We start from the raw sequence: 110,753 nt of genomic DNA, 5'->3' as shown, positions 1-110,753 counted from the left end.
CGTGCCCGCCACGCTGGAGGTGCACGCCTCGGACGAGGGCACCGGCGCCCGGGTGGACCTGCCGACGCCGTAGCCGGCCCGGCCTGCCGGGGCGCATCGTCACGGGGACCCGTTCCCCGGGCGGGCGCTCAGGCACCGTTTCCCCAGGCGGGCGGCGGGGCACCGTTCCGGCATGCGGCGCCGCAGCACTGTTCCCGCAGCGTCGCGTGCACCACGGGTTACTGTGGCGCGGACGCTGGAGGGCGGCAGGCGGAGGGGACGTTCGGTGGGAGTCGGGATGGCGCACGTCCGGGGCCGCTCCGTCACGGCTCGCCCCGCCCGCGCCGGGTGGGTCCCCTGGCTCGTCTCCGCCGTCGCCGCCGCCGTCTACGTCGCCTTCGCCGTGACGCAGTGGCGCCTGCTCGAGGTGCCGTCCTGGGACCTCGGCATCTTCACCCAGCTCGCCCAGGCGTACGCCGGCCTCGAGCCGCCGGTCGTGACGATCAAGGGCGAGGGGTTCAACCTCCTCGGTGACCACTTCCACCCCCTGCTCGCGCTGCTCGGCCCGGTCTACCGGCTCTTTCCCTCCGGCCTCACGCTGCTGGTGGTCCAGGCGGTGCTCATCGCCCTGTCGGCGGTCCCGCTCACGGCCGTGGCCCGCGACCTGCTGGGCCGGCCGCGCGGCACGGCGGTCGGGGTGGCGTACGCGTTCAGCTGGGGACTGCAGGGCGCCGTCGCGGCGCAGTTCCACGAGATCGCCTTCGCGGTCCCGCTGCTCGCGCTGTCCCTCACCGCGTTCCTGCGCGGCCGGTGGTGGGCGTGCGCGCTCTGGGCGGCGCCGCTCGTGCTGGTCAAGGAGGACCTCGGCCTGACGGTCGCGGCGCTCGGACTGGTGCTCTGGTGGCGCGGCGCCTCCCGGCTCGGTGCCGGGCTCGCCGTGTGGGGCGCGGCGTGGTTCGTGCTCACGATCGGCGTCATCCTGCCGGCGCTGAACCCGGACGGGACGTACGACTACTACGACCGTGTGGGCACCGAGGAGCAGCCCGGGCTGCTGAGCGCGCTCCTGGGCGCCTTCGTCCCCGCCGAGAAGTACGTGACGCTCCTGCTCCTCGTCCTGGCCGCCGGCGTGGTCGGGGTCCGCTCGCCGCTGGTGTGGCTGTGGGTGCCGACCCTCGCGTGGCGCTTCGTCGGCAACGTCGAGCACTACTGGGGCTGGGACTGGCACTACTCGGCGGTGCTCATGCCCGTGGCGACCGCGGCGCTGCTGGACGCCGTGGCGGGCCCGGCCGCCCGCCGACGCGCGCCCGCCGGCCCGGCCGCCCGCCGGCGCGCGCCCGCCGGTCCGGCGGACGCCGTGGACCGCGAGGTCGACCCAGCCAGGCCGTCGCTGTCCCGTCCCCGCTGGGCGGACGCCGCCGTCGCCCTCGCCCTGGCGACGACGCTGGGCATGACGCCGCAGACGCCGATCGCCCGGCTTGCGGACCCCGCCACCTACCGTCCGTCACCCCGGGCCGAGGGCGCCCGAGCCGCCCTGGCGGCGGTCGAGCCGGGCAGCACGGTGGAGTCCGACATCTACCTCATGGCCTACCTCGTGCCCCGGGCGCAGGTGTACTGGGTCGGGAACCACGGCAACCCGGCCCCGGACCATGTGGTGCTCGACACCCAGGGCCGGACCTGGCCCGACCTGGTGACCGACGCGGCGGCCCTCGCCGAGAGCCGCCATCCCGGCACGTCGTACGAGGTGGTGGTCGACGTTGACGGCTTCCAGGTGGCCGACCGGACGGGGTGACGGGCCTGGCCGCCGGCGCGGAGCCTCCTTCTCGCGGTGGGGAGCACCGGTTTTCCGGCGGCGCACCACCGCGGCCTATGGTGGCCGGGTGTCAACCAGCGCCGCCCGCCGTGCCCTCCTGCTGCCCCTGCTCACGATCCTCCTGGCCGTGGCGGTGCTCGCCGCTCCCGCGCGCGCGCACGACGCCCTCACCGGGTCCCAGCCGGCGGACGGGGCTCAGCTGGAGGCCGCCCCGGACGAGCTCGTCCTGACGTTCAACAACGGGCTGCTGGACAGCGCCCAGGCCGTCGTCGTCACCGACGCCGCCGGCGCCACCGTGGCGGAGGGCTCGCCGGCGATCGACGGCACCACCGCCACCCTCGACCTCCCCGACCTCGCTGGCGGGCAGTACGCGGTGACGTGGTCCGTGGTCTCCTCCGACGGTCACCGGATCGGCGGCGAGCTCTCCTTCTCCGTGGCCCAGCCGGCGCCGGTGACGACGTCGGAGCCCCCCGCTGCGCCGTCCCAGCCTGCGGCCACCGCCTCCCCGGACCAGCTGACGACGCCCGACGACGCGACCGCACCCGACGCGACGGCGACCGCGGACGCGGACGAGGGCGTGGGCGGGATCCCCTCGGGCGTGCCGGCCTGGCTCGTGATCCTGATGGCCGTCGCGGTGGCCGGCGCTGTCGTCGCCCTGGCGGTCCGCCGCTGGCGCGACCAGGGCTGAAACCGTCCCAAACCTCGCGCGCCGTCGCTAGCCTGAGCCTCCTGACGGGGCCTGGGAGGCACGATGGGCGCGATCAGCCGCGCGCTTCGCTGGATGGACGTCAGCGCGGACGTCCTCGCCGCACCTGACGCGCGCACCGCGCACGGCCGGCTCGTGCGCGCGCTGTCGGAGGAGTTCGACGCGTTCTTCGTCGTCCGCACCGTGTCGGGCCCGACCGGCACCCCGGTCGCGCGGTACGGGCCCGACGCCGTCGCGCAGCCAGGTGTCGCAGGCACGCTGCGTTCCTGGCCCGAGGCGCTCGCCAGGGTCGAGGAGCACCCGCTCGTCGCGCACCTCGTCCACGACCGGCCGACCGTCCCGGTGACGCTCAGCGACGCCGTGGCCGCCGGCCGGCCGCTCTCGGGCGGCACGCGGGAGTTGATCGAGGCCCTGGGCCTGACCGTCCACCAGCTCGCCGTGCCGATGCCCGGCGGTCCGGGCGAGGTGTTCGCCCTCGTCGCGGACCACCCGGTCGGACCGGCGGAGCGGGAGGCGGCGGAGCTGCTCCAGCCGATGCTCGGGGGGCTGGACCGGCACATCGCCCTCCTGGCCCGGATCGAGGCGACGGCCCGCACGGTGGCCACGGCCCCCGCGCTGACCCCGCGGGAGCGGCTCGTCCTGCAGGGCATCGCCGGCGGCAGCACCGCTGAGGGTATTGCCGCCAGGCTGGCCATCTCGCCGCGCACCGTGCACAAGCACCAGGAGAACCTCTACCGCAAGCTCGGAGCCGTGGACCGCCTCTCGGCCGTGCTCGAGGCGCAGCGGGCGGGCCTGCTGCCCGTCGGCCCGACGGTGACCCTCGGCGGCTCCCACGGCGGCCCGGCGCGCGGGAGCGGGAAGACGGGGGTGCCGGCCGTCGCCGTCCGGCCCTCCCCCAGCACGGCCGGACGGTAGCCGCCCCCGCCGCGCGGGCGCGACCTCCGCCGCACGGGCGCGACCCCCGCCGCACGGGCGCGACCTCCGCCGCACGGACGCGACCCTCACCTTCAGGGCGCACGCCATGGACCCGTCCCGCGCCGTCGGAGGCCGCCGCTCCGCGCAGTTAGGCTGCCAGAGGCCCACCCCCGAGGAGAACCATGAAGATCCTGCTGCCCAGCTCCGTCCCGCTCGCACCGCCGCTGCCCGAGGAGGTCTCCGCCGTCGTCTACGACGCGGCCGCCCCGGTGCCCGAGGAGCACCTCGACGCCGAGGCGCTGGTGGTGTGGGGCAACCGCGCGGAGGACCTCGCAGCCGTCGCCGGCCGGATGCCGAACCTGCGCTGGGTGCAGACCCTGGCCGCCGGGCCGGACGCCGTGCTGTCGGCGGGATTCCCACCCGAGGTGGTCGTCACCTCAGGCGTCGGCCTCCACGACGCGACGGTGACCGAGCACGCCCTGGCGCTGACCCTCGCGCTCCTCCGTCGGCTGCCGCAGTCCGCCGCGGCGCAGGCCGAGCACCGGTGGGCCGACGAGATCGGCGGCATCCAGCCGCTGCGGCCCGACGGCGCGGTCACCTCGCTCATCGGCGCCCGGGTGCTCGTGTGGGGTTTCGGCAACATCGGGCGCAACCTGGCCCCGCTGCTCCGTGGCCTCGGGGCGCAGGTCCGCGGGGTGGCGCGCACGGCGGGCCGGCGGGACGGGTTCGACGTCGTCGCCGAGGAGGACCTGGACGCCGAGCTGGCAGGCACCGACGTGCTGATCATGATCCTTCCCGCCACGCCGCAGACGGAGCGAGCCCTGGACGCCGACCGGCTGGCCGCGCTCCCCTCCCACGCGTTCGTCGTCAACGTCGGCCGGGGCACCACGGTCGACGAGGACGCCCTTGCCAGCGCCCTGCGCTCCGGCGGCATCGCCGGCGCCGCCGTCGACGTGACCGCGGTCGAGCCGCTGCCCGCGGACTCCCCGCTGTGGGACCTGCCCAACCTGCTGATCACCCCGCACGCCGCGGGCGGGCGGCCGGTCGGGGCGGACGAGCTGGTCGCGGAGAACCTCGCCGCGCTGCGTGCGGGCGGGCAGTTGCGCAACGTCGTCGCCCCCTGACGCACGGGTCAAAGAGAGACGGGCGGCCCCCGCGCGCGGATCTGGCGCGCGGCGGCCGCCCGTCAGGGCTTCTCGGGACCCGCCTGGTGGGGGGTTGGGTTGGGCGGGGATCCCTCAGAGCCCGACCGGCCTGGGCCGGTGGTTCGAGCAGCTAGAAGCCGTCGCAGGTCTGCGCGAGGTCGGCGTCGATCGCCATGACGAGGACGCCGAAGTCGGCGTCGCTCAGGTAGGCGAAGCCCTTGGGGGCCTTGCCCTGATAGGCCGCGCCGGACCCGACCGTCGCCTTCGAGTGGATGAGCGGCTCGTCGGTCGTGCCGGTCTCCGCCATCCAGGCGGCGACGGCGGCGTCCGCCGACGCCGTGCAGTCCGGCCGGCCGTAGCCGCCCATCTCCACCGGGGCGGCGATAATCATCGCGCCGAGGTCGGAGAGGGGCATCCACGCGGTGCGGTTCTTGGCGAGCTGCTCGCGCGCGCTGTCGTTCCAGTCGATCTTGTAGCAGTGGTGCGCCGAGGCGGTGGTCGCGGTCGCGATGCCGAGCGCGGCGACGGTGGCGGCGACGGCGCCCGCCCTGCGGCCCCACACGTTGGTGCGGTGACGAGTCCCGGTCACGGGATCCTCCTAGGTGCTGTGCCGCCCCGGTGGCGGCCTCACAGGGAGTCTCGTGAGTCCGGGCGGCGCCGACCATACGCACAAGTACGTATGGCGCGGCCGGGACGGCGCCGTCACGCAGGCGTCACGACGGCGTCTCAGCCCTGCACGTCCACCGTGTCGGCGGCGGCGCCGTCGGCCTCCAGCTGCTCGACGGCGGGCCCGCCGAGTGCGTGCCCCTCCCACGTGAGCGTGGTCCAGCCCTCCGCGGGGCTGCCCTCGACGACGACGGCGCCCGTGTTGGTCACCGGGTGCGTCGCGGCGTGCTCGATGCTGACGTTGTCCGTGCGGGCAGCCACCCACGAGCGGATCGCCGCCCCGTGGCTCACGACCACCGCAGTGCTCGCGCCGGTGGCGGCGACCTCGGCGACCACCTCGTCGTAGCGGGCGAAGAACTCCGCCCCGCTCTCCGCGCCGGGCATGCGCGCGTCCAGGTTGCCGGCGCTCCACTCGAAGATCGTCCCGAGGTACGTCCGCACCGACGGCAGGTCGCCGCGCATCTCCAGGTCGCCCGCCCGGATCTCGCGCACGCCGGGGCGGACGAGGGTCTCCAGCCCGGTCGCGGTGGCGAGGGGGAACGCCGTCTGCTGGGTGCGCACGAGGGTGGAGGCGACGATCAGGTCGATGGGTTCGCCGTCCAGCGCCCCCGGCAGGGCTGCGGCCTGCTCGCGGCCGAGGTCGGTGAGGTCCGCTCCGGGCTCGTCGGTGTCGAGCAGTCCGCCGACGTTGGAGCTGGTCTGGCCGTGGCGCACGAGGATCAGTCGCATGCTGCCATCATCACCGATGGGCCGCCGCAGCGGGAACCGGCGGTCGTCGGAGGGACCGGGCCGGGCGCGCGGCGGCCCGGCTCAGCCGAAGGACCGGGGGCAGCGGCGGCGGCCCGGCTCAGCCGAAGGACCGGGGGCAGCAGGGCCCGGGTCCGCGCAGCGTCCGCCGTCAGCGGTCCTTGAGCTGCTCGAGGACCTCGCCGAGAACCTGCGTGGGGGTGCCGACGTTGAAGACCTTGAAGCCGTCCTCGTCGGGCTCGAGCTCCTCGAGCGTGTCGATCTGGGAGGTCAGCAGGCTGGGCGGCATGTAGTGGCCCTGCCGAGCCTCCATGCGCTCGAGCGTGAGGTCAACAGGCGGCGCCATGTGCACGAAGATGGTGCTGCCCTCGGCCCCGCGCAGGACGTCGCGGTACTTGCGCCTCAGGGCGGAGCAGGTGACCACGGTGGAGTGGCCCACGCGGGCCTCGGCGGTCATCCATTCCTGGATGGACTGCAGCCACGGCGCGCGGTCGTCGTCGTTCAGCGGGTTGCCGGAGCGCATCTTCTCGCGGTTGGCCTCGCTGTGGAACTCGTCGCCCTCGGCGAAGACGTACCCGAGCTTGCCGGCCAGCATCATCGCAATCGTCGACTTGCCGCCACCGGAGACCCCCATGACCACGAGGTGCCGGGGCCCGCGGGCCTTCTTCGGCCACGGAGACAGCTCGGTGGTGGTGGCCTCGGTCATGGTGACGCTCCCGTCGGGTGGCTGATGCTCCCCAGAACGTACCCGCGCCCCGCCCAGCAGGGCCACGCCTTGCCGCCAGTTGCAGCCGGGGGCGGGGTCAGCAGCCCCGAACCGCCGGCGCCAGCGCCCGGGCCCAGCGCGCGTACCCGGCGGGGCCCGGATGCACGCCGTCTCCCGAGAAGTCCTCCCGCGTCAGCGGCAGGTGGTCGACCTGGACGTACACCGCGCCGGTCCCCGCGGCCGCCCGCTCGGTCGCCCACCCGAACCGGCGGGCCTTGCGGGCAAGGACCCGGCGCAGCGGCTCCGGGATCGCGGGGATCGCGGTGACGTCGGGGAGCCCGCTGATGACGACGCGTGACCGGGGCCAGGTGGCGGTGATCTCGCGCAGGAGCGCCGTGACGTCGGTGGCCCACGCGCCGGGACGCCACGCCAGCTGAAGGTCGTTGATGCCGATGAGCACGACCACGTGGCTGGGGTCCCAGCCGGCCGCCGCCGGCACGAGGTCGCGGGTCACCGCCCGGGCGCGGGCGCCGTCGCGCCCGACCGCACGCCAGGTCACCTCCCGGCCGTCCGCGGCGAGCTCGCGGGCGAGGTGGCCGACGAACGAGGTCTCGTGCGTCGGGGCGCCGGTACCGGCCGCCGTCGACTCTCCGACGACGAGCAGTCGCAGTCCCGGTGAGGCTCCGGCGACGGTGCCCTCCGTGGGCCCGGCGACGGCGGGAACCGGTCGCCGCTCGCGCCGGTCCATCAGGTGCCGCCCTGGCTGGCGATGACGAGGGCCTCCGCGCGCGCCGCCTCGGGGTCGAGGTAGCGTCCGCCGCGCACGCGGGGCCGGAGCCTGTCACCGCCGTCGACGAGGTCGTAGCGCAGCGGGCGGGCATTGGGAAGGTTGAGCACGGAGAGCTCCTCCGGCGTCAGGTCGTCCAGCACGGCGCACAGTGCGCGCAGGGAGTTCCCGTGCGCCACGACGAGCACGTCGCGTCCGGCGCGCAGCTCCGCGTCCAGCTCCGGCAGCCACGCCCGGATGCGGGCGACGACGTCCGCCAGCGACTCGGTCGCGGCGAGCGCCTCGGCGGGCAGCCGGTCGAACGGGCTGAGCGACCGCCACACGGCGAGGGTGCGCTCGTCGAGCGCCGGCGGACGGCCCTCGTAGGAGCGGCGCCAGTGGAGGAAAAGCTCGGGCCCGTGCTCCTCGAGGATCTCTGCCTTCGAGTACCCCGACAGCGCCCCGTAGCTGCGCTCGTTCAGCCGCCAGGTCCGCAGGATCGGCGCGGGTGAGAGCAGCGCGGCCATGATCAGCTCGGCCGTGCGCCAGCCGCGCGTGAGCTCGGAGGTGACGACGACGTCCGGGGCCCAGCCGGACCCGGCCAGCCGGGCGCCGGCCACGCGGCAGGCCTCCTCGCCGGCGGGCGTGAGGTCGACGTCGAGCATGCCGGAGAACAGGCCGCGGGCGTTGCCGACCGACTCGCCGTGGCGGACGAGCACCAGGGAGCCGATCGCGTGCACGCCACCACTGTGGCACGGCGGGCGGAAGTCGGCGGTAACTGCCTACGATCCGGCCCATGACCTCGGAGGATGCGGCCCAGCTTCTCACCGTCGGGCACGCGGCCCTGGACCGCGACCGCCTCGCCGGGCTCCTGCAGGGCGCCGGGGTGACCGACCTCGTGGACGTGCGACGCTTCCCCGGCTCGCGGAGCAACCCGGACGTGAAGCGGGAGGCGCTGGAGCGGTGGCTGCCCGACGCCGGTGTCGCCTACCGGTGGGAGGAACGCCTCGGCGGCCGCCGCCACCTGCCGAAGGGCACCCCGTCCCCGGACACCTGGTGGCAGGTGGACGCCTTCCGCGCCTACGCCGGCTGGACGCGCGAGCCGGACTTCCGCGCCGCCATGGACGATCTGCTCGAGCAGGCCGCCCGGGGCCGGGTGGCGGTGATGTGCTCGGAGGCGGTGTGGTGGCGCTGCCACCGGAGGCTGATCTCCGACGTCGCGGCGCTGGCGCACGGCGTGAGGGTGCGCCACCTCATGCACGACGGCGGTCTCCGGGAGCACCCGGTGGCCGAGGGCGCCCGGCTCAGCGAGCCGGGCTCGCTGGTCTGGGACGGCCCCACCGGCTGAGACGCCTCACCGCCCGCCGCCGCTTCGTGCCGCGCGAAGTCAGCGTCCCGCGAGCCTCAGCGTCCCGCACGGTGGTCGGCGAGCACCGCGTCGACGACCCGGGCCGTGCGCAACGCGCTCCGCCCGGTGCTCGGCGCCGTCCCGCGACCGGTCAGCTCGTCGACGACCAGCTGGATGAGCGGCTGCTGCACCACCTCGGGGTAGGGCGCCTCGATGTGCTCCTCACCGTGGGGGGTGCGCAGCACCAGCGGTTCCTCCCCGAAGCTGGAGAAGGTCAGCGCGCCGGCGGTGCCGACGATCTCGACCTCGTCCCGCCGCACCGCGGCGTCGAAGGCCCACAGCCCCGTCCCGACGACACCGGAGGCGAAGCCGAACGTGGCCGCGACATGGTCCTCCGCGGGGTAGCGACCGGCCAGGTTCGCGGCGAGGCCGGTGACGGTCTCGACGGGTCCGAGCAGGTGGTCCAGCAGGTCGAGGGTGTGCGAGCCCAGGTCGACGAACAGGCCGCCACCCGAGATCTCCGGCCGCAGCCGCCACGGAAGGTTGTCGGGTTGCCACATCCCGGCCGGGGCGTGCAGGCGCACGGTGACCGCCCGGACCTCGCCCACGGCTCCGCCGTCGAGAAGCTCCTTGACGCGCACGAACCGCGGCATCGCGCGGCGGTAGTACGCAACGAAGAGCGGCACGCCGGCGCTCTCGCACGCGGCGATCATCTCCTCGCACTCGGCCGCGGTGCGGGCCATCGGCTTCTCCACGTACACCGGCTTGCCGGCGGCGGCCGCGCGCAGGGCGTAGTCGCGGTGACTGTCGGGCGGGGTGGCGACGTAGACGGCGTCGACCTCGGGGTCCGCGATGAGGGCGTCGGCGTCGTCGTACCAGCGGGGCACGCCGTGGCGGTGGGCGAAGTCGGCGGCCTTCGCGCCGTCGCGGCGCATGACCGCCACGAGCGAGGACCTCTCGGCGCGCTGCAGGCCGGGGCCGGACTTGCGCTCCGTCACCGCTCCGACGCCGATGATTCCCCAGCGAACGTCCTGGAGCGGTGCAGATGTCATGAGCGCACGGTAGCGGCCCACTCGGGGGACCGGGCTCGCCGACCGGGTCCACGGCGCGGAGGCGCGCCACCGCCGTCGGCGGAAGGATCGGGACGGCGGGCCCGACAGATCCGTTGAGGGAGTGGGCAGGTGTCCGACGAGGCGATCCCGCCGGACGCTCCGGCCTCCGACCGGGTGCGTGCGGCGATGGCGGCGGTCGACCGCCGTGACTACCTGCCGTGGCACCAGCTCCGCTTCGCGCACGCCGACATGCCGCTGCGCATCGGCCACGGAGCGACGTGCTCCCAGCCGAGCACGGTGGCGGCGATGCTCGAGGAGCTGGACCCGCGCCCGGGCGACAGGGCGCTCGACGTCGGCTCGGGCTCCGGCTGGACCACCGCGCTCCTCGCCCGCCTCGTCAGCCCCGCGGGGTCCGTGGTGGGGGTCGAGATCGAGCCCGAGCTCGTGGCCATGGGACGCCGGCACCTGCTGGACGCCGGCGTTCCGGGCGCCCGGATCGAGCAGGCCGAGCCCGGGCGCCTGGGCCGCCCGGCGGAGGCGCCGTTCGACCGGATCCTCGTCTCCGCGGAGGCGCGACGGCTCCCGCAGGCCCTGGTGGACCAGCTGGCCGACGGCGGTCGCGTGGTGGTGCCCGTGCGCGGCCGCCTCATGGTGGTCGACCGGCACGGCGACGACGTCCGCGCGAGAAAGGTGGGCTGGTTCAGCTTCGTGCCGCTGCGCGGAGCGGACTGACGACCCGCCTCACACCGCAGCCGCCAGCCGGTCACGGAAGGTGCGGACGGCGGCGGCCACGTCGTCGTCGCACAGCAGGGTCCACTCGTAGTCCGGCGGTATCCAGAGCAGCGCCATGAGCAGCTCCGGGACGGACGGGCCACCGATCGGCCAGTCGACCGTGCCCTGGGGTCCCTCGACGGCGTCCGCCGCCCAGACCCCGAAGTGTGCGCGGACCTGCTCCATCGTGGCGCGCATGCGGACCGTGGCCTCGTAGCGGCGTGCGGCGCCCGCGTGCGCGGCGAGCACGAACTCGGCCGCGTCCTCGGCCGGCAGCTCCCGCGGGGCCACCCGTGCGCCCGTGCCGAACAGGCCGGTGAGCCGGTCGATCCGGAAGGTGCGCCAGTCGGCCCGCGCCACGTCCCAGGCGACGAGGTACCACCTCCGTTCGCGCGGGACCAGGGAGTGCGGCTCGACGAGCCGGGACGTCTCCGTCCCGCTGCGGGCGGTGTAGCGGAAGCGCACCCGCTCGTGGTCTCGGCAGGCCAGCGCGAGCTGCGCGAGCACGTCGGCCGCCACCCGGGCGTCCGGCCGCACGGCCGGGATCGTGTGCTCCTGCAGCGCGGAGACGCGGCGGCGGAGGTTGCGCGGAAGCACCTGCTCGATCTTCGCCAGCGCCCGCAGCGAGGTCTGCTCGCCCTCCCCGACGCCCTGCACGGCCGCGGTCCGCAGCCCGACGGCGATGGCGACCGCCTCGTCGTCGTCCAAAAGGAGCGGGGGCACGGAGGCGCCGCTCTCGAGCTGGTACCCGCCGGCCGCGCCGGGCTGCGCGGCCACCCGGTAGCCGAGCTCGCGGAGCCGGTCGACGTCGCGGCGCAGCGTCCGCTCCGACACCCCCAGGCGGCCGGCCAGCTCGGGACCGGACCAGAAGCGGTGCGTCTGGAGCAGCGACAGCAGCCTCAGGGCACGGGCGGTGGGATCGGGCATGCCAGAAATCTACGCTCGCATGCGGTCAGGATCTGACCGCGATGGTTCGTAGCGTGCTGGTCATGACCACTGCACCGATCATCAGTTCCCGGGGGCTGCGCAAGGAGTTCCGCGGGCCCGGGGGACGCACCGTCGTCGCCGTGAGCGACCTGACCATGGACGTCGAGCCGGGTGCGATCACCGCCTTCCTCGGCCCCAACGGGGCCGGCAAGTCCACCTCCCTGCGCATGCTCACCACGCTGCTCGAGCCCACCAGCGGCACCGCCACCGTGTGCGGGCACGACGTCGCCCGGGAACCCGCCCAGGTCCGGGCCCGCATCGGCTACATCGGTCAGAAGAACGGCGCGGGACAGTACCAGCGGGTCCGCGACGAGCTGCTCAGTCAGGGCGCGTTCTACGGGCTGGGCCGTGCCGAGACCCGCCGCCGGGCGGACGAGCTCGTGGAGGCGCTCGGTCTCGGCGAGGTGGCGGACCGGCAGACCCTGAAGCTCTCCGGCGGGCAGCGGCGCCGGGTGGACATCGCGCTCGGCCTCATCCCCGGCCCGGGCCTGCTCTTCCTCGACGAGCCGTCCACCGGTCTGGACCCGCAGTCGCGCGCCAACCTGTGGGAGCACATCCTGCGGCTGCGCGAGCGGTACGGGATGACGCTGCTGCTCACCACGCACTACCTCGACGAGGCGGACCAGTTCGCCGAGCGGGTGATGGTCATGGACCACGGCGAGCTCATCGCCGACGACACCGCCCCGCGCCTCAAGGCGACCCTCGCCGGCGACCGCATCACCGTCGTCGTCGACGGCGACCCCGCCGGCGCCGTCGCGATCGCCCGTCACGCGGCCGAGGAGTCCGGGGCGGCGAACCCCGAGCCGACGGCGGAGCCCACCTCCGAGGGCACGCGCCTGACCGTCGCGGTCCACCACGGCGACCGGGTCCTTCCGCCCCTCCTGCGGACGCTGGACGCGCACGGGCACCGCGTGCTCGCGGCCGAGCTGACCCAGCCCACCCTCGACGACGTCTTCCTCGCCCTCACCGGCCGCAGCCTTCGCGAGGAGAACGCGGCCGCCGAGACCACCGCCCCCGAACCCGCCACCGCAGGAGCTTCGCGATGACCGCCGTGACCGCCGTGACCGCACCGACAACCGTCGCGCCCCGCCCGTCGGGCGTGCTGCACGACTCCGTCAGCGTCTTCGTGCGCGAGCTGCGCCCCATGCTGCGCGACCCGTTCAGCCTCGTGTTCTCCCTCATGCAGCCGCTGATGTTCCTCGCCCTCTACGGCCCGTTGCTCGGCGGCATGACCGGGCTGCCGATCGCCCAGGCGTTCCAGTGGTTCGTGCCGGGCATCGTGGTGATGGTCGCGCTCTTCGGCACGGCGATGACCGGGTCGAACCTCCTCTACGAGATCCAGTCCGGGGCGCACGAGCGGGTGCTGGTCTCGCCGGTGTCGCGGCCGGCGCTGATGATCGGGCGCGCGTGCAAGGAGATGGTTCCGCTCGTGCTGCAGTCGCTGGTGATCTCCGGGATCGCGGCGCTGTTCGGCTTCCGGCCGTCCGTCCCGGGCATGGTGGTGGGGCTGGCGCTGCTCGCCGTGTTCGGGATGGGCCTCGGCGCCCTGAGCTACGCGCTCGGCATCGTCAGCCGCGAGCGCGACTGGATGTTCTGGACCGTCCAGCAGGGCCTGCTGTTCCCGCTCATGCTGCTCTCCGGGATGCTGCTGCCCCTGGAGTCCGGCCCGGGGTGGATGCAGGTGCTGGCCCGGTTCAACCCGTTGACCTACATGGTCGACGCCGAGCGTGCGCTGTTCGACGGGGCGTTCGGGGACGCCGCGGTGTGGCAGGGCGGGCTCGCCGCGGCGGTCGTCGCGGCCGTCGGCCTGGCGGTCGGGATCCGGGCCATGCGGAACAGCATCTGAGCTTCGCTGTGACAGTGCGGGCCGCCGAGTGCGACGTCTTCCACCTTCGAGGCCAAGCTTCAGGTGGAAGTCGTCGCACTCGCCGAATCAGGACTGCTGGGTCGCCGGGCCGTTCCAGTCGACCAGCTGGACGATGACGCCGTTGGGGTCGCGGACCTGAAACGCGCGCTCGCCCCACTCCTCCACCGTCAGCGGCATGGTGATCGCGACGCCCTCGTGCTGCAGGCGCGCCAGCTCGCCCTCGAGGTCGTCGACGACGAAGGCGAGGATCTGCCCCTGGGCGTGGACGTCGCGCTGGTCGTCCGGCAGCGTCGGCAGGCCGACCCTCAGGTAGGCGACGTTGAAGCCGGCGTCCGGGCGGGTCAAGGAGTGGAAGCCGTCGGCCGCCATCTCCTCGGTGAACCCGAAGTGGTCGACGAGGAAGCGGGCGGAGGCCGCCGGGTCGGCGACGTTGAGGCTGACGGCGGATGCGGTGATGTTCATGCGTGCTCCTCGCGGTGGTTGCTGACGGCCGCTGCGACCTTTCGGTACAGCGTACGTCGTACAACGTACGATGCGCCAGGATGTTCCCGTGGCCTCACCGCGCACGAGCACCGGCGACCCGGCCCGGACGATCGCGCTGCTCTGGCGCCATTCCCTGCCGGACCGCGCGGCCGGCCGCGGACCGAGGCAGGGGCTCAGCGTCGACGCGATCGTCGAGCGGGCGGTGGCGCTGGCGGACGCCGAGGGCCTGGACGCGGTGACCATGCGCAGGGTCGCGGCCGCCGTCGGCACCGCGCCGATGACGCTCTACACCTACGTGCCGGGCAAGGCCGAGCTGCTCGACCTCCTGCTCGACCACGTCTACGCCGAGATGCCGCGGCGGACGACGGCGGAGCGGCCCTGGCGCGAGCGGGTGAGCGCCGTCGCGCTCGAGAACCGGGAGCTGTTCGAGCGCCACCCCTGGGCGGCCAACGTCTCGACCACGCGGCCGGCCCTGGGCCCGGGAGCGTTGGCCAAGTACGACCACGAGCTCGCCGCGCTGGACGGGCTCGGCCTCGACGACGTCACGATGGACGCGGCGCTGGCGTGGGTCCTGGCGTTCGTGCAGGGCTGGGCCCGCACAGCGGCGGACGCGGTCGCCGCGCGGCGCGAGTCGGCGCTGGACGACGCGCAGTGGTGGGCGTCCGCCGGGCCGCAGCTGGAGCAGGTCCTCGCCCCCGGCACCTTCCCGCTCGCGTCGCGGGTCGGAAGTGCGGCCGGTCAGGCGCAGGGCGCCGCGTGGGAGGCCGGCCGCGCGTTCGACTTCGGCCTCGCCCGCGTGCTCGACGGGCTGGCCGCGATCATCGAACGCTGACCGACCGCCGCCCCGCGCCCTCCGTGCCGACGGGGCACCGACAGGTCAGCCCTGCGGCTCCTTCACCGGCGGCGGCGCGTCGGCGCACGAGACGGTCCGGGCGTCGGTGACGGCCGGGTCGTCGGCGGGCACGCCGTCGGCGACCACCTCCGTCGTGCCGTGACGTGCCGAGCGACCGCCGTCGTGAAGCTCGATCGGGGTGCGGGTGACCTGGAACGTGTCGCCGGCCTCCGCAGGCAGGGCGTTCAGCCCCACCAGCTGCAGGCCCGCCCCGACGTCCGCGCAGCTCACCCCGGTGCCGTGGCCGGTGAACCCGAGGTCGAACGTGTACTGCCGGCCCTGGACGTTCGTCGTGGCGACGAGCCCGCAGTCCACCACGGCGTACAGCGCGACGGACCGCCCGGTGTCGAGCAGGACGATCGCGGAGCCGTCCGCGAGCCGCTGCGCGAGGGCGCTGGCGGCGAAGGGTGAGCCGCTGCTGAACCGGGTGGAGAGCACCGCACCCGAGGCGGTCTCAGCGCCGAGCGTGCGGTCCTGACCGCCCGAGAGCCACAACGTGTCGGTCTCGCCGTCACCGTCGAGGTCGACCGTCGGCGCCGTCGCCGCAACGTCCGGCACCTGCCCGCCGGCAGGGCACCCCGAGGGTGACGACGACGGCGGCGCGCTCGTCGTCCCGGCAGTGGGGGACGCCGTCGGCACGGGCGACGACGTCGGAGCCGCGGTCCCGCCGTCGTCTCCCGTGCCGCCGCAGCCGGCGGTCGCGAGCGCCACCAGGGCGGCCGAGACCAGCGCCGCCAGACGTCGAGGAACACGCACGGTCAGCTCGAGCACGGGGACCACCTCACCAGGGCGACCGGTCGTCGACCGACGATCAGTCACCGGTGCAGCGCATCGGAAGCGCCTGGGTGCCCGATGCTGCGTTCAGTCGGTCGCGAGGGCAGCGTCCGAGGAGAAGACCATGCCGAGGGCGATGTCGCCCGCCGTGAGGGCCTGCTTGGTCAGCGGGCCGCCCGCGTCGAGCGCGACGAACTCGGAGAACGTCAGGCCGTAGGTCTCCTCCAGCCCGGGCTGGCAGAAGGGCCGGTCCGGGCACTCCACCGGGCCGCCGAGCTTGAGCTCGCCGCACGCCTCGGCCAGCTCGGAGAGCGTGGCCACGTCGTGCTCCTCGGCGAAGGCGGTCGTCACGGCGTAGGCGTTCTGGTCGGCCGCCTCGGAGGGCTCGCCGAACACCAGGCCGACCTCCTCGCCGAGCGCGGTCAGGTTCTCCGTGGTGGCCTCGAGGTCGGGGCTGGCCTGCGGGTCGTCCGCGGTCGCGTCGGGGCCGTTGACCTTGACGTTCAGGAACTCGGTGAGGGTGCCGACGTACTCGGGAACGACCGAGAGCTCACCGGACTCGAGCGCCGGCTCGTAGGTCTCCCGGTTGCCGATGGTGCGGACCTCGACGTCGTAGCCCGCGTCCTTGAGGGCGAGCGCGTACAGCTCGGCCAGCGTGGCGGACTCGGAGAAGTTGGCCGCCCCGACCACCACCTGCCCGGAGCCGGGGGTGTCGGAGATCTCGATGCCCGCGGACTCGTAGAAGGCGGCCGCCGCCTGCGTGGAGGTGTTGCGCTCGACGTCGACCTGCTTGTTGAGCTCGATGAGCTTGTCGGTGTCGAGGGCGGCGGAGACGGCGTCGAGCGCCGCGATCATGGGCGGCTGCGCGGCGTCGGCGTTGATGGCCGGGATGACGTTGTCCACGGTCTGGAGGTTCTTGTCGTCCTCGAGGACCACGAGCTGGTCGCCCGCCACCGGGTCGCAGGCCGCGGCGGCCGACGTCCCCGTGCCGCCGTCCGCCGTCGCGCCACCTCCCCCGCCTCCCCCGCCCGCGGAGCCGGGGTCGCCGCACGCGGCGAGTGCGAGGACGGCGAGGCCGCCCAGGACGGCGGTGACTGAACGGCGCATGTTGCTCCTCCTGTGCTGGGGGCGACCCCCGGGCGTCGTCGGCCATTCGACCCTGGCACGCCCGGCCGCGCAACCCTGTTGGGGCGGTCGGTCGACAGTGGTGACCCGATCGTGACCCACATCGGGCTTCGTCCTCGCCCTGGTGGTGGCCTCAACGCCGTTGACCGGTACGGGCCATCTGGGCAATAATCTGCGCATGCATGAAGATAAGCAGATACGCGGGTTTGAGCCGGACCCGCAGCACATCGAGCTGGCGGCGGACATCTTCGCGATGCTGGCCGACGCGACCCGCGTGCGGATCATCCTGGCGCTGCGCGACGGCGAGCGGTCGGTGAACGAGCTGGCGGAACTGGTCGAGAAGTCACCCGCCGCTGTCTCGCAGCACCTCGCCAAGCTGCGCCTGGCCCGGATCGTGGCACCGCGCCAGCAGGGCACGCGCGTCTACTACAGCCTGCAGAACGAGCACGCCTCCCAGCTGGTCAACGACGCGATCTTCCAGGCCGAGCACGCTCTGGAGGCCACGCCGCGCCATCACCGCCCGGTCGCCGTCGAACCGGACAGCGAGGCGTCATGAGCACGCGGGGGCACGGGCACCACCACGACCGCGAGGATCTGCACGAGCACGACCACCGCGACACGCATGACGGTCACGGGCACGACCACCGCGACACGCATGACGGTCACGAGCACGACCACCGCGACACGCATGACGGTCACGGGCACGACCACCGCGACACGCATGACGGTCACGAGCACGACCACCGCGACACGCATGACGGTCACGAGCACGACCACGATCACCAAGCCCACGGGCACAGTCACGTTCACGACCACAACGACCACGACCACGAGCACGAGCACGACCACGACCACGACCACGGGCACGCCCACCACGGCGGGCTGAGGGGGTTCCTGCAGCACCTGTTCGTGCCCCACAGCCACGACGCCGCCGACTCGATCGACGACGCGCTCGAGGCGAGCTCCCAGGGCATCCGGGCGGTGAAGTTCAGCCTGGTCGCGCTCGGCGTGACGGCGGCGCTGCAGCTGGTCATCGTCGCCGTCAGCGGCTCCGTCGCCCTGGCGGCGGACACCGTGCACAACTTCTCCGACGCCCTGACCGCCGTCCCGCTGTGGATCGCGTTCGCGCTCGGCCGGCGCGCCCCGACGCGCCGGTTCACCCACGGCCTCGGCCGCGCCGAGGACCTCGCCGGGCTCTTCATCGTCGCGATGATCGCGCTGTCCGCGGTGGTGGCCGCGGTCGAGTCGGTCCGCCGCCTGGTCGACCCGGTGCCGCTGGACCACCTCGGCTGGGTGCTCGCGGCGGGGATCGTGGGGTTCGCCGGGAACGAGGCGGTGGCCGTCTACCGGATCCGGGTGGGCCGGCGGATCGGCTCCGCCGCCCTGGTGGCCGACGGCGTCCACGCCCGCACCGACGGGTTCACCTCGCTCGCCGTGGTCGCCGGGGTGATCGGCGTCTGGCTGGGCATCCCTCAGGCCGACCCCGTCGTCGGCGTGGTCATCTCCGCCATGATCGCGGTGCTGCTGTGGGGCACCGCCCGCGACGTCGGCCGCCGCCTCCTCGACGGCGTGGACCCGAACCTCACCGACCGCGCCGAGCAGGCGCTGCGGGCCGTCCCGGGCGTCGGCGGCGTGGAGGACCTGCGCCTCCGCTGGAACGGGCACCGGCTCGACGTCGCCGCCGCCGTCGCCCTCGACGCCGGGACGACGATCGGCGAGTTCGCGGCGGTCCAGGACCGGGTGGGCCGGGCCCTGCACGGCGCGCTGCCCGGGGTCGGCACGGTCACGGTCTCGCCGGTGCCCGAGGAGCGAGCCGACGCCGGACGCGACGACGCAGCTCTCGGCGACGCGGGGCGCACCGAGCCCGCCGGCGCCCGGGCGCGCACGGACTAAGGGCCCGCCGTTCTACGGCGCGGCCGCCGGGGCGGGGTCGGCGACGGACACCGGGGGTGTACGCCGTCGCCCTCCCCTGCGCAGCGCCGCCGGGGTGAGCATCCGCTGCAGCCCGGCCAGCAGCCCCTCCAGCCCCAGGCACACCGCGACGACGATCAGCGCCCCGGCCAGCGCCTGGCCGTAGCGCTGGGTGAAGATCCCGTTGGAGATGATCAGGCCCAGCCCCCCGCCGCCCACGAGCGAGGCGAGCGAGACCGTCGCCACCACCTGGACGACGGCGGTGCGCACGCCCGCGGCGATGAGCGGCAGCGCCAGCGGCAGCTCCACGTCCCGCAGCAGCCGGGCCGCGGACATCCCCATGCCGGTGCCGGCGTCCCGGGCCGCCGGGTCGACCTCGCGCAGGCCGGTCCACGTGTTCGACAGGATCGGGGGGACCGCGAAGACGGCGACGGCGAGGATGGTCGGCCACTGCCCCAGCCCGAGCCAGGCCGTGAGGATGTACAGCAGCGCCAGGGTCGGCAGCGCGCGGGTGAGGTTCGCCGTCGCCACCACCACCTGCCCGCCCCGCCCGGCGTGCCCGAACCACAGCCCGAGGGGCAGGGCGACGACGGCGGCCAGCAGCACGGCGACGAACGTCATCCACAGGTGGTCGCGCAGCAGGTCCAGGATCCCGCCCGGCCTCGTCCAGCTGAGCGGGTCGTTGAGGTAGACGAGGGCGTCGCCCAGCGCCGAGCCGGCGTTCACGCCCGCCTCCGCAGCCAGGGGGTGACGAGGCGGCCGAGGGCCAGCAGGATCAGGTCCGCGACCAGCGCGATGGCCACGCACAGCACCGCTGCGGTCATGATCTCGGCGCGGTAGGAGGAGGTGAAGCCGCGGTACATCGCCTGGCCGAGACCGCCGTAGCCGACGACGACCCCCACCGTGACCAGCGCGACCGTCGTGACCGTGGCGAGCCGCACGCCGGTGATGACGGCGGGCAGCGCGAGGGGCAGCTCGACGGTGAGCAGCCGACGGACCGGGGAGTACCCCATGCCGTCCGCCGCGTCGACGACGGAGGCGGGGACGCCCCGCAGACCCACGAGCGTGTTGCGCACCAGGACGAGCATCGCGTACGCGACGAGCCCGATGAGCACGGTGGTGCGCCCGATGCCCGTGAACGGGGCGAGCAGCCCGAACAGCGCGAGGGACGGCACCGTGTAGAGCACGGCGGACGTCCCGAGGAGCGCCCCGGACAGCCCCGGCCGGTTGCGCGCCAGCACGGCCAGCGGCACCGCGAGCACGAGGGCGAGAAGGACGGCCTGCACGGTGAGGCTGACGTGCTGGCCGGTGAGGTCGACCAGCGTGCGCCAGTTGTTCTCCAGGTACCGCCAGGAGAACCAGGGGTTGTCCGCACCCGTCTGCATCGGCCTCACGCCGGTGACGCTACCGGGGCCGGCGCAGGCGACGCAGCCGGTAGCCCTGGGCGGCGCCCTCGAGCGCGAGGAGCAGCACCGCGACCCAGATCGGCACGTACGTCCACCACTCGTCCGGGGCGATGCCCTGCCCCAGCAGGGTGACGGAGACCAGGGCCAGCAGCACCGGCTCCAGATAGCTCAGCAGCCCGAAGAGGCTGAAAGAGAGGTGCTGGGACGCCACGACGTAGCAGACCAGCGCGGCCGAGCTGAGCACCCCGAGCAGCCCCAGGAGCGGTGCCAGGTCGGGCACGACGGCGAGCGACGGCCCGGTCACCACCAGCACCAGCGCCACCGGCAGCAGGATCACGAACTCGAACCACATCGCCCCGGTCGTCGCGGTGCCGGCGCGCCGGCGCAGGACGAAGTACGCCGGGTAGCCGAGGGCCACCAGCACCGTGGACCAGCTCAGCGTCCCGACGCGCACCAGCTCGTGCGCGACGCCGGCCGCCGCGAACAGGACCGCGGCCAGCCTCGCCCGGGAGAGCCGCTCGCCGAAGGCCACCACACCGACCACGACCATCACCAGCGGCATGAGGAAGTAGCCGAGCGCCACCTGGAGGGCGTGGCCGTGGGCGGGCGCCCAGGTGAAGAGCCACAGCTGGACCCCGAGGAGGGCGGCGGCGAGCACGAGGACGGCCGCCGTCGCCGGCCGGGCGCGCACCCGGGCGGCCATCGCGGTGACCGTCCCCCACTGGCGCGTCAGCAGCAGAAGCACGGTGACCAGCGGCGCCGTGAGGACCACCCGCCACCCGAAGACCTCGAGCCCCGTCAGAGGGTCGAGCCGGGAGGCCAGGAAGTACAGCCCCCCGAACATCGCCGAGGCGAGCGCCGAGAGCAGCACACCTGTGGACACCGCGCCTCCCTTTCTCGCGCGGCATCGTGCCAGGTCCTTGTGTGCCGACGCCGATCCGTCCGGCGGCCGGTACCGTCGGAGGGTGCCGGAGACCGAGACCCCGAACGAGGCGCTGATCCGCTTCGACGGCGTGGGGATGACCTACGCCGACGGCACGGTCGCCGTCGACCACCTCGACCTCGACGTCGCCGCGCACGAGCTCCTGACGCTCGTCGGGCCGTCCGGCTCGGGCAAGTCCACCCTCCTGCGCATGGTCAACCGCCTGGTCGAGCCGACCCGCGGCCGCGTCCTGCTCGAGGGCGAGGACGTCGCCCGGGTCGACGCCGCGCGGCTCAGGCGCGGCATCGGCTACGTCATCCAGGACGTCGGGCTCTTCCCGCACCGCACGGTCGCCCAGAACGTCGCCACGGTGCCTGGGCTGCTCGGCTGGGACCGGCGGCGCACCCGCGAGCGGGTCGCGGAGCTGCTGACCCTGGTGCGCCTCGACCCGGCCGTGCACGGCCCGCGCTACCCGCACGAGCTCTCCGGCGGCCAGCGGCAGCGGGTCGGGGTGGCGCGGGCGCTGGCGACGCACCCGAAGGTCATGCTCATGGACGAGCCGTTCGGCGCCGTCGACCCCGAGGGCCGCCGGTCCCTCCAGACCGAGTTCCGCCGCATCCACGACGAGCTGGGCACCACCGTCGTCATGGTGACCCACGACATCGACGAGGCCGTCCTGCTCGGCGACCGCGTCGCCGTCCTCAGCCAGGGCGGCCGGCTCGAGCAGCTCGCGCCGCCGGCGGTGGTGCTGTCGCGCCCGGCGAACCCGTTCGTCGAGCGGTTCATCGGGGACGCCCGGGCCGTCAAGCTGCTGAGGGTCGCGCGGCTGGCGCGCGCCGACGTCGAGCCCGGCCGCGCCGACCGGCCCGTCGTCGTCCGTGTCGGGGAGCCTCTCGAGGCGGCGTTCTCCGCGCTGGCGGCGAGCCCGGAGGGTGTGGTGGGCGTGGTGGACGACGGCGGGGCTGCCGTGGGCACGCTCGGTCCGGCCGGGCTGCACGCCGCCCTGCGCCGGGCCGTGCGGACCGACGAGGGCTGAGCGGCGGGCTCGGCTGCTGCGCCGTACGGACCGGCCAGGGCTGAGCGGCGGGCTCAGCTGCCGGGCCGTACGGACCGACAAGGCTGAGCGGCGAGGTCAGATGCCGGGCTGCTCGGTCGCCGGTGAGGTGCTCTCGACGACGTTGAGCCTGCGCACCGTGAGCTCGTCGACCTCCAGCTCGCGGATCCGCAGCTGGTTGATGACGGCCTTGCTCACCTTCAGCCGCCAGACCGCGACGACGCCGAGGGCCGTCGCACCCATCGCCGTCGCAAGAAGGCTGGCGGCGGCGATGCTCCGCGCGCCCGTCGCGAACCCGCCGATCGCGAGCGCCGGCATCGCGTGCGGTCCGCTCACCGTCGGGTGCAGCTGTCCCGGTCCGTGCGCCGCCTGCTTCCGGAGGGCCGGCTTACGGGACGCCGGCGCCCTCGGCATCCGCGTCATGGGCGAGGCCTGCACCGTCTCTTTCACCCACATCTGCTTGCTGAAGTCCCGCACCGCACACCTCCGTGTGTCCTTGGGGCCCCACCCGGTCGCCACGCTGCGGACCCGCTGTCATGTCTACTCCGCGGTCGCGCGAGGGGGAAGGGTGAAGAGCCCCTGACGACCCCGCTCCCGCACGGCGCGGGCCGGTCGCCCTCGGCGCTCAGCCGCGGAGCGAGCGCAGCCCCTCAGCGGCGCGCGCCAGGACGTCCGGCGACTTCACGTACGTGAACCGCACCCACGACGCCAGCTCGCGCGCCACCGGGCCGCCGGGCGTGCAGAAGGCGGAGACGGGGATGGCCACCACGCCCGCGCGCGCCGGCAGGTCCCGGCACAGGTCCACCGCGTCCGGGTAGCCCAGCCCGGCGCCGTCGGCGACGACGAAGTACGTCCCCCGGGGAACCGAGGGGTTGAGGCCGGCCGTCGTGAGTGCGTCGACCAGGGTGTCCCGGCGCCGCCGCAGCGAGTCCGCGAGCGCGGTGACGTACGCACCGGTGCGGCCGTCCTCGTCCGTGAGCGCGGCGGCGACGGCGTGCTGGAACGGGCCGGAGGCCACGTACGTGAGGAACTGCTTGACCGTGCGCACGGCGGTGACCAGCTCCGCCGGGCCGTGGACCCACCCGACCTTCCAGCCCGTGAAGGACAACGTCTTCCCGGCCGAGGAGATCGTCAGGGTGCGGTCGGCCAGGCCGGGCAGGGTCGCCATCGGGACGTGCTCGGCGCCGTAGGTGAGGTGCTCGTAGACCTCGTCGGTGACCACGACCGCGTCGCGGGCGCGGGCGTGCTCGCCGATGACCGTGAGCTCCTCCCTGGTGAGCACGGTGCCCGTCGGGTTGTGCGGGGAGTTGACCAGGACCAGGCGGGTGCGGTCGGTGAAGGCGGCCGCGACGTCGTCCGGGTCGAGGTGGAAGCCCCCGGGGCCGGGGCGCAGCGGGATCGTGCGGTGGGCGGCGCCCGCGAGCGCGATGGTGGCGGCGTAGGAGTCGTAGAAGGGCTCCAGGGTGATCACCTCGTCGCCCGGCCCGGCCAGGGCCAGGACGGCGGCGGCGATCGCCTCGGTGGCGCCCGCGGTGACCAGGACCTCGGTCTCCGGGTCGACCTCGAGGTCGTAGTGGCGGCGCTGGTGCGCGGCGACGGCCTCCCGCAGCGCGGGGACGCCGGGGCCGGGCGGGTACTGGTTGTGCCCGGCGAGGATGGCCGCGACGGCCGCGTCGCGGACGTGGGCGGGGCCGTCGACGTCGGGGAAGCCCTGGCCGAGGTTCACCGCGCCCGTGCGGGTCGCGAGCGCGGACATCTCCGCGAAGATCGTGGCGGCGACGGTGCCGTCGGCCCTGGTGAGGCCCGTGGCCCGCGCGACGTCCTGCCAGCGGCGTTCTCGCATCGCCCCATTGTGCCGGGCGGGCCGGCGCCCGCCCACTGGTCCCCCGGCGCCGGACGTCCCCGGTTCCCGCTCGCGGTGTCGTGACCCGTGGCTAGGGCTTCCTCGCCCCCGCTGACCAGGGCTTCCTCGCCCCCGCGGTCGGGCCGTGGTCTCGTCCGCCCACCAGGACCGGCCGGCCGACCCGCGAACGAACCCCCGGCGAGAAGTGCGCCAGGGGCTCCCCGATCACCGCGGGCAGGCCCGCCGCCGCTATCAGGCCGGCGACGGCGGTGCGCGCCCGGGCCTTTCGCAGCGGCCACGGTTCGTGGTGGACGTCGAACCGCCAGAGCCTGCCGAACCGGCGGACGTAGGCGGACCAGCGCCCGGTGAGGAAGTCGGCGAGCGGATCCGGCTCCAGCGGGTCACCCGTCTCGACGCTGGCGTGCATGCCCACGCCGCTCCCGGGCCGCCGGGTGCGGTAGTGGAGGTGCCCCGGGGCGGCGTGGATCTCGGCGTCGGCCCGTACGTAGGGAACCCCGGCGGCGCGCAGGGCCAGCACGACCGGCAGGCGTGGGCACTCCAGGGAGAAGAACCAGATCCCGTCCCCGCCGTCGGGCCCGCGCACGTAGGTGCGGAGGTTGACCTCGGGGAACGTGGACAGGCGCGGCAGCGCCGGGCCGTACGCGGGCCGGGCGTGCATGCGGAAGGGCGTGACACCGAGCCAGGCCTGGCCGTCGAACGTGTCGACGGCCAGGCCTGGTGGGAGCACTGCCTGAACGGTGGCGGGCGGGACGGGCCAGTGCAGGAAGGTCAGGTCCTCCCAGCGCTGAAGGCTCAGCGGGTGCTCGACCTGTCGGTCGGGCCACCGGCCGGACACCGCACGCCCCGGGGCGTCAGTACCCGGCGCCGGTGCTGGGCGGGTACCCGGTGCCCGTGGTGGGCGGGTAGTCCGTGCCGGTGCCGGAGCCCTGCACCCGGTCCTTCGAGGCCTGCGCCTCGCCCTTGACGTCCTCCGCGGCTCCGCGCGCCTCGGCCTTGACGTCCTCCGCGCCGCTGGCTGCGGTCTCCTTCACGGACTGGGCGCCCTCGGTGGCCGTGGCCTTGAGCTGCTCGGCGGCCTCGCGTGCGGGCTCGCGCAGGTGCTCGGCCATCTCCTGGCCCATTCCCTTCGCGCCCTCGGCGACGCCCTGGAGCGCGTCGCTCTCCTTCGCCTGGGCCACGACCTCGCGCTCCTTGCGCGTGGACGGGATCAGCGAGGAGGCGAGCAGGCCGACGCCGAAGGCGATGAGCCCGGCGGCGAGGGGGTTGCCCTCGGCCTTGCGCTTGACCTGGTACGGGGCTTCCATCGCGCTCTCCTTCACCGATCCGGCTCCTTCCCGGACGGATCCGGCCTTGTCGTGAAAGGTGCCACGGGCGTCGTCGGTCGCGCCGAAGACCTTCTCCTTGACACCGCCGACCGCGTCCTTGACCTTCTGGGTCTGCCGCTCGGCGACGCGGGACGGGCTGACCTTCTCGGTGAGCGCGTCCACGTTATCGCTGAGGTCGGCGCGGGTGCGCTCGATGTCGGCGCGGATCTGGTCAGGGTCGTTGCTGCTCGTGGTCATGGCCTGTCCTCTCCCTTGAGAGCGTCGGGAATCTTCTTGACGGTCTCCGCGGTCTGGGGCACGCCGCGGACCTGCTTCATCTTGTTCCTGCCCATCGCGGCGAGCACGGCCGCCACGATCGCCCACAGCACGGCCACGATGAGGCCGGACCAGCCCAGGGCGGGCAGGCCCTCGCCACCGAGCAGCCCTCCCAGCGCCCACCACAGGGCGAGCGAGAGGAAGAGGAGCACGAAGTGCCCGGCGACGCCCGCGCCGCCGAACATCCCGGCCCCGGCGCCGGCCTTCTTCGCCGACTCGGTGGTCTCCGCCTTCGCCAGGGCGATCTCCTGGCGGATCAGCGTCGAGAGATCCTTCGAGATCTCGCCGAAGAGCTCACCGACCGACGCCTGCGGCGGCGGCTGCGTCCGCCCGGGATCGATCGGGGTGCTCATCGCTGCTCACCCGTGCCGAACGTCTCGCCGGTGCCGTAGGTGCCGGGCTCGGTGCCGTAGACACCGCCCTGCGTACCGGTGGCGGAGGTGCCGGGCTGGGCACCGTAGGCGCCGCCCGCGACTCCCGTGGTGCCGGTGGTGGGCGTGCCGTAGCCGGGCTGGTACTCCGTGCCGTAGTCCGGCGCCGGGGCGGGCGGGTAGGTCGAGACCGGCGGGTACGACGGCGGCGCGTAGGCACCGCGCGCCGTGCCGGTGCCCTCCGCGGACTCGTCCTTCAGGCTGCGTGCCACGCGGCCGGCGAGCAGGCCCAGTCCCGCGGCGATCGCGATGAAGGTGCCGGGGTGGCGCCGGGCGTAGCGGGTGACCTCGTCGAGCACGTCGGCCGGCTCACGCTCGTCGAGCCACCGCCCGACCTTGTCGGCGTAGGACGAGGCCTGGCGGGCGAGGTCGGCCGCGAGGCCCTCCTGCGCGGTGCCGGAGGCGAGAGAGTCAAGCTCGCCCGAGAAGGACCGCAGTCCGCCGGCGAGCCGACGCTGCTGCTGGCTCGACTGGTCGGTCACCTCGCGGCGGGTCTGGTCGAACAGGTCCCGCGCCTGGTACTTCGCCTCTGCGACCGCGTACCGGGCCTGCCCCTTGGCCTCGGCCACGGTGTCCTTCGCGGTCTCCTTGGCGGTCTCCTTCACCTGCTGGGCGTCCTGACCGGCGGTGTGCGCCAGGTGGGAGGCCTCCTGCTTGGCGGCGTCCTTGGTGGACGAGGAGCCCGAGGTCTCGGAGTAGCCGGTCGTTCCCGACGTCGTGGGTACGGGCTCGCCCAACGGGTTCCCGACGGAACCGGTGGGTGGGGTCGGTCCTTGCGTCATGGCGTGTCCTCTTCTCGTACGGTCCGGTCCTGATGGAGCGCTCGGACTCATCGTGGGACACATCACCGGACTTCGCCTCCCGAGGCGGAAATCGCGCGGTCGGGGGCCTTGTGGTAGACGCGGGCGTCGTGGTAGGCGAGCGCAGCTTCGGCGCCCGAACCGGCCGGCAGCAAGAGGGGGCCGCCGCCCCGTGCCCGGAGCCGGCCTACGCGCCCCAGCGCAGGACGACGGGCCGCTCCGGGTCGCTCATCTCGATGACGACGTCGGACCGTGTCAGGGGATCCACCGCGTCGATGTAGGTGCGCTGCGCCGGCAGGTAACGCTCGGCGTAGCGCGCCTCGATCTCGCCGTCGGACTCCTCGCGCGTGGAGGTGACGGCCAGGATGCGCCGGACCGTCACCTCCTCCGGCACGGTGAGATACACCGTCACGTCCCACAGGTCGGCCAGCTCGGGCCGCTGGAGGGTCATGCCGTCCACCAGGAGCACGGACGCGCGGGCGTCGAACCCGGGAGCCCCCGCCGCGATGTCCCGGATCCGCGCCCAGTCGTAGATGTTCTCGTAGAGCCAGCGCGGGTCGGTCGCCCGCTCGGAGCGGCGGAGCGCGAGCGGGATCAGCAGATGGTCGGCGCTGAACCGGTGCACCTCGGCGCTGTCCCCGAGCAACGGCCTGAGCGCGTCGTCGAGGTCGCGGGAGAACGTCGTCTTGCCGGCTCCGTCGGGCCCGTCGATCGCCACCCGGACCATGCCGTCGCCGGCGCGCTGCACGAGCTCTCGTGCGAGCCTGCCCACGACCTGGCGGCGGGGGGTGGACGTGGTCTCCATGGGCTTCTCCTCTGTCGCGCCGCTGCCGCGGCAACGGGGCGGTGCTGCGGCGACGGGGGCCTTTCCCCGACGACCGGTCGACACCGTCTCACGCCCGCGAGGCCGGCGGGCGGCGGCCCGTCATCCGGGACGGGAGCGGCAGCTGCCGGCAGGTCGCTCAGGCCCGCGGCACCCGGGAGGGGAGCGCCGGCAGAGCCACGACGATGAGGGCCGCGTCATCCCGCCCCGGTCGCTACCCTGGGTCCAGCAGGCTTCGACGAGGAGGTCGAGATGTCTGACCGTGCTGTCGCGGGAGATCCGGCGAGGCAGGCGGGCCGTGCCGCGTCCGACAGGCCGGTCGTCACGATCTTCGAGCTCTACGGAGCGGGCGCGACCGCCGTCGGCCAGAAGGTCGCCGAGGCCCTGGGTCTGCCCTTCCACCCTCAGGCCTTCAGCTCCGAGGAGCTGGAGGCGGGGGCGGACGCCACCCTGCAGCGCAACGCCGTCCTCGCGACCGTCTACTCCGCGATGGGCGGGGCCTACGGCGGCTTCGACACCCGCGACGTCGTCGTCACCCAGCAGCAGAAGTACGACCTGGTCATGGAGAACAACCGGGTCGTGCGCGGCTACGCGGACGAGGGCGGCGTCATCGTCGGGCGCAACGCCGCCGTGATCCTCGCGGACCGGCCCGGCACGCTCAACGTCCTGCTCACCGGCTCGGTCGAGGACCGCGTCCGGCGGGCCGCGGAGGAGGCCGGCATCCCGGTCGAGCGGGCGGCGCGGCGGCAGAAGCGGGAGGACGACGTGCGGGCGGAGATGTCCAAGGCGCTCTACGGCTGGGACCCGCGCCTCCCCGACCGCTACGACCTCGTCATCAACACGAGCAGGATCCCGCTCGACGCCGCCGCCGAGGCCATCGTCAACGCCGTCAGGCCCCGGCGGGCGTGAGCCACCGGTCGTCGGAGCGAGCTGACAGGAGCTGAGCATGGACACCACGGCGTCACCGGCGGCCGGCGGGGCCGTCACCCCCCGGAAGCTCACGGTCCGCAGCTACCTCGCGTACGCGGCCGGTGACGCGGCGAACAACCTGTCGTTCACGATGGCGGGGTTCTTCCTGATCCTCTACTACACGAACGTCGTGGGCATCGAGGGCGCCGTCGTCGGCACCATGTTCCTGGTGGTGCGGTTCATCGACGCCTTCACCGATCTCATCGCCGGGCGCCTGGTCGACGCCAAGCGGCCCGGGCGGCTCGGCAAGTTCCGCCCGTTCATCCTGTGGTTCTCCCTGCCCCTGCTGCTGACGAGCATGGCCATCTACTCGGCGAAGACGTTCTTCCCGGACCTCTCCGGCGGCGCCGCGGTCGCCTACATGTACGTCTCGTACCTGCTGATGGGTTCGGTGTTCTACACGCTCGTGAACATCGCCTACGGGTCGATGGCGCCGGCCCTGACCCAGGACCCGATCGAGCGCGGCCGGCTCGCCGTCTTCCGGGGGTACGGGGCGGCGCTGGCCATCCTCGGCCTGGCCTTCGCCATCGCCCCGCAGATCCGCGCCAACGTCGACGACCCGGTGGCGCTCCAGCGGTCGTTGTTCCTCACGACCGCCGCCTTCGTGGTCATCGGCATGGTGCTGTACCTGTTCCTGGTCCTCAGCACGCGGGAGCAGGTCGCCCGGCCGGCGACGCCCGTCTCGCTGAAGGACAGCCTGCGGACGTTCACCACCAACAAGCCCCTGATCTGGCTCTCCGTGGGCGCGGTCCTCTTCCTCACCGCGGTGACCGCGCTCAGCACGCTCGGGTCCTACATCGCCATCTACGTCCAGCAGAACCCGCAGTACATCGCGTGGAACATCCTCGCCCAGACCATCGCCATCCTCGTCGTCGGCCCGCTCATCCCGACGATGGTGCGCACGATCGGCAAACGCTCCGGGTTCGTGATCTTCGGGATCGCGGTGATCGTCGGCGCCGCTGTGCTCGCCTTCTCGCCCCTGTCGTCGGTGCCCGTGCTCGGGCCCGTGGCGTTCTTCCTCATGGGCCTCGGCATCAACGGGGCGAACACGCTGACGTGGGCGCTGGAGGCGGACACCGTCGAGTACGGCGAGTGGCGCACCGGCAACCGCACCGAGGGCACCACCTACGCGGTGTTCTCCTTCACCCGCAAGATGGGGCAGGCCCTCGGCGGGTTCGTCGGCGGCTTCGCCCTCACGTGGGCCGGCTTCAGCGCGGCCCGTGCCTCCACCGGCGAGCCGCAGGAGCCCGGGGTGGCCGAGAACATCCAGCTCTGGGCCGGGGGCATCATCGCGGGGTTCGCCCTGCTGTCCATCGTGGTCATGTTCTTCTACCCGCTCACCGAGGCCAGGTTCCGCGAGATCACCGCGGAGATCGCCGCCCGGCGCGCCGCCTCGACCGCCTGACGACCGGTCGTCGTCGACACCAGGCCCACCGCCATGCCGACCCGGCCAGCCGGCCGGACAGCGAACGGAAGGAACGAACCCCATGTTGCGCCCTCAGGACACCGCCACCCGGGAGAAGAAGCAGCTCGACGGGCTGTGGCGCTTCGCCCTCGACCCGGACGGTGAGGGCCGCAGCGCCGGCTGGTACCGGGGCCCGCTGCCCGGCAGGCGGCTGATGGCCGTGCCCGCCAGCTTCAACGACGTCGTCGCCGACGCCGCCGTGCGCGACTACTTCGGCGACCTCTGGTACCAGACGGTCGTCCGCGTGCCGCGGGGCTGGGCCGGCGAGCGCATCGTGCTGAACCTGGAGTCCGCCACCCACCGGGCGGTGGTCTGGGTGGGCGAGACCCAGGTCGCCGAGCACGAGGGCGGCTACACCCCCTTCGAGGCCGACGTCACCGAGCACGTCACGCCGGGCGAGGAGGTGCGCATCACCGTCGTCGTGAACAACACGCTGAGCTTCCGGTCCATCCCCCCGGGCGCCGTCGAGGAGACCGCCAGCGGGAAGAAGCAGCGGTACTGGCACGACTTCTTCAACTACGCCGGCCTGCACCGCTCCGTCTGGCTCTACGCCACCCCCCGGACGCACGTCTCCGACCTCACCGTCGTCACCGGGCTCGACGGCACCACCGGGACGGTGGGGTACACCGTGGAGACCGAGGGCGGCGGCGCCGACGTCGCCGTCGTGCTCCGGGACGCCGACGGCGCGGAGGTCGCCACGGGCTCGGGCGCGTCCGGCACGCTGACCGTGGCGGACGTGCACCGCTGGGCCCCCGGCGACGGCTACCTCTACGACCTCGAGGCCAGGCTGGTCGACGGCGACGGCGCCACCGCGGACAGCTACCACCTCAAGGTGGGGGTGCGGACCGTGGAGGTGCGCGGCACCCAGTTCCTCATCAACGGCGAGCCGTTCTACTTCAAGGGCTTCGGCATGCACGAGGACCACGCGGTCATCGGCAAGGCGCACAACAACGCCCACCTCGTCAACGACTTCGAGCTGCTGGAGTGGATCGGCGCCAACTCCTTCCGCACGTCCCACTACCCGTACTCGGAGGACGTGCTCGAGCACGCGGACCGCCAGGGCGTCGTCGTCATCGACGAGACCGCCGCGGTCGGGCTGAACATGGGCATCGGCGGCGGCATCTTCGGCGGCCAGGGCTACACGACGTTCTCCCCGGAGACCGCCAACGACGTCACCCAGGAGGTGCACGCCCAGGCGATCCGTGAGCTGATCGCCCGCGACAAGAACCACCCGAGCGTCGTGCTGTGGAGCATCGCCAACGAGCCGGAGTCCGAGACAGAGGCCGCGGAGAACTACTTCCGGCCGCTCTTCGACGTCGCCCGGGAGGCCGACCCCACCCGGCCGGTCGGGTTCGTCAACGTCATGCTCGCCCCGCACGGCAAGTGCCGCGTCTCGCAGTTCGGCGACGTCCTCATGCTCAACCGGTACTACGGCTGGTACGTCGACACCGGCGACCTCGAGGCGGCCGAGCACGACTTCAGGGCGGAGCTCGACGGATGGTCGACCGACGGCAAGCCGATCATCATCACCGAGTACGGCGCCGACACCTACCCCGGTCAGCACAGCATCGTCCCGGAGCCGTGGTCGGAGGAGTACCAGATCGCCTACCTGGAGACCAACCACCGTGTGTTCGACAGCGTGGAGGCGGTCGTCGGGGAGCACGTCTGGAACTTCGCCGACTTCGCCACGACGTCGGGGATCATGCGGGTGGGCGGGAACAAGAAGGGTGCCTTCACCCGCGACCGCCAGCCCAAGGCCGCGGCCCACGCGCTCCGCAGGCGCTGGCGCGGCTGAGCAGGCCGCGCCGCGGGACACGGACGCCGCCCCCGAGCTGGGAGGGGCGGCGTCCGGGCAGGGAGGGGCGGCGTCCTGGCAGGCACCGAGCCCGGGCCGGCGCTCAGCCCTTCGCGCCGGTAGTGGCGATCCCCTGCACGAAGTGCCGCTGCCCGAGGAAGAACAGGATGATCATCGGGACGGTGGTGATGACGCTGGCGGTCACGACGATCTCCCAGTGCCACTCCCCGCCGAACCCGAACTGGTCCAGCAGCGCCTTCAGACCGCGCGGGATCGTGAACTTGTCCGAGTCGCGCAGGTAGATCAGCGGCCGCATGAGGTCCGTCCACGCCGCCTGGAACTCGAAGATGAGCGTGACGATCATCGCCGGCTTCGTCAGGGGCAGCGCGATGCGGGTGAACATGGTCCAGTTGTTCGCGCCGTCGATCTTCGCCGCCTCGAACGTCTCCCGCGGCAGCCCCATGAAGAACTGACGGAGCAGGAAGATGTAGAAGGCGCTGCCGAAGAGGTTGCCGGCCCACAGCGGCGTGAGGGTGTTGACCATGCCCAGCGAGTTCCAGATGAGGAAGACCGGCACCATCGTCACCGCGCCGGGCAGCATCATCGTGGCGAGCACCAGGCCGAAGAGCGCGTCGCGCCCCTTGAACCGGAAGTAGGCGAACCCCCACGCCACCAGGGCGCTGGAGAAGGTCACCGTGACCGCCGCGAGGACCGTGACGAGGAGGGTGTTGCCGAGCCAGAGAAGCATCGGTGCCTCGGCCCACACGTCGATGTAGTTCTGGAAGGTGAAGGTCTCCGGGATCAGCTTGTTGTCGAAGACCTCCCCGCGCGGCTTGAAGGAGGCGCTGACCAGCCAGACGAACGGGTAGACGAAGACGACCGTGAGGGCGACCAGCGCCGCCACGATCGCGATCCGGCCGGCCGTCCACCGGGTCGGCCGGCGGTCGCCGTTGCGCCCGCGCCCGGGCGAGCCGTCGCCGGGCGTCCCGACGGGGCCGCCGGCGGTGGGCACGACGGGGGTTTCACGGACACGGTCGAGATCGAGGGACGGGGTACTCATCGCTGCTCCCCCTCGAGGTAGACGAACCGCTTGGACACCTTCAGCTGGACAAGGGTGATGATCAGGATGATCACGAAGAGCACCCAGGCCATCGCCGAGGCGTAGCCCATGTTGAGGAACTCGAACGCCTGCTGGAACAGGTAGATCACGTAGAACAGCGCCGCGTCGTTGCTGTACGTGGTGTTGCCCGACCCGAAGAAGGCCGTGTACGCCTCGGTGAAGGTCTGGAACGCGGCGATCGAGTTGACGATGAACACGAAGAACAGTGCGCCGGAGATCATCGGGATGGTGATCCGCACGGTGCGCTGCCACGCGTTCGCGCCGTCGACGCGGGCGGCGTCGTAGAGCTCCTGGGGGACGTTGCGCAGCGCGGCGAGCAGGATGATCACCGACGAGCCCACGGACCACAGGCTCGTGAGGATGATGGCCGGCTTGATCCAGGTCTGGTCGGTGGTCCAGTTCGGGCCGTCGATGCCGAAGAACCCCAGCACCTCGTTGATCAGCCCGTTCTGCCCGTTGAACACCAGGAGCAGCAGCACGCCGACCGCGACGGGCGGGGTCATGTTCGGCAGGTAGAAGGCGGTCCGGAAGAAGCCGGCGGCCCGCCCTGCCTGGTTGAGCAGCATGGCCAGGCCCAGGGAGACCACGATGTACAGCGGCACCTGGATCGCGGCGTAGAAGAAGGTGTTGCCCAGCGCGAGCGCGATCTTCTCGTCCTCGAACAGACGGCGGTAGTTGTCGAGCCCGACGAAGTTCGGGTCGTTGATGACGTCGTAGTCCGTCAGGGAGAGGTAGGCGCTGTAGAGCACGGGCCAGGCGTGGAAGACCAGGAAGCCGACGATCCACGGGCTGATGAAGAGCAGGGCGGCGCGGGTGTCGCGCCGCCCCCTCCTTCTCCGTGCCACCGCCCTGGCGCGCTCCTCCGACGCGGTGGAGTCGACGACGGTGGCCATGGTCTAGCCCTCCTGCTCCCACTTCTGCCAGGCGTCGTCGAGCGCGGCCTGGGCCGTCTCCTGCGCCGCGTCCAGCACCTCCTGGGGCTCGGCCTGCCCGTTGAGCACGCTGTTCACCGCGTCCTGCCAAGCGGTCTTGAACTCAGAGTCGGCGGGGTTGGCCGGCAGGGAGAACGTGTTGTCGTTGGCCTCGTACATGGCCGCCACACCGGCGTCCCAGACCTCGTCGCCGCTCGGCTCGACCAGCTCGCGCACCGCCTCGTCGGCGGCCTCGTTACCGGTGAGCACGCCGGTGAACGGCTTGCCCTCCTCGGCGCGCAGCCGCTTGCGCTCCTCGGCGGCGGCCACCCAGCTGTCCACCTCGGTCATCACGCGCGCCCAGCGGCACGCGGCACCCGGGTTCTCGGTCCCCTTCGGGATGGCCCACGCCGACCCGCTGGCGTACGCCACCGGGTCCCCGTTGCGGTCGTGCACGGCGTCGAACGCCAGCGGCGCGTCCGGGGAGACGTCGTTGAGGACGTTGATGTACCACTGCTCCATCGGCATGGCCCCGAGGGTGTTCGTGGCGAACTGGTTGCCGGCGCCGAAGAAGTCGGCCGAGTCGCGGAAGGCCTTGACCGCCGCGAAGCCGCCCTGGTCGTCGTAGATGGAGAGCGCCCACTCGAGCGCCTCGACCACCTTGGGGTCGTTGAGCTGGGCCGTCCGGCCGTCCTCGGAGATGAGGTCGGTGCCGTTCGCGTGCGCCCACAGGGGCAGGAACTCGGGAAGCTTGGAGTCGTAGCCGATGACGCTCAACGAGTTGCCGTCCCCCTTCTTCAGGGCCTCGTTGGCGGCGCTGATCGCCTCCCAGTCCGAGCCGTTGACGTCCTCGATGCTCAGCCCGGCGGCGTCGAGCAGCTCGGAGTTGGCCATGGTGACCTGCACCGCGTTGAACTCCGGGATGCCGTAGACCTCGCCGTCGAACGTGACCTGGTTCAGGGCCGGCTCACGGAAGTCCTCCGTGACGATGCCCTCGCCGGCGATGCACTGGGTGAGCGGGATGATCGCGCCGCGCGAGGCGAACGTGCCGATCTGGTCGCGGTTGGCGTAGATGAGCTCAGGCGGCTCCCCGGAGGCGACGGCGGAGAGGAACTGCTGGATGTCGAGGTCGCCCTCGACCAGCTTGACCTCGACGCCCTCGCCGAGGGCCTCCTCCGCGCGCTCCACGCGGGTCGTCGCGATCTCGTCGCCCGCGCCGAAGCCCATGACGTCGAGCGTGCCGCTGAGCTCGGCCTCGGGGTCGAACTCCCCGGCACCGTCCCCGCCGGCCCCGGTCCCCTCGTCGGAACCGCCTCCGGTCCCCTGCGCGCACGCTCCGAGCACCAGAGCGACCGCTGAGGCGCTCACCACCAGACGAGCGACGGATCTCCTCATCGACCCACACCTTCCAGGTCCGTGGGGCATTCCTGCCCGCGTCCTCCCGGCGACCCCCTGCCGCCGGGTTTTTGTCCGACGACGTCGTCGGACCCCTCACGGTGGCACAGAAGCGCTACTCCCGCACGAGAAGCGCTTCTCGGCGTTCCGCACGATGGTGCCGAAAGGTGCCACTTCTCCCTCACAGGCCGGGTGCCCCCGGGCTCCTTTCCGACGACGCGAGTGCGACGACGCCGGGGGGCGGTGATACTCACGAAGGTGGCCTCACAGCCACCCCGCACCACCGAGGAGACACCCCGCATGAGCGAGCCCGCACCCACCTCCGAGAGCCCCACCGGGACGCCGGCGGACGCCGTCACCCTCTGCGTCCTCGCCGTCGCTCCCCTGCTGGAGGTCACGATCGAGACCCTCCGTGACGACGACGAGCCCCAGGTGCACGTCCACGCCGGCGGGCAGGGGCTCTGGGTCGCGCGGATGGCGACGACGCTCGGGGCTCGCGCCGTCGTCTGCGCGCCGTTCGGCGGCGAGACCGGCGTCGCGGCCGCGGCCCTCGCGCGGGCGGAGGGGCTGGACCTGCGGACCACCAGCACCCCCGGGATCTCCGCCCACGTCCTCGACTACCGCGCCGGCGAGCGTGAGGAGCTCGTGGTGATGCGCAGCCCCGCCCTCGACCGCCACGCCCAGGACGACCTCTACGGCACCATGCTGGTCCACGCCATGGACGCCGACCTCGCCGTCCTCACCGGGGCCGACGCCGACCTGGGCGTCCCCGACGACTTCTTCGGCCGGCTCGCCAAGGACCTGCGGGCCGCGGGCAGGCCCGTGGTGGCCGACCTCTCCGGCGACCACGTCCGGCAGGTCCTGCAGGCCGAGGGGGTGGTCCTGAAGATCAGCCACGAGGAGATGGTCGACGGCGGTTTCGCCGACGACGCCGACGTCGGCACGCTGCGGGACGCCGGCCGGCGGATGCTCGAGGAGGGCCTGAGCGCGCTGGTGGTTTCCCGCGCCGGGGACCCCACCCTCGTCGTCACCGGCGAGGAGGCGCGCCTCTTCACCGCCCCGACGGTGAGCACGCGCGAGAACAAGGGTGCCGGGGACTCCATGACGGCCGGGATCGCCGTCGCCCTGGCCCGGGGCGCCGGCCTCGACGAGGCGGTCCGGCTCGGCGCGGCCGCCGGCGCCCTCAACGTCACCCGCCGGGGCCTGGGCACGGGGCGGCGCGACCAGATCGAGGCCTTCGCGGGGCGGGTGGGGGTCGAGGACGTCTGACCCGGCCGGACCACGGAGGCCCTCCGGTTGCGAGGCCCGCCGCCGTCCGGGCACCGTGGATCTTGCACGACCCGACCGATCGAGCAGCAGCGAGAAAGAGAGGGAGACGAGCATGAGCAACGAGACCGGCGCCGTCACCGGCACCAAGGACAAGGACTACAACCTCCTGTGGTTCACCCAGGCGTGTCTCGAGAACGCGCTGCGCCTGGAGACCTACATCAAGGACGCCGAGCGCGACGGTGACAACGAGGTCGCGGACTTCTTCCGCAAGGCCCAGGCGGACAGCCGCAAGGGCGCGGAGATGGGCAAGAAGTTCCTGGCCTCGCGCATCAAGGGCTGAGCCAGCCCTCCCGGCCCGTGCACCGCGCCCGGACCCGGCACGCCACCGCGGGGCACCAGATCGGCGGACGACGCCGGCCTGGTGCCCTTCGTCGTCGGACAGGCGCGCTCGCGGCCCGGCGTCGTCGCGCCCCGGCGAAGCGCCGTTCCGGTGGCTGTCGGGGCCGCTCCCGGCCACGATGGGGGCACCCGACCCGGAGGTGTGCGATGACCTCGCTCTGGCTGGACCGCCCCGACCTCCCCGCCTATCCCGGCGTCCCGCCGGGGCGCTCCTGCGACGTGGCCGTGGTCGGCGGGGGCCTGACCGGCCTGACGACGGCGCTGCTCCTCGCCCGCGCGGGCGCCTCCGTCGCCCTGCTCGAGGCCCGGCGCCTCGGCGCGGTGACCACCGGGAACAGCACCGGGAAGGTCACCCTGCTGCAGGGGACCAAGCTGGCCCGCGTCGCTCGCCGCCACTCCACCGCCACGCTGCGCACCTACGTCGAGGCCAACCGGGAGGGGCAGCAGTGGCTGCTGCGCTACTGCACGGAGCACGACGTCCCCTTCCAGACCCGCCCCGATCTCGTGGTCGCGCAGAGCCCCGGGGGCCGCGACCGGGTCGGCGAGGTTCACGACGCCGCCCACGAGGCGCAGCTGCCGGTGGAGTGGCTGGAGGACGCGGGCCTGCCGATGCCCACCTTCGGCGTGGCCCGCCTGCCGGACCAGGCGCAGCTGGACACCATGGACCTCGTCCTCGCGCTGGCGCGCGACATCGAGCGCCACGGCGGGGAGATCTTCGAGAACAGCCGCGTCCACGGGCTGCACCAGGGCTCGCCCAACCGGGTCGCCGTGGGAGAGGTGGAGGTGGCGGCCGACCGGGTGGTCCTGGCCACGGGCACGCCCGTCCTCGACCGCGGCGCCTTCTTCGCGCGGCTGTCGCCGCACCGCACGCACGCCCTGGCCCTGGACGTCCCCGGGCCGCTGCCGCAGGTCATGGCCATCACCGGCGACGAGCCGTTCCGCTCCCTGCGTACCGCCCCGACCGCAGACGGCGAACGGCTGGTCGTCGCCGGTGCCGGCCATCCCGTGGGAAGGGCGGTGTCCACGCGAGAGCTCGTCATGGAGCTCACCCGCTGGGTCACCGAGCTGTTCCCGGGCGCCGTGCCGACCCACGTGTGGGCCGCGCAGGACTACCGCGGCACCGACGAGCTGCCGTCGGTGGGGCCGCTGCTGCCCCGGTCGGACCGGGTGCTGGTGGCCACCGGCTTCGACAAGTGGGGCCTCGCCATGGGTCCGGCGGCCGCGCTGGCGATCTCCTCGGCCATCCTCGAGGGCCAGATGATCTGGACCCACCCGCTGCGCACCTGGCGGCCCGGCGGCCTCGCCGGCCTCGACAAGGTGGTGACCCTCAACGCCGGTGTCGCCTCCCGCCTGGCCCGCGACAAGCTCAGCCCGCGGGTCCACTCCTCCGCCGTCGTCCCGCCCGAGGGGCAGGGCCGGGTGGAGCGGGACGCGGGCCACGACGTGGCCGTGAGCACCGTGGACGGCGTCACGCGGCGGCTGACCGCCTCGTGCACGCATCTGGGCGGCGTCGTCTCGTGGAACGACGCCGAGCACACGTGGGACTGCCCGCTGCACGGCTCCCGCTTCGCCGCGGACGGGCAGGTGCTGGAGGGGCCCGCCACCTGCGCGCTGCGCACGCTCGAGCAACCGCGCTGACCACGCCGTTTCGACGGTGCCGCCCGGTAGCCCGGCGTCCGTCGTGCCGGTGCCGGTCGCCCGACGTCCGTCGTGCCGGTGCCGGTCAGTCCCCGGAGCCCGTCGCCGCGATGCGCAGCTCGGTGAACTTCTCGGCCAGGTCGGCCAGCTGGAAGTGCGCGTTGAGCCCGCTCGGGTTGGGCAGCACCCACACCCGGGTCGTCCCCAGCGTCCGCTCCTGCGGGCCCAGCGCGGCCCTCGGCTCCCCGAACGCCGTCCGGTAGGCGGTGACGCCGAGCACCGCCAGCCACGCCGGCGTGTACCGCCGGACCTCCTCCGCGAGCCGCTCACCGCCCTCGCGGAGCTCGGCACCGCTCAGCTCGGCGGCCGTCGCGGTGGCCCGGTTGACGACGTTGGTGATGCCCAGGCCGTAGCGCGGCAGCTCGTGCTGCTCGGAGGGCGCGAGGAGGCGCGGGGTCATGCCCGACCGGTGCAGCGCCGGCCAGAACCGGTTGCCGGGCCGGGCGAAGTGGTGACCCGTCCACGCCGAGTACAGCCCGGGGTTGATCCCGCACAGCAGGACCGTCAGCCCCGGGGCGATCACCGGGGGGATGCTGCGTCCGGCGCAGGCCAGGAGGTCCTCACGGCTCGGTCCTCGCCTCTCCGTCGCACCCACTCCGCGAGTGTGCACGATCCGGCGAGCCGTCGCGCATACCTCGATCGCGCCCCGAACCCGGGTGCTCGGTGCTGCGCCACGTCCTACGGTGGACGGATGAGCAACCGCCTCGCCGGGGCGACGAGCCCCTACCTGCTCCAGCACGCCGACAACCCGGTGCACTGGCAGGAGTGGGGCGAGGCCGCCTTCGCCGAGGCCCGGAAACGGGACGTCCCCGTCCTCCTGTCGATCGGCTACGCGGCGTGCCACTGGTGCCACGTGATGGCGCACGAGTCCTTCGAGGATCCCGACGTCGCCGCGGTGCTCAACAGCGGGTTCGTGGCGGTGAAGGTGGACCGCGAGGAGCGGCCGGACATCGACGCCGTGTACATGACGGCGACCACGGCGATGACCGGCCAGGGCGGCTGGCCGATGACGTGCTTCCTCACCCCGGACGGCGAGCCGTTCTTCTGCGGCACCTACTACCCGCGCGCGCAGTTCCTCCAGCTCCTCGGTGCCGTCCGCGAGGCGTGGACCACCCGCCGCGCCCAGGTGGACGCCACGGGCGCGAACGTCGCCCGGGCGCTGGGCCAGATGACCCGCGCCGCCACCCCCGACGCGCTCGACGCCGACGCCCTCGAGGCCGCCGTCACCGCCCTCGCCCAGGACTTCGACGAGGCGAACGGAGGGTTCGGGGACGCGCCGAAGTTCCCGCCGTCGTCGGTGCTGGAGTTCCTCCTGCGCCACCACGCGCGCACCGGCGACGCCGACGCGCTGCGGATGGCGGAGGCGACGTGCGAGGCCATGGCGCGCGGCGGCATGTACGACCAGCTCGCGGGCGGCTTCGCCCGCTACTCGGTGGACGCCCGCTGGATCGTGCCCCACTTCGAGAAGATGCTCTACGACAACGCCCAGCTCCTGCGGGACTACCTCCACCTCCACCGCGCCACGGGGTCCGCCCTCGCCGAGCGGGTCGCGCGCGAGACCGCGGACTTCCTGCTGCGGGACCTGCGTACCGCGGAGGGGGCGTTCGCCTCCTCCCTCGACGCCGACGCCGACGGCGTGGAGGGCCTCACCTACGCCTGGACCCCCGGTCAGCTCGCCGAGGTGCTGGGGCCCGACGACGGCGCGCGGGCCGCCGAGCTGCTCACGGTGACCGAGCTCGGCACCTTCGAGCACGGCTCCTCCACGCTGCAGCTGCGCCGGGACCCGGAGGACCCCGCGTGGTGGGCCGACGCCCGCCGGCGCCTGCTCGCGACCCGCGACCGGCGGCCCCAGCCCGCCCGTGACGACAAGGTCGTGACCTCCTGGAACGGTCTGACGGTCGCGGCCCTCGCCGAGGCGGGCGTCCTGCTGGCCGAGCCCGGCTACCTCGACGCCGCCCGCGAGTGCGCGGCGTACGTCCTGGGCGCCCATCTGGTCGACGGCCGTCTCCGCCGCGCCTCGCGCGACGGCACCGTCGGGGCCGCGGCCGGCGTGGCCGACGACCACGGCAACCTGGCCGAGGGCCTGCTCGCGCTGCACCAGGCCACCGGGGAGGTCCGGTGGCTCGAGGCGGCCGGGGAGCTGCTCGAGATCGCGCTGACCCACTTCGCCGACGGCGCGGGCGGCTTCTACGACGTCGCCGACGACGCCGAGCGGCTGGTCACCCGGCCGAAGGACCCGAGCGACAACGTCGAGCCGTCCGGGCTTTCCTCGCTGGCCGGGGCCCTGCTCACCTACTCGGCCCTCACGGGCTCGCCCCGGCACCGCGAGGCCGCCGAGGCCGCGCTCGCCGCCGCCGGATCGCTCGCCCGCTCGGCGCCGCGCTTCGCCGGCTGGAGCCTGGCGGTCGCGGAGGCGGCGGTCGCCGGGCCGCTGCAGGTGGCGGTCGTCGGGGAGAACGACGCGGCCGCCGAGCTGGCTGCCGTCGCCCGGGCGAGCACCTCACCCGGGCTCGTGGTCGCCGTCGGGTCGCCGGACGCGCCCGGGGTGCCGCTGCTGGCCGACCGGCCGCTGGTCCGCGGCGGCGCCGCGGCCTACGTGTGCCGCGGCTTCGTGTGCGACCTGCCGGTCACGACGCCGGAGGAGCTCGCGACCCAGCTCGGCGGCGCGGTCCGTCAGGGCACCGGCTGACCGTCCGGGCGGGCGGCAGATCGCCCCGGCGCTCCGCGCGGGGGATGTACGGTGAAGGCCGCCGCACTTCCGAAAGCGACCATGACCGACGCCGCGCCTGGCACCACGCCCTACGACGTCCTCGGTGTCGACCGCCACGCGTCCGCCGAGGAGCTGCGCCGTGCGTACCGGCGCAGGCAGCGCCAGACGCACCCGGACCTGGGCGGTGACCCGGCCGCGTTCCACGCGGTGCAGATCGCCTGGGAGCGCGTCGGCACCCCGGCGGGCCGGGCCGAGTACGACCACACTGCGGCCGGCGCCCCGCGGTCGGCCCGGTCGGCCCCGACCGAGGACGAGGGCACGCGGGTGTGGACGACCGGGACGGGCCGGGGCAGTGCGCGCCCGCCCTCCCCCGCGCGGTCCTACGGGCACCCGGGCGGGGCGTCGCGGCAGCGCTACCTCACGCTCGTGCGCGAGTGGGTCGGTCGTGGCGTCGACCTCGCCGACCCCTACGAGGAGGACCTGGTCCGGCGTGCACCGCGCGAGGTCCGCCACGCGCTCGCGGACGCGCTGGCCGAGGAGGCGACCGCGCGGATCCTGAGCAACCTCGGTCCGTCCTTCGCCGTGTGGCACGACGTCGCGACGGCCCCGGACAGCGGGGCCTGGACCCGCAGCGCGGGGCTGAGCCCCTCGGAGTCCGCCAAGATCGACCACGTCGTCCTCGGGCCGACGGGGGTGTTCGTCCTGCAGTCCGAGGACTGGGGTGCACCGGCGCGTCCCCGCGGCAGCGAGCTGGTGAGCGACGCGCTGCCGGCGGGCGAGCGCCCGGTGCGGTCGCTGGCCCGCCGGGCGGGCATCGCCAGGTCCTGGGGGGTCGCCGTCACGGCCGTGGTGCTCGTGCTGCCCGACGACGCGCTCGGCGAGGACGTCGTCCTGCTGCGCCGCGGTCGCGGGCGCCGGCCCGCCCGGCTCGCCGTGCGGCGCGGCTCGCTGACCTTTCTGCTGACGGTCGGCCTGCCCGGCACGGGCCGGCTCCCGGACGCCGCGTTCTTCGAGATCCGCACACGGCTGCAGCAGCACATCCGCTTCGTCTGACCGATCGTCCGCTGACCGACCGGGAGTGGTGGGCGGGGACCCACCGGGGCGGCGGCCGGACCCACCGGGGCGGCGGCCGGACCCACCGGGGCGGCGACTGGGCCCGCCGGGCCGACGGCCCGACCGTCCTGATCACGGGGGCGGCCGCCGGGCCACCGGCTCGACCGTCCTGGTCGCCCGGCCCGTGGCAGGGTTGGGCCCAGAGGGGAGGACGCCATGCTCGAGGACGTGCGCGCCGTGCTGCTCGACATCGACGGCGTCCTGACCGTCTCGTGGAAGGCGCTGCCCGGCGCCGTCGAGGCGTACGACGCCCTGCGCGCCGCAGGGCTGGAGGTCGCGCTGGTCACCAACACCACCTCCCGGACCCGGGCCGCGATCGGTGACGCGCTGCGCGAGGCCGGCTTCGCCGTCGGGGACGAGCAGATCGTCACCGCCCCGATCGCGACGGCGGCCTACCTGGCCGAGCACCACCCCGGTGCCCGGTGCCTGCTGGTGAGCAGCGGCGACGTCGCGGCCGACCTCGCCGGCGTCCGCCTGGCGGGGCCGGAGGAGAGCGAGATCGACGTCGTGCTCGTCGGCGGCGGGGGCCCCGAGATCGACTACGCCGCCCTCAACCGGGCCCTCGCGGCGCTGCACGACGGCGCCGCGCTGGTCGCGATGCACCGGAGCATGTACTGGCGCACCGACGCCGGGCTCCAGCTCGACGCCGGGGCCTTCGTCGCGGCGCTCGAGGCCGCGGCGGACGTCGAGGCGGTCGTGGTGGGCAAGCCCGCGCGGGGACTGTTCGAGGCGGCGCTCGCGACCCTATGCGCCGGCGCCGGCGAAGCGGTGATGGTCGGGGACGACCTCGACTCCGACGTCCTCGCCGCGCAGACCCTGGGGCTCACCGGCGTGCTCGTGCGCACCGGGAAGTTCCGGCCCGAGGTGCTCGAGCGGTCGGCGGACGCGCCGGACGCCGTCCTCGAGAGCGTCGCGGACCTGCCGGGGTGGCTGCGGCGGTCCGAGGGGTAGCGTCGGAGCGGGCCCGCGGCTGCTCGCGGACGCCCCCGCACCCGAAGAGGAGGAACCGTGCCCGAGCCGAGCGGCTGGCAGCGCATCACCGAGACCAACCCCGAGCACTCGCGCTGGTACGTGCAGCGGTTCCGCACCATGGCGGCCTCCGGGGCGGACCTGGCCGGCGAGGCGCGCCTGGTGGACGCGATGGTGCCGCGCGGCGCGCGGATTCTCGACGCCGGCTGCGGGCCGGGCCGGGTGGGCTCCGCCCTGGCGGCCGCGGGTCACGAGGTGGTCGGCGTCGATGTCGACCCCGTGCTGATCGCCGCCGCGGAGGAGGATCACCCGGGTCCCACCTGGCTCGTGGGCGACCTCGCCGAGCTCGACCTGCCGGCCCGCGGGATCTCCGAGGGCTTCGACGCGATCGTCTGCGCGGGCAACGTCATGACGTTCCTCGCCCCCAGCACCCGGCGCGAGGTGCTGCGCCGCTTCGCCGTCCACCTCCGGGCCGGCGGCCGCGCGGCGATCGGATTCGGCGCGGGCCGCGGCTACGACTTCGAGGAGTTCCTCGTCGACGCCGGGGCGGCCGGGCTGGAGCCGGGGGTGCTGCTGTCCGCGTGGGACGTCCGGCCGTTCGGCCATGGCTCGGACTTCCTCGTGGCGCTCCTGGGCAGGGCCGGTGAGACCGCCGCGGCCCACCGGTAGCCGTACCGGCGCAGCTGCTCGGTCCACTCGTACGTCCCGAGGCCGCGCGGGGCGTTGGCGAGCGGGCGGAACCGGATGGGGGCGTCGTCGGCCTCGGAGGGAACCTGCTCGCACTCGAGCGTGGCGAAGGTGCGCCACGGGCCCTGCGGAGTGGCCCACTCGAGGACGTAGATCCGCGGGTCCTGGGAGGGTTCGGCACCCAGGAGCACGGGCCCGCGCGGGCCCTTGTACGGCATGAGGCTGGTGAACGCGCCGTCCTCCGGACGCCGCCTCATCGTGAGGATGAAGCGGGACAGCGGCCCGCGCCCGGTCGAGGCGAGCAGCACGTCGATGGGGCCGTCCGGATCGTGCACCCGCATCGCGAGGCCCTGGATGTCCGGCAGGGACCGAGGCAGCCCGATGGCGCGGGAGAACCGCACCTGCGCCTCCCGGTGACCCAGGACGCCGAGCGCCATGCCGAGCTCGGGAGGCCGCGAGTGCAGGTGGAGATGGGCGCGCACCACGGCGCCGCGCGGGTGCAACGGCTTCGCCCCGCGCAGCACGCCGATGGCGACGGCGACGCCGCCGAGCGCCACGCCCGCACCCGCGGCGGCCACGGCCGCCAGCCTGGGAAGGAGGGTCATACCCACCGCCTCTCGTCACCGTCCGACGGGTCCACCTTCTCCTGCCGCGGCGACCTCCGCCAGCGTTCGGAACTTCGGCGTCGGGGTCCCGACGTCCGGGGTTCCGACGTCGACGTGCCGAGATCGGGCGCCGAGGTCACCTCCGGGCCGCGGCCCGCGCCTCCGCCTGCTCCGCCCGCACCTTCCGGGCATGGCCGGTGCGCCGCGTGAGCAGGTGCAGCACGACGCCGAGCGCCAGCATGGCGAGCCCGTAGGTCCAGACCTCCAGCGACTGCTGGGCCAGGAGGACCAGGCAGGAGACCACGGCGAGCACCGGCAGCGCGGCAGGGGTCCGGAAGTGCGGGTGGGCCACGCGGTCGCGGCGCAGCACGAGCACCGCGACGTTGGTGCTGAGGAAGACGAACAGCAGCAGGAGGACCACGGTCTCGGCCAGCACGGCGAGGTCGCCGACGAGGGTGAGCCCGACGGCGAGTGCCGTGGTGAGGACGATGGCGAGCCACGGCGTCCGCCGGTTCGGCAGCACCCGGGTCAGCGGGTGCGGGAGGAGTCCCTCGTCGGCCATGCCGTACGCCATGCGGCTGGACATGATCATCGTCAGCAGCGCCCCGTTCGCGACGGCGACGAGTGCGATCGCGCTGAACGCCCACGGTGGCAGGCCGATCCCGGTGGCCGCGACGACGTCGAGCAGCGGGCTCGTGGAGCCGGCGAGGTCGGCAGGGTCGATGACGAGCGCGGAGACGACGGCGATCAGCAGGTACACGACGCCGGCCACCGCGAGCGCGCCGAACAGGGCGCGCGGGTAGACGCGGCTGACGTCGTGGACCTCCTCGGCGACGTTGGCCGAGACCTCGAAGCCGACGAAGGAGTAGAAGGCGATCAGCGCCCCGCCGAGCACCGCGGCGCCGAGCCCCACGCCGTCGGGAAGCTCGGTGAGCCGGCCCGGGTCCCCCTGCCCGCCCCCGATCGCGACGGCGCCCAGGACGACGACCAGCACCAGGCCGGAGACCTCGATGACGGTCATCGCCACGTTGGAGCGCACGGACTCCTTGATCCCGCGGGCGTTGAGCAGGGCCAGCAGGACGAGAAAGACCGGCGCTGCCAGGGCGGTCGGGACGTCGACGAAGGTGGAGAGGTAGTCGCCGGAGAAGGCGATCGCCAGCCCGGCCGCGCTCGTCACGCCGGCGGCCAGCATCGAGAAACCGACGAGGAAGGAGATCACCGGGCGGCCGAAGGCGCGACGGGCGAAGACGGCGGCCCCGCCGGCCTTGGGGTACTTGGTGACGAGCTCGGCGTAGCTCGACGCCGTCAGCAGCGCCATGGCCATCGCGAGCAGCAGCGGCGCCCACATCATCCCGCCGGCCTCCTCGGCCAGGACACCCACGAGGGCGTAGACGCCCGCGCCGAGGACGTCCCCGAGGATGAAGAGGAAGAGGAGGGCGGGCGTGATGCCCTTCCGCAGCCGGGAGGTCTCGCCCGCGGGGGGTGCGCTGGTCGTCATCGGCACAGGTTCGGGCCGCCGTCGGCTCACCGCAAGCGGGACCGCTCCGGTTGCCGCTCACGACGGCTCACCGCACGCTTTCAGCAAGCAGGGCGCCCACGTCGGGTGCGACCGCCCACCGGAGGAGAACGTCGATGAGCAGCAAGAGCACCGTGGATGCCGACCACCCGGCCAAGCCGGACTCCCTCGGTGACATCCGCAAACCCTCCTGGGGCTACGTCCTGCGCAGGACCCTGCGGGAGTTCCTCGACGACCAGTGCACCGACCTCGCGGCGGCCCTGACCTACTACGCGATCCTCTCGCTCTTCCCCGCGCTGATCGCGCTCGCCTCGCTGCTCAGCCTGGTCGGACAGGGGCAGAGCACGCAGACGATCATCGACATGGCCTCGGAGTTCGTCCCCGAGGAGTCGATGGACCGACTCCGGCCCGCCATCGAGAACGTCACCACCGTGCCCGGCGCCGGCTGGGGTCTTTTCCTCGGTCTGCTGGTCGCCCTGTGGACGGCGTCGAACTACGTCAACGCCTTCTCACGGGCGATGAACCGCATGTACGAGGTGCCCGAGGGTCGGCCGATGTGGAAGCTCCGGCCGGTGATGTATCTGCTCACCCTCGCGATGCTCATCCTCGTGGCCATGGCCGCGGTGATCCTCGTGGTCTCCGGGCCGGTGGCCGAGGCGATCGGCGGGCTCATCGGGCTCGGCGACCAGGCGCTGCTGGTGTGGGGCATCGCCAAGTGGCCGGTCCTGCTGCTCATCGTGGTGGTCACGATCGCCCTGCTCTACTACGTGACCCCGAACGTGAAGATGCCCAAGTTCCGGTGGGTCAGCCCCGGTGCCCTCATCGCGATACTGGTGGCGGCCCTCGCCGCCCTCGCCCTCGGCCTGTACGTCAGCTCCGCCGGCGGGGAGAGCTACAGCGAGACCTACGGGGCGCTGGCCGGCGTCATCATCTTCCTGCTGCTGCTGTGGATCCTGAACCTTGCGCTGCTCTTCGGTGCCGAGTTCGACGCCGAGCTTGAGCGGGGCCGCGAGCTCCAGGCCGGCATCCCCGCCGAGGAGTCCGTGCAGCTGCCGCCGCGCGACACCAAGGCCAGCGACAAGAAGGCCAAGCAGGCCAAGGAGGACATCGAGAAGGGCCGGGCGCTGCGCGAGTCCCGCGGGCGCACACAGGACCTCGGTGAGACCTCCGCCGGGGCCGAAGACGGGTCCCCGAGGCGGGACCGCTCCAGCCGGCGCCGTCACGACGACGAGACCAGCTGACGTCAGCGGTCGAGAGGTCATTCCCTCACCGGCGAACTGCCACCTCGTCGCTCAACCCAGTCAACCGAGGGCGGCCGGGTCCACCACGACGATCCGGTCGTCCTCGGGCACCGGGTTCCCTCGGGACCGGTTCGACGTGAGCAGCCACAGGTTGCCGGCCGCGTCCGGCTCGACGGCCCGCAGCCGCCCGTACTCGCCCTCCAGGAGCCGGACCGGCTCACCCGTGCCGCCGTCGCCGGTCAGCGGCACCCGCCACAGCGACTCGCCGCGCAGCGCCGCCAGGTAGACCTGCCCGCCCGTGACGGCGAGGCCGCTGGGTGAGGCCTCGTCCGTGGACCACTGGCGGAGCGGGTCGACGAAGCCCGCGACGCCGCCCGCGCCCTCCACCTCGGGCCAGCCGTAGTTGCCGCCCGGCTCGATGAGGTTGAGCTCGTCGTAGGTGTTCTGCCCGAACTCGCTGGCGTACATCCGCCCGGCCGGGTCCCACCCGATGCCCTGGACGTTCCGGTGGCCGTAGGACCAGACCGGGGAGCCGTCGAACGGGTTTCCCGGTGCGGGCCGCCCGTCGGCGTCCACCCGGAGGATCTTCCCGCCGAGGGAGGCGACGTCCTGGGCGTTCGAGGGCTCGCCGGCGTCCCCGGTGGTGACGTAGAGGAACCCGTCGGGCCCGAACGCCAGTCGCCCGCCGTTGTGGTTGCCCGCCCGCCGGATGCCCTCCACGATCACGGCGTCAGGCTCGAGGCTGTCGCCCACCAGGCGCATGCGCAGCACCCGGTTGTCCGCGTCGGTGGTGGCGTAGACGAAGACGTGCCCGCTGCGCTCGACGTCCGGGGCGACGGCGATCCCGAGCAGCCCACCCTCGCCCCCGTGGCTGACGCCGGGCACGGTGCCCAGCTCCGTCACCGTGCCGTCCGGCGCGACCCGCAGCACGCGGCCGGTGTCGCGCTCGGTGACGAGAGCGTCGCCGTCGGGAAGGAAGTCCAGCCCCCACGGCGAGAGAAGGTCCGTGACGAGGACACCGGGCTCCGCCGCGGCGGCCGGTGCGCCGCCGGCAGACGGGGTGCCCGGCGCGGAGCTGGGCTCGCCGGCGGCAGTCGGCGCCGACGGAGAGTCGCTCGCCGAGGAACCGGTCGCACCGCCTGTCGCACCGGGCACGACGGCGCTCGGCCGGCCATCGGCACCGGTGCCCGCGCACGACCCGAGCGCCAGTGCCAGGAAGACCGCCGGGACCACTCGCCACGAGCTCATGGGCCTCACCACCCTCGTGACCCATGATGACGCAGCGCGCCCGCGCGGCGGGCGCGGACCGTGAGGACGCCGCCCGGGGGGACGCCAACGTCAGGACGCCAATGTCAGGACGCCGCCGTCAGGGGCGCCGCGCGAGGTAGCCGCGTCAGGAAGCCGCCGTCATCGCCCCACTGTCAGTGCGCCGCCTCCAGGTGGACGGTCTTGAGCACCGTCATCGCCGCGAGCAGGTCGGGCCCGTACCCGGCGCCCGCGCCGCTGTCCTTCCGCGGGTCCGCCGAACCGCCGGGCGCCCCGCCGAACACCGCGTTCACCTTCACCGTTCCGACCTCCAGCTCCTCCGCCGCGCGCAGTGCGTGCGCGAGGTCGGGAGTGAGCACGGTGGCGGCGAGCCCGTACCGGCCGGCGTCCGCGAGCCGCAGCGCCTCGTCGAAGTCCGCCACGCGCGTCACCGCGGCGACGGGCCCGAAGGTCTCCTCCGTCATCACGGCCATGTCCGCGGTGCACCCGTCCAGCACGGTCGCGGGGTAGAAGCAGCCCGCGCCGTCGCGCCGGGAGCCGCCGGCGAGGGCCTCCGCGCCCGCGGCCAAAGCGGCCGAGACGTGCTCGTCCACCACCGCTAGCTGCACCTCGTCGACGAGCGGGCCGAGCTCCGTGGCCCGGTCGGCGGGGTCCCCCACGCGCATGGCCTCCGCGATACGCACCAGCTCGCCGAGCACGTCCTCGGCCACCGCCTCGTGCAGGTAGACGCGCTCGACCGACGTGCAGATCTGCCCGGTGTTGGTGAACGCGCCGAGCGCGATCTGCCCGGCCGCCCACGCGGGGTCGACACCGGCGTCGACGACGATCGGGTCCTTGCCGCCGTTCTCCAGCAGCACCCGCCCGCCCCGGGCGCCGACCCGCGCCGCGATCTCCCGCCCCACCGCCGTCGAGCCGACCTGCGCCACCAGGGCGACCCGGGGGTCCGCGACCAGCGCCGCTCCCGTGCCGCCGTCGCCGTTCACCACGTTGAGCACCCCCGCGGGGAGCGCCCCGGCGATCAGCCGCGCCAGCTCCCACCCCGGTGCGGCGCTGCGCTCGGACGGCTTGTGGACCACCGTGTTGCCGGTGATCAGGGCGGCGGCCAGCAGACCCGCCGCCGTGGGGAAGGGGTCGTTCCACGGCGTGACGACGGCGACCACCCCGTGCGGCTCGCGGCGCACCACGTCCAGGGTGGCGGGCGCTCCCGCCAGCGTGCGCCCGGTGGCACCCAGCCCGGTGGTGGCGGCCTCGTCGAGGAGGTCGGCGGCGACGACGGCGGACTCGCGGGCCTGGCCGATCAGCCGGCCGGTGGTCGCGGTGAGGAGCGAGCCGAGGTCGTCCGCGGCCGCACGCACGGCGGCGGCCGCCTCCCGCAGCGCGGCGGCCCGTTCGGCCGGCGGGGTCCGCCGCCACGCCCTGGCGGCCTCCGCCGCGGCGTCGACGGCGGAGGCGACCTCCGCGTCGGTGGCGGGCACCACCGTCCAGGCCGGCTCGCCGGTGGCCGGGTCGGCGCGGGTGAGCTCACGTTCTCCCGCCGCCGCGACCTCCTCCCCGCCGACGAGATGGGTCCCCAGGCGCCGCGGCGCGGCGAAGAGAGGCGGGGTCTGGACGGTCTGCGTGCTGCTCACGAGTCCTCCCGAGCACTTCGAAGTGCGAGAAGCGCTTCTCGCCTCCACAGTGGTCCACACGTTCCCCGGCAGCCGCCGGAGGACACCGCCCCGACTGTGCACGACGACGGGAAAGGCCGCCACTCATGCGCATCCTCGGTGTCAACGCCCTGTTCCACGATCCCTCCGCCGCGCTGGTGATCGACGGCCAGATCGTCGCCGCCGCGGAGGAGGAGCGGTTCTCCCGACGCAAGCACGGCAAGCGCCCCGTGCCCTTCGCGGCGTGGGAGCTGCCGGAGCTGTCGATGCGGTGGTGCCTGAAGGCGGCGGGGCTCGCCCCCCGGGACCTCGACGTCGTCGCCTACTCCTACGACCCGGCGCTCGCCCGGCCCGCCGACGAGCTCGGCCTGGTCGACCCGTGGGACGACCTGCGCCAGACCTACGCGCGGCGCGCCCCGCAGTTCCTCGCCGCGGCGCTGCCCGGCCTGGACCCGGAGAAGGTCCGCTTCGTCCCGCACCACGTCGCGCACGCGGCGTCGGGCGCGCTGGCCTCGCCCTTCGAGCGCAGCAGCGTCCTGGTCCTCGACGGGCGCGGCGAGCACGCCTCCCACCTCTCGGGCCGCTACACCGGCGGCTCGTTGGAGGTCCTCGCCACCCAGGACCTTCCCCACTCCCTCGGCCTGCTCTACGAGTCCCTCACCGAGCACCTCGGCTTCCTGCGCTCCTCCGACGAGTACAAGGTCATGGCGCTGGCCTCCTACGGCGAGCCGCGGTACCTCGAGGAGCTGCGCGAGACGATCCGGGCCACGGACGACGGCGGCTTCCAGGCGCCCATTCCCGACTGGTCGCGGTGGGCACCCGCCCGCGACCGGGACGCCCACCTTGACGAGCAGGCCTGGCGGGGCGTCCACGCCGACCTCGCCTGCTCCGTGCAGGCTCGCCTCGAGGAGGTCCTCGTGGACCTCGCGCGGTGGCTGCACGAGCGCACGGGCGACCGCGTCCTGACCATGGCCGGCGGCACCGCCCTGAACTGCGTGGCGAACTCACGGATCTGGCGCGAGACGCCGTTCGAGGAGGTGTGGGTCCAGCCCGCGGCGGGCGACGCCGGCACCGCCCTCGGCGCCGCGCTCCAGGCGGCGGCGGACCGCGGTGAGACCACCGCCCCGATGCCCTCGGCGGCGCTCGGACGGCAGTGGTCGGATGACGAGCTCGCATCCTGGCTGCGCGGGGCCGCCGTGCCGTTCACGACCCCGGACGACCTCGACGAGCAGGTGGCCGAGGTCCTGGCCCACAACGGCGTCGTCGCCTGGTTCGACGGCCGCAGCGAGTTCGGGCCGCGGGCGCTGGGGCAGCGCTCGCTCCTCGCCAACCCCGGGGTGGCGGCGAACCTGGAGCGGCTCAACGACGTCAAGGGACGCGAGCAGTTCCGTCCGGTCGCCCCCATGGTGCTCGCCGACCACGCCGCGGAGATCTTCTCCGGCGGGCCGGTCCCGAGCCCGTACATGCTGTTCGTCCACGACGTCGACCCGCTCTGGCGCGACCGGATCCCCGCCGTCGTCCACGTGGACGGCACCGCCCGCATCCAGACCGTCGACCCGGCCACCCAGCCACGGCTCGGCGCGATGATTCAGGCCTTCTACCGGCGCACCGGGCTTCCGGTGGTGGTCAACACCTCGCTCAACACCGCCGGCCGGCCCATGGTCGACGACCCGCGTGACGCCCTGGAGCTCTTCGGGTCCGCCCCGGTGGACGTCCTGGTGATGGGGCCCCACCTCGTGAGGCGGTCCATGCTCTTCGCCGGTGCGGACCGCGTCCACGAGGCGGCCGGGGTCGCCCTGTGACCGCCGCGCCCGGCTACGCCGTCGTGGTGCCCACGATCGGGCGGCCGTCGCTGCGGGTGCTGCTGGACTCCCTCGCCGCCCAGGCCCGTGATCCCGGGCACGTGGCGCCGGCCGAGGTGGTGCTGGTCGACGACCGGCCGCTCGACCCCACCACGCCGCTCGTGGCCGGACCGGAGGCCGCCGTGGCCCCCGAGGTCGCCGTCCCGCCGGGCCTCGACGTGCCCGCGCTGCCGTGGCCGGTGCGGATCATCCGCTCGGGCGGCCGGGGCCCCGCCGCCGCCCGCAACGCCGGCTGGCGCACGGCGTCCGCCGAGTGGGTGGCCTTCCTCGACGACGACGTCCTCCTCCCGCGTGAGTGGTCTCGCCGCCTCGGCGCCGACCTGGCGTCCGCCGGTGACGACGTCGGCGGGAACCAGGGCCGCATCCACGTGCCGCTGCCGGCGCACCGGCGCCCCACCGACTGGGAGCGCAACACCGCCGGCCTCGAGACCGCCCGGTGGGCGACGGCGGACATGGCCTACCGGCGCACGGCCCTCGCCGCCGTGGCCGGCTTCGACGAGCGGTTCCCCCGCGCCTACCGGGAGGACGCCGACCTCGCCCTGCGGGTGCGGCGCGCCGGCTGGCGCCTCGAGCACGGCTCGCGGTCGATCGTCCACCCCGCCCGCCCGGCCGACTGGGCGGTGAGCCTGCGCATGCAGGCCGGGGCACGGTCCGACGCCCTCATGCGCGCGCTGCACGGGCCCGCGTGGCGGCAGGAGGCCGAGACTGGGCGGGGGCGCTTCCGCTGGCACGTCGCCACGGTGGTGGCGGGGGTCGCAGCGGTCGCCGCAGTCGTCAGCGCCGCCACCGCCAACGCCACCGACGCCGCGGGTGCCAGCAACGCTGCGGGCGGCGCGTACGCCGCCCGCGCCGCGTACGTCGCCCGCGCCGCGGTGCGTCGACGGGCCAGCAGCGGCCGAGAAGTGCTTCTGGGACGAACAAGTGCTCCTGGGACGACTTCATCTGCGCAGCAGCACTTCTCGGCGCTGCGCCGGTCTACGCCCGCGCTCGTGGCGGGGACCGCGTGGGCGGCCCTGACCGCGGAGTTCGCCGGGCGGCGCATCGCCCCCGGGCCGCGCCCGGGCCAGGACGGGTGGGTGCGGGAGTGGGGCCGCATGGCGGCCACGAGCGCACTCATCCCCTGGCTGGCGGTGTGGCACCGGGGCCGTGGGACGCTGGACTACCGTGCCGGCGTCGCCGCCTGGCCGCCGCCGTTGCGCGCCGTGCTCTTCGACCGTGACGGCACCCTCGTCCACGACGTCCCCTACAACGGTGACCCCGACCGGGTGCGGGTCGTCGACGGCGCGCTCGACGCGCTGCGCCGCCTCCGCGCCGCCGGCCTGCGCACCGGGCTGGTCACCAACCAGTCCGGCGTCGCGCGTGGCCTGCTCACCGAGGACGATGTCGCCGCGGTCAACGAGCGCGTGCGGGCCGAGGTCGGCGGGCTGGACACCGTGCAGCACTGCCCCCACGGTCCCGGGGACGGCTGCGCCTGCCGCAAGCCCGGGCCGCTCCTGGTGCTGCGCGCGGCGGCCGCCCTCGGTGTGGCGCCGTACGAGTGCGCTGTCGTGGGGGACATCGGCGCCGACGTCGACGCCGCCCGCGCCGCCGGCGCCCGCGCGGTGCTGGTCCCGACTGCCCAGACCCGCGCGGAGGAGGTCGCCGCCGCCGACATCGTCGCGACCGACCTCGCCGAGGCCGCCGACGTGCTGCTCGCGATGGCGGACGGCGGCCCGGCAGGCGTGCCCGGGACCCCGGCCGGCACCCGTGACGGCGAGGCCACCGGGCGCGGCGGTGACGTCTCGCCGGAGCCGGTCCGGCCTCTGGCGGTGGTGCGGCCGTGACCCGCACCCTGGCCGTCCGGCTCGACAACGACGGCGACGTCCTGCTGGCCGGACCGGCGCTGCGCGCGCTGGCGGCCTCCGCCGACCACCTCGACCTGCTCGTCAGCCCGGCCGGCCGGGGCGCGGCGCGTCTGCTGCCCGGCGTCGACGGCGTGCTCGTGGCCGACGTCCCGTGGTCCGGCTACGTCCCGCCGCCCGCCGACCCGGCCCGGCTCCAGGCGTTGATCGCGCTGCTCGCGGAGCGCCGCTACGACCGGTGCGTCGTCCTCACCTCCTTTCATCAGAGCCCGCTGCCGATGGCGCTGATCGCGCGGATGGCCGGCGTGCCCTACGTCGCCGCGACGAGCGTCGACTACCCCGGCTCCCTGCTCGACGTGCGCCACCGGCGGCCAGAGGGGCTGCACGAGGTGGAGGCGGCCCTCGACCTCGTCCGGGCCACCGGCGCGGAGCTGCCGGCCGGCGACGACGGGCGCCTCGCCCTGCGCCGGCCTTTCCCGCCGGCCCCGGCCCTGGTTCCGGACCGGCCTTACGTCGTCGTCCACCCCGGCGCGTCCGTGCCCGCCCGGGCCATGAGCGCCGGGCACGCGCGCGCCGTCGTCGCGGCGCTGCGGGCGGACGGTTGGCCGGTGGTGGTCACCGGCGGGCCGGCCGAGCGCGAGCTCGCGGCCGTCGTCGCCGGCCCGACCGACGCCGGCCCCACCGACGCCGACCCGACCAGCATCGGGACCACCGAAGCCGACCCGACCAGCATCGGGACCACCGACGCCGGCCCGACCAGCATGGGGCCGACCGGCGCAGGCCCGACCGGCGGCAGGCGGGGCCGCGTCGTCGACCTCGCGGGACGCACCGACCTCGCCGAGCTCGCCGCGGTGCTCGACGGCGCCGCGTGCGTCGTCGTCGGCAACACCGGTCCGGCCCACCTCGCGGCTGCGGTCGGCACGCCGGTGGTCTCCCTGTTCTCCCCCGTGGTCCCGGCGGAGCGGTGGGCGCCCTACGGCGTGCCCAGCGTGGTGCTCGGCGACCAGCACGCGCCGTGCCGCGACACCCGCGCCCGGGAGTGCCCCGTCCCGGGCCACCCGTGCCTGGCCGGGGTCGCACCGGCCGACGTCGTCCGCGCGGTCCGCGCGCTCGTGGCCGCGCCTCCGCCGGACGGGGCACCGGCCTCGTCCCGGTCGGCCTCGCGACCCGGGACGCCCGCGGAGGTGGGCGCATGAGGATCCTGATCTGGCACGTCCACGGCTCCTGGCTCACCCCGTTCGTGCACGGCCCCGACGAGTACCTCATCCCGGTGCTGCCCGACCGTGGACCGGACGGGCTCGGCCGGGCGCGCACCTGGACCTGGCCCGCCGCGGCCCGCGAGCTCGGTCCGGACGAGCTGCGGGAGGAGGGCTGCGACGTCGTCGTCCTCCAGCGCCCCCACGAGATCTCGCTGCTCCAGGAGTGGACCGGCCTGCGGGCGGGAATCGACGTCCCGGTGGTCTACGTCGAGCACAACACCCCCGCCGGGCCGGCGCCGGCCACCCGGCACCCGCTGGCGGACCGCTCCGACATCCCGGTCGTGCACGTCACCGCCTTCAACGCCCTCATGTGGGACTGCGGGGCCGCGCCGACCACCGTCATCGACCACGGCCTCGTCGACCCCGGCTACCGGTACACCGGCACCGAGGAGCGGCTCGGGGTGGTGGTCAACGAGCCGGTGCGGCGCTGGCGGGTGGCCGGCACGGACGTGCTGCTGCGGATCGCCGACGAGCTGCCGGTCGCCGTGCACGGCATGGGCATGGCGGCGCTGGAGGAACGCGCCCCGCACCTGGCCGGGCACCTGCACGAGGACGTCCCGCAGGACCGGATGCACGACCTGCTCGCGCGGCACCGCGCCTACCTCCACCCCTACCGGTGGACGTCGCTCGGGCTGTCGCTGATCGAGGCCATGACCCTCGGGATGCCGGTGCTCGCGCTCGCCACCACCGCCGCCCCCGAGGCGGTGCCGGCCGACGCCGGGGTGGTCAGCTCCGACCCCGACGTCCTCGTGGCCACCGCCCGGCGGTGGCTGCACGACCCCGACGAGGCCCGGGAGTACGGCCGGGCCGCACGCGCGCACGCGCTCGACCGCTTCGGCCTGGACCGGTTCCTCGCCGACTGGCAGCAGCTGTTGAAGGAGGTAGATCGATGAGGATCGCCATGGTCTCCGAGCACGCGAGCCCGCTCGCCGTGCTCGGCGGGGTGGACGCCGGCGGGCAGAACGTCCACGTCGCCGCGCTCGCCACCGCCCTCGCCGAGGACGGGCACGAGGTCGAGGTGTACACCCGCCGCGACCGCGCCGACCTGCCCGAGCGGGTGCCGATGCACGAGCGGGTCACCGTCGTGCACGTCCCCGCGGGACCGCCGGAACCGCTGCCCAAGGACGAGCTCGCCCCGTTCATGCCCGCCTTCGGCCGGTGGCTCGCCCGCACCTGGACGCTGCGCGGGCGGCCCGACGTGGTCCACTCCCACTTCTGGATGTCGGGCCTGGCGGTGCTCGAGGCCGTCCGCACCGTCCCCGTGCCGGCCGTGCACACGTACCACGCCCTCGGCACCGTCAAGCGGCGCCACCAGGGTGCCGCCGACACCTCGCCCCCCACCCGGATCCGCGACGAGCGCCGCATCGGCCGCGCCGTCGACCTCGTCGTCGCCACCTGCCGCGACGAGGTCTCCGAGCTGCGGCGCCTCGGCGTGCCGGAGAGCAGCGTGCGGGTGGTCCCCTGCGGGGTCGACGTCGAGCGCTTCGCCCCCGGCGACGGCGACCCGCCCAGGGTGGGCGACCGGCACGGCCCCGCGGGGCCCCGGCGGCTCCCGCACCGGCTGCTTTCGGTGGGCCGGCTCGTCCCCCGCAAGGGCATCGCGACCGTCGTCGAGGCGCTCCCCGCGCTGCCCAGCACGGAGCTGGTGGTCGCGGGCGGTCCGGCCGCTGACGAGGTCGACGGAGATCCCGAGGTCCGGCGCCTGCGCACGCTGGCGGCGAGGCTGGGCGTCGCCGACCGGGTGCGGTTCCTCGGGTCGGTGGCCCGTGAGTCCATGCCGGCACTGATCCGCGACGCCGACGTCGTCGTCGCCACCCCCTGGTACGAGCCGTTCGGGATCGTCCCGCTCGAGGCCGCCGCGTGCGGCCGCCCGCTCGTCGGCTCCGCCGTCGGCGGGCTGCTCGACAGCGTGGCCGACGGCGAGACCGGGCTCCTCGTCCCGCCGCGCGATCCCGACGCCCTCGCCGGCGCGCTCGGCGAGCTGCTCCGCGACCCGGAAAGGCGCCGTCGCTTCGGCGTCGCCGCCCGGCGCCGCGCGCTGGACCGGTACTCCTGGGCCACGGTCGCGGCCGGGACGCTCGCCGCCTACGAGCCCGCCACGTACCCCGCGCTGAAGGAGGCAACCGCATGAGCGCCCTGAACGCTCTCGACTGGATCGAGGACCACGAGCGCGAGCTCCACGCCGCGCTGGCCGCCCTGCGGTGCGAGTCCGGCACCGTCGCCCGGTGGGGGCGGACCCTGGCGGAGCGCCTGCTCGACGGCGGCCGGCTTCTCGCCGCCGGGAACGGCGGCAGCGCCGCGGAGGCGCAGCACCTGACGTCGGAGCTGGTCGGCCGTTTCCTCGAGGAGCGCCGCCCGTTCTCCGCCATCTCGCTGTGCGCGGAGAGCTCCTCGGTCACGGCCATCGTCAACGACTACGGCGCCGACGAGATGTTCGCCCGCCAGGTCGAGGGGCACGGGCGCCCCGGGGACGTGCTGGTGCTCCTGTCCACGTCCGGGAAGAGCCCCAACGTGGTGCGCGCCGCCGAGCGCGGCCGCGAGATGGGGATGCACGTGTGGGCGATGACCGGGCGGGGGCCGAACCCGCTCGCCGAGCGCAGCGACGACGCCCTGTGCGTCGACGCGCCCTCCACCGCGGCCATCCAGGCCGTCCATCTGGTCGCGATCCACGCCCTGTGCGCCGTCCTGGACGTCGAGCTCGCGAACCTCGCCGCCGGCGCGGCCCTCGCCACCGGCGGGAACCTCACCCCCGGTGCGAACCTCTCCGACGGCCCGAACCTCGCCGGCGCGACTCTCGCCGCGCGCCCGGCCCCCGGGGCGCACGCCCTGCCGGGGGCGCCGCACGCCTCGCCCCTCGGCACCACCCGCGACCCGCTGCGGAGGAGCGCGTGAGCCGCGACGTGCCGCACGTCGTGGTGGTCGGCGACGTCGTCCTGGACCGCGACGTCGACGGCCGGGTCGAGCGGCTCAGCCCCGACGCCCCGGTGCCGGTCGTCGACGTCACCGGCACCCGCGAGAGCCCCGGCGGCGCCGGCCTGGCCGCGCTGCTGTGTGCAGCCGGCGGCGCCCGGGTCACCCTGGTCGCGCCCGTGGCCGACGACGGACCCGGTGAGCGCCTCGCCGCGCACCTGCGCGGCTCGCTGACCCTGGTGGCGCTGCCGCACGAGGGCGGGACCCGCACCAAGACGCGCGTGCGCAGCAGCGGCCAGTCGCTGGTGCGCGTGGACGACGGCGGGCCCGGTGCGCCCGGCGAGGTGCCGACGGCGGAGGTCGCGGCGGTGCTCGCCGCCGCCGACGCCGTGCTCGTCTCGGACTACGGCGCCGGGGTCACCCGCGATCCCGCGCTGCGCGCGCTGCTCACGGATGCCGCCCGGTCCACCCGGCTCGTCTGGGACCCGCATCCGCGCGGTGGGCCACCCGTCCCCGGCGCGGCGCTCGTGACGCCGAACGCGGCCGAGGCGGGCGCCGCCCTGGCGCGAGCCGGCGCGTCCGTCGCCGGCTCGTCCGGCCTCGGTGCGTCCGGCCTCGGTACGTCCGGCCTCGGTACGGACGATGCCGACGCGCCGCCGGACGTCGTCGCCGGCGATCTGGTCCGCCGCTGGCGCGCCGCGGCCGTGTGCGTGACGGCCGGCGCCGCGGGCGCCTACCTGGCGCGGTCCGGCACGGAGGCCGCGTTCTTTCCCGCCGTCGCGGCCGACGGCGACCCGTGCGGCGCGGGCGACCAGTTCGCCGCGAGCTGCGCCGTCGCCCTCGCCGGTGGGGCGCTGGTGCCGGAGGCGGTGGAGCGCGCCGTCGCCCACGCGTCCGCCTGGGTGGCGGCCGGCGGCGCCGAGGGGTTCCGCCAGCGCTCGGCCGCCGCGCGCACCGTCGCGGGCAACGGCAGGGGCGACCTGGGCCCTGACGAGCCCGGCCGTACCGAGCCCGGCGGCTCTCCCGCCCTCACCCACCTGGCCGGCACCGGCCACACCGTGCCCGGCCGTGCCGCAAGCTCACGTCCGGGCAAACCGGACGGTGACGAGCCCGGCCGGCTGTGGACGCAGGATCCCGGCTCGCTCGACCGGCTCACCGCCCGGCTCCGCGCCGACGGCGGGACCCTGGTGGCCACCGGCGGCTGCTTCGACATCGTGCACGCCGGCCACGTCGCCACGTTGCAGGCGGCCCGGCGGCTCGGCGACCACCTGGTCGTCGTCATGAACTCCGACGCCTCGGTCACCAGGCTGAAGGGGCCGGGCCGGCCGGTCGTGCCCGCGCCCGACCGTGCCCGTGTCCTGGCCGCGCTGGACTGCGTGGACGCCGTCGTCGTCTTCGACGAGGACGACCCCCGCGCGGTCCTCGACCGGCTGCGGCCGGACGTGTGGGCCAAGGGCGGCGACTACGGCGGCGCGCCGCTGCCGGAGTCGGAGGTCGTTCGCCGCCACGGTGGGCGGGTCGTTCTCCTGCCGTATCTCGGCGGGCGCTCCACCAGCTCGATCATCCAGCGCTCGGGCCTGGCCCGGGCGGCCGCATCCGGAAGGAGTCCTGCATGAGCACTGCCCCGCAGCAGTCCCGTACCCCCCGCGAGGTGGGCACCGTCTTCGTCACCGGCGGCGCCGGCGGTCTCGGGGCCGCCGTCGTCGAGGCCGTCCGTGAGGCCGGCGGCACCGCGGCCGTCCTCGACCGGGCCGCCCCGTCGGGCGACGTTCCGCACGTGACGGTCGACCTCGCCGAGTCCGGTGCCGCGGCCGAGGCGGTGGAGCGGCTCGTGCGAGAGGTGGGTCCGCCGTCGGCGGTGGTCACCGCGGCCGGGACGGACGCGTGCGGCCCGATCCTCGAGATCGAGCCCGCGGCGTGGGAGAAGGTGGTCCGGGTCAACCTCTTCGGCACGGTCGCGGTGGTGCGGGCCTGCCTGCCGCACCTCGAGAAGGTGCGGGGCACCGTGGTGACGGTCTCCTCCACGCTCGGGCTGCGCGGCGCGGACGCCGCGACGGCGTACTCGGCGTCGAAGTTCGCGATCCGCGGGTTCTCCCAGGCGCTGGCGGCGGAGTACGCCGGCCGGGTGGGGGTGACCTGCCTCGTGCCGGGCGGCATGCGCACCGCCTTCTTCGACGGGCGCGACGAGCGGTTCCGGCCCGCGCCGGACCAGGATCTCAACGACCCCGCCAACACCGCCTCCGCCGTGCTGACCGCGCTGCGGCAGCCGGTGGGCAGCGAGATCCGCGAGATGCTCGTCATGGCGTCCGGGGAGACCTCCTGGCCGTGAGCGGCGGCGGCACACGGGCGGACGACAGCGAACGCGCAGACGACAACGAACGCCCGGGCGGCAGCGAACGCGCGGACGGCAGCGAACGCCCGGGCGGCAGCGAACGCGCGGACGGCGGCGTGCACGTGCCGGGCTCCACCGGCGCCGCGCACGCGAAGCGCGTGGCCGGCGCACCGGGCGACGTCCTCGTGCTGCGGGCCTTGGGCCTCGGCGACGCCCTCACCGGGGTGCCGGCGCTGCGCGGGCTTCGCCGGGCGTTCCCGGGACGACGCCTGGTTCTCGCGGCACCGGCTGGGCCCGGCGCGTGGCTGCGGGAGCTTCGCGTCGTCGACGAGGTGCTGCCGACCTCCGGTCTGGGTGCACCGCTGCGCTGGGAGGGCCCGGGCGGCCACGTGGCCGTGAACCTCCACGGCCGCGGCCCGCAGAGCCACCGGCTGCTCTCTGCGACGGAGCCGGAGAGGCTCGTCGCGTTCGGGTGCCCCGAGATCGGGCATCCGGGGCCTCGCTGGGTGCGTGACGAGCACGAGGTCGACCGCTGGTGCCGGCTCGTGCGGACGGCGGGTGGGGAGTGCTCCGCCGAGGACCTGCGTCTGGCGCTGCCGGGCGGGACGGAGCGACGTGGGCGGGTCACCGATGGCGGCCGGGTGGCTGCTCGGGCGCCGGTCGTGGTGCACCCGGGAGCGGCTTCCGTGGCTCGCCGCTGGCCGGCCGAGCGCTGGACCGCCGTCTGCCGTGCGCTGGCCGTGATGGGCTACCCGGTGGTGCTCACCGGATCCGGTGACGAGATCGCCGTGTGCGAGCAGATCGCCCGGGCCGCCGGCGCAGGCGTGCATTCGGCGGCCGGCACTCTCGGCCTCGGCGACCTCGCCGAGACCGTGGGCATGGCCGGACTGCTCGTGTGCGGAGACACCGGGGTGGCACACCTCGCGACTGCCCTCGGCACACCGTCTGTCCTTCTGTTCGGCCCGACTCCGCCGATGTGGTGGGGACCGTCGATCGACCACCACCTGCACACAGTCATCTGGCACGGGACCGGCCCCGGTGATCCGCACGCCGCCACGGTCGATGCGGCGCTCGCCTCTATCGGCGTCGACGAGGTCCTCGAGGCGGCGCGTGGACTGCTCGAGGCGACGACGGCTCGTACAGCCACGTCCAGCTGAGCGGGCATCGCCCGTCAGAACGGTGGTTCGGCTGGCTGGTCGAGGAGCGAGACGTCCCACGGTGTCGGTGGAGCGCCCGACGGTGCGGCTAGCTGGCCGAGGAGAGGGGCGTCCCACGGTGCGGGTGGAGCGCCCGACGGTTCGGCTGGCTGGTCGAGGAGAGAGGCGTCCCACGGTGTCGGTGGAGCGCCCGACGGTGCGGATAGCTGGCCGAGGAGAGGGGCGTCCCACATTGCGGGTGGAGCGCCCGACAGTGCCGCTTGTGGCGACGGCGCGACACGGTCATCCGGCGGTGCCGTCGATCTGGCGAGGATGGCGGGATCCTCCGGTGCTGTGGATCTGGTCAGCGCATCAAGCAGGCCGGCCGGTGGCCGGCCGTTGCTGGCCGTGATCTTCTCGTGGACGGCGAGCAGCTCGGCGTGAGTAGGGGCGGGGGCGGGCATGCGATCATCGGCCCAGCCTGACTGGCCTGCCGCACCTCCCCCGGTTCCGGCGGTGCCGGCACCCGCCGGCACTTTCGGCCGTCTCCGGCGGGCGTCACGTCTTGTGGTGCCGATGAGGGTTCCCTCGGCCCGGTAGAAGGCGAACCCGTCGGCCAGAGGGACGATGCGGACGTGGTCGCGGTGGATGACGTGGTGGTGGTAGGTGCAGGCGGTGATGCCGTTGTCCACGGAGGTCGGCCCGCCGCGGGAGTACCAGGTGATGTGGTGGACCTCGGACCAGGAGGCGCGGATCCGGCAGCCGGGCCACTGGCAGTGCCTGTCCCGGGTGGTCACCGCGCGGCGTAGTTCCTTGGCGTAGGTGCGCTGGGTCAGCCCGACGTCGAGGACCTGGGAGTCGGCGTCCATGACGACCCGGGTCATCTCGCAGTCGCACATCAGCCGGATCAGCTCACCCAGCGGGACGAGCGTGCCGTCCTCCAGCTCGGCGGGCGCGACCGGCGGAAGGTCCGGCACCGCCGACGGGCCAGGAGCGGGACGGGCGCTCAGTGCGCAGCCGCCTCCCGACGGGTCACCGGCACCGGCACCGGTGCCTCTGGTGCGGCGGCCGTCGCCGACGTCGACGGCGGCGGTGGTGCGCGGGCGCCCGTCCGCGTCGAGGCCGAACGCGGCGCCGCTGCCGTGGGTGGCCTCGACCGCGGCGCCGGTCGCGTCCTCGACCGCCTGGCAGTGGCGGCGGGCGGCAGCCCACGTCTCCTCGTCGGTGATCAGGGCGATGTGGGGGCGGACCTGCGCGCCGTTGAGGTCCGACCCGGTCTGCAGGGTGCGCGAAGCCATCGTGACGAGGGCGTCAGCCAGGCGCTGGCCCCGGGTGCGATCGTCGTCGGCGGCCGGGGCGCCGGCGACCGCATCCAGGGCGGTTTCCACGATGGTGCCGGAGATCTCGTCCAGCACCCAGGTTCCGGTGCGCCCACCCCCGCTGCGGGCGGTGGTGACCGCCCGGCGTCGCCAGGTGGCCTCGAAAGATGCCTGCGCAGCGCGCGCGTCCACCGTGGCGGCGGCCTTCTTCGCCGCCTTGGCCAGCTCCGGGGCGGACAGGCCCTTGCCCTTCGCGGCCAGGTCGGCGGCCATCCCGCCGTCCAGGGCGGCCCGGACCTCCTCCGAGGCGCCGGCCCGCAACCGCGCCAGGGCCTTGGCGTGCTCCAGGGTCAGCTCTCCGGCGGCGACGCCGGCCTCGACCTCGGGCATCGCCTGCAGACCCTCAGCTACCTGCAGCTCGCCGAGCGCGGCCCCGCGCCCGGTCCCGGTGGTCCGGGCGCGCCAGTCGGCGTAGTCGCGGTCCCGGGCACTTCCCCACCGGCCGTCCTCGCGATGGGCCAGCAGGACCTTGCCCCTGTAGAGCGTCAGGTCCTGGATCACGGCGTCCAGCGCGGTGATCGCCCCTTCCCGCTCGGCATGCTCCCAACCGGTCGCGCCGGTCGGCGGGGCTCCGACCCGCAGGGCCTCGGCCGCATCACGCAGCCGGGTGAGCAGCGCGGCCGGACCCGCCGGCGCGGCCGGGTCCGCCGCCAGGATGGCCGCGGCGCTCGTCGTCGGCGCCGGCCCGTTGCCCGCCCGCCGCTCCGTCTGGATCGCGACCACGCCCGCTCACCCCCTCACCCACCACGCCGTGAACTGATGTTCGAAACACTAGGGCAGGGGTCTGACATCGCTCCCTTCACCGCCATCGCCGCTGGTCAGCACTGTGGACAGCGAGCTCAGGCGCTGGCGCTCAGGGCTTCCCGGAACCAGGCGACGGTCCGGCCCAGCCCTTCCTCCCACGTCACGGTGGGGTGCCAGCCGAGGACCTCGGCGGCGAGCGTGGTGTCCGGACGGCGTACCTCCGGGTCGTCCGTCGGCCGGCCGACGAACGTGATCTCCGAGCGGGAGCCGGTGGCGGCGCGGACGTCCTCGGCGATCTGGAGGACCGACCGCTCGTGGGGGTTGCCGATGTTCACCGGCCCGGCGTGCGCGCTGGCCGCCATGGCCAGCACACCGGCAACCAGGTCGTCGACATAGCACACGGACCTGGTCTGCGTGCCGTCACCGGCCACGGTGATCGGCTCGTCCGCGAGCGCCTGGCGGATGAACGTCGGGATCGCGCGCCCGTCGTCGGGCCGCATCCGCGGGCCGTAGGTGTTGAAGATCCGAACGATGCCGGTGTCCACGCCGTGCGTCGACCGGTAGGCGGTGACCAGCGCCTCGGCGTACCGCTTGGCCTCGTCGTAGACCCCGCGCGGGCCGATCGGGTTGACGTGGCCCCAGTAGTCCTCTGGCTGAGGGTGCACCTGCGGGTCGCCGTAGACCTCGGAGGTCGAGGCGAGCACGAACCGCGCGCTCTTGTCCCGGGCGACTCCCAGAGCGCGCTCGGTGCCGACCGACCCCACGCGGAGCGTCTCGATGGGCATCTCGAGGTAGTCCACCGGGGAGGCCGGGGAGGCGAAGTGCAGCACCAGGTCGACGTCGCCGCGAACGTGGGCGTTCTCGGTGACGTCGCAGTGCACCAGCTCGAACCCCGGCCGGCCCACCAGGTGGGCGACGTTGCCCGGCGTGCCGGTGAGGAAGTTGTCCAGGCAGACCACCGCCCACCCGTCGGCGAGCAGCGTCTCGCACAGATGGCTGCCGAGGAATCCCGCACCACCCGTGACCACGGCTCTCCGGTCCGGCGCGTGGTCCCGCCCGGACGCGCTCCGCACCGTTCTCATGCGCCACCTCCGTAGCCTCGTGCGCCCGCCGGGACGCGTTCTTCGGGCGGCCGGTCGTCCGGCCGGTCTGCCGTCACGGACAGCAGCTCGAGCTGGCTGAGCACGTCCGCCGGGGCCGGCCGCCTGGCCCGCAGCGCCGCGGGAAGCTCGCGCAACGCATCCAGTGCGCCCGACCGTTGCGCGGGTCCGGACCCCAGCGCACGCCGGAACCGGCCGACGGCGGCGTCCCGCGGCAGGCGCATGACGCCGGTGAGCACGGAGGCGCGGGTCATGGCGCGGACGCGCCGCGCCGGAGTGTGGCGCACGGGTGAGGGGTGGTGGTGCACGACGACGTCGTCGACGTAGCTCATCGCCCAGCCGCCGGCGGCGAGGTCGATCGCCAGACGCTCCTCCTCGCCGGGAAACCGCACCACCGGGTCGAAGCCGCCCGCGGCGAGGAAGGCCTCCCGCCGCACCATGGCCGCGCAGGCCACGAAGCCGAGGATCGGCACGCCGGGGACGCCCGGCGGGCGCGGGAGCGGCGATCGCGCCATCACCTCGCTGACGGGGTCGGTCCGGGCCTCGGGCCCGACGAGGATCCGCGCGTTCAGCAGGCCCAGGCCCGAGTGGTCGGCCAGGGTGGCGGCGCCTGCCGCGAGCGCCCCGGGCGCCCACCAGGAGTCGTCGTCGGCGAAGGCGACGAACGGGGTGCGCGCGCGACGCGCGCCGACCGTCCGGGCGTAGGCGCCGGCGTTTCGGCACAGCCGGACCACCTCGACGTGCGGGAACCGCTCACGGACGGCGACGGCGCTGCCGTCGGCCGAGGCGTTGTCCACGTAGATCACCGAGGCGCGGTGGCGGGCGAGCGAGGCGAGCAGCTCGTCGCGGCGGTTCTGGCTGACGACGACCACCGTGACCCGCGGATCCTCCGGACTCATGCCTGGCGTCCCGCCATGACAGTCCCTCCCTCTCCGGCGTGGTCGGTCGCCGTCACGGTGGCACGGGGAGGAGGTGCTCGCATCTGGAGAAGAGGCACGGTGGGCAATGTTCGAGGGCAGGCCTGGCGCCCGCGGCGTGGTCAGTCGCGCGCCGCGTGGTCAGTCGCGCGCGGCCACTGTCCAGCTGACCGGGTAGGCGTGGGCCGGTGGCAGCACGACCTCGCCCAGGCGGTACTTCTCGGGCTCCGCCCGTCGCGCGATCGAGTACTCGCCGTCCTCGCCCTGCCTGTTGTGGTACCGGCTCGCTGTCCACGACGCACCCAGGTCGTACACGTTGGCGAACAGGTCCAGCTCGCGGCAGACCTCGAAGGCACGGACGACCGTCTCCTTGTCCGAGCACCAGATCACCACACTCATCACCTGCGACCACACCCGCGCGCGGTCGCCGAGCCGGGCCTGCAGCTGGGCGACGACCTCGTCCGACGTCACCGGAAGCGTGGTCTCCCCGAGCACGTGGTACTCGGCGCCACGGATGCGTGCCTGGCCCTCGCGGACGGCGCGGACCACACCCATCGGGCCCGCTCCGGTGATCCATCGCAGCGCGGGCGCCCCGGGCGGCGCGTCGGTGGGGCGCAGCCCCAGCTGGACGGGATCCATGAGGAGCGAGGCGTCCGCGGCGACGCCGGCGATCCGATGCGTGAGGTCGGCGAGCTGGACGGCCGGGGCGTCGACGTCGGACGCGAGGTCGTGATCGAGGCTCGCGAAGCGGTCCGCATACGCCTCGTAGGCGTCGACGGCCGGGTCGGTCGCGATGCCGTTGGCGCGCAGAACCACGTGGGCGAGGAAGTCGTAGACCCCGCTGCTCCAGTCCTCGACATCGGCGTTCTTCACCAGACCGGGCATCACGGCGGGGAGCTCGCCGCGCATCGGCAGCGGTGTGCCGTAGCGGTCGCTCACGCCGGCCAGCAGCGCACGAAGCTGCTCCGGGGGCAGACCGGTGCCGCGGCGGAGCCCGTCGAGGTCGACGGTGCCCCACTCGTACCCTCTGGCCTCGGCGGCCCAGCGCCTGGCCCGCTCCCGCAGCGCCTCGACCTGCTCGGGCGGGAGCTCGGACGGTCCGATCACCGGGGCCATGTGGTGCACGTCCTCTCTCACCGGGCCGGCGTGACCGCAGGTCCCGACGGAATTCCTACCAGCGTCAGACGCCGGCGCGCTGACCGTCAGCCTCCCCGCCCTGACCGCCCGGGGCCCGCTCGGCGTCGATGATGGTCAGCAGCATCGCGCGCAGCTCGCCCACCTGGTCGGCGGTCAGCGAGGCGGACACCATCCTCTCCAGGACGGTCGGGTCGTCGATCGCCCGGAGCGCCGCCAGGCCGGCGTCGGTGAGGGCCACGACGTGGCGACGGCGGTCGGCGGCGTGGGGCTCACGGCGCAGGTACCCCACCTGCTCGAGCCCTACGAGCATCCGGCTCGTCGTCTGCTCGGTGACCTTCAGGGCGCGTGCGACCTCACGCTGCGAGCGCGGGCCGGCGGAGAGCACCGCCAGCACGGGCAGGGTGGCGTGCGTGAGCGACCACTGCTCCAGGTAGGCGTCCCACGAGCGCTCGACCCGACGCGCCGCCATCGAGAGCAGCCGGCCGGTGGGCCAGGTCTCCGGACCGGCGCTCCCCGGGTCGACAGCTCGCCCCTGGTCCTGGGCCACCGGTCGTCGAGTCACGCCGCCCATCCTCCCGCACCGCTCCGTGCCGTGGTTGCACGCGACGACGGCGCACCGCATGATTACTCAGCACCCTTAGTATTCTCCTGGAGACCCCGATGAGCCACACCGCCGCCCGATCCCGCCGCGGGGCCGTCCTGCGCGCCCTCGCCCTCGTGGCGGTCCTCCTTCTCTGGCTCGGCGTCGGTGCCGCCGGCGGCATGGCGCAGGGCACCCTGTCCCAGGTCCAGGAGAACGACGCGGCCGCCTTCCTGCCCGCGAGCGCCGAGTCCACGCTGGCCGCCGAGGCCGGCCGGGAGTTCGTCGACACCACGAGCCTGCCGGCCCTCGTCGTCGCCACCGTGCCCGACGGCGGCGCACTGACGCCGCAGCAGATCACCGCGGCGCAGGAGTTCGCCGCCGCGGTGCCCGAGCTGGAGCTGCCGGGCGGCGGCGCCCTCGGGGACGCGCTCACCGGTCCCGTCGCCGCCGTGCCGTCCCAGGACGGCGAGGCAGTCCTCGTCCCCGTCGCGCTCGACGCCGACCGGGCCAACGAGCTCGTGGGCGCGGACGAGGAACGCCTCGTCAACGTCGCCGTCGACGCCCTGCGCGACGCGGGCGGCGAGACGCTCGAGGGCGCGGGCCTGGCGGTCTACGTGACCGGTCCGGCGGGCTACGTCGCGGACCTCGTCTCCGCGTTCGGCGGCATCGACGGCATCCTGCTCGGCGTCGCGCTCGTCGTGGTCCTGGTGATCCTCGTGATCGTCTACCGCTCCCCGTCGCTGCCGTTCGCCGTACTGCTCACGGCGGTGTTCGGGCTGTGCCTGGCGGCCCTCGTGATCAAGCCCCTCGCGGCGGCGGACGTCATCCAGCTCAACGGCCAGGGCCAGGGGATCCTGTCGATCCTCGTCATCGGCGCCGCGACCGACTACTCGCTGCTTCTCGTGGCGCGCTACCGCGAGGAGCTGACCCGCCACGCCCATCCGGCCGACGCCATGCGGGCCGCCTGGCGCGCCTCGCTCGAGCCGATCCTGGCCAGCGCGGGCACGGTGATCGTCGGGCTGCTGTGCCTGCTCCTGTCCGACCTCGGCTCCAACTCGAGCCTCGGCCCGGTGGGCGCCGTCGGCATCGCCTCCTCGGTGCTGGCCGCGCTGACGCTGCTGCCGGCGATGCTCCTGGTCGGCGGGCGTCGCTCCCGCTACGTGTTCTGGCCCCGTACGCCGCACTACGTCCGCCCGGCGGGCCGGCACGAGGTCGACCGGCCCGCCGAGGCCCGCGCCGAGCGCGCGGGGCTGTGGGCGCGACTCGCCGGGTTCGTCGCCCGCCACGACCGCCCGGTCTGGGTGCTGACCGCCGTCGTGCTCGCCGGGGCCGCCGCCTTCGTCCCGACCCTGCGTGCCGAGGGCACCAGCGACTCGGACATCTTCCTCAGCGAGGTCGAGGCCGTCACGGGCGGGGAGGTGCTGGCCCGTCACTTCGAGGCCGGCCAGGTCGAGCCGACGATCGTCATCGCCCCCGAGGGCTCCGCCGACGCCGTGGTCACGGCTGCGCAGGGGGTCGACGGAGTGCTGGGCGCCTCGGTGCTCGCCGAGGACGCCGCCGCCCGGGGTGGTGCCCCGGCCGGCGCGCAGGACCCGCAGGGCGCACAAGGTGGGCCGGGCGGGCAGGACGCCGCCCCGATCGTCGTCGACGGCCGCGTCCGGGTGGAGGTGGTGCTCGAGGACTCCGCCGAGTCCCAGGCCGCGCTCGGCACCGTGGCCGACGTGCGCGAGGCGGTCCACGAGGTGGAGCCGGACGCGCTCGTCGGCGGCGCGGCGGCGGAGCGCCTCGACACGCAGCAGACCTCCGCCCGCGACCTGCGCACGATCATCCCGGTGGTCCTGGTCGTCATCTTCGTCATGCTGGCGCTGCTGCTGCGCGCGGTGGTCGCCCCGCTCGTGCTGCTCGCCGCGAACCTGCTCTCGTTCGGCGCCACCATGGGCCTGGCTGCCGTGGTGTTCAACCACGTGCTCGACCTGCCCGGGGCGGACGCCACGGTGCCGCTGTACGGGTTCGTCTTCCTCGTGGCGCTGGGCATCGACTACTCGATCTTCCTCATGACGCGGGTGCGGGAGGAGTCCCTGCAGCACGGGACCCGCGAGGGGGTGCGCCGGGGACTGGCGGTCACCGGCGGTGTCATCACCTCCGCGGGCCTGGTGCTGGCGGCCACGTTCAGCGCGCTGGCGGTGATCCCCCTGCTGTTCCTGCTGCAGCTGGCGTTCATCGTGGCGGTCGGCGTCCTCATCGACACGTTCGTGGTCCGCAGCCTCCTGGTCCCCGGGATCGTCCACGACATCGGGCGCTCCGCGTGGTGGCCGTGGACACGCCGGGTCCCCCGCGACGAGGACCGGCACGCCGAGCGGGACGCCGTCCCGGCTCCGGCGCACGCGGGCTGAGCCCCGCGCCCGGGTGTCGCCGGAGGCACCGGGCGCGCGAGCAGCCCGCAGCGGATGCGCGCCGGCACCGGCGGTGCCACCGTGGGCCTATGAGCGAGAGCACCGGAACCCCCAGCAACCCGTCCGAGCAGCCGTACGACCCGGCGAAGGACCCCGACGCCGACCCGGAGCAGCTGACGTCCCGCGCCCCGGCCGACCAGCCCGACCAGGCCGAGGGCGAGGACGACGTCCAGCTCGGCAGCGCCTGACGGAGGAAGTTCCCGCACGGGCGGGGCGGGCCGGCGGAGGGCCGCCGGCGCGGTCCTCGTCCGTGCGCCGGCCACCGACGAGAAGGAGACGCCTGTGCGCGCACTGACCTGGCAGGGCAAGGAGGACGTCCGCGTCGAGACCGTCCCCGACCCCGTCCTGAAGGAACCGACCGACGCGATCGTGCGGATCACGTCCACGGCGATCTGCGGCTCGGACCTGCACCTGTACGGCGTGCTCGGGCCGTTCCTCGACGCCGGCGACGTGCTCGGGCACGAGCCGATGGGGATCGTGGAGGAGGTCGGCGCGGACGTCTCCCACATCCGCCCCGGCGACCGCGTGGTGGTGCCGTTCAACATCTCGTGCGGGTCGTGCTGGATGTGCACCCGGGGCCTGCAGAGCCAGTGTGAGACCACCCAGGTGCACGAGCACGACAAGGGCGCCGCGCTCTTCGGCTACACCAAGCTCTACGGCCAGGTGCCGGGCGGGCAGGCGGAGTACCTGCGGGTGCCCATGGCGCACTACGGCCCCATCCCGGTCCCGGACGACGGCGAGCCCGACGAGCGTTACCTCTACCTCTCCGACGTGCTCCCCACGGCCTGGCAGGCCGTCGAGTACGCGGACATCCCGCCCGGCGGCACGGTCACCGTGCTCGGCCTCGGGCCGATCGGCCAGATGGCGGCCCGCATCGCCCGCCACCGCGGCGCCTCCCGGGTGATCGGGGTCGACCGCGTGCCCGAGCGTCTGGCCATGGCCCGCCGCCACGGCGTCGACACCCTGGACACGCACGGTGACGCGCTGACCGAGTCCGTCCGCTCCCTCACCGGCGGCCGTGGCACCGACTCGGTGATCGAGGCGGTCGGCATGGAGGCGCACGGCTCCCCCGTCGCCAAGGGCGTCCAGGCCGGGGCCGGCCTGCTGCCCGACGCGCTGGCGAAGCCGCTGTTCACCAAGGCGGGCGTCGACCGGCTCGCGGCCCTGAACACCGCGTTCTCGCTGGTACGCCGCGGCGGCACGGTCTCCATCTCGGGCGTCTACGGCGGCATGCTCGACCCGATGCCGATGATGGACCTGTTCGACAAGCAGGTCACCCTGCGCATGGGCCAGGCGAACGTGCGCCGGTGGATCGACGACGTGCTGCCGCTGGTCTCCGACCCGGCCGACCCGCTCGGCGTCCTCGACCTGCGCACCCACCGCCTGTCCCTCGAGGACGCCCCGCACGGCTACGACATCTTCCAGAAGAAGGACGACGGCGCCATCAAGGTCGTCCTCGACCCCGCGCTGCCCAAGGGGTCGACCGGCGGGACGACGTCATGAGGGTCGCCGTCGTCGGCGGGTCGGGGAACGTCGGCACCCACGTCCTCGACGCGCTGACCGCCGCACCGGAGGTCAGCTCCGTCGTCGGCATCTCGCGCCGCCTGCCGGACCGGTCCGCCGAGCCCTACCGGTCGGCCGACTGGGTGACGCTCGACATCGGGGCCGAGGCGGCCGACGACGCCGCGGAGGAGGCGATCGTCTCCCGCCTGGCCCGGGCGTTCGCCGGCGCGGACGCCGTCGTGCACCTGGCCTGGCTCATCCAGCCCAACCACGACCGGAACCTGATGCGCCGCACCAACGTCGACGGCACGCGCCGGGTGGCGCGGGCGTGCGCCGCCGCGGGCGTCAAGCAGCTGGTGTGCGCGTCCTCCTGGGCGGCCTACTCCCCCGTCGACGACGACGTTCCGCGCGACGAGTCCTGGACCACCGGGGGGACCCCGTCCTCCCACTACGGCGTCGACAAGGCTGCCCAGGAGCGGGTGCTGGACGAGCTCGAGGCCGCCCACCCGGAGGTCGTGGTCACGCGCATGCGCACCGCGCTGATCTTCGCCGCCGACGCCGGCGCCGAGATCGGCCGGTACTTCCTGGGGCCGTGGGTGCCGCGGGCGCTGCTGCGACCCGGCGCGCTTCCGGTGCTGCCGCTGCCCAAGGGCCTGCGCCTGCACGTGGTCCACGCCGAGGACGCGGCGCAGGCGTACCTCCAGGTGATCCTCCAGCGTGCCGGCGGGGCGTTCAACGTCACGGCCGACGAGGTGCTCTGGCCGGCCGACCTGGCCCGGATCCTCGACCACGGCCGGTACGTGGAGATCTCCCCGCGGCTCATCCGGCCGTTCCTCGACCTCGCCTGGAACGCCCGCGTCATCGCCTCCGATGCCGGCTGGCTGGACATGGCGATGGCCGTGCCGGTCATGGACGGCAGCCGCCTCAAGCGGGTGACCGGCTGGCGGCCCCGGCACGACGCCGAGTCCACGCTCCGCGAGCTGCTCGAGGGCCTCGTGGAGGGCGGGGGCCGCGCGAGCGTGCCGATGCGACCGCAGGACACCCAGTTCGAGGGCGCGCCGTCCGAGGGCGACTCCCGCCGCGCGCGGCGCGGGCGGCACGCCGATCCCACCGTCACCGTCACTGGCACAGGAGAGACCATGAGCGCCGACGTCCCGCCCCACCTCGACCGCAACCTGCTCGGCATCTACCTCTCGGACCACCTCACCGGCGCCACGGGCGGGGTGAGCCGGATCGGGCGCATGGCGCAGGCGTACGCCGACACCGAGCTGGGCCCGGAGCTCTCGCGCCTCGCGACCGAGATCGGAGCGGCGCGCCGGGAGCTGGCCGCGCTCATCGACCGGCTGGACCTCCCGAGCAAGCCGCACCGGCAGGCGGCCGCCTGGGTGGCCGAGCACGTCGGGCGGCTCAAGCTCAACGGCCGGCTGACGAGCCGCTCACCGCTCAGCGTGGTGCTCGAGCTGGAGATCATGCGCGCCGCCGTCGCCGGGCAGCTCGGGCTGTGGCAGACCCTGGTCGACCTGGCTCCCGACCTCGGACTGCCCACCGAGCCGTTCGAGGAGCTCGCCGAGCGCAGCCGCGGCTTCCAGTCGCGGCTGGAGCGCCTCCACGAGCAGGCCCGCGGGCCGGCCTTCCGCGTGGGAGAGAAGATCGCCTGACCGGCTCAGTCCGGCGGCTCGACCACCTCGGGCAGCTCGGTGACGTCCGGCGCGCCGTGCCCCTGCGGGTCCGGCTCGGCGCGCAGCAGGTCCGCCGCCTCCTCCTCGGGACGCGGCGGCACGGTCTCGTCCTCCTCGAGCAGGACAGGGTCCTCGAAGTGCGGGTCGTGCGGCTCGGCGGGCTGCCGGCTCGGTGTCGACATCGAAAGCTCCCCTCGACGGGTACCAGCGTGGCACGCCCCGCGACGTCGCGACAGGCGGGGGCGTGACGCCCGCCCGCGCTCCCGGGGCGGATCCGGCCGGTCGCCCGTAGCATCACGACCGTGCTCGCGACGACCATCCATGCGCCCGGCGACGTCCGCCTCGAGGAGGTGCCCGACCCGCACGTCCTGCGCCCCACCGACGCCGTGGTCCGCGTGACCGCCGCGTGCGTGTGCGGCTCGGACCTGTGGCGCTACCGCGGGGTGGTGCCCGTGTCCCGGCCCAGCCGCATCGGGCACGAGTTCGTCGGCGTGGTCACCGAGGTCGGTGACGAGGTGCGCACCGTCAGCCCCGGCGACTTCGTCGTCGCCCCCTTCGCCTACAGCTGCGGCACGTGCGCGAACTGCCGCAACGGCGTCCAGACCTCGTGCGTCAACGGCGGCTTCTGGGCGGGCCGGGACCGCGAGGACCTCCCCGTCGACGGCGGCCAGGGCGAGCAGGTCCGGGTCCCCTGGGCGGACGGCACGCTGGTGCGCACGCCCGGGACCCCCGACGACGCCCTCCTGCCCGCACTCCTGGCGCTGACCGACGTCATGGGCACCGGGCACCACGCGGCCGTGCGCGGCGGGGTCCGTCCCGGCAGCGTCGTCGCGGTGGTGGGCGACGGCGCCGTCGGGCTGTGCGCCGTCCTCGCCGCCCGCCGGCTCGGCGCGGAGCGCGTCGTCATCTTCTCCCGGCACCCGGACCGGCAGGACATCGCCCGGGGCTTCGGGGTCGACGACGTCGTCGCGACCCGCGGCGACGAGGGGGTCGAGGAGCTCCGGGACCTGCTCGGCTCCCCGGGCGCCGACGTCGTCCTCGAGGCCGTCGGCAACCAGGACTCCCTGGAGCAGGCCGTCGCCGCGGCCCGGCCCGGCGGCACCGTCGGGTACGTCGGCGTGCCCAACGGCGTCACGGAGCTGCCGATGCGGGCGCTTTTCAACCGCAACGTCGGCCTCGCGGGCGGCGTCGCGCCGGTGCGCGCCTACCTCGAGGAGCTGCTGCCGGAGGTTCTCGACGGCCGGCTCGCCCCCGCCGCGGTCTTCGACCGCACGGTCCCGCTGGCCGAGGTCGCGGAGGCCTATGCGGCGATGGACCGGCGCGAGGCCGTCAAGGTCATGCTCCGCCCCTGATCGGCGGCCGGCGGTGACGGAGAACCCGAGGGGCGACGGCGGCACCGCCCCTCGCACGCCCGAGGAGTTCTTCGCCGGCTCTCCCGACGGCCTGCGCCTCTACGAGGCCGTCGCCGCCGCCGTCGCGGGGCTGGGCCCGCACGACGTCCGGGTGAGCCGGAGCCAGGTCGCTTTCCGCCGTCGGCGGGGCTTCGCCTACGTCTGGCGGCCGGGGCGGTACGTGCGCAGCGACGTCCCCGCGGTGCTGTCCGTGGCGCTCCCCCGCGAGCTGGTCTCCGAGCGGTTCAAGGAGGTCGCCCACCCGGCGCCGCGGGTGTGGATGCACCACCTCGAGCTGCGCGACGTCGCCGAGGTCGACGCCGGGGTGACCCGCTGGCTGGCCGAGGCCTATTCCGCCGCAGGCTGATGATGCGGCCGCGGCCCGCCGGGGCTGCAATGGGGGCATGGCCTTCCCCGACGAGCGGGTGGGCGTGGTCGTCATCACCCACGACCGCCGCGCCGAGCTCGACCGCACGCTGCGCCGTCTTCACGACCTGCCCGAGGCACCGCGCGTCGTCGTGGTCGACAACGGCTCCACCGACGGCACCGCAGCCGCCGTCCGGCGCGACCATCCCTGGGCCGAGCTGATCGAGAGCCCGGCCAACCTCGGCGCCGTCGGCCGCAACGTGGGGGTCGCCCGGCTGGGCACCCCCTACGTGGCCTTCTGCGACGACGACACCTGGTGGGAGCCGGGCAGCATCAGCCGGGCGGCCGACGTGCTCGACGCTCACCCCTTCGTCGCCGTCCTCACCGCCCGGATCGTCGTCGAGCCCGGCGGGCAGGAGGACCCCATCGTCGCCGAGCTGCGAAGCTCGCCCGTGCAGGGCCGGCCCGGGCTGCCCGGCCCGGCGCTCGGCAGCTTCCTCGCCGGTGCCTCGGTCGTGCGCCGTGACGCCTTCCAGGAGGCCGGGGGCTTCCACCCACGCCTGTGGCTCGGCGGTGAGGAGGAGCTGCTCGCCGCCGATCTCGCGGCCGGCGGGTGGGAGCTGTGCTTCCTGGAGGAACTGACGGTCCACCACCAGGCCTCCACGGCGCGGGACTCCCGGCGCCGTCTGCGCGACGGCGTGCGCAACACGCTGTGGTTCACCTGGCTGCGCCGCCCCCTCCCGGCCGCCCTGCGCCGCACCGCCGTGGTGCTCTCCCAGCTCAGGCCCGGCGCCGCCACGGCCGCCGGCGTCCTCGCCGCCGCCCGGGGGCTGCCGTGGGTGCTCCGCGAGCGGCGGCCGCTGCCCGCGCACGCCGAGGCCCGGTTCCGGGCGCTGGAGTTCCAGCAGCGGCGGTCGACCGCGCGCCGGTACCGCTAGCGGCGCCGTCCGCGCCGGGGCCTCGTGGCTGAGCCGGGCGGCTAGAGACGGAGGTCGAGACTGACGACGGCGGAGGCGACCTCACGCACCTTGACGCCCCGGCTCCTGGCGTAGTGCCGCAGGCGCTCGAACGCGGCGTCGACCGTGATGCCGTCCGCCTGGGCGAGGATGCCCTTGGCCTGCTCGATCACCACCCGGCTGTCCAGGGCGTGCTGGAGCTGCTGGGCCAGCAGGGACTGCCTGGCCAGCGACGAGGCGTTGATCAGGTACCCGGTCGCCATGTTCGCCAGCACCCGTGCCGCCTCCAGGTCGCCCTCCGGCCACTCCCGGGCGTCGTGGTGGTACATGTTCAGCGCGCCCACCGTCCGGTCGCCGAGCCGCATCGGGACCCCGGCCACCGCGCGCAGCCCGAGGTTCGCGGCCGTGCGGCGGTACTCCGGCCACCGGTGCTCCGACGTCAGGTCCGGCACGGCGACGACCTCCCCGGCGCGGTACGCGTCGACGCACGGGCCGTCCTGCCGCTCCTCCTGGAACCGCTCCAGGTGGCCGACGTCCGCCGGGACGGCCGCCACGGCGTGAAGCTGCCCGTTCGTCCCCAGGGTGACCCCGCTGCCCGCCAGCGAGAAGAGCCGCCGAAGCCGGTCGCCGAGGTCGTAGAGCACCTCGTCGATCTCGTAGTGGCTCAGGAGCTTCTCGCTGAAGCCCGCCGTGGTCTCGACGAAGAGGTCGTGGTCGTACATTCCCGGTCCCTCCGGTGGCGCCACCCACCCTGACCGAAGCGATCGGCCTGAGGGGAGGGCGCCAGGGCTACGACCAGCGTACGCCCGCACGCCGGGCCAGTTCCGTACCGGCGGCCCGCCGGGCTGCCACACTGGCCCCGTGCGCACCGTCGGCGTCGAGGAAGAGCTGCTGCTGGTCGAGAGCGCGACCGGGCGGGCGCTGTCCGTCGCCGGCCAGGTCCTCGCCCGCGCCACCGAGCGCGCCGCGAGCGCGGCGGGCGCCGGTCCGGCCGGCCCCCCGCCGTCGGGCCCCGGCGGGCTGCTCGAGCGCGAGCTCCAGCAGCAGCAGATCGAGGCCGACACCCGCCCGCACACCGATCTCGACGCGCTCGGGGAGGAGCTGCGCGGCTGGCGGGCCACCGCGAGCGAGGCCGCCCGGCAGGTCGGGGCGCGCGTGGCCGCCGTGGGGCTGTGCCCGACGCCGGTGGTCCCACGCACCGTGGACGGTGCGCGCTACCGCACGATGGTCGACCGGTTCGGCATCCTGACCGCCGAGCACCTGACCTGCGGGTGCCACGTGCACGTCTCCGTGGACTCGCGCGAGGAGGCGGTCGGCGTCCTCGACCGCATCCGTGTCTGGCTGCCGCCCCTGCTGGCGCTGAGCTCGAACTCGCCCTACTGGCAGGGCAAGGACACCGCGTACGCGAGCTACCGGTACCTGATGCAGAACCGGTGGCCCTCCGCCGGTCCGTCCGAGGTCTTCGGCTCGGCCCGTGCCTACGACGAGCTCGTCGGGAAGATGGTGCGCACGGGCGCGCTCCTCGACACCGGGATGATCTACTTCGACGCCCGCGCCTCGGCCCGCTACCCCACCGTCGAGATCCGGGTGGCGGACGTGTGCCTCGACCCCGCGGACACCGTCATGATCGCCGCGCTCTGCCGGGCGCTGGTGGACACCGCGGCGGGCGAGTGGGCCGACGGCCGGCCGCCGCCGGACGTCCCGGGGATGCTGCTCCGGCTGGCGGGGTGGCAGGCCGGCCGCGACGGCGTCGGTGGCAACCTCGTCGACCCGGTCACCCAGGAGCCCGCCCCGGCCTGGGACGTGATCGCGAGCCTGCTCGAGCACGTCCGTCCCGCGCTGGCCGCCAACGGCGACGTCGGGCGCGTGGAGGCCGGCCTCGACCGCGTGCTCGCCCAGGGCACGGGCGCCGACCGCCAGCGCGCCGTCATGGCTCGTACCGGCCGGCTGGTCGACGTGGTGGCGTTCGTCGTGCGGGCCACGGCGGGCATGGAGGGCTGAGCGGGATCCGGACGGGCGGGGCCGTGCAAGACGAGGGCCGCCGGTGACACAGACGGGCGAGGGGCACCGGCGCCGGAGCGGAGGGGGACGGACGTGGAGGGTCGCGACGCGGCGTGGTTCGACGCGCTCTTCCGCGACCACGCCGCCGCCGTCCACCGCTACCTCGTGCGGCGCGCTCCCCGGGACGCCGACGACCTGGCCGCCGAGGTGCTCACCATCGCCTGGCGCCGCCGCGCCGACGTGCCCGAGGGTGCCGAGCTGCCGTGGCTGTACCGCACCGCCGGCTTCGTCCTGGCGAACCACCGGCGCAAGAAGCAGCCGCTGACGCTCGAGACGTTGCCGGAGCAGGACGTCGACGACGATCCGGCCGACGCCGTCGTCACCGACGAGCTCGTGCGGGAGGCGCTGGCGCACCTCAGCCCCCGGGACCGGCGGATCCTCCTGCTGCACGCGTGGGAGGGGCTGGGCGGGGAGGAGCTCGCCGTGGTGCTGGGCATCTCCCGCGGCGGCGCCGACGCCGCGCTGTCCCGCGCGCGCTCCCGGCTCGCGGCGGCCTGGGCCCGCTCGTAGCCCGCACGGTCGCCGCCCGGCACGGCCCCGCAAGATCCGTTCCCCTCGGCACACATACCCGGCAGCAGGCCGCCGCGCCGCGGCCGCCGAGCGCTGGAGGACTGTGATGAGCGACCATGACAACTTCCCCGAGGAGGAGATCCTCGAGCGTCTGCGTGCGGCGGACCCAGCCGCCGGGGCCCGGACCGACCTCACCCGCCTGCGGAGCGCCGTCGACAGCCGCATCGCCGGTGGGTCAGTGCCGGGGGACGACGGCGGAGCCATCGTCACGGCCCTCGCTCCCGCACGGTCGCGGCGCCCCTTGCTCGCCGTGGCCGCCGCGGCGGCGGGCGCCCTCGCGATCGCCGCGGGTGGTTTCGCGGCCGGGCGTGGCACGGTCGAGCCAGGCCCCACGGCCGGGCCGGCCGGCGGGCTCGAGTCCTCGGCCGACGGCTCGGCCACCGCTCCCGGGGTGCCGGAGTCCGGCGTGACGGCAGGGACCGACGCGGCCAGCTATCCGGCGCCGACCATCTCGCGCATGGACTTCCACGCCGTCGGCCTGTCGGAGGAGGCGGGCACCGCGCCGGCGTGGACCTACGACCCGGCCACGAGCTTCAGCGCGGAACGCACCGCGGCCCTGGGCGGGCATCTCGGGATGCCGGGCGAGCCGACGCTCGCGGGCGGGGCCTGGCAGATGGGCGTGACGGACGGAAGCGGCGCCTACCTCACCGTCTCCCCGGACGGCACGACGACGACGAGCTACTACGACCCGGCCAAGGACCCGCACCAGTGCCTGCGGACGGAGTCGGGCGGCTCCGGCGCCGCCGGGCAGCCCGCCGCACCCGACGCGCCGGAGGGCGGGGCCGCGGGCGGTGCGCCCACCTACGAGTGGTGCGAGCCCACCGGCGCCGACCCCGCGCCGCGCGGCGAGGACGCCTTCGTGCAGGCCCGCGAGCTGCTCGCGGCCGCCGGGCTGGACCCGGCCGGGTTCGAGCTGGTGGACAGCGACTACGGCGACCCGAGCGTCACCGAGGTGGTCGCGCACCAGCTGGTCGACGGCCAGCGCACGGGGGTCGCGTGGTACGTGGCCGTCACGGCCGCGGGCGTGCAGAGCTTCAACGGCTCGCTCGCGCCCCTCACGGCCCTCGGCGACTACCCGGTGATCAGCGCCGCCGCGGCGGTGGACCGCCTCGAGGACCCGCGCTTCGGCACCTTCGGCGAGGTGCACATCCTCTCCCCGGCGGAGGGACGTCCGGCCGACACCGCGGGTGAGCCCGCAGCGGGAGCCGGGGAGTCCGCCGCCGCAGGGGACATCCCCGTGACGTCCGGTCCCGCGGGCCAGGACGGCCCGCCGCCCGCCGCGACCCCGGGCAGCCCGGTGCCGTGGCCGGTCGAGGTCGTCGCGATCACCGGCGCCAAGCTCGGCCCGGCGCTCTGGACCGCGCCGTCGGGCACGGCGCTGCTCGTGCCGGCGTACGAGCTCTCCGCCGACGACGGGCGGACGTGGTCCGTCGTCGCCGTCGCCGAGGAGGCCCTCGACCTGACGCCCTGACTCGTCCCGTCCCGTCCTGTCCCGTCCGGTCCCGTCACCCGGGGCACGCGACACGGGCGACCGCCCTGTCGGCGTCCCGCCCTAGTGTGTTGCCCATGCGGGCGAACGAGGTGCTCCACCGGCTGCCGTGGCGCCGGAGGGCGGAGCGGACCGGGCTGGTGCTCAGCGGCGGCGGCGCCCGCGCCAGCTTCCAGATCGGGGCGCTGCGCTACCTCTACGACGAGGTCGGCATCCGGCCCGAGGTCATCACCGGCACCTCGGCGGGCTCCGTCCTCGCCGCGGTGCTCGCCCAGTCGGACGAGCCGGCGGAGCAGCGGCGCCTCGTCGGCGAGCTGGCACGCATCTGGGGCGGGATGCGGCAGAGCTCGGACATGTTCGTCCCGCTCGACTGGTACGCGACGCTCCGCGAGCGCGGCCCCGAGTGGATGGCCGCGTTCTCGCGGCGCCAGCAGCGCCAGGGACCGCTGGGCCGGACGTTCTCCCGGGTCGCGAACCGCGCCGTCGCCCCGACCGCCGCCGACGCGGCTCCGGGCGGGCCGCTCGCCGTGGCGACGCCCGACGCCGGAACGGCCGACGCCGGAACGGCCGACGACGGGCCGGACGGCCGGATCCCGGGCGTGCGGTCCCGGCTGCGCACGATCGGCGTGCGCACGCGGCCCGTCGAGGACCGGCCCGAGGACGAGGGCGCGTGGGGCTCGCTCGGCGTCGTCGAGTTCCTCAGCGCCCTGCGGGAGGTCGGCCGCGCCCGCCCCGACCTCGAGGTGATCCTGCGCGGCGCCGAGCGCGAGCGGTCGATGTACCGGCTCGGCCCGATCGTCGAGCAACTCCTCGACCCCGAGGTCTTCCGGCCCACCCGGGTCGCCGCCTCGGGGATGGTGCTGCGCGTCGCGGTGGTGAGCCTGGAGTCGGGCGAGCTGCGCTACGTCACGGAGACCGGCGCGCTCCTGGACCGGCACGGCGACCCGCTCGGTGGGGAGCCCGTGGACCTGGTCGACGCCGTGCGCGCCTCCTGCGCCATCCCGGCGGTCCTGCCGCCGGTCCGGCTCGGCGACGAGCACTACGTGGACGGCGGCGTGCGCGAGACCCTGCCCGTCGAGGTGGCGGTCGAGCAGCTCGGGGTGACCCGTTGCTACGCCGTCGTCGCGTCCCCGCCCGGCGTGCCCCCGGAGGAGAGCTACGCGGACAGGGACATGCTCTCGATCGTGCTGCGGGCCACGGCGGGCATCATGTCCGACGAGGGGCTGCACGACGAGGTCGCCTGGGCCCGGCGGGCCGGCGCCGTGGTGATCAACCCGGAGCTGGACGTCCACGACGTCCTCACCATCGACCCCGGCCTGACCGCCATCTCGATGGACTACGGGTACATGCGTGCCGCCGAGGCGGTGGTGGGCGCGAGCCCACGTGAGTCCGAGCTCACGCGCGAGATCGTCACGCTTCGCAAGGAGATCTGGCGGCTCGAGACCGACCTCCTCGGCCCCGCCGCGCGGGAGGCCGGCCCGCCCGACCTGACCGAGCTCGCCGCACTGAAGAGCGAGCTGCGGGCGCTGGTCGAGCGGGCGCCGCTGAGCCACCTGCCGCCCGGGGCGAGAGGCTGGTGGCGCACCTTCGAGGCGCACCCCTTCGACGTCGAGGCCGCGCCGGACTGGTCGTAGCCGTCCGTGCTCAGCCGCGCGCCAGCAGCTCGGCGAGCGTGGTGGCCGGGTGGCCGGCCAGGTCCGCCACGTCGGGGCTGACCCCGGCCATCTCCCCCGCCGCGACGGCCGTGTAGGTGCTCACCCACGCGTCCACCTCCCACTGCGGGGCGCCGTAGTGCGCGCGGGAGGCGTAGGCCTGCTCGAGCGTCTCGTCCACGTAGCGCACCTGGCGCCCGAGGTGCGCGGTGAGGATCGCCGCGACCTCGGTCATCGTCAGCTCCTCCGGGCCGGTGAGGTCGTAGACCTTGCCGTCGTGGCGGGCGGGGTCGCTCAGCACGGCGGCGGCGGCGTCGGCGATGTCGTCCTGCGCGACGGCGGAGAGGCGGCCGTCGCCGGCGGGACCGCGGATCACGCCGTCCTCCCCCATCAGGGCGGGGAGGAAGTCGAGGTAGAGGTTGTCGCGGAGCATCACCGTCGCCAGGCCGGTCGAGCGCAGGTACTCCTCCGTCTCCCAGTGCAGGCGGGCGTGCGCGAAGGTCGCGTCGGGCGACGCGCCGTAGAAGGAGATGTAGACGATGCGCTCCACGCCGGCGGCGACGGCGGAGTCCACGAACGTGCGGTGCTCGGCGGCCCGGTCGGGCGACTCCGAGGCCGAGACCATGAACAGCGTCCCCACTCCCGACAGGGCCGCGCGGCCGGCGGGACCGTCCCCGTACTCCGCCACGGCGACCGACGCGCCGGGGAGGTCGGGCGCACGGGCGGCGTCGCGCACGACGAGGCGCTGAGCCACTCCCGCCGCGGACAGGCGGCGCGCCACGCGCCCGCCGAGCCGGCCCGTCGCCCCGGTGACGGCGACGACCGGCGTGCTCACCCGCTCAGTCCCCGGAAGAACGCGTCGGAGGGACCGTCATCGCCGGCTCCGGCGTCGTCGGAGGCGGCGTCGTCGTCCGAGACGGCGGCGTCCCTGGCGGCGTCCGGGTCCTCGCCCTCGATGCCGAAGCCGGGCGCCGTCGGGGGCGCGCCGGTGCCCGGGTCGGCCGCGGGGATGCCGTCCTCCGAGGCGGGCCGCAGGTTGGGTTCGAGGGGTTCCGACATCGACATGGCTTCTGCCTACCACCGCCCGGCCGACCCCGCTCCCCGAGCCCGGATAATCCGTTGCGCCGCCCACGGCGAGGCTGCTGTGATGTCGCCATGACCACGACGACGAGCATGGCCCCACCGGCGATCGCCGACGGCCGGGCGTGCGTGGTCGGTGCGACCTCCCTCCCGTTCGTGCCCGCCCCCGCCGCCCCGCGCGGCGACCGGACGAGCTGACGAGACGGGGCACGGCCGCCACCGACGACGGCGCCACAGCCCCCGCAGCTCGCCCCCATGGGCCGCCACCGCGCGGCCCGCACCGAACGAACAGACCGCTCTCCAGGCGCGCCCCCGCGCGCCGGAGCGACCAACGGAAGGAGGCCCAGCCATGGATCCGATTCTCGACGCCTTCACCGCCCGTTACCTGGGTGTGCCCGTCGACGAGTATCTGCACGTCTCCCGCGGCCTGACCGGCCGCCGGGGCTCCGTGCCCGCCCGTCGCCGGGTCGCCCCGGGCCACCGCCCCGGCCTCCGCTGACCGGAGCTGACGCCATGACCTCTTGACGTGACATCACGGTGATGCCACGCTGACGTCATGGATCTCAGCCCGTACCTCGCGAAGCTGCGGCAGGGGCTCGCCACATCCGCCCGCGGCTCCGGCACCCAGGTGCAGGAGGCGGCCGAGCTGCTCGCCCAGAGCCTCGAGCCAGCCCTGCGACTGACGCTGATGGAGCTCGCGTCGGACGTCGCGGCCGAGGTCACCGTCCAGCTCGACGGCGACGTCGTGGAGCTGCGGCTCCGGGGCGGCAACCCGGAGGTCGTCGTCCAGCAACGCCTACGCCCGGCGGAGATCCCGCCGCCGCCCGCCCCTCCGGCACCGCCCGTGCCGGAGGACGAGGGTGGGACGGCGCGCATCTCGCTCCGCCTCCCGGAGAACCTCAAGGGCCAGGTCGACCAGGCCGCCGCCCGTGAGGGCGTCTCCGTCAACACCTGGCTCGTCCGGGCCGCCCAGCAGTCGCTGGCCGGCCCGGGTGCGCAGCCCGCCGACAACATCAGGACCGGCCGCCGGATGAGCGGCTGGGTCCGCTGAGAAAGGCCTTCCGCCATGGATCCCAGCGTCCTCGACGCGTTCGCCGCACGCTCCCTGCGTGTGCCGATGGAGAACCTGCTGACCGAGCGGCGCGCGTCCCGCGCGCACCGCACCCGCCGCACCCCCGAGAGGAGGACGGACTGATGGACCAGTGGCTCGAGCTGCACGAGGCCCGCGCGCGTGACCTCGTGCGCGAGGCCGAGGCCGTGCACCGCCGCCGCGCGATGGCGCCGCGACGGAGCACCGTCTTCACCCCGACCCGGCGTCGTTCCGCCGCCGACTCGCTCTAGGTACGCCCGCGCCCGCCCGCCGCACGGCGGGCGGGCGCCTTCCGAGGAGGTCTGATGGAGCACGAGTTTCCCGTCACGGGCCCGATCCGCGTCCAGGCCGCCACGCGGGCCAGCGACCTGGCCCTCGTCGCCCACGACGCCGACCGCGTCACCGTCCGCCTGGACCCCCTGCGGGCCGACGACGAGGGCGAGTCCCTCGCCGGGTCGACCCGCGTCGAGCTCACCGGGGACACGCTGCGGATCGAGGTGCCGCCGTCGCGCGCCCGGCTCTTCGGGCCGAGCGCCCGCCTGCGGATCACCGTCACCGTGCCGGCCGGGTCCTCCCTCGACGCCACGTCCGGCTCGGGCGACGTGACGAGCGACGGCCGGCTCGCCGTCGCGCTGGTGCGCACCGGATCGGGCGACGTCGACCTCGACGAGGCGGCGGAGGTCGAGGTGACCACCGGGTCGGGTGACGTCACCGTAGCGTCGCTCGACACCGGCCAGGTGCTGACCGGGTCCGGCGACGCCACCGTCGGGACGGTGCGGCGCTTCCTCCGGTCGCGCTCCGGCTCCGGCGACGTGGTCGTCGGTGCCGTCGCCGACGTCGAGGGCGTCACCGGCTCCGGGGACCTGCTGGTCAAGGAGCTCTCCGGCCGGGCCGTCGTCCGCACCGCGTCGGGCGACCTCACCGTGCGCCGCGTGCTCCACGGTGAGCTCGACGCGCGGACCGCCTCCGGCGACGTCTCCGTCCGGGTCGCCGAGGGGACCGCGGTGCTGCTCGACTGCTCGACGGTCTCCGGCGGGATGCGGTCGAGCCTCGAGCCGGCCGCCGAGCCCGGGCCGGACGAGCCCGCGCTCGTCCTGCGGGCACGCACCGTCAGCGGGGACATCACCGTCCAGCGCACGGCCTGAGCGGCGGTTACCTCAGGCGGAGTGCGTAACGCTCCTCGCCGCGCGCCGGGTCCGACGGCAGCGGCTGGCGCTCCCCGGTGGACCGGAATCCCAGGCGCTCGTAGAGGCGTCGGGCGCGGTCGTTGCCGTCGGCCACGAACAGGGTCAGCACCCGGGCCCCCTCGTTCGCCGCCGCCTCGCGCACGGCAGCGACCAGCAGAGCCGCCACCCCCGAGCCGCGCGCCCGCGGGGCCACCCACATGGACACGACCTGGCGCTCGTCCTCCCGCCCCTCCTCGGCGTAGAACGACACGAGGCCCACGACGTCGCCGTCGAGGCGGGCGAGAAACGTCCGCCCGGCCCCGGCCCGCTCGCGCCAGGTGCGCTCGTCGTACCCGACCTCGCGCTCGAGCGTGGAGCCGAAGGCGTGAGGCGCCTCGGCGAGGGCGCGCAGCCGCACGTCCCGCAGCGTGGGCCAGTCCCGCGTCGTCACCGGCACGATCGTGAGGCCGGCGTCCGGCGGGTCTGCGGGGCGCGCGGGCGCCCCGTCGGTCGGGCTCTGCTCCGCGGTCACCCAGCGCCCAGCGGTGTCTGCTGGTGCAGGACGAGCCGGGCCTCGCCGTCGTCCTCGACGTAGGTGCTCGCCATGGTCGCGCGGTAGACCTCCTGCCCGCGCCGCCCCTCGAACGTGTAGACGAGGGCGGCCGCGTCGGCGCCCACGGGCAGCAGCTGCGCCTCGGTCAGGGCCACCCCGTCCCAGCCGGGGCTGACGTCCATGGCCCGCGCGCACCCCTCGGCGTCGAGGACCATGCCGGGCAGGACGAAGAGGGCGTCCGGCCGCATGATGCGCCGGTAGGTGTCGCCGGTGCCGGTGGCGAGCTCGCGTTCGGTGGCGAGCAGGGTCGCGAGGGTCAGCATGGTCCGACGCTAGCGGCGCCCGTCGGCGCCCGCCGCCGCTGGCGCCGTGTGGCACTCCCCGGGCGGGGGCAGGATGGAGGCATGAGCATCGTGAAGATCAACGCCATCACGGTCCCGGCGGACAGCGGCGACGAGCTCGCCCACCGCTTCGCCGCCCGCGCCAGCGCGATGGAGGGCGTCGACGGGTTCCTCGGTTTCGAGCTGCTGCGCCCCACGGACGAGCGCACCACCTGGCTCGTGGTGACCCGGTGGCGCGACGACTACTCCTACGAGGCCTGGCGTGGGTCGGAGGCGTTCTCCGTGGGGCACGGCCGCGGCGCCGGGCACGCGGGGCACGGCGGGGAGCACGGCGAGGGTCAGGGTCACGGCGGCCGCCGCCCGGTGGGGACGTCGGCGGAGCTGTGGAGCTTCGAGATCGCCGGCGGCAGCGGCGTGGACTGAGCCTCGCGCGCACGTGGTTTCCCGGCGCGCAGGTGATCAGGACGACGTGCCGAGCTCGTTGCGCCCGAACTCCTCGAGGAACCGCGGGCCGGTCTGCTCCAGCTCGCGCTCGAACTCGTCCGCCCAGCCCTCGAAGGGCGCGGAGGCGAGGGAGTCGTTGGTGAAGCGCGGGTCGCCCGTCAGCTCGGTCACGCAGAACTCGGGGATCGCCAGGTCGGTGACCGGCCCGCCACGCTCGCACTCGGCGACGATGAGCGGCGCGTTGCGTCCGAGGAACGCGTCCAGCACCCAGCCGTCCGTCCCGAGCCACACGGAGTGGCGGTACTTGACCACCTTGGCGCCGCCCAGGCGCACCATGGCCAGGCCGACGGACACGTCCAGCTCGCGCTCCGCCTCGTAGCGGGTGCCGCCCACGTAGGGCCCCTTGGCGGTCAGTGCGCAGAACGTGAACGCGTCCGCGAGCTCGTCGAGCAGCGCCGACTCGTCGACCGCGGCGGGCACCGGCACCCGTGGGGCGGGAGCCTGCAGCCGGATCCGCAGGGCGTAGCCCTCGGCGGCGAGGAAGTAGCTCTGGACGATGAGCACGGGGTCGGGCTCGCTGAGCACGGCGTCGGGCAGCGCGCGGACGAGGAACTTGCGCTCGAACTCGAAGTCGCCGTAGCCGGTGTCACTCATAGCCAGAACGTACCGCCGTCCCCGCGCCGCGCGTCGGACGCCCGCCGCACCGGGCCGTCCGGCCAGGTCGCTCAGCCCGCCGCGACCCCGGTGCGCGCCGGGGAGCCCTCCTCGAAGTCCTCCGGGTAGCCGTTGAAGAGGTCCGGGTGGAAGCCGATGCGCGCACCTCGGTCCAGGCCGTCGATGGCGGCCATGTCGGCCGCCGACAGCTCGAACCCGAGCACGTCGAGGTTCTCCGCCATGCGCGAGGGCGTCACCGACTTGGGGATGACGACGTTGCCGAGCTGGAGGTGCCAGCGCACGACCACCTGGGCGGGCGTGCGGCCCAGCCGCCCGGCGATCCCGGTGATCACTGGGTCGTCCAGCACCGCGCCCTGCCCGAGCGGGCTGTAGGCCTCGGTGAGGATGCCGTGCTCGGCGTTGAAGGCGCGCAGCTCCTTCTGCTGGTGGTACGGGTGCACCTCGATCTGGTTGACCACCGGCCTGACCTCGGCGGCGTCGAGCAGCTCGGCGAGGTGGTGGGGCAGGAAGTTGGAGACGCCGATGGCGCGGACCCGCCCGGCGGCCCGCAGCTCCTCCATCGCCCGCCAGGTGTTCAGCGTCTCGCCACGGCCGGGGCACGGCCAGTGGATGAGGTACAGGTCCACGACGTCGAGTCCGAGCGTCTGCACGCTCGCGTCGAACGCCGTGAGCGTGGAGTCGTAGCCCTGGTCGGGGTTCGCGAGCTTCGTGGTCACGAAGACCTCGTCGCGGGCGAGGCCGCTCGCCGCGAGGGCAGCCCCGACGCCCGCCTCGTTGCCGTACCGGGCCGCGGTGTCGATGCTTCGGTACCCGGCGGCCAGGCCGTGCGCGACAACCTGCTCGGTGTCCTCCGGCGGCACCTGGAAGACGCCGAGGCCGAGCTGCGGCATCGTCGTCCGGTCGTCGAGCGTGACCTGGGGCTGGTTCATCGGACTCCTTCGTCTGGCGTGGGGCTGTCCGGCCATCCTGTCGAACGGCCGACGAAGGTACCAAACCCGCCGACGGCGGCGTGGCTGCCGTAATATCCGGCCGTGATCATCCGACGCGCCCTCGCGCGCGCCTACTGGGCCGTGAGCCGCTGGCACTACCGGTCGGCGCCCCTGCCCAGGGACGGCGCCGGCATCCTCATCGGTGCGCCGCACACCTCGAACTGGGACTTCGCCCTCATGCTCGCGATCAGCTGGCGCGCCGGCGTGTCGGTGAAGTTCCTGGGCAAGAAGTCGTTGTTCAAGCGGCCCTTCGGCCCGCTCATGCGGTTGCTGGGCGGCATCCCGGTGGACCGCGCCAACCCCGCCGGCCTCGTCGACGAGCTGGTCGCCCGGGTCAGGGCGGGCGAGCGCTTCTACCTGGTGATCACGCCGGAGGGCACGCGCAGCGCGTCGCCGTACTGGAAGTCAGGGTTCTACCGGATCGCCCGGGCGACCGGACTCCCCGTGATCCTCGGCTACGTCGACCGGACGACGATGACCTCCGGGCTCGGCCCCACCCTGAGGCTCACGGGCGACGTCGTCGCGGACATGGACCGGATCCGCGCCTTCTACGACGGCAAGACCGGCGTCACGGGACGGACCACGACGCCGCGCCTGCACGAGGAGTCGCCGGCGGGCTGAGCACGGCCGCGCTCGTGGGTGCACAAAGGCCCCAGCACCGAGGTGCCGGGGCCTTCAGCCGAGGCGGGTCCTACCTATGAGGCGGGTGCCCTACCTGCCTAGGGTCAGACCGGGCGGATGTTCTCCGCCTGCGGGCCCTTGGGGCCCTGGGTGACGTCGAACTCGACCTTCTGGTTCTCCTCCAGCGAGCGGTAGCCCGAGGACTGGATCGCGGAGTAGTGGGCGAAGACGTCGGCCGAGCCGTCGTCCGGCGCGATGAAGCCGTAGCCCTTCTCAGCGTTGAACCACTTAACGGTTCCGGTAGCCATGGTTGCTCCTTCCGAGCAGTGAAACGACCCCCCGGTTGGGGGCCGTGTGTCACGGTGTTCGTCGTCTGCTCCATGAAGGACAAGCAACCCGACAGGCGGCCGGGGCCTAACAAACTTGATGCACTGCAACTTGGGCACGAGACTACGGCATAACCGATCTGTTGAGGCAAGTGTTTCCTGGCACAACTTTTCCCGCAGGCCCGGCCGGCGCCTCCGCGCGCGCGTCTGTGCAGCCATCATCACCCGGCGGCGAGGCGTCCACCTGTGCTTTCGACGACCGGGCGCCCCCGCGGAGGTCCGCCGCTAGCATCGGGACCACCTCAGCAGGAAAGAGTGTGATGTCCGACTTCCGCGTTCCGCTCGCCGACGCCCTCGACCCGCTCGTCCTCGCCCTCGACGTCGGCTCGACCGCGAGCCGTGGCGGCCTCTACGACGCCGCCGGCAGGCCAGTGCTCCAGCACCGGCACAAGGTGCCGCACCAGTTCACGACCGCGACGGACGGCACCTCGACGATCGACCCCGACCAGGTCGTCGCCGAGGTCGAGGAGATCGTCACGGCCCTCGCCCGGCCCGAGCTCACCGGCCGGATCGCGGGGGTCGCCCTGGACACCTTCGCCTCGTCGCTCGTCGGCGTGGGGCCGGACGGGCGCGCGCTGACGCCCTGCTTCACCTACGCGGACTCCCGCTGCGCCGCCCAGGTCGTCGCCCTGCGCGCGGAGCTCGACGAGCGCGAGGTCCAGCAGCGGACCGGGACCCGGCTGCACTCGAGCTACCTGGCGGCGCGGTTCCGCTGGCTGCGCGAGACGGCCCCGTCGACGTTCGCCGCCGTCGAGCGCTGGATGTCCCTCGGCGAGTACGTCCACCTGCGGCTGCTCGGCACGACGGCGGTCGGCACCTCCACGGCCGCGTGGACCGGGCTGCTCGACCGGCGCACGGGCGCGTGGGACCCCGGGATGCTCGAGGTCGGCGGCGTCGGCGCCGAGCAGCTGTCCGAGATCCGCACCCCGGACCGGCCGCTGGAGGCGGAGTCCCGGTGGCCCGCCCTGCGTGGCGCCCGCTGGTTCCCCGTCATCACCGACGGCCTCGCCTCGAACCTGGGCATCGGGGCGGACGACCCCTCGACGGTCGCCGTCGCGGCGGCCACCAGCGGCGCCATGCGCGTCCTGGTCTCGGAGGTGCCGGATGTGCTGCCGCCGGGCCTGTGGTGCTACCGGGTCGACGCGACGCGCTCGCTGCTCGGCGGCGCCCTGAACGACGTCGGACGGGCGGCCACCTGGCTGGAGGAGAACGTCCGCCTCGACGGGACCGACCTCGGCCGGGTCCTCACCGCGGAGCCCGACCCCGGCACCCCGAGCGTGCTGCCGTACTTCTCGGGCGAGCGCTCCACCGGGTGGGCCGCCGGGGCCCGCGCCCTGCTGGCCGGCGTCTCCGCGGCCACCACCGGACCGATGCTGTTCCGCGGGACCATGGAGGGCGTGGCGCTGTCCTACGCGCGCGTCGCGGCGCAGCTGCAGCAGGTGGCCGGCCGGACCCAGCGCATCCTGGCGAGCGGCCGGGTGACGCAGGACCTCCCCGACTGGCTGCAGGTGCTCGCCGACGCCCTCGGGGCGCCCGTCGTGCCCGTGACGATCAAGCGGTCCACCCTCCACGGCACGGCCCTGCTCGCGCTCGACACGGTCGCACCGGGGGTCGAGCGGGCACCCGTCGACGTCGGCCCGACGCACCAGCCGGTCCCCGCCCGCGCGGCGTACTACGCCGACCGGGCCGCGCGCTACGAGGACCTGTACCGGGCCGTCGTCGCGGGCGGCTGACACTCGGCGGTGCGGCGCGAGGTCAGAGCGGTTGCTCGCCCGTGACGGCGGTGGTCGCGCCGCCCCCGGCCTGCCTGGCCCGCCGCTCCCGGCGGGCCCGCACGAGCCGAACGCCGCCCAGCAGCGCGACGAGCGCGCCCACGCCTCCGACGAAGATGCCGCCCATCAGCCAGAAGTAGAGGGGCTGCACGGTGTCGCCGCCCTCGGCGCCGACCATCGACCCGCCGAGGAACCCGAAGAGCGGGGCCAGGACGGCGATGACCGTGCCGATGATGATGCGGTGGATCCCCGGCAGGTCGCCCGGCTGGAGGACGCGGTCCTCCGCCGGGGTGCCGGACCTCGCCTGCGGGATGTCGGTGTCAGCCACGGCCGTCCCTCTCTGCGCTCGCCTGCGTGTCGTCCGACGGCTCCTCCCGCGGCGGCGGGGTGCCGTTGGACCTGCCGTTGGTGAAGATCTCCGTCAGCTGCGGCAGCTTCCCCAGGAAGGGGCCGATGATGTCGATCGGCAGCGGGAAGACCACGGTGGAGTTCTGGTCGGCGCCGAGCTCCAGCAGCGTCTGGAGGTACCGCAGCTGCAGCGACGCGGGGCTGCGGCTGAGCGTGTCCGCGGCCTGGCGCAGCTCCTCGGAGGCCTGCAGCTCGCCGTGGGCGTTGATGATCTTGGCCCGCCGCTCGCGCTCCGCCTCGGCCTCCCGCGCCATCGCCCGCTGCATCGCCTCGGGGATCTCGACGTCCTTGATCTCGACCACGTTGACCTGCACGCCCCACGGCGCGGTCTGCGCGGCGATGCTCTGGGCCAGGTCCTCGTTGAGGTCGGCCCGGTGCGCCAGCAGGGTGTCGAGGTCCGCCCGGCCGACGACGGAGCGGAGCGTGGTCTGCGCGATCTGCGAGGTGGCGACCGCGTGGTTCTCCACCGTCATCACGGACTGCACCGGGTCGGTCACCTGGAACAGCACGACGGCGTTGACCCGGGCCGGCACGTTGTCCTTGGTGATGACCTCCTGCGGCGGGATCGTCAGCGTCACCACGCGCAGGTCCACGCGGACCAGCTTGTCCAGGCCCGGCACGAGCAGACGCACCCCCGGCCCGAGCGCCGGCCGCAGCCGCCCCAGCCGGAACGCCACGCCGCGCTCGTACTCGCGCAGGATCCTCACCGAGGAGATCAGCAGCACCACCGCGAGCGCCACGACCACCCCCACCACGAGCTGCCAGGTCATCGCTTCCCCCTCCTCGACCAGCCGCCCGGCAGCTCGCCGCCGTCGGCCGCCTTCTCGAACGCCCCCCAGCGGGTGGCGAACCGGTCATCGCCGCCGCCGGGCATCGGGGCCCGGCTCCCGATCTCGATCGGCACCGGCCCCGTCCCTGCCGCACCCCCGGACCCCGCCCCTGCGCCGTCCCGGGCGCACCGAAGGCGGTCGCTGGCGTACCCGGACCTGCGGCGCGCCTCCCGGGCGGCCGCCACGGCACGGGCGGCGGCCGCGTCGTCGGGCATCTCGATCCTGACGTGCTCCGGGAAGGCCGCCGGCGTGCGCCGCAGGTGCGACCAGAGCGGCCAGCTCCCCGCGGCGACGACCGCGAGCGCGACGGCGAGCACGACCAGCTCCCCCGCGCTGCCGCCGTCAAGCATCATCCCGAGCGGCCAGACCGCCCCGAGGACGGCGACGGCGCAGGCGATGCCCCGGTGGAACCGCTCCGCCTCCGAGGCGGGCCAGGGGTCGACGCCGCGGCTGACCTCCCGGCCGTGCGTCGAGGTGGTGCACGTGTCCTTGACGGGGCAGGAGTTGCAGACCGCCGGGCTGGCCCGGTACCGCATCACCCGGTTCTCCGGGTCGAACGAGTGGGGCCACAGCCACTGGTCCTCGGGGCAGACCCAGGCGTCGTGGTCGGCGTGGTAGGTGAAGGCGCCGGAGCGCCACCGGGCAGTGTTCGTGGAGGTCCGCCGGGCGAGCAGGTCGAGCGCGTGGGCGACGCCGAGCAGCGCCACCCCGTAGCCGGCCGCCAGCCAGACGGCGATGCCGACGTCGCCCATCACGCGCTCCCGCGGCCGGTGCCCGTGCCGCCCGGACCGACCGGCTGCTCCTCGACGAAGAGCTGCTCCACGGGGATCTCGAGGCTGGTCGAGCGAATGCGGTGCCGCACCCCGAGCCAGGTGATCCAGAGGAAGGGTAGGACCCCGCCGATGATGAAGATGAGGTCGCCGGGCATGCGCAACCACTCGAGGACGGCGTTGCCGGGGCGGGTGATGAAGTTCAGCTCGCGGGCCTCGAAGTAGCCGTCGTTGACGGAGTACCAGAGCTGGATGACGCCGAGCGGCAGCAGGGTCGCGAAGACCATCCAGGCCAGCCCGATGTTGAGCGACCAGAAGGACAGCTTCGCGAGCCGGTCCGGCCAGCGGGCCGGCGGGATGAGGTAGCGCAGCGCGAACAGCGCCAGGCCCACTCCCATCATCCCGTACACACCCATCATGGCGCCGTGGGCATGGTTGGCGGTCAGCGCGGTGCCGATCTGGTAGTACGAGATGATCGGGAGGTTGATGAGGAACCCGAAGACGCCGGCGCCGAGGAAGTTCCAGAAGCCGACGGCGACGAGGAACATCACCGCCCAGCGGTGCGGGAACGGCGCGGAGCTGCGCGACTCCTGCCGCGAGCCGAGCTGGAGGAAGCTCCAGGCCTCGATCGTCAGGAACGTCAGCGGGATGACCTCGAGGGCGGAGAAGAACGCGCCGAGCGCCATGTGCTCGACCGGGGTGCCCGAGAAGTACAGGTGGTGCATGGTGCCCAGGACGCCGCCGGCGGAGTAGAGGATGACGTCGAGGAAGATGATCTGCATGGCGATCCTGTGCCGGACCACGCCGAGCATCACGAAGATGTAGGCGACCATCACGGTGGTGAAGAGCTCGAGGAAATCCTCCACCCACAGGTGCACCACCCAGAAGCGCCAGAACTCGGCGACGGTGAGGTGTGTCTGGGTGCCGGCGAGCAGGCCGACGGCGTAGAACCCGGGGATCGCGAGCCCGGAGTAGAAGAACAGCCACGGCATGTTGCCGCGATTCTCCGTCCTCAGCCGGGTGCGGATGGCTCGGAAGATGATCGCGATCCACAGGAACATGCCGACGGTGAGCAGGCCCTGCCAGACCTTCGGCAGGTCGAGGTACTCCCACTGCATGTCCCACAGCGGCGAGCCCTTGGCGAGCTCGACGCCGAAGATGCTCATCGCCTCCCCGGCGAAGGAGCCGACGATGACGAGCGCGACGGCGCCGAGGAGGCCGTAGGCGAGCCAGTGCTGGTTCCTGGGCTCGCGCCCCGAGATGTACGGGGCGATGAAGATGCCGGCGCCCAGGAACGAGGCGGCGGTCCACAGCAGCGCGAGCTGCACGTGCCAGGTGCGGGCGAGGTTGAACGGCAGGATCTGCGCGAGGTCGATGCCGAAGAAGCTGGAGAGGTCGGCGCGGTAGTGCTCGACCGCGCCGCCGAGCAGCGCCTGGGCGAGGAACAGCAGCGCGACGACGAAGAAGAACCAGGCGGTGGCCCGCTGGGCGGGCGTGACGGCGACCTCGCCCGGCTGCTTGAACGCGAGGGTCCGGGTCTCGGCGGAGTGCCAGCCGATGCTGCGGCTCCAGCGGCCGTAGATGGCGAACAGGGCGCCCGTGCCCGCGAGCAGGGCCACGAGCGACAGGCCGCTCCACACCAGGATGTCGGCCGTGGGGCCGTTGTCGACGAGCGGCTCGGCGGGCCAGTTGTTCGTGTAGGAGTAGTCGTGCCCGGGTCGCTCCGCCGCCGACGCCCACGCCGTCCAGGCGAAGAACGAGGTCAGCTGGCGGATGTCCTCCGGGTCGGTGATGGCGTCGGGGATGAGCCCGTACTGGGTGGTGGACGAGCCGAAGTAGTCGGCGTAGTGCTGCTGGACCTCCTCGAACGCCTGGACCTGCAGGTCGGTGAGCTCGAGGGTGCCGGTGGCCTCGTCGTAGCGGTTGGTCCGCATCATCTCCACGAGGGCGCCCTGCGGGTCCTGCTCGCCGGCGCCCTCGAGCTGGTCGAGGACGTAGGTGGCGGAGCGGCGCAGGTAGTCGGCGGTGTAGTCGGGGCCGAGGTACCCGCCGTGCCCCATGACGGAGCCGTACTGCTGCAGGCCCCGGCGCAGGAAGATCTGCTGACCCGAGGTGATGTCCTCGCCGGTGAAGACGACCTCGCCCTGGGCGTCGACCACCCTGTCCGGCTGGGGCATCGAGTCGGTGTACGTGCGCAGGGCCAGCAGGCCCATCACGAAGAAGCCGAAGAGCATCACGAGCGCGACGCCCTGCACCCACCCCTTCGAGACCATGAACTCGGAACGTGTACGACCTTCGGGCGCGATCTGGACCACGGCGATTCCCCTCCCGGAAATGCCCCCGAGAAACCGCGGAGATCCATCACGGTCACCGTGAGAATCGTCGTTCTGGTGCCCGCACCGCAGGTCCCGCTCCTGCTGGCGGCGTTGCCGAGCAGTCGGGGCGACTCTTCAGATATCGGTTGCGCGCACCGCGAACCTAGCGGAGAAGCACGGGCAGGGAAAGAGCGGGGTTTTGCACGGATTTTCCCGACGCGTTCGTGCGCGGTGCCGTTTGCTCGCGGTTCAGCCCGCGGGCGCCGCCACGTCGCCGGGCCCGGCGGCGTGCACGCGGCGTCCGGAGACGTGGGCCAGCTCGATCGCGATGGGGATGCCCTTCCCGCGCACCGCCCAGGCGTCACCCGGCGGCAGGTCGGGGTTGACCAGCTCGTCGCCCACGAGGTGCGAGCGGCCGCGGACGACGACGGACCAGCCCGTACGGCTCGCGGGGTCGAACTCGCCGATCCCGAAGGACATCGCGCGGTTGTGGGCGGCCGCCGCGAGCTTGCTGCCGTAGGAGGTCGTGAGGACCATCTCGTCACGGTGCAGCACGTAGTTCACCGGGACCAGGGAGGCACCGTCGTCGTCCGGGTAGGCGACCCAGCCGACGACGCCCGCGCCGAGCAGGCGCAGGCACTCGTCCCTGGAGATCTCCTCGAACTGGTACGCCACCTGGCACCTCCTGCAGCCGGGTTCCGAGTGTGGCACGCTCCCTCGTGGCGCAGGCGGGATCGGGCCGGCCGCTGCCCCGGGCTCCTCAGCTGCAGCCGCTGGTCGACCCGCAGCCCTCGCAGACGTAGCACGAGCCCGACGGCCGCATCTTGATGCCGCAGGACATGCACAACGGCGCGTCCGCGCGCTGGCCCTGCTGGAGCTCGAGGAGCTCGGCCGAGGAGTGCGGCCGGGCCGGCTCCGGCGCGGAGGGCGCCGGGCTCGCGACCGCCTCGGCGGCGGACGCCGGTCCTGCCACCGCCTCCTCGTCCACCGGCTCGTTGAGGTCCGCGAGGTCGGTCTCGGCCGGCGTGTACGAGCCGGTCTCGGCGTAGCGTGCCCGCTCGGTGGTGGTGAAGATCCCCATCTCCGAGCGCGTCTCGAACGACAGGTGGTCCAGCGCCAGGCGCCGGAAGACGTAGTCCATGATCGACTGCGCCATCCGCACCTCGGGGTCGTCCGTCATGCCGGCCGGCTCGAAGCGCAGGTTGGTGAACTTCTGGACGAAGATCTCCAGCGGCACCCCGTGCTGCAGGCCGATCGAGATCGCGATGGAGAACGCGTCCATCACGCCGGCGAGGGTGGAGCCCTGCTTGCCCAGGCGCAGGAAGATCTCGCCCAGCCCGTCGTCGGGGTAGGACCCGGCGGTCAGGTAGCCCTCCGCGCCGCCGACCGTGAACGACGTCGTGACCGAGGGCCGCTGCTTGGGCAGTCGTTTGCGCGCGGCCCGGGGCGGGCCGTCCGTGCTGGTCTCCGCCAGGCCGGCCTGCTCCGCGCCGGCCGCCGCCGACGACGGAGCCGGGGCCGGGGCCGCGGCGTCGGCGGCGCTCGGGGCCGACTTCCCGCTCGAGAGGGGCTGGCCCACTTTGCAGTTGTCGCGGTAGACGGCGAGCGCCTTGAGCCCGAGCTTCCACCCGTCGAAGTAGACCTGCTCGATGTCCTCGACGGTCGCCGTCTCGGGGAGGTTGACGGTCTTGGAGATGGCGCCGGAGAGGAAGGGCTGGACCGCGGCCATCATCTTCACGTGGCCCATCGGGGCGATGGAGCGCACGCCCATGGCGGTGTCGAAGACCTCGTAGTGCTCGGGCTTCAGACCGGGGGCGTCGACGACGTGCCCGTGCTCGGCGATGTGCTCGACGATCGCCTCGATCGTCTCCTCGGCGTAGCCCATCCGGCGCAGCGCGCGCGGCACCGTCTGGTTGACGATCTGCATCGACCCGCCGCCGACGAGCTTCTTGAACTTCACCAGGGAGAAGTCGGGCTCGATGCCGGTGGTGTCGCAGTCCATCATGAAGCCGATGGTCCCGGTGGGGGCGAGCAGCGACGCCTGGGCGTTGCGCCACCCGTGCTCGGCGCCGAGAGCGTTGCCGGCCTGCCACTGGACGGTCGCCGCCTCGTGGATCGCGGCGTCCATGTCGTTGACGGTACGCAGGTCGTCGTTGGCGGCGGCGTGCTTGCGCATGACCCGCTGGTGGCCGGCAGCGTTTCGGGCGTAGCCGTCGTAGGCGCCCAGGGCGCCGGCGAGCTCGGCTGAGCGGCGGTAGGCCGTCGCCGTCATGAGCGAGGTGATCGACGCCGCGAGGGAGCGTCCCCCGTCGGAGTCGTAGCCGTGGCCGGTCGCCATGAGCAGGGCGCCGAGGTTGGCGTAGCCGATGCCGAGCTGGCGGTAGGCGCGGGTGGTCTCGCCGATCGCCTGGGTCGGGAAGTCGGCGAAGCAGATGGAGATGTCCATCGCGGTGATGACGAGCTCGACGGCGGCGACGAACCGCTCGACGTCGAAGGTGTCGTCCTCGCGCAGGAAGGTCAGCAGGTTGATCGAGGCGAGGTTGCAGGAGGAGTTGTCCAGGTGCAGGTACTCGCTGCACGGGTTCGACGCCGTGATGCGGCCGGACTCCGGGGAGGTGTGCCAGTCGTTGATGGTGTCGTCGTACTGCAGGCCGGGGTCGGCGCACTCCCACGCCGCCTTGGCGATCGTGCGGAACAGGCTCCTGGCGTCGACGGTCTCGACGACGTGCCCGTCGAGGCGGGCCTTGAGGTCGAACGTGCCGCCGGACTCGACGGCGCGCATGAACTCGTCGTTGACCCGGACGGAGTTGTTGGCGTTCTGGTACTGCACCGAGACGATGTCGCGGCCGCCGAGGTCCATGTCGAACCCGGCGGCGCGCAGGGCGCGGATCTTGTCCTCCTCGCGCGCCTTGGTCTGGACGAACTCCGCGATGTCCGGGTGGTCGACGTCGAGCACGACCATCTTGGCCGCGCGGCGGGTGGCCCCGCCGGACTTGATGGTGCCGGCCGAGGCGTCGGCGCCGCGCATGAAGGAGACGGGGCCGGACGCGTTGCCGCCGGAGGAGAGCAGCTCCTTGGAGGACCGGATCCGCGAGAGGTTCAGGCCCGCGCCGGAACCGCCCTTGAAGATCAGCCCCTCCTCCCGGTACCAGTTGAGGATCGAGTCCATCGTGTCGTCGACGGAGAGGATGAAGCAGGCGGAGACCTGCTGCGGCGAGGCCGTGCCGACGTTGAACCAGACCGGGGAGTTGAACGCGAAGACCTGGTGCAGCAGGAGCCAGGTGAGCTCGTCGGAGAAGACGTCGGCGTCCGCGTCGGTGGCGAAGTAGCCGTTCTCCTTCCCGGAGGCGGTGTAGGTGCGCACGACGCGGTCGATGACCTGCTTCAGGCTGCGCTCGCGCGCGTCGGTGCCCAGGGCGCCGCGGAAGTACTTCGTGGTGACGATGGTGGCGGCGTTGACCGACCAGGCGGCCGGGAACTCCACGCCGTGCTGCTCGAACACGGTCTCGCCGGTGCGCCAGTTCGTCTGCACGATGTCGCGGCGGTCCCACTCGACCTCGTCGTACGGGTGGGTCCCGGCCGTGGAGAACACGCGGGGGATCGTCAGGCCGCGCCGTCTGGCCCGGGCGGATCCGCTCTTCCTGCTGGCCGGGGTGACGCTCATTGTCTGCTCCTTCGGACGCTGCCGCGGTCCGGGCGCGGCTTCGTGCCACTACCCATTGTGAACCTGTCATGACGACTTGTCACCACAACATGTGGTGTTTGTAATTTCCGAGCGCCACTATATGTAGGGGTCGCGGTCCGTAGTGGGACCTAGGGCCCGGGCGTCCGGCGCCGGCGCCGGACGGCCCCCTGAAAACGCCGGAAACCCCGGCGCGCCGTGCCTGTGCTGAGCGGGGAGGTGCGCCGGGGCGGGTGGAACGGCGACCATGTCCGTAGCGACCGAGGGTGGTGGTGCGGCCATGCGGAGCCGGCGGGCACCGCGGGGCACGGAGACGGGCGGGGCGCCCCGAGCGCCCCTCACCGAACGCCTCCTCGCGCGCCTGCCGGGGTCGCGGACGCTCCGGGTCGCCGCCTGGGCGCTCGTCCCCTGGGTGAACCTCGCGGCGGTCAGCCGGCTCGACCCGTCGCTGTGGGCGGGGGGCGTGCCGTGGGGCGAGGTGCTCAACCGGGTGGCGGCCTCGTTCGCCGTCGTCCTCTCGCTCTGGGGCGTCTCCCGGATCGACGAGGAGCTGTACCGGCTGCGGCCGGCCCTGGCGGACGTCGTCGCGGAGGCGGAGCCCGACGTCGCCCGCCTCTTCCGCGGGATCGACTCCGCGGTCGTCCCCCTCGTCCTGACGGCCGGGGTCGGTCTGGTCCTGCCTCTCGACGAGGCGCTGCGCGGGGAGGCCGCCGCCGCCGCGGTCCAGGGGCTGACCTGGCTGATCATCGGCGTGCCGCTGTGCACGGCCGTCTGGGTCTACGTGGTGCTGCAGCGCGGGCTGATCCGGCTCGGGCGCGGCCACGTGACGCTCCTGGGCTACCGCGGGGACCGCACGCTCGGCCTGCGGCCGGTGGGCCGGCTGGCCTTCACCGGCTTCTGGCTGCTCTTCGGCGCGATCGGGCCGCTCGTGCTGACCGGGCTCACCGACGTCCCGGTGGCCGCCGTCGGCATCGGCGCCCTGGCCGCCGCGCTGTGCCTGTTCTTCCTGTCCCTGCGCGACATCCACCGGCAGATGGTCAGCGTCAAGCAGCGGGAGCTCGAGCTGGCGCTGACCCTCTACCGGCAGGCGCTCGACAGGGTCCGCGGCGAGCCGACGCTCGAGGTGCTCCAGCAGCAGTCCGGGCTCCTGGGCGCGGCGGAGAACCTGGAGAAGCGGGCCGAGCGCATTCTCGAGTGGCCCTTCGACGAGGCCACCCTCGCCCGCGTGCTGACCATCGCCTCGAGCGCGGCGGCCGGCATCATCGCCCGCCTGGTGCTGGTGCCGACGGGGATCTGACGTGGATGTGACGCGGCCGCCTCACAACCAGTGGTGCCGCTTGAACACCACGTACAGCACCACGCCCATGACCACCATGCCGAGCAGCGCGAGCGGGTAACCGTAGGCCCAGTCGAGCTCGGGCATGTGGCGGAAGTTCATCCCGTAGATCGTCCCGATGAGGGTCGGGGCGAACAGGATCGCCGCCCACGAGGAGATCCTCTTGACCTGCTCGCTCTGGAGGTAGCTGGCCTCGGTGACGCGCCGCGTCTCCTCGTTCTGCACCTGGGCCACGAGGGTCGCGTTGACCGTCAGGGCGTTCTGCAGCAGCGCCCGGAAGGCCTCGACACGCTCGACCACCCGGATGGCGTGGTCGTGGACGTCACGCAGGCGGTGCCGCAGCTCGACGTCCACGCCGTAGCGGTCGAAACCCTGCTCGAGGCTGTCGAGCATGACCAGGAGCGGGTGGGTCGCCCGCTGGAAGGCCATCACCTCGCGGGAGAGCTCGTAGATCCGGCGCGAGACGGTCGGGTCGCTCTCGAAGAGCTGGTCCTCGATCTCGTCGATGTCGTTCTCCAGCCCGGCGACCACCGGCGCGTACTCGTCCACGACCTGGTCGAGGATCGCGTACAGCACGGCCTCGGGGCCGAGCCGCAGCGTCTCGGGGTCGTGCTCGAGGCGGCGCCGGACCTTGCCGAGGTCGGGCGACTCGGCGTGCCGCACGGTGACGACGAACCCGGGGCCCGTGAAGATGTGGAGCTCGCCGAACTCCACCTTCTCGGTCTCCTCGACGTAGCGGGCGGGCCGGAGCACCGTGAACAGCGTGTCGCCGTAACGCTCCAGCTTGGGGCGCTGATGGGCCTTGTTGGCGTCCTCCTCGGCGAGCTCGTGCAGGCGGAACTCGCGGGCGACGGCGCCCACCTCCGCCGGCGACGGTCGGTAGAGGCCCACCCAGGCCATCCCGCCGTGGCGGTGGAGCAGCTCGAAGGTCTGCTCGAGGTCCTCGGGCGTCGCGACCCGTTCGCCGTCGACGTAGATCTCGTTGTCCACCACGGGCATGGGTGTGCGCCTCCTCCTGCTCTCCCCGCCCTCACGGGCTGCCGGTCGCCTGAGTCTGCCCCGCGACGGGCCCGCCGCGCTCGTCGGCGCGCGCGGGTCCGGCGCCGAAAACGGCCCGGACCGCCGCCCGGCGCAGCGTGGCGAGGACCGGCCGGCCGAGCAGCGTGACACCGACGGCCGTGGTCAGCGCGCGCCCGAGGTCCCAGGCGAGCGAGGTCGCGAGGGAGTACAGCACGAACCGGCGCAGGTTCTCCGGCACCGGGTCGCCAGGTACGAAGGAGATGGCCGTGCCGGCGCCGAGCTGGAACGGCCAGAACGCGAGGTTCATCGCCCAGCCGTACGCGAGTGCGGCGACGGCGCCGTAGCCGGCGAGCGCGGCCACCTCGCCCCAGCCGCGCAGCCGTCCTGGCAGCAACCCCGCGCCGAGGCCGACCCAGGAGGCGGCGAGCATCTGGAACGGCAACCAGGGCCCGACACCGCCGGTCAGGAGGGCGGAGGCGAGCAGCGTCGTCGAGCCGAGGACGAAGCCGAAGCCCGGCCCGAAGACGCGGGCGCCCAGGACGATGACCAGGAAGACCGTCTCCACGCCCCCGGTGCCTCCCGCGACGGGCCGTACGAGCGCGCCGACGGCGGAGAGGAGGCCCAGCATCGCGACGGCCTTGACGTCGATGCCGCCGTCACCCAGCCCGACGAAGAGCACGGCCAGCGCGGCGGCCACCACCACGCCGAGGACCAGCGGCGCGTCCGTCGCGTCGGCGAGCGCGGCCCCGGGCTGGACGACGAGCGGCCAGCCGAACGCGAGCAGCCCGAGCAGCGAGGCGAGCCCGAGGGCGAGGGTCGTCCGCCGGCTCACCGGCACCGCGCGCGCCGGTTCGTCCGGCCTCACGGCGCACCACCGGGGAGCAGGCGGCGGACGTCGTCGACGGTGAGCACGTCGAGGGGGCGGAGGACCTTGGCCACCTGCGGGGAGAAGGTGGCGGAGTCGTGCAGCACCTCGCGGGCGGGCGCGTCCGCCACCACCTCGCCGCCGGCGAGGAGCACGACGCGGTCGGCGCAGCCGGCGACGAACTCGACGTCGTGGGTGGCGAGCAGCACGGCACGGCCCAGCTCGCGCAGCGAGCGCAGGAGCTCTGCGAGCCGGGCCTTGCCGGTGTAGTCGAGGCCGCGGGTGGGCTCGTCGAGGAGGAGGACATCGGGACGACCCGTGAGCTGCACGGCGAGCGCCAGCGCGAGGCGCTGCCCCTCGGACAGGTCGCGCGGGTGGGCGCCGTCGGGAGTGCCGGGGGCGAGGGCGCTCAGGACGTCCCGGGCGGAACCGGGCGGGCCGCCCACCTGTGCATCGGCGGCGGCGCACTCCTCGGCGACCGTCGGCAGGTACAGCAGGTCGGACGGGGTCTGGGGGACGAGGGCAACGTGCCGCCGCGCGAGGGCCGGGGGCAGGGTGGCCGGGTCGGCGCCCGGGCCGGCGAGGCGGACGCTGCCCCCGGTGCGGGGCCCCTGCCCCTGCATCGCCCAGAGCAGCGAGGACTTGCCCGAGCCGTTGCGCCCCATCAGGGCGACGATCTCGCCCGCGCGCAGGGTCAGGTCGACGCCGCGGACCGCGTCCACGTCCCCGTGCCGCACGCGGACCTCCCGGGCGTCGAGCACGGGTGCGCCAGCGGCGCCGTCGTCCGCTCGCGCGGGCGCCGTCCGGGCGAGCCGGTCACGCAGGGGGCCGGCGAGCCGGCGCGCGTCGCGCACGGACAGCGGGAGCGGGTCCCAGCCCGCCCAGCGGCCGAGCTCGACCACCGGCGGGGCGACGGCCGAGCCGGCGAGCACCCGCGCAGGGGCACCCGACTCCGCGTTCCCGCCGGGCGCCAGCGAGATCACCCGGTCGGCGAACTGCACCACCCGCTCGAGGCGGTGCTCGGCCAGCAGGACGGTGATGCCGACGTCGTGCACCAGGCGGGCGAGGGCCGCGAGCACGTCCTCGGCGGCGGCCGGGTCGAGGGCGGAGGTCGGCTCGTCGAGGACGAGCACGCGGGGCTGGGCGGTGAGGACGGCGCCGATCGCGACGCGCTGCTGCTCGCCGCCGGAAAGGTCAGCGAGGGTGCGGTCGCGCAGCCGCGCCAGGTCGAGGAGGTCGAGGACCTCCTCCACCCGCTTGCGCATGAGCGCCGGCGCGAGGCCGATCTGCTCCATCCCGAACGCGAGCTCCTCCTCGACGGTGTCGGTGACGAAGCCGGCGAGCGGGTCCTGTGCGACGATCCCCACGACGTCGGCCAGGTCCCGGGGCAGGTGCTCGCGGGTGTCACGCCCCTCCACCAGCACACGACCGGTGAGCAGGCCGCCCGTGAAGTGCGGGACGCGGCCGGCGGCCGCCCCGAGGAGGGTGGACTTCCCGGAGCCCGTGGGGCCGACGACGAGGCACAGCTCGCCCTCCTCCACGTGGGCGTCGACGTGGCTGAGCACCGGCGCGCCCGCACCGGGGTAGGTCACGGAGAGGTCCTCGAAGCGGATCACCGCACGCTCCTCGGTCGCAGGACGGCGGGAGTCGCGGCCGCCAGGGCCGCCAGGGCTCCGGCGAGGGGCAGCGCGGGCCAGGCGGGCGGGCTGACGGGGGCCGTCATCGCCGTCGGCTCCAGGGCCGCCCCGGCGACGACGCAGGCGGCGGCCAGCACGCCGCACCCGGCCACGACCCACTCCTCGCCGCGCCACGGGTCGGGGCGGTACCGGGTGCGGTGCACACGGCGCCCGGCGAGGACGGAGGCGAGGACGGCGACGGCGGCGCCGACGGCGAGGAGGGTCGGTCCCGACCAGTCGGGCATGGAGCCGTCGAGCAGGCCGTAGGTGCCGAGCACGGCGGCGAGCAGGGCGACGACGAGGGCGACCCCGACCCGCCGGTCGCCGCCCGGCGTGGTGGTGCGGGCGTAGCCGCGGGAGTCCATCGACGCGGCGAGCGCGAGGGCGTGGTCGAGGGCATCCTGGAGCACGGGCAGCAGGCGGGCGGCGGCGGCGCGCGGGCCGCGGGCGTCGAGGCCACGCAGCCGCTGGGCGCGGCGCACGCGGCCGACCGCGGAAGCCAGCTGCGGGGTGACGGTCACCGCGATGACGACGGCGGTGCCGAGGTGGTGCAGGGAGGCGGGCAGGCAGCGCAGCGCCCGCTTGGGGTTGGCCAGGGCGTTGGCGGCGCCGAAGGCGACGATGAGCGCAGCGAGGCGGAGGCCGCCGTAGAGGGCGGCGAGCAGTCCGGAGAGGTGCACCGGGCCCAGGAGCTCCACCCCGACCGCCCACTCCGGCAGCGGCACGCCCGGCAGGTCGACCACGACCGGGCTGGCGTCGTCGACGCCGACGAGGACGTAGAAGAACAGGCGCACGGTGATGACGACACCGCCGAGCACCAGGTACGCGCCGAACGCGCGGGCCCAGGGCGAGCCGTCCCGGTGGACGGCGACGACCAGGACCACCGCGACCGCGAGCAGCACCACGACCACGGGGTTGGTGGTGCGGGTCAGGGCGACCGCCACGCCGCCGGCCCAGGCCCACCACCCGAGCGGGTGCAGGCGGCCGCGGGTGGCGGCCGCCACCCGCGGCGCAGCGCTCGCGCGGGTGGTGGCGGCCCGGGTGGTGGTCATCGCGACGGCGTCCGTCAGGCCCGGCCCCGGCGGCGCAGCAGCACGACGGCGAGGACCAGCGCGACGGCCGCGGCGCCCAGCCCGACCACGAGCCCGGTCGAGGGGCCGGAGGCGTCGTCGGCGGCCTGCGTGTCCGCGGCGTCGCCGGCCGTTGCGGTGTCATCGGCTGTGGCGGTGCTCTCGGCCGCGGTCGCCGTCAGCTCCGCCGTCGTCACGCCGGGTCCGGCGGAACCGTCGTTGTAGCGCCAGCCCTCGAACGTGCCCGGCGCGGGGTCGGCGGTGTCGGCACCCTCGGTGCGGGCGGTCCACTCACCGTCCGCCTCGGCGGAGAAGTAGGCCCAGTAGTTGCCGTCGAACTCCTCGGGGCACGGGTCCGGGAGGCCGTCGACGGCGCAGATCATGCCGGGCACCGAGTCGGCGGTGGTGAAGCCGGCGCTCTCCAGCGCCTCGCGGCCCGTGGCCGGATCACCCTCGGCGCAGCCGACGCGGATGTCCTCTCCGAGGTCGGTCAGGTCGACCACGACCGTGACGCCGGCGTCGTCGGCGCAGGCCGTGCCGCTCACGTCGGCCGGGGCTCCGGCCTGGGCCGGGAGAGCGGTGGCCTGGGCCGGCAGCGCCGGCACGAGCGCGAGGACGGCGAGCGCCGCGGCGGAGCCGGCCGCGCGCACGAGGCGGAACGGCGTGGTGCGCGACGTGCTGAGCGAGGGCGTGCTCGGGCGGGGCGGGGCGGGGTACATGCGAACCTCTCGGGCAAGGGTCGCGCACGGACCCGCGCCCGGGGTACGCGCACGCCGGGCCCGGGCTCGCCCGCAGACCACGACGGGTGGAGCCTCACGCCCCGAGCAGGTACTCCGGCTCGCCGCCTCGCGGCGGCCTACGGTTGCGGGTCAGCGCCGGATTTCGACCGGCTTCCCCTGGTTTCGGGACGATGTTCAGCTGTTCTCTCGGGTTCATTGTCCACCACGCCGGGGGTGGTGCGATGCTTCCCCGGTGGCGCGCATCTACACCGGTACCGGGGACGACGGTTCCACCGGCCTCTTCCTGGGCGGCCGGACCTCCAAGGGCGACGTCCTGGTGGACGCCTACGGGGACGTCGACGAGCTGGTCGCGGTGCTCGGCGTGGCCCGTGCCGGCTGCGCGGAGGCGGAGCTCGCGGAGCGGCTGCTCGGGCTGCAGCGCGAGCTGTTCGTGGTCGGCGCGGACCTGGCCACGCACCCCGAGCGGCGACGGCGTCTCGTCGACGGCGTCTCGCGCGTGACGCCGTCGATGGTCGCCGCGCTGGAAGGGATGATCGACGAGCTCGTCGCCGAGCGGCCCCTGCGGCCCGTGTTCGTGGTGCCCGGGGCGACACCGACCAGCGCCGCGCTCGACCACGCCAGGACGGTCGCGCGACGGGCGGAGCGTCACGTGGTGGCGGCCCGCGAGGGTGGCCGCGAGGTGGCGGGGCCCGCGCTGACCTACCTCAACCGGCTCTCCGACCTGCTGTTCGTCCTCGCTCGCCACGCGGCGGGCGAGGCCGAGGAGCCTGCGAGCCACGAGTGAGCGCACGTCCGTCCCGAGCCCGAGCCAGCGAGGGGAACTGATGCTCCAGGTCGACCCGACGTCCTCGGTGCCGCCGTTCGAGCAGCTGCGCGAGCAGATCACCGCCCAGGTCGAGTCCGGCGAGCTGCGTGCCGGCGACCGGCTCCCCACTGTCCGCCGGCTCGCCGAGGACCTCGGTCTCGCGGCCAACACGGTGGCCCGCGCGTACCGGGAGCTCGAGGGTGACGGCCTCCTCGAGGGCCGCGGCCGGTCTGGCACCTTCGTGGCCGACGACGACTCCGGGCGCGCGGCGCGGGTCGCCGCCCGCACCTACGCGACGACCGTGCGATCCCTCGGCCTGAGCCAGGACGAGGCGGTCGACCTGGTGCGGCGCGCACTGTCGGCCTGAGCGCTCGCACCGTCCGTTACCACACCCCGCCGGGCGCGCCGCACCAACTCCGATGTGATCCTCGGCTCATCGTGACCGGGTTCATAGGAGGCGTGGGATCCCTACCGTTACGCTTCCGTGACAATCCGGCCGGGACCACCTCCCCGGCGCACGCCCGTCCGCGTCTCCACGCCTAGTCGGGCACTCCGCACGGCCCACGAGGCCGGTCCAGTTCCTGGAGGATCCTTGACAGGTAGCACCATGCCCGACAGCGCCAGCACCTCGACCCCCCGCTCCCGCGGCGCCCACCGCGCCGAGCCGACGTCGCACTTCCGCAGCCGCCTCGCCGTCAAGGCGTGCGCACTCGGTGTGCTCGGCGCCCTGACGGTCGCCGTGCCCGTCTTCGCCTCAAACTCCGACGACGCCAACGCCGCGGGCGAGGCGGCCCCGAAGGCCACCTCCAGCACCCTGGAGACGCTCGACGCCGGCTTCGCGGCCGCCGCCAAGGAGGCTCCGACGTCGGACGCCCTCGTCGAGGACCCGGCGGACCAGGACCGCGCCGCCGCCGAGCGCGCCTCCCGCGTGCAGGTGCGCGAGCCGCTGCCCAGCGAGGCCGAGAAGGCCGAGGCCGCCGCGAAGGCCGCCGCCGAGATCGCGGCCGCGACCCCTCCGCCGCCCCCGGCCCCCGAGGTGGTCATGCCCGTCGCTGCCGGTGACTACCGGCTGACCTCGAAGTACGGTCCGCGCTGGGGAGGCGAGCACCTGGGCGTCGACTTTGCCGCCCCGCTCGACACCCCGATCCACGCCGTCGCCGACGGCGAGGTGACCTACGTCGGCAACGGCAAGGACGGCCGCTCGAGCTCGATGATCACCATCAAGCACGAGGTCGACGGCAAGATCTTCGAGAGCTGGTACGTCCACATGTACCCGGACGACCTGTACGTCACGGCCGGCCAGAAGGTGAAGGCCGGTGACGTCATCGCCGGGGTCGGCAACAACGGCAACTCCACCGGGCCGCACCTGCACTTCGAGATCCACACCGACGCCAGCGGCACCACGACCGAGCCGCTGAGCTGGATGAAGGCCCTCGACGCGGTGGACGTCGGCGAGCTCTGAGAAAGCTCGCCGGGCTCGCGCGGGGTCAGGCGACGAAGCCCGGCTCCCCCGACGCGTCGGTGAGCGGGTAGCCCGCGTAGTCCCACTCGCGCAGGCCGCCCCGCAGGTTGTACGCCGCGTAGCCGTGCGCGGCGAGGAGCTCGGCGGCACGGGCCGAGCGCGGCCCTGAGCGGCAGACCGTCACGACGGCACCCTGCGGGATCTCGCCCCTGCGAGCGAGGATCCTCGTCAGCGGGATGTTGACCGAGCCTTCGATGTGCCCTGCGCGCCAGTGCGCCGGCTCACGGACGTCGATGACGGTGGCACCGTCGGCGATCAGCCGCCGTGCCTGGTGCGGACGCACCTTCCTGTACCCCTGCCGCCGGTTGCGGAGCAGGCGGGTGAGCCACCCTCCGCGAGGCGTTTCTCCGGACGAGGCGGGACGGTCGATCGGCATCGTGAGCTGGCTGGTGGGCAAAGGGCTACCTCCGCTTGCGTGTGGGTGGGTGACATAAGGCTCAACGGCGCGCGCTCCCGATTTGTTCCCGGACCGGCCAGAATCCGCGGCTCCCGGAGCCCTCGTCGGGGCGCTGCGGCAGACTCGCGGCATGCGCGAGCTCGTCGTCCTCGGCACGTCCTCCCAGGTGCCGACCCGGACCCGTAACCACAACGGTTACTTCCTGCGCTGGGACGGTGAGGGTCTGCTGCTCGACCCCGGCGAAGGCACGCAGCGGCAGATGATCCACGCGGGGGTCGCTTCCTCGCGCGTGACCCGTATCTGCCTCACCCACGTCCACGGCGATCACTGCTTCGGCCTGCCGGGCGTGCTGTCCCGCATGGCCGTCGACGGTGTCGACCACCCCGTGCAACTGCACTATCCCGCGTCCGGCGAGGAGGTCGTGCGCGCCCTCGTCGCCGTCGCAGGAAGCGGGGTGGACCTGCGGCTGCACCCCCACGGCGCGGCCGGCGAGATCGCCGACGGGCTCGACGTCGTGCCGCTGGACCACCGCGTCGAGACGTACGGCTACCGGCTTCGTGAGCCCGACGGACGGACCTTGCTGCCCGAGCGACTGGCGGCCGCGGGGCTGTCCGGACCGGTCGTGGGCGAGCTGCAGCGGCAGGGGCGGGTGGGCCGTGTTCGGCTCGAGGACGTGAGCGTTCCGCGGCCGGGCCAGCGTTTCGCGTTCGTCATGGACACCGCGCCGTGCATCGGCGCCGAGGAGCTCGCGGACCGCGCGGACCTGCTCGTCACCGAGTGCACGTTCGCCGACGAGGACGCAGCTCTCGCCACGGACTACCGGCACCTCACCGCCGGGCAGGCGGGCTCGATCGCCGGCGACGGCGGTGCCCGGCTGCTCGTGCTAACGCACTTCTCCTCGCGTTACCCGGACGTCGCTGCGCTGGCCGCCCAGGCGCGGGCGCGCGCCGGCGGCGCGGAGGTCGTCGCGGCGGCGGACCTGGATCACTTCCCGTTGCCCCGACGTCGCCCCGTCCCGTCCGGGGCCTGGATGCCCGTGGCCGGCATGCCCGCGGCTGTCACTGGTCCGCGCGGGACGCCGGACTCCCGTCAGGCTGGGACGCCGGAGCCCGGCGGGCGGCCCGCCCTCCGAGGAGGTGAGGAAGGGCCACGGCCAGAAGCATGACGCCGGCCGCGACCGCCGACGTCCCACCGAATGCCCACGCACCGTAGACGCCGAGAGTGGCGACCTCGCTGCCGACACCGGCGACCGAGGTGATGCTGGCACGGTGCGGGCTCGGGATCAGCTCCTGCAACCGGGCCTCCGAGATCACCCGGACCGCCTGGTAGATCCCGTAGAACACCGCGACGACAGCGACGCCCGCCGGGTGGGCGATCTGACCGACGACGGCGAGAAGAGCGGCACCGACGGCGAGAACAAGCGCCAGCCGGGTGACCGGCACGTGCCGTGCCCGGCCGCCGAGCCACGCGCCGAGGGCGCCGGCGAGCGGGATCACTAGCACGACGAGCGGCACCCAGACGGTCGGCACACCCTGCTCCGCGGCGAGCAGTGGGAAGTACTCCTCGAGGCCGTCGACCGCCAGCAGCAGGGCGACCAGTACGACGGCACCACGAACTCCGCGCCTGGCGACCGTCGCGCGCACGTCCTTCACGACGTCGCGCAGCGCGGTTCGCGTTTCGTCGCCGGGTGCTGGCCCGTGGCGCGTCGCGGGAAGCCTGGTCGCGAGGACCGCCGCGATGAGGCACATAGCCACACTCACGGCTCCGACGAGGCCGAAGCCCCCGACCGCGAACAGCCCGGTCGCCGCCAGTGCCGCCGGCGCCTGGGCGACGAGCGCGGCGGCTTCGACGCGACCGAGCACCTTGGGGTAGAGCTTGCGCGCACCCGCGGCGTCGAGGCCGTCGAAGAGCAGAGCCTCGAAGGCACCCGAGGCGCACGCTCCGCCGATGGCCCACAGGGCGAAGCCGGCGGCGAAGGCCGTGAAGGTAGGCTCCAGCACCCACAGCGCGAAGGCGGCTGCCTGGAGCAACGAGGAGGCGACCACGGCGCCGCGCCGTGAGAAGCGGTCGGCGAGCAGGCCGGTCGGCACCTCGGCGACGACAGCGACGGCGGACCAGATCGCGAAGAGCGCTGAGATCTCCGCACCGCTCAAGCCGGCGTCGGCGAACAGCAGCGCGTAGAGCGGGTAGAGCGGCATCGCCTCCGCCGCGAACGCCCATGCGGTGGCGGTGCGGGCGAGCCCACGGACCTGCGGGTCTGTGTCAGATCAATGTCGCATGGAGGAAGTCTGCGCCGACCGACGTGCCTCCGTCCACCGATTTCCGGTCATCGACGCACACCGGCGATCAGAAGGGTGGTGGGTCGTCGTTCTCGTCGTGGAGGGGTTCGGGCTGGGCGTGGTGGGGGTGGTGGACGGCGATGAGGGTGACGGTGCCGTTGGGTTCGCGCCGGTAGGTGTGCCCGGAGGGGGTGCGCCAGATGAAGATGCCGGGCTCGGGTTGGGTGACGGCGAAGG

At 74.4% G+C, this 110,753-nt stretch carries 112 protein-coding genes and 1 pseudogene (1 of these 113 running past the window's edge); 58 read left to right on the top strand and 55 right to left on the bottom strand.

The features are described 5' to 3' along the window. The 5 genes from ABD774_RS00565 to ABD774_RS00545 all read left to right on the top strand — a co-directional run. Positions 1–73: the 3' portion of a DUF4352 domain-containing protein gene (locus ABD774_RS00565; RefSeq protein WP_345036442.1), read on the top strand. The gene continues 1,211 nt to the left of window position 1, outside the view; only the last 73 of its 1,284 coding nucleotides appear in the window; its start codon lies off the left edge, out of view; it ends in the stop codon at positions 71–73. Between the two features lie 204 nt (positions 74–277). Continuing rightward, positions 278–1,768 carry a DUF2079 domain-containing protein gene (locus ABD774_RS00560; protein WP_345036440.1) on the top strand — a complete coding sequence of 497 codons (1,491 nt, stop codon included), beginning with the start codon at positions 278–280 and terminating at the stop codon, positions 1,766–1,768. Positions 1,769–1,856: 88 nt separating this feature from the next. Continuing rightward, positions 1,857–2,477: a copper resistance CopC family protein gene (locus ABD774_RS00555; RefSeq protein WP_345036438.1), complete on the top strand. Its 621-nt coding sequence runs from the start codon at positions 1,857–1,859 to the stop codon at positions 2,475–2,477. Positions 2,478–2,540: 63 nt separating this feature from the next. Then, positions 2,541–3,410, top strand: a complete 870-nt coding sequence (locus ABD774_RS00550) for a response regulator transcription factor (RefSeq protein ID WP_345036436.1) — start codon at positions 2,541–2,543, stop codon at positions 3,408–3,410. A 182-nt stretch (positions 3,411–3,592) separates the two neighbouring features. After that, positions 3,593–4,534 (top strand): phosphoglycerate dehydrogenase, encoded by a 942-nt coding sequence (locus tag ABD774_RS00545; protein ID WP_345036434.1) that lies wholly within the window; start codon positions 3,593–3,595, stop codon positions 4,532–4,534. A gap of 151 nt (positions 4,535–4,685) precedes the next feature. Here the strand turns inward: ABD774_RS00545 and ABD774_RS00540 are convergent, their stop codons facing one another. The 5 genes from ABD774_RS00540 to ABD774_RS00520 all read right to left on the bottom strand — a co-directional run bounded on the left by ABD774_RS00540 (position 4,686) and on the right by ABD774_RS00520 (position 8,180). Then, positions 4,686–5,144: a hypothetical protein gene (locus ABD774_RS00540; protein ID WP_345036432.1), complete on the bottom strand. Its 459-nt coding sequence runs from the start codon at positions 5,142–5,144 to the stop codon at positions 4,686–4,688. Positions 5,145–5,281: 137 nt separating this feature from the next. After that, positions 5,282–5,950, bottom strand: a complete 669-nt coding sequence (locus tag ABD774_RS00535; protein WP_345036430.1) for a histidine phosphatase family protein — start codon at positions 5,948–5,950, stop codon at positions 5,282–5,284. Between the two features lie 169 nt (positions 5,951–6,119). Next, the gene (locus ABD774_RS00530) at positions 6,120–6,674 is read right to left on the bottom strand and encodes a gluconokinase (RefSeq protein WP_345036428.1); all 555 of its coding nucleotides are present in this window, start codon (positions 6,672–6,674) and stop codon (positions 6,120–6,122) included. A 97-nt stretch (positions 6,675–6,771) separates the two neighbouring features. Continuing rightward, positions 6,772–7,422 (bottom strand): SGNH/GDSL hydrolase family protein, encoded by a 651-nt coding sequence (locus ABD774_RS00525; protein WP_345036425.1) that lies wholly within the window; start codon positions 7,420–7,422, stop codon positions 6,772–6,774. Next, the gene (locus ABD774_RS00520; RefSeq protein WP_345036423.1) at positions 7,422–8,180 is read right to left on the bottom strand and encodes a 2,3-bisphosphoglycerate-dependent phosphoglycerate mutase; all 759 of its coding nucleotides are present in this window, start codon (positions 8,178–8,180) and stop codon (positions 7,422–7,424) included. The genes ABD774_RS00525 and ABD774_RS00520 overlap by 1 nt, the downstream gene beginning before the upstream one ends. A gap of 56 nt (positions 8,181–8,236) precedes the next feature. Between ABD774_RS00520 and ABD774_RS00515 the strand changes: the two genes are divergently transcribed. Then, positions 8,237–8,788 (top strand): DUF488 domain-containing protein, encoded by a 552-nt coding sequence (locus tag ABD774_RS00515; RefSeq protein ID WP_345036421.1) that lies wholly within the window; start codon positions 8,237–8,239, stop codon positions 8,786–8,788. 56 nt (positions 8,789–8,844) lie between these two features. Here the strand turns inward: ABD774_RS00515 and ABD774_RS00510 are convergent, their stop codons facing one another. Further along, positions 8,845–9,840: a Gfo/Idh/MocA family protein gene (locus ABD774_RS00510; RefSeq protein WP_345036419.1), complete on the bottom strand. Its 996-nt coding sequence runs from the start codon at positions 9,838–9,840 to the stop codon at positions 8,845–8,847. Positions 9,841–9,969: 129 nt separating this feature from the next. On the opposite strand from ABD774_RS00510, the gene ABD774_RS00505 reads away from it, so the two are divergent. Beyond that, positions 9,970–10,572 (top strand): protein-L-isoaspartate O-methyltransferase family protein, encoded by a 603-nt coding sequence (locus tag ABD774_RS00505; protein ID WP_345036416.1) that lies wholly within the window; start codon positions 9,970–9,972, stop codon positions 10,570–10,572. A 9-nt stretch (positions 10,573–10,581) separates the two neighbouring features. Here the strand turns inward: ABD774_RS00505 and ABD774_RS00500 are convergent, their stop codons facing one another. Continuing rightward, positions 10,582–11,538: a helix-turn-helix transcriptional regulator gene (locus ABD774_RS00500; protein ID WP_345036414.1), complete on the bottom strand. Its 957-nt coding sequence runs from the start codon at positions 11,536–11,538 to the stop codon at positions 10,582–10,584. Positions 11,539–11,600: 62 nt separating this feature from the next. Here ABD774_RS00500 and ABD774_RS00495 point away from each other — a divergent pair, with 62 nt between their 5' ends. Together ABD774_RS00495 and ABD774_RS00490 are read left to right on the top strand one after the other, a co-directional pair. Further along, positions 11,601–12,644: an ATP-binding cassette domain-containing protein gene (locus ABD774_RS00495; RefSeq protein WP_345036412.1), complete on the top strand. Its 1,044-nt coding sequence runs from the start codon at positions 11,601–11,603 to the stop codon at positions 12,642–12,644. Then, a complete protein-coding gene (locus ABD774_RS00490; protein WP_345036409.1) occupies positions 12,641–13,444 on the top strand; it encodes an ABC transporter permease in 804 nt (267 codons plus the stop codon). Before ABD774_RS00495 ends, ABD774_RS00490 begins: the two co-directional genes overlap by 4 nt. Positions 13,445–13,531: 87 nt before the next feature. On the opposite strand, the gene ABD774_RS00485 is transcribed toward ABD774_RS00490, so the two are convergent. After that, complete coding sequence (locus ABD774_RS00485) at positions 13,532–13,927, bottom strand: VOC family protein (RefSeq protein ID WP_345036407.1); 396 nt, start codon at positions 13,925–13,927, stop codon at positions 13,532–13,534. A gap of 88 nt (positions 13,928–14,015) precedes the next feature. Here ABD774_RS00485 and ABD774_RS00480 point away from each other — a divergent pair, with 88 nt between their 5' ends. Beyond that, a complete protein-coding gene (locus ABD774_RS00480; protein ID WP_345036405.1) occupies positions 14,016–14,780 on the top strand; it encodes a TetR/AcrR family transcriptional regulator in 765 nt (254 codons plus the stop codon). Positions 14,781–14,825: 45 nt separating this feature from the next. On the opposite strand, the gene ABD774_RS00475 is transcribed toward ABD774_RS00480, so the two are convergent. Beyond that, on the bottom strand, positions 14,826–15,611 hold the full coding sequence (locus ABD774_RS00475) for a hypothetical protein (RefSeq protein ID WP_345036403.1): 786 nt from the start codon (positions 15,609–15,611) through the stop codon (positions 14,826–14,828). A gap of 90 nt (positions 15,612–15,701) precedes the next feature. Next, on the bottom strand, positions 15,702–16,721 hold the full coding sequence (locus ABD774_RS00470) for a glycine betaine ABC transporter substrate-binding protein (RefSeq protein WP_345036400.1): 1,020 nt from the start codon (positions 16,719–16,721) through the stop codon (positions 15,702–15,704). Positions 16,722–16,917: 196 nt separating this feature from the next. Between ABD774_RS00470 and ABD774_RS00465 the strand changes: the two genes are divergently transcribed. Then, positions 16,918–17,295: an ArsR/SmtB family transcription factor gene (locus ABD774_RS00465; RefSeq protein WP_345036398.1), complete on the top strand. Its 378-nt coding sequence runs from the start codon at positions 16,918–16,920 to the stop codon at positions 17,293–17,295. Here the strand turns inward: ABD774_RS00465 and ABD774_RS00460 are convergent. Beyond that, a complete protein-coding gene (locus ABD774_RS00460) occupies positions 17,253–17,663 on the bottom strand; it encodes a hypothetical protein (RefSeq protein WP_345036974.1) in 411 nt (136 codons plus the stop codon). The genes ABD774_RS00465 and ABD774_RS00460 overlap by 43 nt on opposite strands. On the opposite strand from ABD774_RS00460, the gene ABD774_RS00455 reads away from it, so the two are divergent. Continuing rightward, on the top strand, positions 17,622–18,632 hold the full coding sequence (locus ABD774_RS00455; protein ID WP_345036942.1) for a cation diffusion facilitator family transporter: 1,011 nt from the start codon (positions 17,622–17,624) through the stop codon (positions 18,630–18,632). The genes ABD774_RS00460 and ABD774_RS00455 overlap by 42 nt on opposite strands. 12 nt (positions 18,633–18,644) lie before the next feature. Here ABD774_RS00455 and ABD774_RS00450 read toward each other — a convergent pair whose 3' ends face one another. From ABD774_RS00450 to rarD, 3 genes are read right to left on the bottom strand one after another with little or no spacing between them, the layout of a single operon-like run. Further along, positions 18,645–19,376, bottom strand: coding sequence for an ABC transporter permease (locus ABD774_RS00450; protein WP_345036395.1), 732 nt, complete (start codon positions 19,374–19,376; stop codon positions 18,645–18,647). Further along, positions 19,373–20,035, bottom strand: coding sequence for an ABC transporter permease (locus ABD774_RS00445; RefSeq protein WP_345036940.1), 663 nt, complete (start codon positions 20,033–20,035; stop codon positions 19,373–19,375). The genes ABD774_RS00450 and ABD774_RS00445 overlap by 4 nt, the downstream gene beginning before the upstream one ends. 19 nt (positions 20,036–20,054) lie before the next feature. Next, on the bottom strand, positions 20,055–20,939 hold the full coding sequence (gene rarD / locus ABD774_RS00440; protein ID WP_345036393.1) for an EamA family transporter RarD: 885 nt from the start codon (positions 20,937–20,939) through the stop codon (positions 20,055–20,057). 136 nt (positions 20,940–21,075) lie between these two features. Here rarD and ABD774_RS00435 point away from each other — a divergent pair, with 136 nt between their 5' ends. Next, positions 21,076–22,014: an ABC transporter ATP-binding protein gene (locus ABD774_RS00435; RefSeq protein WP_345036938.1), complete on the top strand. Its 939-nt coding sequence runs from the start codon at positions 21,076–21,078 to the stop codon at positions 22,012–22,014. 96 nt (positions 22,015–22,110) lie between these two features. Here ABD774_RS00435 and ABD774_RS00430 read toward each other — a convergent pair whose 3' ends face one another. The 7 genes from ABD774_RS00430 to ABD774_RS00400 all read right to left on the bottom strand — a co-directional run bounded on the left by ABD774_RS00430 (position 22,111) and on the right by ABD774_RS00400 (position 27,572). Further along, positions 22,111–22,368, bottom strand: a complete 258-nt coding sequence (locus tag ABD774_RS00430; RefSeq protein WP_345036391.1) for a hypothetical protein — start codon at positions 22,366–22,368, stop codon at positions 22,111–22,113. Positions 22,369–22,657: 289 nt separating this feature from the next. Further along, complete coding sequence (locus ABD774_RS00425; RefSeq protein WP_345036389.1) at positions 22,658–23,875, bottom strand: pyridoxal phosphate-dependent aminotransferase; 1,218 nt, start codon at positions 23,873–23,875, stop codon at positions 22,658–22,660. A 91-nt stretch (positions 23,876–23,966) separates the two neighbouring features. After that, on the bottom strand, positions 23,967–24,731 hold the full coding sequence (locus ABD774_RS00420) for a YqjF family protein (protein ID WP_345036387.1): 765 nt from the start codon (positions 24,729–24,731) through the stop codon (positions 23,967–23,969). Between the two features lie 16 nt (positions 24,732–24,747). Further along, entirely contained in the window at positions 24,748–25,458 is a 711-nt protein-coding gene (locus ABD774_RS00415) for a DUF3618 domain-containing protein (RefSeq protein ID WP_345036385.1), read from the bottom strand. After that, the gene (locus ABD774_RS00410; RefSeq protein WP_345036383.1) at positions 25,455–25,889 is read right to left on the bottom strand and encodes a phage holin family protein; all 435 of its coding nucleotides are present in this window, start codon (positions 25,887–25,889) and stop codon (positions 25,455–25,457) included. Before ABD774_RS00410 ends, ABD774_RS00415 begins: the two co-directional genes overlap by 4 nt. Further along, on the bottom strand, positions 25,886–26,749 hold the full coding sequence (locus ABD774_RS00405) for a hypothetical protein (RefSeq protein WP_345036381.1): 864 nt from the start codon (positions 26,747–26,749) through the stop codon (positions 25,886–25,888). The genes ABD774_RS00410 and ABD774_RS00405 overlap by 4 nt, the downstream gene beginning before the upstream one ends. 205 nt (positions 26,750–26,954) lie before the next feature. Next, positions 26,955–27,572 carry a nucleoside/nucleotide kinase family protein gene (locus ABD774_RS00400; protein WP_345036378.1) on the bottom strand — a complete coding sequence of 206 codons (618 nt, stop codon included), beginning with the start codon at positions 27,570–27,572 and terminating at the stop codon, positions 26,955–26,957. 270 nt (positions 27,573–27,842) lie between these two features. Here ABD774_RS00400 and ABD774_RS00395 point away from each other — a divergent pair, with 270 nt between their 5' ends. The 3 genes from ABD774_RS00395 to uidA all read left to right on the top strand — a co-directional run bounded on the left by ABD774_RS00395 (position 27,843) and on the right by uidA (position 31,819). Further along, positions 27,843–28,499, top strand: a complete 657-nt coding sequence (locus ABD774_RS00395) for a cytidylate kinase-like family protein (RefSeq protein ID WP_345036376.1) — start codon at positions 27,843–27,845, stop codon at positions 28,497–28,499. A 37-nt stretch (positions 28,500–28,536) separates the two neighbouring features. Then, positions 28,537–29,964 (top strand): glycoside-pentoside-hexuronide (GPH):cation symporter, encoded by a 1,428-nt coding sequence (locus ABD774_RS00390; RefSeq protein WP_345036374.1) that lies wholly within the window; start codon positions 28,537–28,539, stop codon positions 29,962–29,964. A gap of 82 nt (positions 29,965–30,046) precedes the next feature. Beyond that, the gene (gene uidA, locus ABD774_RS00385; protein ID WP_345036372.1) at positions 30,047–31,819 is read left to right on the top strand and encodes a beta-glucuronidase; all 1,773 of its coding nucleotides are present in this window, start codon (positions 30,047–30,049) and stop codon (positions 31,817–31,819) included. A 103-nt stretch (positions 31,820–31,922) separates the two neighbouring features. Here uidA and ABD774_RS00380 read toward each other — a convergent pair whose 3' ends face one another. From ABD774_RS00380 to ABD774_RS00370, 3 genes are read right to left on the bottom strand one after another with little or no spacing between them, the layout of a single operon-like run. Next, on the bottom strand, positions 31,923–32,879 hold the full coding sequence (locus ABD774_RS00380; protein ID WP_345036369.1) for a carbohydrate ABC transporter permease: 957 nt from the start codon (positions 32,877–32,879) through the stop codon (positions 31,923–31,925). Continuing rightward, the gene (locus ABD774_RS00375; RefSeq protein WP_345036367.1) at positions 32,876–33,832 is read right to left on the bottom strand and encodes a carbohydrate ABC transporter permease; all 957 of its coding nucleotides are present in this window, start codon (positions 33,830–33,832) and stop codon (positions 32,876–32,878) included. The genes ABD774_RS00380 and ABD774_RS00375 overlap by 4 nt, the downstream gene beginning before the upstream one ends. 3 nt (positions 33,833–33,835) lie before the next feature. After that, positions 33,836–35,245: an ABC transporter substrate-binding protein gene (locus ABD774_RS00370; RefSeq protein ID WP_345036365.1), complete on the bottom strand. Its 1,410-nt coding sequence runs from the start codon at positions 35,243–35,245 to the stop codon at positions 33,836–33,838. A gap of 300 nt (positions 35,246–35,545) precedes the next feature. Here ABD774_RS00370 and ABD774_RS00365 point away from each other — a divergent pair, with 300 nt between their 5' ends. From ABD774_RS00365 to ABD774_RS00355, 3 genes are all read left to right on the top strand, one after another. Then, complete coding sequence (locus ABD774_RS00365) at positions 35,546–36,514, top strand: 1-phosphofructokinase family hexose kinase (protein ID WP_345036363.1); 969 nt, start codon at positions 35,546–35,548, stop codon at positions 36,512–36,514. A gap of 112 nt (positions 36,515–36,626) precedes the next feature. Continuing rightward, entirely contained in the window at positions 36,627–36,854 is a 228-nt protein-coding gene (locus tag ABD774_RS00360) for a hypothetical protein (protein WP_345036361.1), read from the top strand. Between the two features lie 206 nt (positions 36,855–37,060). Next, positions 37,061–38,551 (top strand): FAD-dependent oxidoreductase, encoded by a 1,491-nt coding sequence (locus ABD774_RS00355; RefSeq protein WP_345036359.1) that lies wholly within the window; start codon positions 37,061–37,063, stop codon positions 38,549–38,551. 85 nt (positions 38,552–38,636) lie between these two features. On the opposite strand, the gene mug is transcribed toward ABD774_RS00355, so the two are convergent. Continuing rightward, positions 38,637–39,134, bottom strand: coding sequence for a G/U mismatch-specific DNA glycosylase (gene mug, locus ABD774_RS00350; RefSeq protein ID WP_345036357.1), 498 nt, complete (start codon positions 39,132–39,134; stop codon positions 38,637–38,639). 168 nt (positions 39,135–39,302) lie between these two features. Between mug and ABD774_RS00345 the strand changes: the two genes are divergently transcribed. The 4 genes from ABD774_RS00345 to ABD774_RS00330 all read left to right on the top strand — a co-directional run bounded on the left by ABD774_RS00345 (position 39,303) and on the right by ABD774_RS00330 (position 44,072). Then, the gene (locus ABD774_RS00345) at positions 39,303–41,300 is read left to right on the top strand and encodes a thioredoxin domain-containing protein (protein WP_345036354.1); all 1,998 of its coding nucleotides are present in this window, start codon (positions 39,303–39,305) and stop codon (positions 41,298–41,300) included. A gap of 81 nt (positions 41,301–41,381) precedes the next feature. Next, the gene (locus tag ABD774_RS00340; protein WP_345036352.1) at positions 41,382–42,374 is read left to right on the top strand and encodes a J domain-containing protein; all 993 of its coding nucleotides are present in this window, start codon (positions 41,382–41,384) and stop codon (positions 42,372–42,374) included. 216 nt (positions 42,375–42,590) lie between these two features. Next, positions 42,591–43,385, top strand: a complete 795-nt coding sequence (locus tag ABD774_RS00335) for an HAD-IIA family hydrolase (RefSeq protein WP_345036350.1) — start codon at positions 42,591–42,593, stop codon at positions 43,383–43,385. Between the two features lie 57 nt (positions 43,386–43,442). After that, positions 43,443–44,072: a class I SAM-dependent methyltransferase gene (locus ABD774_RS00330; RefSeq protein WP_345036348.1), complete on the top strand. Its 630-nt coding sequence runs from the start codon at positions 43,443–43,445 to the stop codon at positions 44,070–44,072. 759 nt (positions 44,073–44,831) lie between these two features. Here the strand turns inward: ABD774_RS00330 and ABD774_RS00325 are convergent. Next, positions 44,832–46,193, bottom strand: coding sequence for an APC family permease (locus ABD774_RS00325; RefSeq protein WP_345036345.1), 1,362 nt, complete (start codon positions 46,191–46,193; stop codon positions 44,832–44,834). 134 nt (positions 46,194–46,327) lie between these two features. On the opposite strand from ABD774_RS00325, the gene ABD774_RS00320 reads away from it, so the two are divergent. After that, positions 46,328–47,452 carry a YihY/virulence factor BrkB family protein gene (locus ABD774_RS00320; RefSeq protein WP_345036343.1) on the top strand — a complete coding sequence of 375 codons (1,125 nt, stop codon included), beginning with the start codon at positions 46,328–46,330 and terminating at the stop codon, positions 47,450–47,452. Between the two features lie 60 nt (positions 47,453–47,512). On the opposite strand, the gene ABD774_RS00315 is transcribed toward ABD774_RS00320, so the two are convergent. Continuing rightward, positions 47,513–48,700 carry a PQQ-dependent sugar dehydrogenase gene (locus tag ABD774_RS00315; protein ID WP_345036340.1) on the bottom strand — a complete coding sequence of 396 codons (1,188 nt, stop codon included), beginning with the start codon at positions 48,698–48,700 and terminating at the stop codon, positions 47,513–47,515. Between the two features lie 173 nt (positions 48,701–48,873). Continuing rightward, complete coding sequence (locus tag ABD774_RS00310) at positions 48,874–50,292, bottom strand: aldehyde dehydrogenase family protein (RefSeq protein ID WP_486327246.1); 1,419 nt, start codon at positions 50,290–50,292, stop codon at positions 48,874–48,876. Positions 50,293–50,471: 179 nt separating this feature from the next. Here ABD774_RS00310 and ABD774_RS00305 point away from each other — a divergent pair, with 179 nt between their 5' ends. The 9 genes from ABD774_RS00305 to ABD774_RS00265 are packed head-to-tail and all read left to right on the top strand — an operon-like array spanning position 50,472 to position 61,725. Next, entirely contained in the window at positions 50,472–52,166 is a 1,695-nt protein-coding gene (locus ABD774_RS00305; protein WP_345036336.1) for a carbamoyltransferase family protein, read from the top strand. Then, positions 52,163–54,049 carry an HAD-IIIA family hydrolase gene (locus tag ABD774_RS00300; protein ID WP_345036333.1) on the top strand — a complete coding sequence of 629 codons (1,887 nt, stop codon included), beginning with the start codon at positions 52,163–52,165 and terminating at the stop codon, positions 54,047–54,049. The genes ABD774_RS00305 and ABD774_RS00300 overlap by 4 nt, the downstream gene beginning before the upstream one ends. Further along, positions 54,046–55,263, top strand: coding sequence for a glycosyltransferase family 9 protein (locus tag ABD774_RS00295; protein ID WP_345036331.1), 1,218 nt, complete (start codon positions 54,046–54,048; stop codon positions 55,261–55,263). The genes ABD774_RS00300 and ABD774_RS00295 overlap by 4 nt, the downstream gene beginning before the upstream one ends. After that, positions 55,260–56,219 (top strand): glycosyltransferase family 4 protein, encoded by a 960-nt coding sequence (locus ABD774_RS00290; RefSeq protein WP_345036329.1) that lies wholly within the window; start codon positions 55,260–55,262, stop codon positions 56,217–56,219. The genes ABD774_RS00295 and ABD774_RS00290 overlap by 4 nt, the downstream gene beginning before the upstream one ends. Then, on the top strand, positions 56,216–57,457 hold the full coding sequence (locus tag ABD774_RS00285; RefSeq protein ID WP_345036327.1) for a glycosyltransferase: 1,242 nt from the start codon (positions 56,216–56,218) through the stop codon (positions 57,455–57,457). Before ABD774_RS00290 ends, ABD774_RS00285 begins: the two co-directional genes overlap by 4 nt. Next, positions 57,454–58,218, top strand: a complete 765-nt coding sequence (locus ABD774_RS00280; protein WP_345036325.1) for a D-sedoheptulose-7-phosphate isomerase — start codon at positions 57,454–57,456, stop codon at positions 58,216–58,218. Before ABD774_RS00285 ends, ABD774_RS00280 begins: the two co-directional genes overlap by 4 nt. Beyond that, positions 58,215–59,852: a PfkB family carbohydrate kinase gene (locus tag ABD774_RS00275; RefSeq protein ID WP_345036323.1), complete on the top strand. Its 1,638-nt coding sequence runs from the start codon at positions 58,215–58,217 to the stop codon at positions 59,850–59,852. Before ABD774_RS00280 ends, ABD774_RS00275 begins: the two co-directional genes overlap by 4 nt. Beyond that, entirely contained in the window at positions 59,849–60,565 is a 717-nt protein-coding gene (locus tag ABD774_RS00270; RefSeq protein ID WP_345036321.1) for an SDR family oxidoreductase, read from the top strand. The genes ABD774_RS00275 and ABD774_RS00270 overlap by 4 nt, the downstream gene beginning before the upstream one ends. Further along, positions 60,562–61,725 carry a glycosyltransferase family 9 protein gene (locus tag ABD774_RS00265; RefSeq protein ID WP_345036319.1) on the top strand — a complete coding sequence of 388 codons (1,164 nt, stop codon included), beginning with the start codon at positions 60,562–60,564 and terminating at the stop codon, positions 61,723–61,725. Before ABD774_RS00270 ends, ABD774_RS00265 begins: the two co-directional genes overlap by 4 nt. A 14-nt stretch (positions 61,726–61,739) precedes the next feature. On the opposite strand, the gene ABD774_RS00260 is transcribed toward ABD774_RS00265, so the two are convergent. From ABD774_RS00260 to ABD774_RS00240, 5 genes are all read right to left on the bottom strand, one after another. After that, on the bottom strand, positions 61,740–63,806 hold the full coding sequence (locus tag ABD774_RS00260) for an HNH endonuclease (protein ID WP_345036317.1): 2,067 nt from the start codon (positions 63,804–63,806) through the stop codon (positions 61,740–61,742). Between the two features lie 116 nt (positions 63,807–63,922). Next, positions 63,923–64,909 carry a UDP-glucuronic acid decarboxylase family protein gene (locus tag ABD774_RS00255; RefSeq protein ID WP_345036315.1) on the bottom strand — a complete coding sequence of 329 codons (987 nt, stop codon included), beginning with the start codon at positions 64,907–64,909 and terminating at the stop codon, positions 63,923–63,925. Then, positions 64,906–65,826 carry a glycosyltransferase family 2 protein gene (locus ABD774_RS00250; RefSeq protein WP_345036313.1) on the bottom strand — a complete coding sequence of 307 codons (921 nt, stop codon included), beginning with the start codon at positions 65,824–65,826 and terminating at the stop codon, positions 64,906–64,908. The genes ABD774_RS00255 and ABD774_RS00250 overlap by 4 nt, the downstream gene beginning before the upstream one ends. A gap of 159 nt (positions 65,827–65,985) precedes the next feature. After that, positions 65,986–66,981 (bottom strand): hypothetical protein, encoded by a 996-nt coding sequence (locus tag ABD774_RS00245; protein WP_345036311.1) that lies wholly within the window; start codon positions 66,979–66,981, stop codon positions 65,986–65,988. A 43-nt stretch (positions 66,982–67,024) separates the two neighbouring features. Further along, complete coding sequence (locus ABD774_RS00240) at positions 67,025–67,543, bottom strand: MarR family winged helix-turn-helix transcriptional regulator (RefSeq protein ID WP_345036309.1); 519 nt, start codon at positions 67,541–67,543, stop codon at positions 67,025–67,027. Between the two features lie 98 nt (positions 67,544–67,641). Between ABD774_RS00240 and ABD774_RS00235 the strand changes: the two genes are divergently transcribed. The 4 genes from ABD774_RS00235 to ABD774_RS00220 all read left to right on the top strand — a co-directional run bounded on the left by ABD774_RS00235 (position 67,642) and on the right by ABD774_RS00220 (position 73,178). Then, complete coding sequence (locus ABD774_RS00235) at positions 67,642–69,957, top strand: MMPL family transporter (RefSeq protein ID WP_345036306.1); 2,316 nt, start codon at positions 67,642–67,644, stop codon at positions 69,955–69,957. 89 nt (positions 69,958–70,046) lie between these two features. Then, positions 70,047–70,205 (top strand): hypothetical protein, encoded by a 159-nt coding sequence (locus ABD774_RS00230; RefSeq protein WP_345036304.1) that lies wholly within the window; start codon positions 70,047–70,049, stop codon positions 70,203–70,205. A 94-nt stretch (positions 70,206–70,299) separates the two neighbouring features. After that, entirely contained in the window at positions 70,300–71,520 is a 1,221-nt protein-coding gene (locus ABD774_RS00225; RefSeq protein WP_345036302.1) for a zinc-dependent alcohol dehydrogenase, read from the top strand. Continuing rightward, the gene (locus ABD774_RS00220) at positions 71,517–73,178 is read left to right on the top strand and encodes an NAD-dependent epimerase/dehydratase family protein (RefSeq protein ID WP_345036300.1); all 1,662 of its coding nucleotides are present in this window, start codon (positions 71,517–71,519) and stop codon (positions 73,176–73,178) included. The genes ABD774_RS00225 and ABD774_RS00220 overlap by 4 nt, the downstream gene beginning before the upstream one ends. Positions 73,179–73,183: 5 nt before the next feature. Here ABD774_RS00220 and ABD774_RS00215 read toward each other — a convergent pair whose 3' ends face one another. After that, on the bottom strand, positions 73,184–73,381 hold the full coding sequence (locus tag ABD774_RS00215; protein WP_345036298.1) for a hypothetical protein: 198 nt from the start codon (positions 73,379–73,381) through the stop codon (positions 73,184–73,186). A gap of 120 nt (positions 73,382–73,501) precedes the next feature. Between ABD774_RS00215 and ABD774_RS00210 the strand changes: the two genes are divergently transcribed. Genes ABD774_RS00210 through ABD774_RS00200 form a run of 3 tightly spaced genes read left to right on the top strand, consistent with a single transcriptional unit; the run spans position 73,502 to position 75,894 of the window. Further along, entirely contained in the window at positions 73,502–74,551 is a 1,050-nt protein-coding gene (locus tag ABD774_RS00210) for a zinc-binding dehydrogenase (protein ID WP_345036296.1), read from the top strand. A 13-nt stretch (positions 74,552–74,564) separates the two neighbouring features. After that, positions 74,565–74,957, top strand: coding sequence for a DUF5655 domain-containing protein (locus ABD774_RS00205; protein WP_345036294.1), 393 nt, complete (start codon positions 74,565–74,567; stop codon positions 74,955–74,957). A 37-nt stretch (positions 74,958–74,994) separates the two neighbouring features. Further along, the gene (locus ABD774_RS00200; protein ID WP_345036292.1) at positions 74,995–75,894 is read left to right on the top strand and encodes a glycosyltransferase family 2 protein; all 900 of its coding nucleotides are present in this window, start codon (positions 74,995–74,997) and stop codon (positions 75,892–75,894) included. A 41-nt stretch (positions 75,895–75,935) separates the two neighbouring features. Here ABD774_RS00200 and ABD774_RS00195 read toward each other — a convergent pair whose 3' ends face one another. After that, a complete protein-coding gene (locus ABD774_RS00195; protein WP_345036290.1) occupies positions 75,936–76,634 on the bottom strand; it encodes a GAF and ANTAR domain-containing protein in 699 nt (232 codons plus the stop codon). 139 nt (positions 76,635–76,773) lie between these two features. Between ABD774_RS00195 and ABD774_RS00190 the strand changes: the two genes are divergently transcribed. The 4 genes from ABD774_RS00190 to ABD774_RS00175 all read left to right on the top strand — a co-directional run bounded on the left by ABD774_RS00190 (position 76,774) and on the right by ABD774_RS00175 (position 81,666). After that, positions 76,774–77,913 carry a carboxylate-amine ligase gene (locus ABD774_RS00190; RefSeq protein ID WP_345036288.1) on the top strand — a complete coding sequence of 380 codons (1,140 nt, stop codon included), beginning with the start codon at positions 76,774–76,776 and terminating at the stop codon, positions 77,911–77,913. A gap of 93 nt (positions 77,914–78,006) precedes the next feature. Continuing rightward, on the top strand, positions 78,007–78,483 hold the full coding sequence (locus ABD774_RS00185; RefSeq protein WP_345036285.1) for an RNA polymerase sigma factor: 477 nt from the start codon (positions 78,007–78,009) through the stop codon (positions 78,481–78,483). Between the two features lie 106 nt (positions 78,484–78,589). Then, positions 78,590–80,014: a hypothetical protein gene (locus ABD774_RS00180; protein ID WP_345036284.1), complete on the top strand. Its 1,425-nt coding sequence runs from the start codon at positions 78,590–78,592 to the stop codon at positions 80,012–80,014. Between the two features lie 95 nt (positions 80,015–80,109). After that, entirely contained in the window at positions 80,110–81,666 is a 1,557-nt protein-coding gene (locus ABD774_RS00175; protein WP_345036282.1) for a patatin-like phospholipase family protein, read from the top strand. A 10-nt stretch (positions 81,667–81,676) separates the two neighbouring features. Here ABD774_RS00175 and ABD774_RS00170 read toward each other — a convergent pair whose 3' ends face one another. Both ABD774_RS00170 and ABD774_RS00165 read right to left on the bottom strand, forming a co-directional pair. Next, positions 81,677–82,519: an SDR family oxidoreductase gene (locus ABD774_RS00170; protein WP_345036279.1), complete on the bottom strand. Its 843-nt coding sequence runs from the start codon at positions 82,517–82,519 to the stop codon at positions 81,677–81,679. After that, positions 82,516–82,743, bottom strand: a complete 228-nt coding sequence (locus ABD774_RS00165) for a hypothetical protein (protein WP_345036277.1) — start codon at positions 82,741–82,743, stop codon at positions 82,516–82,518. Before ABD774_RS00165 ends, ABD774_RS00170 begins: the two co-directional genes overlap by 4 nt. 96 nt (positions 82,744–82,839) lie before the next feature. Between ABD774_RS00165 and ABD774_RS00160 the strand changes: the two genes are divergently transcribed. The 6 genes from ABD774_RS00160 to ABD774_RS00135 all read left to right on the top strand — a co-directional run bounded on the left by ABD774_RS00160 (position 82,840) and on the right by ABD774_RS00135 (position 84,999). After that, positions 82,840–82,962 carry a hypothetical protein gene (locus ABD774_RS00160; RefSeq protein WP_345036275.1) on the top strand — a complete coding sequence of 41 codons (123 nt, stop codon included), beginning with the start codon at positions 82,840–82,842 and terminating at the stop codon, positions 82,960–82,962. Positions 82,963–83,113: 151 nt separating this feature from the next. Then, positions 83,114–83,263: a hypothetical protein gene (locus ABD774_RS00155; RefSeq protein WP_345036273.1), complete on the top strand. Its 150-nt coding sequence runs from the start codon at positions 83,114–83,116 to the stop codon at positions 83,261–83,263. 57 nt (positions 83,264–83,320) lie between these two features. After that, positions 83,321–83,815: a hypothetical protein gene (locus tag ABD774_RS00150; protein ID WP_345036271.1), complete on the top strand. Its 495-nt coding sequence runs from the start codon at positions 83,321–83,323 to the stop codon at positions 83,813–83,815. 15 nt (positions 83,816–83,830) lie between these two features. Continuing rightward, positions 83,831–83,959: a hypothetical protein gene (locus ABD774_RS00145; protein ID WP_345036269.1), complete on the top strand. Its 129-nt coding sequence runs from the start codon at positions 83,831–83,833 to the stop codon at positions 83,957–83,959. Continuing rightward, entirely contained in the window at positions 83,959–84,105 is a 147-nt protein-coding gene (locus tag ABD774_RS00140; protein WP_345036266.1) for a hypothetical protein, read from the top strand. The genes ABD774_RS00145 and ABD774_RS00140 overlap by 1 nt, the downstream gene beginning before the upstream one ends. 54 nt (positions 84,106–84,159) lie before the next feature. Then, complete coding sequence (locus ABD774_RS00135; protein ID WP_345036264.1) at positions 84,160–84,999, top strand: DUF4097 family beta strand repeat-containing protein; 840 nt, start codon at positions 84,160–84,162, stop codon at positions 84,997–84,999. Between the two features lie 7 nt (positions 85,000–85,006). Here ABD774_RS00135 and ABD774_RS00130 read toward each other — a convergent pair whose 3' ends face one another. Continuing rightward, a complete protein-coding gene (locus ABD774_RS00130) occupies positions 85,007–85,552 on the bottom strand; it encodes a GNAT family N-acetyltransferase (protein WP_345036262.1) in 546 nt (181 codons plus the stop codon). Next, on the bottom strand, positions 85,549–85,896 hold the full coding sequence (locus ABD774_RS00125) for a DUF4440 domain-containing protein (protein WP_345036259.1): 348 nt from the start codon (positions 85,894–85,896) through the stop codon (positions 85,549–85,551). Before ABD774_RS00125 ends, ABD774_RS00130 begins: the two co-directional genes overlap by 4 nt. An 81-nt stretch (positions 85,897–85,977) precedes the next feature. Between ABD774_RS00125 and ABD774_RS00120 the strand changes: the two genes are divergently transcribed. Further along, positions 85,978–86,337, top strand: coding sequence for an antibiotic biosynthesis monooxygenase family protein (locus ABD774_RS00120; RefSeq protein ID WP_345036257.1), 360 nt, complete (start codon positions 85,978–85,980; stop codon positions 86,335–86,337). Positions 86,338–86,373: 36 nt separating this feature from the next. Here the strand turns inward: ABD774_RS00120 and ABD774_RS00115 are convergent, their stop codons facing one another. Further along, entirely contained in the window at positions 86,374–87,012 is a 639-nt protein-coding gene (locus ABD774_RS00115) for a CYTH domain-containing protein (RefSeq protein WP_345036255.1), read from the bottom strand. 71 nt (positions 87,013–87,083) lie between these two features. After that, positions 87,084–87,962 (bottom strand): aldo/keto reductase, encoded by an 879-nt coding sequence (locus ABD774_RS00110; RefSeq protein ID WP_345036253.1) that lies wholly within the window; start codon positions 87,960–87,962, stop codon positions 87,084–87,086. Between the two features lie 102 nt (positions 87,963–88,064). Between ABD774_RS00110 and ABD774_RS00105 the strand changes: the two genes are divergently transcribed. Beyond that, complete coding sequence (locus ABD774_RS00105; protein WP_345036251.1) at positions 88,065–88,643, top strand: 1-acyl-sn-glycerol-3-phosphate acyltransferase; 579 nt, start codon at positions 88,065–88,067, stop codon at positions 88,641–88,643. A 104-nt stretch (positions 88,644–88,747) separates the two neighbouring features. Here the strand turns inward: ABD774_RS00105 and cspE are convergent, their stop codons facing one another. Continuing rightward, positions 88,748–88,951, bottom strand: a complete 204-nt coding sequence (gene cspE / locus ABD774_RS00100) for a transcription antiterminator/RNA stability regulator CspE (RefSeq protein WP_248257855.1) — start codon at positions 88,949–88,951, stop codon at positions 88,748–88,750. 338 nt (positions 88,952–89,289) lie between these two features. Here cspE and ABD774_RS00095 point away from each other — a divergent pair, with 338 nt between their 5' ends. Next, positions 89,290–90,762 carry a gluconokinase gene (locus ABD774_RS00095; RefSeq protein ID WP_345036247.1) on the top strand — a complete coding sequence of 491 codons (1,473 nt, stop codon included), beginning with the start codon at positions 89,290–89,292 and terminating at the stop codon, positions 90,760–90,762. Between the two features lie 22 nt (positions 90,763–90,784). Here ABD774_RS00095 and ABD774_RS00090 read toward each other — a convergent pair whose 3' ends face one another. The 6 genes and pseudogenes from ABD774_RS00090 to ABD774_RS00065 form a co-directional block, all read right to left on the bottom strand. After that, entirely contained in the window at positions 90,785–91,129 is a 345-nt protein-coding gene (locus tag ABD774_RS00090; protein ID WP_345036245.1) for a hypothetical protein, read from the bottom strand. After that, positions 91,122–91,979 (bottom strand): slipin family protein, encoded by an 858-nt coding sequence (locus ABD774_RS00085; protein ID WP_345036243.1) that lies wholly within the window; start codon positions 91,977–91,979, stop codon positions 91,122–91,124. Before ABD774_RS00085 ends, ABD774_RS00090 begins: the two co-directional genes overlap by 8 nt. Before the next feature lie 251 nt (positions 91,980–92,230). Next, positions 92,231–92,791, bottom strand: a pseudogene (locus ABD774_RS00080) (hypothetical protein); the annotation flags it as partial. Further along, positions 92,791–95,082: a nitric-oxide reductase large subunit gene (locus ABD774_RS00075; protein ID WP_345036239.1), complete on the bottom strand. Its 2,292-nt coding sequence runs from the start codon at positions 95,080–95,082 to the stop codon at positions 92,791–92,793. The gene ABD774_RS00075 and the pseudogene ABD774_RS00080, both read right to left, overlap by 1 nt. A 291-nt stretch (positions 95,083–95,373) precedes the next feature. Then, positions 95,374–95,799 carry a pyridoxamine 5'-phosphate oxidase family protein gene (locus ABD774_RS00070; protein WP_345036237.1) on the bottom strand — a complete coding sequence of 142 codons (426 nt, stop codon included), beginning with the start codon at positions 95,797–95,799 and terminating at the stop codon, positions 95,374–95,376. Positions 95,800–95,884: 85 nt separating this feature from the next. After that, positions 95,885–98,788 carry a vitamin B12-dependent ribonucleotide reductase gene (locus ABD774_RS00065; protein ID WP_345036235.1) on the bottom strand — a complete coding sequence of 968 codons (2,904 nt, stop codon included), beginning with the start codon at positions 98,786–98,788 and terminating at the stop codon, positions 95,885–95,887. A gap of 265 nt (positions 98,789–99,053) precedes the next feature. Here ABD774_RS00065 and ABD774_RS00060 point away from each other — a divergent pair, with 265 nt between their 5' ends. Continuing rightward, entirely contained in the window at positions 99,054–100,103 is a 1,050-nt protein-coding gene (locus ABD774_RS00060) for a hypothetical protein (protein WP_345036233.1), read from the top strand. Positions 100,104–100,124: 21 nt separating this feature from the next. On the opposite strand, the gene ABD774_RS00055 is transcribed toward ABD774_RS00060, so the two are convergent. From ABD774_RS00055 to ABD774_RS00035, 5 genes are read right to left on the bottom strand one after another with little or no spacing between them, the layout of a single operon-like run. Next, a complete protein-coding gene (locus tag ABD774_RS00055) occupies positions 100,125–101,141 on the bottom strand; it encodes a magnesium and cobalt transport protein CorA (RefSeq protein WP_345036230.1) in 1,017 nt (338 codons plus the stop codon). 31 nt (positions 101,142–101,172) lie between these two features. Next, positions 101,173–102,027 (bottom strand): ECF transporter S component, encoded by an 855-nt coding sequence (locus tag ABD774_RS00050; RefSeq protein ID WP_345036228.1) that lies wholly within the window; start codon positions 102,025–102,027, stop codon positions 101,173–101,175. After that, positions 102,024–103,643, bottom strand: a complete 1,620-nt coding sequence (locus tag ABD774_RS00045) for an ABC transporter ATP-binding protein (RefSeq protein WP_345036226.1) — start codon at positions 103,641–103,643, stop codon at positions 102,024–102,026. The genes ABD774_RS00050 and ABD774_RS00045 overlap by 4 nt, the downstream gene beginning before the upstream one ends. Beyond that, positions 103,640–104,755, bottom strand: a complete 1,116-nt coding sequence (locus ABD774_RS00040; RefSeq protein ID WP_345036224.1) for a CbiQ family ECF transporter T component — start codon at positions 104,753–104,755, stop codon at positions 103,640–103,642. Before ABD774_RS00040 ends, ABD774_RS00045 begins: the two co-directional genes overlap by 4 nt. 14 nt (positions 104,756–104,769) lie before the next feature. After that, positions 104,770–105,492 carry a hypothetical protein gene (locus ABD774_RS00035; protein ID WP_345036222.1) on the bottom strand — a complete coding sequence of 241 codons (723 nt, stop codon included), beginning with the start codon at positions 105,490–105,492 and terminating at the stop codon, positions 104,770–104,772. A gap of 253 nt (positions 105,493–105,745) precedes the next feature. Between ABD774_RS00035 and ABD774_RS00030 the strand changes: the two genes are divergently transcribed. The 3 genes from ABD774_RS00030 to ABD774_RS00020 all read left to right on the top strand — a co-directional run bounded on the left by ABD774_RS00030 (position 105,746) and on the right by ABD774_RS00020 (position 107,780). Beyond that, positions 105,746–106,297, top strand: a complete 552-nt coding sequence (locus ABD774_RS00030; RefSeq protein WP_345036220.1) for a cob(I)yrinic acid a,c-diamide adenosyltransferase — start codon at positions 105,746–105,748, stop codon at positions 106,295–106,297. A gap of 40 nt (positions 106,298–106,337) precedes the next feature. Then, the gene (locus ABD774_RS00025) at positions 106,338–106,685 is read left to right on the top strand and encodes a GntR family transcriptional regulator (RefSeq protein ID WP_345036218.1); all 348 of its coding nucleotides are present in this window, start codon (positions 106,338–106,340) and stop codon (positions 106,683–106,685) included. Positions 106,686–106,925: 240 nt separating this feature from the next. Further along, positions 106,926–107,780 (top strand): M23 family metallopeptidase, encoded by an 855-nt coding sequence (locus ABD774_RS00020; protein ID WP_345036216.1) that lies wholly within the window; start codon positions 106,926–106,928, stop codon positions 107,778–107,780. A gap of 25 nt (positions 107,781–107,805) precedes the next feature. On the opposite strand, the gene ABD774_RS00015 is transcribed toward ABD774_RS00020, so the two are convergent. Continuing rightward, positions 107,806–108,123 carry a rhodanese-like domain-containing protein gene (locus ABD774_RS00015; RefSeq protein ID WP_345036213.1) on the bottom strand — a complete coding sequence of 106 codons (318 nt, stop codon included), beginning with the start codon at positions 108,121–108,123 and terminating at the stop codon, positions 107,806–107,808. A 244-nt stretch (positions 108,124–108,367) separates the two neighbouring features. On the opposite strand from ABD774_RS00015, the gene ABD774_RS00010 reads away from it, so the two are divergent. Next, positions 108,368–109,402: a ribonuclease Z gene (locus ABD774_RS00010; RefSeq protein ID WP_345036211.1), complete on the top strand. Its 1,035-nt coding sequence runs from the start codon at positions 108,368–108,370 to the stop codon at positions 109,400–109,402. On the opposite strand, the gene ABD774_RS00005 is transcribed toward ABD774_RS00010, so the two are convergent. Next, the gene (locus tag ABD774_RS00005; protein WP_345036209.1) at positions 109,296–110,435 is read right to left on the bottom strand and encodes an MFS transporter; all 1,140 of its coding nucleotides are present in this window, start codon (positions 110,433–110,435) and stop codon (positions 109,296–109,298) included. The two genes, ABD774_RS00010 and ABD774_RS00005, sit on opposite strands and share 107 nt — an antisense overlap. Positions 110,436–110,753: the final 318 nt, after the last annotated feature.

The organism is Georgenia daeguensis (genome assembly GCF_039537705.1).
Taxonomy (GTDB): domain Bacteria; phylum Actinomycetota; class Actinomycetes; order Actinomycetales; family Actinomycetaceae; genus Georgenia; species Georgenia daeguensis.
The sequence above is the reverse complement of the archived record's forward strand: the minus strand, read 5'-3'. Positions and strand labels throughout refer to the sequence as shown.

Bases quoted from the DNA above. Each gene is read 5' to 3' on its own strand.
- ABD774_RS00560 (WP_345036440.1), top strand. From the start codon at position 278: ATGGCGCACGTCCGGGGCCGCTCCGTCACGGCTCGCCCCGCCCGCGCC.
- ABD774_RS00550 (WP_345036436.1), top strand. From the start codon at position 2,541: ATGGGCGCGATCAGCCGCGCGCTTCGCTGGATGGACGTCAGCGCGGAC.
- ABD774_RS00545 (WP_345036434.1), top strand. From the start codon at position 3,593: ATGAAGATCCTGCTGCCCAGCTCCGTCCCGCTCGCACCGCCGCTGCCC.
- ABD774_RS00535 (WP_345036430.1), bottom strand. From the start codon at position 5,950: ATGCGACTGATCCTCGTGCGCCACGGCCAGACCAGCTCCAACGTCGGC.
- ABD774_RS00530 (WP_345036428.1), bottom strand. From the start codon at position 6,674: ATGACCGAGGCCACCACCACCGAGCTGTCTCCGTGGCCGAAGAAGGCC.
- ABD774_RS00525 (WP_345036425.1), bottom strand. From the start codon at position 7,422: ATGGACCGGCGCGAGCGGCGACCGGTTCCCGCCGTCGCCGGGCCCACG.
- ABD774_RS00515 (WP_345036421.1), top strand. From the start codon at position 8,237: ATGACCTCGGAGGATGCGGCCCAGCTTCTCACCGTCGGGCACGCGGCC.
- ABD774_RS00510 (WP_345036419.1), bottom strand. From the start codon at position 9,840: ATGACATCTGCACCGCTCCAGGACGTTCGCTGGGGAATCATCGGCGTC.
- ABD774_RS00500 (WP_345036414.1), bottom strand. From the start codon at position 11,538: ATGCCCGATCCCACCGCCCGTGCCCTGAGGCTGCTGTCGCTGCTCCAG.
- ABD774_RS00495 (WP_345036412.1), top strand. From the start codon at position 11,601: ATGACCACTGCACCGATCATCAGTTCCCGGGGGCTGCGCAAGGAGTTC.
- ABD774_RS00490 (WP_345036409.1), top strand. From the start codon at position 12,641: ATGACCGCCGTGACCGCCGTGACCGCACCGACAACCGTCGCGCCCCGC.
- ABD774_RS00485 (WP_345036407.1), bottom strand. From the start codon at position 13,927: ATGAACATCACCGCATCCGCCGTCAGCCTCAACGTCGCCGACCCGGCG.
- ABD774_RS00470 (WP_345036400.1), bottom strand. From the start codon at position 16,721: ATGCGCCGTTCAGTCACCGCCGTCCTGGGCGGCCTCGCCGTCCTCGCA.
- ABD774_RS00465 (WP_345036398.1), top strand. From the start codon at position 16,918: ATGCATGAAGATAAGCAGATACGCGGGTTTGAGCCGGACCCGCAGCAC.
- ABD774_RS00445 (WP_345036940.1), bottom strand. From the start codon at position 20,035: ATGCAGACGGGTGCGGACAACCCCTGGTTCTCCTGGCGGTACCTGGAG.
- ABD774_RS00435 (WP_345036938.1), top strand. From the start codon at position 21,076: ATGACCTACGCCGACGGCACGGTCGCCGTCGACCACCTCGACCTCGAC.
- ABD774_RS00425 (WP_345036389.1), bottom strand. From the start codon at position 23,875: ATGCGAGAACGCCGCTGGCAGGACGTCGCGCGGGCCACGGGCCTCACC.
- ABD774_RS00415 (WP_345036385.1), bottom strand. From the start codon at position 25,458: ATGACCACGAGCAGCAACGACCCTGACCAGATCCGCGCCGACATCGAG.
- ABD774_RS00410 (WP_345036383.1), bottom strand. From the start codon at position 25,889: ATGAGCACCCCGATCGATCCCGGGCGGACGCAGCCGCCGCCGCAGGCG.
- ABD774_RS00405 (WP_345036381.1), bottom strand. From the start codon at position 26,749: ATGACGCAAGGACCGACCCCACCCACCGGTTCCGTCGGGAACCCGTTG.
- ABD774_RS00400 (WP_345036378.1), bottom strand. From the start codon at position 27,572: ATGGAGACCACGTCCACCCCCCGCCGCCAGGTCGTGGGCAGGCTCGCA.
- ABD774_RS00395 (WP_345036376.1), top strand. From the start codon at position 27,843: ATGTCTGACCGTGCTGTCGCGGGAGATCCGGCGAGGCAGGCGGGCCGT.
- ABD774_RS00390 (WP_345036374.1), top strand. From the start codon at position 28,537: ATGGACACCACGGCGTCACCGGCGGCCGGCGGGGCCGTCACCCCCCGG.
- uidA (WP_345036372.1), top strand. From the start codon at position 30,047: ATGTTGCGCCCTCAGGACACCGCCACCCGGGAGAAGAAGCAGCTCGAC.
- ABD774_RS00380 (WP_345036369.1), bottom strand. From the start codon at position 32,879: ATGAGTACCCCGTCCCTCGATCTCGACCGTGTCCGTGAAACCCCCGTC.
- ABD774_RS00375 (WP_345036367.1), bottom strand. From the start codon at position 33,832: ATGGCCACCGTCGTCGACTCCACCGCGTCGGAGGAGCGCGCCAGGGCG.
- ABD774_RS00370 (WP_345036365.1), bottom strand. From the start codon at position 35,245: ATGAGGAGATCCGTCGCTCGTCTGGTGGTGAGCGCCTCAGCGGTCGCT.
- ABD774_RS00365 (WP_345036363.1), top strand. From the start codon at position 35,546: ATGAGCGAGCCCGCACCCACCTCCGAGAGCCCCACCGGGACGCCGGCG.
- ABD774_RS00360 (WP_345036361.1), top strand. From the start codon at position 36,627: ATGAGCAACGAGACCGGCGCCGTCACCGGCACCAAGGACAAGGACTAC.
- ABD774_RS00355 (WP_345036359.1), top strand. From the start codon at position 37,061: ATGACCTCGCTCTGGCTGGACCGCCCCGACCTCCCCGCCTATCCCGGC.
- ABD774_RS00345 (WP_345036354.1), top strand. From the start codon at position 39,303: ATGAGCAACCGCCTCGCCGGGGCGACGAGCCCCTACCTGCTCCAGCAC.
- ABD774_RS00340 (WP_345036352.1), top strand. From the start codon at position 41,382: ATGACCGACGCCGCGCCTGGCACCACGCCCTACGACGTCCTCGGTGTC.
- ABD774_RS00335 (WP_345036350.1), top strand. From the start codon at position 42,591: ATGCTCGAGGACGTGCGCGCCGTGCTGCTCGACATCGACGGCGTCCTG.
- ABD774_RS00325 (WP_345036345.1), bottom strand. From the start codon at position 46,193: ATGACGACCAGCGCACCCCCCGCGGGCGAGACCTCCCGGCTGCGGAAG.
- ABD774_RS00320 (WP_345036343.1), top strand. From the start codon at position 46,328: ATGAGCAGCAAGAGCACCGTGGATGCCGACCACCCGGCCAAGCCGGAC.
- ABD774_RS00315 (WP_345036340.1), bottom strand. From the start codon at position 48,700: ATGAGCTCGTGGCGAGTGGTCCCGGCGGTCTTCCTGGCACTGGCGCTC.
- ABD774_RS00305 (WP_345036336.1), top strand. From the start codon at position 50,472: ATGCGCATCCTCGGTGTCAACGCCCTGTTCCACGATCCCTCCGCCGCG.
- ABD774_RS00290 (WP_345036329.1), top strand. From the start codon at position 55,260: ATGAGGATCCTGATCTGGCACGTCCACGGCTCCTGGCTCACCCCGTTC.
- ABD774_RS00285 (WP_345036327.1), top strand. From the start codon at position 56,216: ATGAGGATCGCCATGGTCTCCGAGCACGCGAGCCCGCTCGCCGTGCTC.
- ABD774_RS00280 (WP_345036325.1), top strand. From the start codon at position 57,454: ATGAGCGCCCTGAACGCTCTCGACTGGATCGAGGACCACGAGCGCGAG.
- ABD774_RS00270 (WP_345036321.1), top strand. From the start codon at position 59,849: ATGAGCACTGCCCCGCAGCAGTCCCGTACCCCCCGCGAGGTGGGCACC.
- ABD774_RS00255 (WP_345036315.1), bottom strand. From the start codon at position 64,909: ATGAGAACGGTGCGGAGCGCGTCCGGGCGGGACCACGCGCCGGACCGG.
- ABD774_RS00250 (WP_345036313.1), bottom strand. From the start codon at position 65,826: ATGAGTCCGGAGGATCCGCGGGTCACGGTGGTCGTCGTCAGCCAGAAC.
- ABD774_RS00235 (WP_345036306.1), top strand. From the start codon at position 67,642: ATGAGCCACACCGCCGCCCGATCCCGCCGCGGGGCCGTCCTGCGCGCC.
- ABD774_RS00230 (WP_345036304.1), top strand. From the start codon at position 70,047: ATGAGCGAGAGCACCGGAACCCCCAGCAACCCGTCCGAGCAGCCGTAC.
- ABD774_RS00220 (WP_345036300.1), top strand. From the start codon at position 71,517: ATGAGGGTCGCCGTCGTCGGCGGGTCGGGGAACGTCGGCACCCACGTC.
- ABD774_RS00215 (WP_345036298.1), bottom strand. From the start codon at position 73,381: ATGTCGACACCGAGCCGGCAGCCCGCCGAGCCGCACGACCCGCACTTC.
- ABD774_RS00200 (WP_345036292.1), top strand. From the start codon at position 74,995: ATGGCCTTCCCCGACGAGCGGGTGGGCGTGGTCGTCATCACCCACGAC.
- ABD774_RS00195 (WP_345036290.1), bottom strand. From the start codon at position 76,634: ATGTACGACCACGACCTCTTCGTCGAGACCACGGCGGGCTTCAGCGAG.
- ABD774_RS00180 (WP_345036284.1), top strand. From the start codon at position 78,590: ATGAGCGACCATGACAACTTCCCCGAGGAGGAGATCCTCGAGCGTCTG.
- ABD774_RS00175 (WP_345036282.1), top strand. From the start codon at position 80,110: ATGCGGGCGAACGAGGTGCTCCACCGGCTGCCGTGGCGCCGGAGGGCG.
- ABD774_RS00165 (WP_345036277.1), bottom strand. From the start codon at position 82,743: ATGTCGGAACCCCTCGAACCCAACCTGCGGCCCGCCTCGGAGGACGGC.
- ABD774_RS00160 (WP_345036275.1), top strand. From the start codon at position 82,840: ATGACCACGACGACGAGCATGGCCCCACCGGCGATCGCCGACGGCCGG.
- ABD774_RS00155 (WP_345036273.1), top strand. From the start codon at position 83,114: ATGGATCCGATTCTCGACGCCTTCACCGCCCGTTACCTGGGTGTGCCC.
- ABD774_RS00150 (WP_345036271.1), top strand. From the start codon at position 83,321: ATGGATCTCAGCCCGTACCTCGCGAAGCTGCGGCAGGGGCTCGCCACA.
- ABD774_RS00145 (WP_345036269.1), top strand. From the start codon at position 83,831: ATGGATCCCAGCGTCCTCGACGCGTTCGCCGCACGCTCCCTGCGTGTG.
- ABD774_RS00140 (WP_345036266.1), top strand. From the start codon at position 83,959: ATGGACCAGTGGCTCGAGCTGCACGAGGCCCGCGCGCGTGACCTCGTG.
- ABD774_RS00135 (WP_345036264.1), top strand. From the start codon at position 84,160: ATGGAGCACGAGTTTCCCGTCACGGGCCCGATCCGCGTCCAGGCCGCC.
- ABD774_RS00125 (WP_345036259.1), bottom strand. From the start codon at position 85,896: ATGCTGACCCTCGCGACCCTGCTCGCCACCGAACGCGAGCTCGCCACC.
- ABD774_RS00120 (WP_345036257.1), top strand. From the start codon at position 85,978: ATGAGCATCGTGAAGATCAACGCCATCACGGTCCCGGCGGACAGCGGC.
- ABD774_RS00115 (WP_345036255.1), bottom strand. From the start codon at position 87,012: ATGAGTGACACCGGCTACGGCGACTTCGAGTTCGAGCGCAAGTTCCTC.
- ABD774_RS00110 (WP_345036253.1), bottom strand. From the start codon at position 87,962: ATGAACCAGCCCCAGGTCACGCTCGACGACCGGACGACGATGCCGCAG.
- cspE (WP_248257855.1), bottom strand. From the start codon at position 88,951: ATGGCTACCGGAACCGTTAAGTGGTTCAACGCTGAGAAGGGCTACGGC.
- ABD774_RS00095 (WP_345036247.1), top strand. From the start codon at position 89,290: ATGTCCGACTTCCGCGTTCCGCTCGCCGACGCCCTCGACCCGCTCGTC.
- ABD774_RS00085 (WP_345036243.1), bottom strand. From the start codon at position 91,979: ATGACCTGGCAGCTCGTGGTGGGGGTGGTCGTGGCGCTCGCGGTGGTG.
- ABD774_RS00075 (WP_345036239.1), bottom strand. From the start codon at position 95,082: ATGGTCTCGAAGGGGTGGGTGCAGGGCGTCGCGCTCGTGATGCTCTTC.
- ABD774_RS00065 (WP_345036235.1), bottom strand. From the start codon at position 98,788: ATGAGCGTCACCCCGGCCAGCAGGAAGAGCGGATCCGCCCGGGCCAGA.
- ABD774_RS00060 (WP_345036233.1), top strand. From the start codon at position 99,054: ATGTCCGTAGCGACCGAGGGTGGTGGTGCGGCCATGCGGAGCCGGCGG.
- ABD774_RS00055 (WP_345036230.1), bottom strand. From the start codon at position 101,141: ATGCCCGTGGTGGACAACGAGATCTACGTCGACGGCGAACGGGTCGCG.
- ABD774_RS00040 (WP_345036224.1), bottom strand. From the start codon at position 104,755: ATGACCACCACCCGGGCCGCCACCACCCGCGCGAGCGCTGCGCCGCGG.
- ABD774_RS00035 (WP_345036222.1), bottom strand. From the start codon at position 105,492: ATGTACCCCGCCCCGCCCCGCCCGAGCACGCCCTCGCTCAGCACGTCG.
- ABD774_RS00025 (WP_345036218.1), top strand. From the start codon at position 106,338: ATGCTCCAGGTCGACCCGACGTCCTCGGTGCCGCCGTTCGAGCAGCTG.
- ABD774_RS00020 (WP_345036216.1), top strand. From the start codon at position 106,926: ATGCCCGACAGCGCCAGCACCTCGACCCCCCGCTCCCGCGGCGCCCAC.
- ABD774_RS00010 (WP_345036211.1), top strand. From the start codon at position 108,368: ATGCGCGAGCTCGTCGTCCTCGGCACGTCCTCCCAGGTGCCGACCCGG.
- ABD774_RS00005 (WP_345036209.1), bottom strand. From the start codon at position 110,435: ATGCCGCTCTACCCGCTCTACGCGCTGCTGTTCGCCGACGCCGGCTTG.